The following is a 115343-nucleotide window of genomic DNA, read 5'->3' on the forward strand; positions in this document are numbered from 1 at the left end:
TGCCAGCCGCCCGCGGACTGCATCATCTCGGCCACCACGAGCAGCACCGCCCCGCCGACCAGCAGCGCCCCGGCCGCCCAGGCCGGCAGCGCGGCGGCGGACAGCGCGAACACCGCGCAGCAGGCGAGCATGACCAGGCCGGAAGCGCGGACCGCGCGCACCGCCGCCGGCAGGTCGGTGACCGCGCGGGCGGTGCGGACCTGGAAGAGCATCACCGCGGCGGTGTTGAGGACGAACAGCGCCGAGACCATCCAGTGCGGTGCCTGGGTACGCTCCACGATCCACAGCGGGATGCCGAGACTCAGCAGCGGCATGCGCAGCAGCAGGACCGTGTTGAGCGCGGCGACCACCACGTACGGGGCGTCGCGGAGCACCGCGAACACCGGCTCCGGGGCGCCGGCCGCTTCCTCGGGCCGACCGGGGCGGTCGGGCCGGCCGGGGCTCCCGGGGCGCCCGGGGCGGTCGGACCGGCCGGTCCGGTCGGCGTCGGCCGCCGGGCGCCCGCGGGCGGGGGTGCGGGGCGGCGCCGGAAGCCGCCACAGCAGCACCGCGCAGATCGCGAAGCTCGCCGCGTCCATCCCCAGCACCACCAGATAGGCGCCGCGGGACCCCTGCTGGAGGGCGAGACCGCCCAGCGCCGCGCCGATCGCCAGACCGCCGTTGAGCGTGGCCTGGAGATAGGCGAGCACCCCGGTCCGGGACTCCCGGTCGACCAGTCCGGCCAGCAGCGCCTGGCGCGCGGCGGCCAGCCCGGACTGGGCCGTCGCGTAGCACACCACGGCGATCAGGAACGGCACGAAGGACCTGATGACCAGGAAGGAGGCGACGGCGGCGGCGGTCGCCAGGGCCAGTACCGCGGAGGTGCCCCGCGGGCCGCGGCGGTCGGCGAGGTGGCCCAGCGGCACTCCGGCCAGCGAGCCCACCGCCCAGGCCAGCGTCAGCGCCAGCCCCACCCGGGCCGGGGACACCCCGACGACCTGCACGAAGTACAGGGCGGAGCAGACCAGGAACGCCCCGTCGCCGACGGAGTTGCTGAACTGCGCCAGGGCGAGGACGCGGGGCGGCCCGGAGGGCGGCAGGATCCGACTCGGCACGGGGGCTCCTCGATGAGGGGGCGCGGCGGGCGCCGTGGCTGGTCTCGGTGCGGTGATCCGAATCTACGGTCGGCAAGTGTCCGGCCGGCAGGCCCAATACCGAGCGGGAATCCTGGGCCATTCACACACCGGAGGTAGTGGTTCCGCCCCGGCGATGCCGGTGCCACGCCGGCCCCGCCGCGCCCGCCGCGAGGTGCCCGCCAGGGGGTGCCCACCCGGACCCGCGTCCGGCGAAGGCCCGCCCGTCCGCCACCACGCCCGGCCCGGCCCGCCCCGCCCCGCGATGACTTCCGCGCCGCCGGCCGGTCCTACTGGGCACCTGATCCCGTCAAGCTCCGGAGGAGGCCGCCGATGTCAGCCGCGGACGAACCACCCACCGCGCCGCCGGGCACGCCCGACCTGGTCGTCCGGGCGCCGCTCGGCCCCGGCGAGGCGGCCGGGCTCCGTGCCCGGCTGCGGGAGCTGCTGCGCGACGACGGGCACGCCGGTGGCGCCGCCGGTGGACCGCCGGTGAGCTGCGACGTCTCCGCACTCACCCGGCCGGACGCCGCGGCCTTGGACGCCCTGGCCCGGTTGCAGCTCACCGCACGGCGGCACGGACGGCGGATCCGGCTGTGCCAGGCGGGGCCGGAGTTGCGCGCGCTGCTCGCCCTCACCGGCCTGGCGGAGGTGCTGCCGGGCGCGGAGGACGGCCCTGGGGAACGCCCGGAAGGCCCGGAGGACCGGCCGGAGGAAAGGCCCGACGCCGACGGAACCGCGCCACCGGAACCACGGGAGCCATTGGAGCCACCGGGCCCGGCGAACGCACCAGGCGCGCGAGAGGCCCCCGGCCCGGCAGACGAGCCCGGGACGGCAGACAGGTCCAGCCCGGCGGACAAGCCCGGCACGGCGGCCCCGACCGCCGGGCCGGCAGCCGGGTCCGCCCCGTCGGCCGGGTCACCAGGATCGGCCGAGGCACCCGGGACGACCGGATCACTCGGGTCGGCTGGCGCACCCGGATCGGCCGGGGCAGCCGGGCCCGCGGGGTCAGCCGGGTCAGCCGTCCAGGCTCATCGGCAGCCCGAAGAGCGGGAACAGCCGCTCGGTGTCCAGGAAGGAGTTGAGACCACTGATCCGGCCCTCTGACACCTCGATGACCTGCAACGCCCACGCGTCGTAGCCGCTGCCGGAGGCGCTGGGACGGTACTGGGCGAAGGCGGGCGTGCCGTTGGCCACCACCGGTATCAGCCGGGAGCCGCGGCAGTGGCGGCCGGGGCCCAGCATCCACGCCGTGATGTCCGCATGGCCCCGCAGCCACAGGTCGAACGGCGGCATGGACAGCGTGGCGTCCTCCCGCAGCAGCGCGGTGAGCGCTTCCAGGTCGTAGGACTCGAAGGCGTCGACGTACCGGGCGAGCAGGTCGCGCTGCTCCTCGTCCATGGCGGAGGCCACGGCGGTGTCGGCGATCTCCCGCTGGGCCAGGGCGGCCCGCGCCCGCTGGAGCGCGCTGTTGACCGAGGCGACCGTGGTGCCCAGCAGCTCCGCGACCTCGCTCGCCTTCCAGGCCAGCACCTCGCGGAGGATCAGCACCGCACGCTGCCTCGGGGCCAGGTGCTGGAGCGCGGCGACGAACGCCAGCCGGACCGTCTCCCGGGCCACCGCGAGGTCGGCCGGGTCGCCGCGCTCGGGCACCACCCGACCGTCCGGGACGGGGGAGAGCCAGGTGGCCTCGGGCAGCGCGTCCGGCAGCGGGGCACCGGCGCTCACCGGCGACGCCAGGTCCATCGGCCGGGCCCGGCGCTGGCTGCCGCCCAGCATGTCCAGGCAGACGTTGGTGGCGATGCGGTAGAGCCAGGAGCGCAGCGCCGAGCGGCCCTCGAACCTGTCGAACCCGCGCCAGGCGCGGACCATCGTCTCCTGCACCGCGTCCTCGGCCTCGAAGGCCGATCCGAGCATGCGGTAGCAGTAGCCGGTCAGTTCGACGCGGTGCCGCTCCAGCCGCGCCTCCAGGTCCGCACCGGCCGTGTCGCCCACGTCGGCGCGGGTCGTGCCCGCCGTCGCGGTGAGATCACTCGTCAAGGATCCTCACACCCCTCCCACTCGTTTTCAGCGTAGGACGCACCACTGACATCGCCACCGGGCGCCGGAGCGCGGCGCCCCGCCCCGGGCCCCCGGGCCCCGCAAGCACCGCCGCGGGGCCCAGCCGGCACCCGAGGCACTCCGGGACGACAAGGGCTCGGAGCCGCACCCGAAGTCCGGGCCGGCACCCGGAATCCCGGCCAGGGTCCGAAGTCCGGGCCGACACCCGGAATCCCGCCGGGGTCCGGAGTCCCAGCCGGGGCCCGGAGTCCCAGCCGGGGCCCGGGCCGGCACCGTCCGGAGATTCCTCCGGATCCGGTCCGCGGCGCCGATGAGTTTTCCGCGGCGGCGTCGTCTACCCCTGCAACAGGCCGCCCGCACGGCGGCCCCTGACGGAACGAGGCACCGGATGAGCACCCAGATCTTCGTCAACCTGCCGGTCAAGGACCTCGCCAGGTCCATCGGGTTCTTCGAGAAGCTCGGCTACTCGTTCAACCCGCAGTTCACCGACGACAACGCCGCCTGCCTGGTGATCGACGACAACGTCTTCGCGATGCTGCTGACGGAGCCGTTCTTCGCCACCTTCACCCGTAAGGAGACGGCCGACGCGCACCGGACCGCGGAGGTCATCGTGGCCCTGAGCGCGGAGACCCGGGAGCGGGTCGACGAGCTGGTCGACAGCGCGCTCGCCGCCGGGGCCCGGCAGTCCAAGGAGCCCGACGACCAGGGCTTCATGTACGCCCGCGGTTTCGAGGACCTGGACGGCCACCTCTGGGAGGTCATCTACATGGACATGTCGGCCGTCCAGGGGCAGTGAGGCGACGCGGCATCGCCTCGGCCGGGGAACCCGGCGGAGGCGACCATAGAAGGAAAGAGGAAGAGGAAGAGGGAGGAAGAGGAGGAGGACGGGAGCATGTGCCGAAGCATCAAGACACTCCGGCCCCCCGTGACGCCCGAGGTCGGTGACGACGACATCCGGGCGGCCGCGCTTCAGTACGTCCGCAAGGTGTCCGGGTTCCGGGCGCCGGCCGCCCACAACCGCGAGGTGTTCGACGCGGCGGTGCGGGCCGTGACCGAGGCGACCCGCGATCTGCTCGCCGGGCTGGAGGTGCGCGGCTCGCGCCCGGCGGGGGACGGCGTCCGGCCCCGGGCCACCGACGCCGCGGGGCCCGGGACCGGATGACACCGGCGCCGGCTCCCGGACCCCGGCCCGGGGCGGCGCGGGGGCCGCGGACCGGGGCCGGGGGAGGTTCGGGAATCCGCTCGGGCCGGGACGGGGCGGGGGTCCGCCGCCGGGTCCGGGCCCGGCGGGATCAGATCGAGCGGACCTGGTCCGCCTGGGGGCCGCGGTCTCCCTGGGCCACCTCGAACTCGACGCGCTGGTTCTCGTCCAGGCTGCGGTACCCGGTCGCGGAGATCGCGCTGTAGTGCACGAACACGTCCGGTCCGCCACCGTCGACCGCGATGAAGCCGTATCCCTTCTCGCTGTTGAACCACTTCACGGTGCCCTGCGCCATCTCTTGCTCCTTGGGGGTCGTACCAGGGTGTAACCACCTGTAGGACTACCCTCCCGCCCGCGCCCCGCCCGTCACCGTCACCCGGACGACGGCGTGTCCGCACCACCACGGATCTGCGCGGGCGGCCGGGCGGAGCGAGGATGGGGGCATGCTGCTGGCCGACGTCGCCCGGACCTCCGCCGAGGTCGCGGCCACCTCCGCCCGCTCGGAGAAGGTCGCGGCGCTCGCCCGCCTGTTCACCCGGACCCCGCCCGGCGAGGCACCGGTGGTGATCACCTATCTGGCGGGCAGGCTGCCGCAGCGGCGTACCGGCGTGGGCTGGAGCGCGCTGCGCGACGGCCCGCCGCCCGCCCCGGAGGCCCGGCTGGAGGTGGCCGAGGTGGACGCCGCGCTGGACCGGATCGCGGCCGTGGCCGGCAAGGGCGCGGCGGGCGAGCGCAAACGGCTGCTGCACTCCCTGCTGGCCGCCGCCACCGAGGAGGAGCAGGGCTTCCTGCGCCGGCTGATCGGCGGCGAGCTGCGGCAGGGCGCGCTCGACGCGCTCGCCGTGGAAGGGCTCGCGGCGGCGGTGGGCGCGGCGCCCGAGGAGGTGCGCCGGGCGGTGATGCTCGGCGGATCGCTGGGCGCGGTGGCGCGGGAGCTGCTGGCCCGCGGCACGGAGGCGCTGGCGGACTTCCGGCTGGAGGTCGGGCGGCCGGTGCTCCCGATGCTCGCGCAGTCCGCCCGGGACGTCGACGAGGCGCTCGACCGGCTCGGTCCGTGTGCCGTGGAGGAGAAGCTCGACGGCATCCGGGTGCAGGTGCACCGGGACGGCTCCACGGTACGGATCTTCACCCGGACCCTGGACGAGATCACCGGACGGCTGCCGGACGTGGTGACCGCGGCGCTGGAGCTGGCGGTGGACCGGGCGGTGCTGGACGGCGAGGTGATCGCGCTGGGGCCGGACGGCCGGCCCCGGCCCTTCCAGGAGGTCGCCGGGCGGGTGGGGTCACGGCTGGACGTGCCCGGGGCGCAGGCGACCCTCCCGCTCTCCCCGGTCTTCTTCGACCTGCTCTCGGTGGACGGGCGGGACCTGCTCGGACTGCCGGCCCGGGAGCGCCACGCCGAGCTGGCGCGGATCGCGCCCGCGCCCCGGCGGGTGCGGCGGGTGGTGGCCGCGGACCCGGCCGCCGCGGCGACCCGGCAGGAGGTGCGCGCGTTCGCCGCCGAGGTGCTGGCGCTGGGGCACGAGGGAGTGGTGGTCAAGGCCCTGGACGCGCCGTACGGCGCGGGGCGGCGGGGCGCCTCCTGGCTGAAGGTGAAGCCGGTGCACACCCTGGATTTGGTGGTGCTGGGCGCCGAGTGGGGACACGGCCGGCGCACCGGGAAGCTGTCCAACCTGCACCTGGGCGCCCGGCGGCCGGACGGCACCTTCGTGATGCTCGGCAAGACGTTCAAGGGGCTGACGGACGCGATGCTGGAGTGGCAGACCGGGGCGCTGCGCCGGATCGCGGTGAGCGACGACGGGTGGGTGGTGCGGGTGCGCCCGGAACTCGTGGTGGAGGTGGCGTTCGACGGCCTCCAGCGGTCCAGCCGCTATCCGGCGGGGGTGACGCTGCGCTTCGCCCGGGTGGTGCGCTACCGGGAGGACAAGCCGGCCGCCGAGGCGGACACCGTCGACGCGGTGCTGGCGCTGCGCCGGGAGCCGTGACCGGCCTGCCCACCGGGAGCCCCGGGCCCCGGCGGGCGGCAGCCCGACCCGTTCCGGTGCCCGGCGGCGGGGCCGTCACGGCGGGGCGCCGCCCGGCCCGGTGCCCTTGAGGTTCTCCAGGTCCGAGGGGCGCACCTGGATGGCGAACACCGCGATCAGCACCCCGATCGCGGTCAGCACGGTGGCCGTCACGAACGCCGCGGTGACGCCCGAGGTGAGGGCCTGGTCGGCCCAGGCCTCGGGGAGCTGCCCGGTGCGCTGGAAGGCCAGCCGCTCCCGCGGCGTGGCCTGGGCCAGGAACTCCGGCACCAGGTCCTCGGCCTTGTTGCGGCTGGCCGTGGAGAAGGTCGTCACCAGGATGGACAGCCCCAGTGAACCGCCCACCTGCTGGGTGGTGTTGAGCAGCCCGGACGCGGCCCCCGCCTCGTGCGGCGGCACTCCGGAGACCGCCATCAGGGTGAGGGAGACGAACTGGAGGCCCATGCCGAGGGCGAACAGCAGCATCGGCCCGAGGATGCTGCCGAGGTAGGTGCCGTCGGCGTCGATCAGCGTCAGCCAGGCCATGCCGGCCGCGGCCGCGAGGGCGCCGCCCACCATGAACGGTTTGGGGCCGTACCGGGGCAGCAGCTGGGCGGCGAGCGCCGCGCCCACCACGATCACCACGCTCACCGGCAGGAAGGCCAGTCCGGCCTGGATCGGGGTGTAGTCCAGCACGTTCTGGACGAACAGGGTGAGGAAGAAGAACATCCCGAAGATGGCGGCCGCCAGGCAGAGCATGATCCCGTAGGTGCCCGCCCGGTTCCGGTCGGCGAACATCCGCAGCGGGGTGATGGGCTGGGTGGAGCGGCGCTCCACGGCGACGAACGCGGCGAGCAGGACGACCGCGGCGCCGAAGGCGGTCAGGGTGAGCGCGTCCAGCCAGCCGTCCTGCGCGGCCCGGATGAACCCGTACACCAGGGACGCCATGCCGAGCGTGGAGGTGACCGCGCCGAGCAGGTCGAAGTGGCCGGCGTGCCGCTCGGACTCCCTGATGACCCGTGGCGTGGCGAAGGCGATGAGCAGGCCGATGGGGACGTTGACGAAGAAGATCCACCGCCAGTCGAGCCATTCGACGAGCACGCCGCCGAGGAGCAGCCCGATGGCGCCGCCGCCGGACGACACGGCGGCGAAGACGCCGAAGGCCCGGTTGCGCTCCGGGCCCTCGGTGAACGTCGTGGTGATCAGCGCCAGCGAGGTGGGGGACGCGATGGCCCCGCCGACCCCCTGCAGTGCGCGTGCGGCCAGCAGCTGGCCGGAGCTCTGGGCGAGGCCGCCGAGCAGCGAGGCGAGCGAGAACAGCAGCACCCCGAAGACGAAGACCCGTCTGCGGCCGAGGATGTCGCCGGTCCGGCCGCCGAGCAGGAGGAGTCCGCCGAAGGTGAGGGTGTAGGCGTTGACCACCCAGGACAGGCTGGTCGTGGAGAAGTCCAGCGCGCTCTGGATGTGCGGGAGCGCGATGTTCACGATGGTGATGTCCAGGACCACCATGAGCTGGCAGCTGGCGATCACGGTCAGAGCGACGTTCTTGCGGCCGTGCGTCTCGTGGTCGGCGGTCGACGCGGTGTCCTGTGCCGGGCGGGAACTCGCCATGGTGCTTCCCCCGGGTCGGCGGGAGCGACCCGAGCGGACGTCGTTGTTCCGCTCAGGTCGTCGAGCGGACCTCTGGTGTCCGCTCGAGACTCATTCGACCGTAGACCCGGCTCCCTCCACCGACCAGTCGATCACCGGCCCGGTGGCCGGGGCGGCACCGGACCCGGCCGGCGGCACCGGACCCGGCCGGCCCCTGCGGTCCGCGCCCCGCGGGCCGGCGGCCGCGGGCGGCACCGGCCGAGCGGCGGCGGGGCCCCGCGGCCCCCGGCTCCGGCACTCGGGGTACCGGGCCTCCCGGGCACCGCCCGCATCGGCCTCCGGCGGGTTCAGAGCCGCTGGGCGGCCCGGGCCAGCCGGTACGCCGCCACGTCGCGTACCGAGATCAGCGGGAGCAGCCGCCGCGCGGCCAGTCGGCGCAGGTCGTCGTAGCGGGCCATGCTCCAGTCCGGGTTGACCACCTCGCACATGGTGGTGACGCCGGACAGCCCGGCCAGCCGGGACAGGTCGACCGCCGCCTCGGTGTGCCCGTCGCGCTGGAGCACCCCGCCGGGCATCGCCCGCACCGGGAAGATGTGGCCCGGGCGGCCGAGGTCCTCGGGGGTGGTGGCGGGGTCGGCGAGGGCCCGGATGGTGCGGGCGCGCTCCTGGACCGAGATGCCGGTGGTGCCGCCCGCCCGGAGGTCGACGGAGACCGTGAAGGCGGTCTCGTGCAACCCGGTGTTGTCGTCGACCATCTGCGGCAGCCGGAGTGCGGCGGCCCGCTCGTCGGGAAGGGCCGCGCAGATCACCCCGGAGGTGTGATCGAGCATCTCTTTCAGTGAACGTTCGTCGGTATGTTCGGCGGCGATCATCAAATCGCCTTCGTTCTCCCTCGATTCACCGTCGAAGACGATCACGAAACCGCCGTCGGCGAATACCTCGATCGCCTGCTCCACCGCCATGAGGCGCTCGGTGGCGATGCTCTGCTCCACCACAGTCATGAGTGTGGCCCTTCTCCTTCTCGACCAGCCGGCCCATGCGGGGCGGCCGGCTCCCGTAACGGTCTGCCGGAAGCGGACGGGGAGCGAAGAGAGTGCCGGAAGCGGTGCCGCTCCCCGTCCGCCTGCGCAGTTCCGGGGATGCGAACACAGCCGTCGTGGTGGACAGGGCCCGGTGGGCCGGCGGGCGGACACTGGTTCCCGCCACCGACCGGCACCGTGCGTGCCACTGCACGGACATCGTGCCGCCGCGTACTTCCTACCATCCGGACTTTGACCGTCGGTCCCGGAATTCCACCGGGTCAACCGGCCGATGGCTTCGGCCGGGTCGCGGACTTTCACCGCCGGTTCGGAGTTTCACCGACCCCGGAGCACGCGAATACTCTGCGCAGCATTTTGGCACACCGGCCCGTATTGACGAAGTGTCAAGTGTCACATCAGCAAATGAAATGGGAATCAACTATTCCTCTCAGACAGTTTGTCAACAAGCCTTGCCGGGCGCCGCCCGCGGGGCCGCCGCGCCGGTGACCACCCCGGCCGGGGAGAATCGGCGTCATCGCCGTCGATCCGAGAGGCCGAAGCGTGGAGCCGTCCGTCAGCCAGGGACCTGCCGCGGACCCGCCCGCGCGGACCGCCGCCCACCGCGCCGGGCCGCCGGACGGGCCGCCGGACGGGCCGGCGGCCGGCCCGGGCACCGGACCCGGGCGCCGGCCCCGGGCGGTCCGCCGCGTCCGGCTCCCCCGCTTCGCCACGCCCGGCCGCCCGGGCCGGTTCCTCCGCCTGCCCACCGGACGCCGGCGGATCGCCGCCTGGTGCGCGATGCCGCCGCTCGCCGTGGTCACCCTGGTCGTCGGCTGCCGGGCCGCCGACACCGACGGTGTCACCCCGGTCCCCCAGCTGCTGGCCTTCCTGCCCTGGCTGCTGGTCCCGGCACTGCTCGGCCTGGTGCTGGCGGTCGCCGCGCGCTGGGCGGCCGGCTGCGTCTGGGCGCTGGTCGCCGCCGCGGCCACCGGCTGGTTCACCCAGCCCTACGACGGGCCGGCCGGGCCCGAACCGTACGGCCGCCCGGTGGCCACCCTGCGGGTGCTCACCGCCAACCTGGAGTACGGCGGGGCGACCGACGGGCTGCTCACCGTGGTGCGCCGGGAGAAGCCGGACCTGGTCGCGGTCCAGGAGTGCGACGCCCGCTGCGCGACGGCGCTCGACGCGCCCGCGGTACGCCGCGCCTACCCGTACCGCAACATCGTCACCGGCAGCCCCGCCGAGGGCTCGGCGATCCTCAGCACCCACCCGCTGCGGGACGAGCGGCCGCTGCCCGGCACCCTGTCGATGCCGCGGTCGGTGGCGACGGTCAACGGCCTGCCGGTGCGGGTGCAGGTCGCCCACCCCATGCCGCCGATGCCCGGCGAGGTGGACCTGTGGCGCACCGAGCTGGGCCGGCTGCGCGACTTCGCCGCCGGGCGCGACGACCGGGCCACCCTGATCGCCGGCGACTTCAACGCCACCCAGGACCACGCCGCGTTCCGGGACCTGCTGGACACCGGCCTCCGGGACAGCGCCCGCGCGACCGGCGCCGCCCGCACCCCCACCTGGCCCAGCCTGACCGCGCCGCCGCTGGGCGCCCAGATCGACCACGTCCTGGTCAGCGAGACGCTGCGGCCGCGCGCCACCCGGTTCCTCGATCTGGACCACACCGACCACCGGGCCCTCCTGGTCGACCTGGACCTGTACGCGGCGGCCCGCTGAGCCGGGCGGCGCCCCGGGCCGGCTGCGGACGGGGACGGCGCCGGGCGGGGACGGCGCCGGGTGGGGAGGCGCCGGGTGGCACTGGGCGGCACCGCCCCGAAGCCGCCTCAGAGCACCTTCCAGCGCACCAGCGCGCCCAGCGTGAGCGCACCGGGCAGCAGCGGCAGCCACACGGTGATCAGGCGGTACCCCAGCACCACCGCGGTGGCCGCCGCGGTGGTCGCCCCGACCCCCACCAGCGCCACGACCAGCGCCGCCTCCACCGATCCGATGCCGCCCGGCGTCGGCACCACGGCGGCCACCACACTCGCGGTCAGATAGGCGACCGCCAGGTGCATCACCGGCACCGCCACGCCCAGCGCGAGGGCGACCGCCACCAGGCCGGCGGCCTGCAGCGCCGGGAAGGCCAGCGACCCGCCCCACAGCGCCAGCACCCGGGCCGGCCTGCGGTGCACCGACCGCGCCTCCCGCACCACCGTGCCGAGGAACTCCCGGACCACCTTCCGCAGCGCCCCCACCGCCAGGACCAGGACCAGCAGCGCCGCCCCGGCCACCAGCGCCACCGCGGGGAAGCCCACCCCGTCCGGCAGCAGGGTGTGCAGCGGCAGGGCGTCCGGGAAGGCCACCAGCAGCACCAGGGTCAGCCCGACCCGCCCCACCACCTCGGCCATCAGATACAGCGCCAGGGCGGACGAGGACCGCGCCGGCGGCACCCCGCACACGGTCATGAAGCGCAGGTTGACCGCCCCGGCGCCCAGCCCGGAGGGCAGCAGGTGGTTGGCCGCGCCCGCGGCGAACTGGGTGGCCAGCAGCCGCCCCGCGGGCAGCGGCTGCACCAGCGCGCCCTGCCGGGCGCAGGCCGCCGCGACCCAGGCCAGCGCGGTCGTGGTGACGGCCACCAGCAGCAGCGGGGGATCCGCGGCCGGCAGCTGCTCGGCCCCCTCGGCGACCACCGGCCAGTGCCGGACCACCCAGACCGCCACCGCCACGACCGGGACGAGGCAGAGCAGCGTACGGAGCGGCAGCCGCCGCCTCGGAGCCTTCCGTTCCGTCATCTCCGTCATGGCGAAAAGGTCTCCGGCACGCGCTACGGGGCGGCGACCGGCGCGCGACGCGCGCCGTACGCATCGATGGCCGGACGGCGACGCGGCGCGGGCGGCGCCCGGTGCGGACGGCGAAGGCCCGGCGCGGCGTACCGGGAGGTGCCAGGTCGGGCACGGGTCGGGCGGTGGCCCGGCGCGGACGACGACGGCGCGGCGCGGCGCGTACCGGGCGGCGGCCGATCGGGCGGCGGCCGATCGGGCGGTGTGGCGGGTCGGGCACGGGCCGGGCGCGGCATACCGGGCGGTCGCGGCGTACCGGGCGGTCACGGCCCCGGGTGCGGCGTACCGGGCGGTGGCGTGGCAGGCGGTCGCGGCGCGGGCGGGAAACAGCACCTCAGGTGATCGCGGACCGGGCGGGAACGGCACCTCAGGCAGTCGCGGACCGGGCGGGAACCGCCCCTCGGGCGGTGGCGGACCGGGCGGGAGGGCCCCGGCCGGATCAGCTCTCGCTGGGGTCGTAGGTGTTGGCCAGCTCGAAGGGGTCCGGCTCCAGGCCGGCGGTCGGCCAGTGCTGCTCCCGCCGCCACCGGTCGTTCTCCTCCGACAGCGCGTCCCACAGCATGTTGAGCGGGTGCGACCGGTCGTAGCAGGCGCGCTCCCCGCGCCGGGTGTACGCGCCCAGCAGCACCTCCAGCCGGGGCCCGGTGTCGTTCACCAGGTCGACCGCGCGCAGCCCGCGCCCATGGGAGGCCCGCGGGTCACCGGCCGCCTCGGCGACGCCCTCGGTCACCAGCATGCAGCCCTGGAGCAACCCCGACCGCAGCAGCTCGAAGCCGTAGTTGACGGTGTCGATCTCGGCGGCGATGTGCAGCCGGTTGCGGTAGTCGGCGCCGAACCAGGTGTGCAGCACACCGGCCATCAACCCGCTGGCGGACACCACCAGCGGCAGGGTGCGCAGCTCGCTGCTCTCCACGGTGGGGCCCGGCAGCCGCTCCCGGGGCAGGTTGGTCAGCAGCGACACGCCGCTGCGCCGCCACTCCATGACGTCGAACTCGTCCAGCTCGTTGCCACCGCCGCCCGGCTTGGTCACCACGCTGCCGCACACCAGGTCGACCTCCTTGGCGCGCAGCTTCGCCAGCACGTCCCGGGTGCGGACGTGCCCCACCTTCAGCTCGATGCCGCGCTGCCGGAAGTCCGCGCTCACCCGCTCCCCGGCCCCGGCCAGGTACGCCAGGGTGAAGCGGGTGGTGCCGACCATCAGGGTCCGGCCGAGCCGGCGGCGCGACTCGTGCACCCCGTCCAGCCAGCTGCCCAGGGTGCCGCGCGCCAGCTCGACCAGCGCCTGACCGGTGGCGGTGAAGAGCACGTTCTTGCCGCGCCCCTGCTTGAGCACCAGGGGTTCGCCGCACAGCTCGCTGAAGTTCCGGTTCATGGTGTCGAGCTGCTTCTGCACGCTGGACTGCTCCCGGCCCAGCACCCGGGCCGCGCCCAGCGCGGTGCCCGCCTCGTGGACCACGATCAGGGTGCGCAACTGGTCCATGGTGGTGTCCAGCAGGGCGAGCGGACTCTGCAACAGCCTGCTTCGCCCGTTCACCGGTGGTGTTCCGAGCGGGCCGGTTGGCTGCATTGTCTCGCTCTCGCTTTCCAACTCTGCTGGCGTGGCGGGGCGACAAGTTTAACGGCGCGCGTTGACAAACATCGGTCAATATCCCGTTTTGCATCCGGACCGGTGGGGCAATACGCGCGCGATATCACCAGAACTCTCACATAAAGCCACGGAATTCGCACCGCGGATCGGCACAGATCCTCCACGGAGCCTCCACGTCCACCGGCCGGCGGCGGTCCCGGCCACCCGGGACACCGGCCCCCACCGGTTCCGCCCCGGCCTCCCACCGGTTCCGCCCCTGCTTCCCACCGGTTCCGGCCCGTTCGCGGGCCGGGACCGATCCACCGGCGGCGACGTCGCCGGCCCCGCGCGCGCCCCGCCGGGCAGCGCCATACGGCGCCTACCGGGCCCGCCCGGACGGAAAAGCGGACCCCCCGGAAAACCGCCGCGCAAAACCGGGAAGCGCCCTCCCCGTGACCCCCGGTACGGCAATTCCCGCACTTCGAGGGCGCACGTCCGAATATCCCGGCGGGCTTTCCCACCCCCCTCGGACAACGCCCGTCCGGACATCCGGAAGAGGCGGGCGGCGCCACCCGGCAGATGAAAAGAGGACGCCCGGGGGCTCCCCCGCCCCGGGCGTCCTCCGCGGCCCGGGGACCCCGTAACGGTCCCCGGACACTCTCCGGTCACCCGCACCCGCCGGATCGCGGTACGCGGGCCTCCGCCACCGCGCGGCGGCCGGCTCAGACGCCGATGTCGTCCCCGTTGCGGCGCCACACGCTGACCACCGACGGCCGCACCAGCGCACCCGGCCCGTCCGGCCAGGTCGACGCGGGCTTCTCGACGCTCGCGCCGTCCACCTCGCCCGGGTGCTGCACCGCGACCAGCACCCGCCGGTCCTGCACGATCGGGCCGCAGGTCTCCGCGCCCTTCGGCACCGTGAGGAACTGCTTCACCTCACCCCGGCGCTCCCCGGCAGTCGCCACCCCGAACAGGCCGTCGTGGGTGCCCAGGGCGTTGCCGTCGGTGGAGATCCACAGGTTGCCGTGGTTGTCGAAGGTGATGTTGTCCGGGCAGGAGATCGGGCTGACCTGCTCCTTGGGGAAGCCGCCGAAGTAGGTGCCCGGGTCGCCCGGGTCGCCGCACACCAGGAACAGCCGCCAGGTGAAGCGGTCCGCGGCCGGGTCGTTCCAGTGCTCGGCCAGCTCCAGGATCTGGCCGTGCTTGTTGCCGTTGCGCGGGTTGGCCTCGTCGGCCGCCGCCTTGCCCGCCGCGCCCCGGTCCTTGTTGTTGGTCAGCGCGATGTAGACGCGGCCGGTGCGCGGGCTGGGCTCCACGTCCTCGGGGCGGTCCATCTTGGTGGCGCCCACCTTGTCCGCGGCGATCCGCGTGAAGACGTACACCTCCTCGGCGGTCATGCCCTCCACGTACGAGGTGGTGCCGCTGGCCAGCGGGATCCACTCACCGCTGCCGTCGAACTCGCCGTCCTTGGGCAGCTTCCCGGAGCCGTCGATCTCGGCGGCCGGGCTGTCACCGGTGAACTTGGCGACGTACAGGGTGCCCTCGTCCAGCAGCGTGCGGTTGTGCTCGCGGGCGGCCCGGCTGTTGCCGCGCTTCATGCGCTTGGCCGAGACGAACTTGTAGAAGTAGTCGAAGCGCTCGTCGTCGCCCATGTACAGCACCGGGCGGCCGTCGTCGGTCAGCCGCGGCTCGGCGGCCTCGTGCTTGAAGCGGCCCAGCGCGGTGAGCTTGCGCGGCGTCGACTCCGGGTCGAACGGGTCGATCTCCACGACCCAGCCGAAACGGTTGGTCTCGTTGGGCTCCTGTGCCACGTCGAACCGCTTGTCGAAACGCTCCCACTTGCGCTCGGAGGCGGCGCCGCCGATGCCGTAGCGCTTCAGCCGCGCGGCGGTGACCGGGTCGGTCACCGCGCCGCCGTTCCCGAAGTACTGGTTGAAGTTCTCCTCCCCGGAGAGCACGGTGCCCCACGGGGTGATGCCGCCACCGCAGTTGTTGAGGGTGCCCAGCACCTTGCGGCCGGACGGGTCGGCGGAGGTCCGCAGCAGCTCGCTGCCCGCCGCCGGGCCGGTCACCTCGAACGGGGTGGTGGCGGTGATCCGGCGGTTCAGCCGGTGCCGGAGCACGGCGGTCAGCCGGCCCAGCTTGTGCTCCTCCTGTGCCACGACCACCGACAGGCCGTGCGCCGCCCAGCCGATCTCGACCTGCTCACGGGTCGGGTTCGCCGGGTCGTACCCGGCGAACATCAGCTGCTCGTCGGTGTACTCGTGGTTCACCACCAGCAGCTGCCGGTTCCGCTCGTGCGGGACGTCGAGCACCGCCATGTAGTCGTTGTTGTAACCGAACTGGGCGGCCTGCGCCTTGGCCGTCTGCCGGTCCGGGTCGAACGCGGGCGCCCCGCGCAGGATCGGGTCGCCCCAGCGGATGACGATGTTCTGCGCGTAGCCGTCGGCGACCGTGACCGCGTCGGCGGTGTTCGGCGCGACCGGCGTGAACCGCAGGCCACGCGCGGCCTTCGGGCGCCCCGCGCCCTTGGCGACCGACGGCGCGGCGGCGCTCGCCTCCGGGGCCTGGGCCAGCGCGGTGGCACCGGCCGCGGCGGCCACCGTCACCACGGCGCCGGCACGCAGCACCGAACGCCGCGACAGCGCGCTCGCTATGACGTCGCCGACGTAGCCGTTGTCACTGGTGTTGGGCGCCTCGTGGAAGCAGGCGTCACCACACCGGTACCGACAGGTCATGGCGGAACGGCCGCCCTGGTGCGAGCCGATCAGCGGCAGGAACTTGCGCACGCTTTCCCCTCCGTATGGGTTTCCCGTTGGGTGTTACCGGCGCGACCTGCGCCGACATGACGTCGGAATCCGTCCGCGGGCGAAGCTAGGCGCGACGGACCGCCTGGCGACGACGGAGACGTGAATCAGGAGTGAACTGCGGGCAACCGAACATGGCTTGCCGCCACCAGGGTGTCCGCCGGGCGTCCGGAACGTGAGGGAGACGTGCACGCGCGCGGGCGGGTGACACCAGGCGCACCGGCGGTGAAGCGCCGTGTGCGCGGAAGTGGCGGGCACAGGCGGACGGTCGGCGCACGCGGGCGGCCGGCGCATGGCGACGCCGGGGCCGGCGCACAAGGGCGGCCGGCGTGCGCCGGGGCCGGGCGCAGGCGAGCGCGTCGACGCGTGGCGGCGCCGGAGCACGGGGGCGTGCGCGACCGAGGGGGCGCCCCTCCGGCCACCGCCGGCCCGCGGCGCGCGGCGCGGGCCCCGGAACGCGGCGAAGCCCGCCCGGGACGGCCCGCTAGCCTTTGCGGACCACGGAACATGCGTCGCCGTGCATCGCATCGCACTCGATACGTGAGAGGTTCTCCCATGGGCATACGGGACCTGCTGCGCAAGGTTTTCGGCCGTTCCGGCTCAAAGCAGGACGAGACGGCTGGTCCGGAGGCGGCAGGTGTCCCGGACGAGCAGCCCGAGGCCGCGGCCGCCGCACCGGCCACCGACCCGGCCACCGACCGCTCGGACACGACGGCCGCGGAGCCGGCTCCGGCCGCGGCACCCGACCCGGCCGCCGGGACGGCCGCCGGGACAGACCCGGCCCCGGCCACCGGCCCAGAGCCGGGCACGGCTTCGTCCACCGCCCCGGAGGAGCACCCCGCCTCGGAGTCCGGGCCGGAGCCGGCGACCGCCGAGGCCCCTGCCGGCCCGAGCGCCGACGCCGGCCCGGCGGACACCACCACCGTCACCGCCAACCGGCCCGCACCTGCGGGCGCGGACGCGGAGGCGGACACCACCGCGGCCGGGACCGCACCGGCCGCCACGGCACCGGACGATGACGACGACCTGCTGTCGGACCCGACGGTCAACCACCCGGCGCTGACCGCACCGCTCAAGACGCTGGACGAGCTGCTGAGGTCCCCGGCACCGGACGCCGACACCGCGGCCGAACCGGAGCCGGAAGCGGCGGCCCCGTCGGCGAAGAAGGCGGACGCCGACGCCCCGGGCGAGGCGGAGCCGGAGAGCACGGCCACGGTCGACACCCCGGCCGACACGGAACCGGAGAGCGCGGCCACGGTCGACATCCCGGAACAGAAGGCGGTGGAGCAGGAGTCCGCGGAGCGGCAGGAGGTGGAGCAGGAGGCCGCCGTCACGGCCGACGCTCCCGAACCCACCACCGAACAGCAGTCGGACACCCCGGACACCGCCCCGGAGCCGGAGGCCGCGGAGAAGGCCGGCGAGGAGCCGGGCGGCGAGGAGCCCGCCGCCGACACCGCGCAGGCCGACGAGGTCCCCGCAGCGGATGCCGAACCGGCCACCGCGGTGGCCGAGACCCCCGGCACGGAGGCCGCCCCGGCCGACGAGCAGGCACCGGAAGCCGCCCAGACGCAGCCCGAGCCGGAGCCGACTGCTGAGCCGGAGCCGGCCGTCGAGCCGGAGGCCGACCCCGAGCCCGAGCCGACACCGGAGCCCGAGGCCGACCCCGAGCCCGAGCCGACACCGGAGCCCGAGGCCGACCCCGAGCCGGAGGCCGATCCCGAGCCGACCCCGGAGCCCGAGGCCGACCCCGAGCCCGAGCCGACATCGGAGGCCGAGCCCGAGCCGCAGCCCGAGCCCGAGGCCCAGCCGGAGGCCGAGCCCGAGCCCGAGCCGGAGACCACGCCCGTCCCCGCGACCGCCGGAACCGCCACCGCGACCGGCACCGAAGCGGACCAGCCGGCCACGGGCACGGAGTCGAGCACGACCACGGACCCGGACGCGGACGCGACCCCGGACGCGGACACGGACACGGACACCGCTACCGATTCCGACACGGAAGCCGACCCCGACACGGAGACCGCCACGGACAGCGAAGCGAACGAGACGGCCACGGACACCGCCGCGCCGGAGGCAATCGCGGAGGCGACCACCTCGGAGTCAACCGCCCCGGAGGCGGCCGCGCTGGCGAAGGTGGCGGCGCAGGCGCCGGCTCTCGTCAGTCTCTTCAAGGCCGCGGCCGGCGCCGTGGAGCAGCGGGGTCTGCGTGGCGAGCGTGCCGCCGTCTACCTGGTGCTCGACCGTTCCGGGTCGATGCGCCGCTACTACAAGGACGGGACGGTGCAGCACCTCGCCGAGCAGGCGCTGGCCCTCTCGGCGCACTTCGACGACGACGGCACGGTGCCGCTGGTCTTCTTCTCCACCGACATCGACGGCACCGCCGACATCGGCCTGGACAACTTCACCGGCCGGGTGGAGGAACTGCACGCGTCGCTCGGCCACATGGGGCGCACCAACTACCACCGGGCGATCGAGGCGGTGACCGAGCACTACCGGCAGTCCGGTGCCACCGACCCGGCTTTCGTGATCTTCCAGACCGACGGTGCGCCGACCAGCAAGCCGGCGGCCGAGAAGGCGCTCTGCGAGGCGGCCGGGCTGCCGATCTTCTGGCAGTTCATCGGCTTCGGGGAGCCCGACGCCAGGGGGTTCGACTTCCTGCGCAAGCTCGACGACCTGGCCGTGCCGGAGAAGCGGGTGATCGACAACGCGGGCTTCTTCCACGCGGGTCTGGAGCCGCGCGAGGTGGCGGACGCCGATCTCTACCAGGAGCTGATGGCGGAGTTCCCGGTCTGGCTGCGGGCCGCGCGGGCCGCCGGGATCGTCCGGGGCTGAGTCCGCACCGGACCTGGTGAGGGGTGTCGCGGGCCGACCGCGGCACCCCTTCCGCGTGCCGGGGCACCCCTTGCACGTGCCGGGGCACCTCCTTGCACCGTGCCGCGGCACCCCTTCCGCGTGCCGGGGCACCGACGGTGGCCGCCCGCCGCCGCGGCCCGGGCCCGCCCACGCGTTTCCGCCATTTGACACGGCACGGCTGGCCGGTGCCGCTCGGATACGATATTGGCGGCTCGTGGAGAGCGTTCCACGGGTCACACGTCACTCACGGCATCGACTTGGGAGCAGCCTGCAATGGCTCGACACCTCATCACCAGCGCCCTTCCCTACATCAACGGGATCAAGCACCTGGGCAACATGGTGGGGTCCATGCTCCCGGCCGACGTCTACGCGCGCTATATGCGCCGCCGCGGGCACGACGTCCTCTACATCTGTGCCACCGACGAGCACGGCACCCCCGCCGAGCTGGCCGCCAAGGAGGCGGGGCTGCCGGTGGACGTCTTCTGCGCCCAGCAGCACGACGCCCAGAAGGCGGTCTACGACGGCTTCGCGCTGTCCTTCGACTACTTCGGCCGCAGCTCCTCCGCGCAGAACGTGGAGATCACCCAGACCATCGCGCGGGAGCTGAAGGCGAACGGGTTCATCGAGGAGCGGTCGATCCGCCAGGTGTACTCCAACGCCGACGGCCGGTTCCTGCCGGACCGCTACATCGAGGGCACCTGCCCGCACTGCGGCTACGACAAGGCGCGCGGCGACCAGTGCGAGAACTGCACCCGGGTGCTGGACCCGACGGACCTGATCGAGCCGCACTCCGCGATCAGCGGCAGCAGCGACCTGGAGGTCCGGGAGACCAAGCACCTGTTCCTGCTCCAGTCCAAGCTCGCCGGCGAGGTGGAGTCCTGGGTGGAGGAGCACGGCAAGGACTGGCCGACGCTCGCCTCGTCCATCGCCCGCAAGTGGCTGAACGAGGGCCTCCAGGACCGCGCGATCACCCGCGACCTGGACTGGGGCGTGCCGGTGCCGGCCGACACCTGGCCGGACCTGGCGGCCGAGGGCAAGGTCTTCTACGTCTGGTTCGACGCGCCGATCGAGTACATCGGCGCGACGAAGGAGTGGGCGGACCTGGACCCGGCGAACCGGGACTGGAAGTCGTGGTGGTACGACGCCGACGACACCGTCCGGTACACCGAGTTCATGGCGAAGGACAACGTCCCCTTCCACACCGTGATGTTCCCGGCGACGCTGCTGGGCACCCGCGACAAGTGGAAGAAGGTCGACTACGTCAAGGCGTTCAACTGGCTGACGTACTACGGCGGGAAGTTCTCCACCTCGCAGAAGCGGGGCGTGTTCACCGACGCGGCGCTGGAGGTGCTGCCGGCCGACTACTGGCGCTACTTCCTGATCGCCAACGCGCCGGAGTCCGACGACACCTCCTTCACCTGGGAGCACTTCACCGCCACCGTCAACAAGGACCTCGCCGACACCCTCGGCAACTTCGTCAACCGGGTGCTGTCCTTCTCTCGCAAGCGGTTCGGCGACGAGGTCCCGGCCGGGAAGCCCGCCGGGGAGGCGGAGGCCCGGCTGGGCGAGGAGATCGCGCGGCTGCTCGCGGAGTACGAGGAGCACATGGACGCGCTCCAGTTCCGCAAGGCGGCCGCCGCGCTGCGCGCCCTGTGGAGCGCGGGCAACTCCTACCTCGAGGAGAAGGCCCCCTGGCTGGAGATCAAGACCGACCAGGAGGGCGCGGCGCTCACCCTGCGCACCGCGATGAACCTGATCCACCTGTACGCGGTGGTCTCCGAGCCGTTCATCCCGGCCTCGGCGGCGGCCATGCGCTCCGCGTTCGCGCTCGCCGACGACACCGCGGAGTGGGTCGCGCCGGAGGAGGCCCGGGCGCTGGCGGCGGTCCCGGCGGGCACCCCGTTCACCGTTCCGCCGGTGCTCTTCGCGAAGATCACCGAGGAGGACCTGGAGTCGTACCGGGTGCGCTTCGGCGGCACCGAGCAGACTCCGGCCGGCGCCTGACCGTCCCGGCACCATGACGGCGCCCCGCCCCCGCCCCGGCCGTCGCCGGGCGGGGGCGTTCGCGTGCGCGGGCCCGCCGCACCGCCGCGGCCCGGGCGTTTGGCCGTCGGCAAGGGAACGTTTAACCGCCTCGCTGACCCTGTGTAATCCGCGAACCATGGGGAAATCGAGGAACGCACGTGCCGGACAGACGCGTCACGGTGACGGTCCACGGCCCCGACCCGCTGTCCCGGGCCGGAGTCGTCCGTCATCTGCAGCAGGAGAGCACCATCGAACTGATCGAGCGGCCACTCCCGTTCGCCGACGAGCCCCGCGGGGCGGTCGCCGTGATGCTGGCCGAGCGGCTGGACGAACGGGCCGGGGCGGAGCTGCGCCGGCTGGTGCGCGGGGGCAGGCAGCGGGTGGTGCTGATCGCCGGTGAGCTGCGGGAGGCGGAGCTGATGGTGGTGATGGAGTACGGCGTACGGGCCGTGCTCTGGCAGCACCGCACCACGCCCCGGCGGCTGCTCCGCGCGGTGCACCGGGTGGCCCGGTCCGAGGCCGCGGCCCCGTGCGGGGTGGACCGGCGGCTCAGCGACCGTTCGGTGCCGTGGCCCTGAGCCGCCGGCTCAGCGGGCCAGGAACTCCGCGTCGCCCATGACCACGACCGGGTGCCGGTCCGGGTCCAGGGACCGCAGCAGCCGTTTCATATGGGGTGCCGTGATGCTGACGCACCCGTGGGTCGGGCCGCCGTGGTCCACGTGGATCCAGATGCCGCCGCCCTTCTCCGCCCCCAGCGGCCGGGTCCAGTCCAGCGGCGAGGTGCCGGGGCGCCGGTTGTAGTTGATGGCCACCACGTAGTCGAAGGCGCCCGCCAGCGGCTCCCCCTCGAAGCCGAGCCCGGTGGCGATGAAGCCGCCCGAGTGGTCGTAGGGGAGTTTGGCGCCCGGGTCGGCCCGGAGACCGCCCGCGTCGGTGAGGCCGAAGACGCCCCGGGGTGAACGCAGGTCGCCCAGGTGGTGGTCGTCGGTCCAGCCGCGGAGCGCGTTGTGCGCGGGCCAGGCGGGGCCCGCCGCCACCCAGCCGGTGGCGGTCCGCTCGTGCAGCACCGCGGTGGCGTACGGGGAGTCGGGCCCCTCGCCGGTCACCACCAGGGCCTGGCGGGCCTCCTCGGGGATCGCGGCGGAGGTCCGGGGGCCGATGCCGGGCAGCCGGCCCGGCTCGCCGATCGCCGAGGTGAGAGCCGGGGACGGCGCCGAGTGCCCGGACTGCGGACCGCCGGCCGGGGCGGCCGCCGCCGGCTCCCCCGCGGTGCCGGACCGCCGGCCGGTGTCCGGGCCGGCGGCGGGCAGCGCGCGTTCCGCGGTGTCCGGCGCGTCCGCGACGCCACCGGCGGTGCCGGGTTCCTTGCCGGGTCCGCCCGCCGCGGTGCTCCCGTATCCGGTCAGCACGCCGGCGCAGAGCAGCAGTGCGGCAACCGCGGCACGACGGGTCAGGGCCAGGCGATCGGGCATCGGTCGTCCTTTCCGGGGCCGGGGGCGGAGCGGGCCGGTCACGGCTGCCGGACCCCGGAACAGCCTGTCAGCTCCCGCGCACCCTCGGCGACCGGACGGGGGCCGATGGGCGGCCCCCGCGGTGGCTCGCGGACGCGCCCCGGTGCGCTCCGGTGGCGCCGGCCCGCGCGGGCGGGAACGGCCGGCCGGCCGGGCGCGCGGCCGGACCGCGGCCCCGAGGTCCGGTGGTCTGCGCTGGTCAGGGCGGTGGCGCCGGGGTGCCGGGGCGGGCCGGGGCCGGCCGGGCGGGGTGGCGGCCGGGGCGGGCTGCCCGGCCCCCGGGCGGCGGATTCGGCGGATCATAGGAAATCCTGAGATCCGCCGGATCGGGGTAACCGGCGTCGGCATCTGCCCGATGGGCCGCCCCGTCCGGCCCCCGGACGCGGCAGGACCCCGGCCACCGGGCCGGGGTCCTGCCGAGGGTGCGGGCCGGGCGCGCGGCCGGGCCGCGCGCCGGGTGCGGCGGTTACTGCGCCGGCTTCTCCGCGGCGCTGTCCGCCTGCTTGACCTGCGGGGGCTTGCGGAGCGACAGGTGCAGCTCCCTGAGCCGGGTCTCGTCGACCTCGCTCGGGGCGCCCATCAGCAGGTCCTGGGCGTTGCCGTTGAGCGGGAACGCGATGGTCTCGCGGATGTTCGGCTCGTCGGCGAGGAGCATCACGATGCGGTCGACGCCGGGGGCGATGCCGCCGTGCGGCGGGGCGCCGAACTTGAACGCGCGCAGCATGCCGCCGAACTCGCGCTCGACGTCCTCGTTGCTGTACCCGGCGATCTCGAACGCCCGGTACATGACGTCCGGCTCGTGGTTGCGGATGGCGCCGGAGGACAGCTCCACCCCGTTGCAGACGATGTCGTACTGCCAGGCGAGGATGTCCAGCGGGTCCTTGGTGTTCAGCGCCTCCAGGCCGCCCTGCGGCATGGAGAACGGGTTGTGCGAGAACTCGATCTGCCCGGTGTCCTCGTTCTTCTCGAACATCGGGAAGTCGACGATCCAGCAGAAGCGGAAGACGTTCTCCTCGAAGTGGCCGGCCCGCTTGGCGGCCTCGACGCGGACCGCGCCCATGATCTTGGAGACCTCGTCGAACTCGCCGGCGCCGAAGAACACGGCACTGCCCGGCTTGAGGCCGAGCGCCTCGGTGAGCGCGGCCACGTCCGCCTCGGTGAGGAACTTCGCGATCGGGCCGCTCAGCGAGCCGTCGTCGCCGACCCGCACCCAGGCCAGGCCCTTGGCGCCCTGCGCCACGGCGTACTCACCCAGCTGGTCGAAGAACTTCCGCGGCTGGTCGGCGGTGTCCGGCACGGCCAGGGCCCGGACGTGCTTGCCGGCGAACGCCTTGAAGCCGGAGCCCGCGAACACCTCCGAGACGTCGACCAGCTCCAGCTTGGCGCGCAGGTCCGGCTTGTCCGAGCCGTACTTCAGCATCGCCTCGCGGAACGGGATGCGCGGGAACGGGGAGGTGACGTGGCGGCCGCCGCCGAACTCCTCGAAGAGGTCGGTCATCACCTTCTCGATGACCTGGAAGACGTCCTCCTGCTCGACGAAGCTCATCTCCATGTCGAGCTGGTAGAACTCGCCGGGGGAGCGGTCCGCGCGGGCGTCCTCGTCGCGGAAGCAGGGCGCGATCTGGAAGTAGCGGTCGAAGCCCGCGATCATCAGCAGCTGCTTGAACTGCTGCGGGGCCTGCGGCAGCGCGTAGAACTTGCCGGCGTGCAGCCGCGACGGCACCAGGAAGTCGCGGGCGCCCTCCGGGGAGGTGGCGGAGAGGATCGGGGTCGCCAGCTCGTTGAACCCGAGGGCGGTCATCTTCTCGCGGATCGACCGGATGACGGCGGTGCGCAGCATGATGTTGCGGTGCATCCGCTCGCGGCGCAGGTCCAGGAAGCGGTACTCCAGCCGCCGCTCCTCGTTGACGCCGTCCTCGGCGTTGATCGTGAACGGGATCTGCCCGGCGGCGCCGAGCACCTCGACGTCCGCGACCTCGACCTCGATCTCGCCGGTGGGCAGCTCGGGGTTGACGTTGTCGGCGCCGCGGCTGACCACCCGGCCGTCGATCCGGACCACGGTCTCCTTGGTGAGGTGGCTCAGCGCCTCGTTGGCGGCGGTGCCGGGACGGGCCACCAGCTGCACCAGACCGTAGTGGTCGCGGAGATCGATGAAGAGGATGCCGCCCAGGTCACGCCGATTGTGCAGCCAGCCGGAGAGCCGGACGTCGGTGTCGACGTCGGCAGCACGGAGCTCGCCGCAGGTGTGGGACCGGTACCGATGCATCGTTCATCCAAGTCGTCGTCTGGTCGTCAGGGCGGTGGGCCCGCCGTCGTCCCGCCGGGGCGTGCTCCGGTCGGCAGGGCGGGGGCCGCGGTGGACACCCTCGGTGTGCGTACACGCTCAGGGCCACCCGCAAGGGTACCGGCGCCACCGGCTTCACTGGTAAGCCCGCGGGGAATCCTCATAAAGTAGTGCAATGCGCACCGAGGACGTACTGGCCGCCATCGCGACCGGCGTGTGGCGATGGGAGAGCGTTCCGGCCGCCGTCGTCCTCGACGCCGAAGCCGCCCGGCTGCTCGGGCTGCCCGCCGGACCCACCACTCTTACGGAGTCGGGCATCCGCGCCCGGTTTCACCCGCTCGACTGGATCGAAGCCACCTCCGTGGTCCGGCTGGGCATGGACGAGGGCCGGGTCTCCGAGGCACGGCTGCGGGTCGTCGACGAGCACGGCACGGTGCTGCGGCTCATCCGCACCCGCTGCCTGCCGAACCCGGCGGACGACGGTGCGGAGCAGCTGGTGGGCACCTTCGAGGAGGTGCTGGAGCCGCAGCCGGGCACGTCCGCGGCGCGCGCGCCCAGCGGCGACCGCCGGCTCGGCCGGGAGGCGTTCCTGCTGGACGCCGGGCGGGCGCTCGCCGAGGCGGTCTCCACCAGCGAGGTGCTGCGGGTGGTCTCCGGCCTGTCGATGCCCGGCTTCGAACCCACCGGGATGGTGGTGCTCGGCCTCGACGGCGACCGGATATCGATCATCGGCCACTACGGGTACCGGCCCGGGGACGAGAAACCGTTCACCACGATGACGGTGGACGGCGACCACCCGCCGGCCGAGGTGGTCCGCACCGGACGGGCGGTCTACCTGCCCAGCCCGGAGGAGTACGCGGCGCGCTTCCCCGGCGCCTACCGGCTGACCGGCCGCTTCCGGCGCCGGTCCTGGGCCTTCCTGCCGCTCGTCGAGGCGGGCCGGGTCATGGGCGTGTGGATGGCCTCGTTCGACCATCCGGTGGACTTCACCCCCGACGACCGCTCGGTGCTCTCCACGGTCGCCCGGCTGCTCGCCCAGGCCCTGTCCCGCGCCTCGGTGCACGAGACGGAACGGGAGCTCTCCGCCGGGCTCCAGCGCTCCATGCTGCCCGCGGCCAAACCGGACATCCCCGGCCTCACGGTCGCCGCCCGCTATGTGCCCACCGGCGGCGGGCTACAGGTCGGCGGCGACTGGTACGACGTGATCGACCTGCCGTCGGGCCGTACCGCGCTGGTGATCGGCGATGTGCAGGGGCACGACGTGCGCGCCGCCGGGCTGATGGGGCAGCTGCGCATCGCGCTGCGCGCCTACGCCTCCGAGGGCCACCACCCGGACGCCGTGCTCTCCCGCGCCTCCCGGTTCCTGGCCGGGCTGGCGGACGGCGCCGGGCACGACCCCGAGCAGTCCTCCGACCCGCGCTTCGCCACCTGCCTCTACGCGGAGGTCGACCCGGTCGCCGGGGTCCTCGACATCGCCCGGGCCGGCCACAGCGACCCCGCGGTCCGGCTCTCCGACGGCACCCTGATCACCCGGCCGACGGCGGGCGGCCTGCCGCTGGGCATCGACCCGGACACCGACTACCCCATCACCCGGATCCACCTGGAGACCGGCGAGACGCTGCTGATGTGCACCGACGGGCTGATCGAGACCGGCGGCCACGACCTGGAGACCGGCTGGGAGCGCATCCGGAAGGTCTGCCAGGAGCAGGCCCGGGAGGACGTCGGCAACGGCGCCCTGGAGTCGCTCGCCGACGCCCTGGTGCAGGCCGTGCACGGGCCCGCCTCGCACCACACCCTCGGCCCGCTCGCCGACCGCCGGGAGGACGACATAGCGCTGCTGCTGGTCAGCCGGGACGCCGAGGTGTGCGTGGTCGGCCCGGGCGGCGCGCCGTCCCGCCGGACCGCCATGGCCGTCGCCCAGGCCGAGCCGGAGCGGATCTCCGAATGCCGGCACCAGCTGCGCGAGCTGCTCCACGACTGGCCGGACCCGGACCAGATCGAGTCCGCGGTGCTGCTCCTGTCGGAGATGGTCACCAACGTCCTGGTGCACACCGACGGTGACGCGCTGCTGCTCGCCGAGGTCAGCGGCCGCAGCGGACGGCGGGTGCTGCGACTGGACGTCGCCGACGGCAGCGACGAGCTGCCGCACCGCCGCCGACCGGGTGAACTGGCCTCCTCGGGCCGCGGGCTGCTGCTGATGGAGATGCTCGCGGACGCCTGGGGGGTGGACCCGCGCGGCACCGGCAAGTGCATATGGTTCCAGCTCTACGAGCGCCCCGAGGAACCGTCGGACGACGACGGCCCGCCCGGCCCCTCGCCCCGCCCGCCGGGCCCCTCCGGGCCGGAGGACGACCCCCCGGCCGGACCGGACCTCTTCGCGTCCGTGGAACCACTGGGCTGAGACCCGCTGGGCTGAGACCCGCGGGCGTACTCGGCCCGCAGCTCCGACAGCACCCCGGTGGCGGCCGCGGTCAGCGGCACCGCGAGCAGCATGCCGAGGATCCCCGCGACCCCGGCCCCGGCCGTGATGGTCACCATGACCATCGCCGGGTGCATCTGCACGGTGCGGCTCTGCACCACCGGCTGCAGCACGTGCCCCTCGAACAGCTGCACCGCCACCACCACCCCCAGCGCCCAGGCGGCGATGAGCAGCCCGCCGTCGGCGAGCGCCACCAGCACCGCGACCGCGCCGGACAGGAACGCGCCGAGGTAGGGGATGTAGGCGCCGACGAACACCAGCGCGCCCAGCCCCGCGGCGCCGGGCACCCCGAGGATGAGCAGCCCCACCGTGATCAGCAGCGCGTCGATCAGCGCGATGATCGTGGTGCCGCGCATGAACCCCTCCACGGCGGCGAACGCCCTGCGGCCCATCGCCTCCAGTCGGGGGCCCCAGCCGCGGGGGGCGAGGCTGTGCAGGGTGCCGGTCACCCGGTCGGCGTCCCGCAGGAAGAAGAAGGTCAGGAACAGCGCCAGGACCGCGATGCCGATCATCTCGCCGGCCACGCTGATGCCCGTCACCACCCCGCTGGCCGCGGTCCCGCCGAACCTGCCGGCCAGCTCCCTGGCGTTGGACGCCAGGTCGTCCAGCGAGGTGCCCGCCGTCCCGAAGTGGTCGGAGAGCTTGCGCGCCGCGTCCTTCATCGCGGCGATGATCTCGTCGCCGGTCTCGATCAGTGCGCTGACCACGATGTACCCGGTGCCGCCGACCACCCCGACCAGCGCCAGGCAGGTCAGTCCGGCGGCCATCGACCGCCGCATCCCCATCCGCACCAGCCGCCGGTGCAGCGGCCCGAGCAGCGCGGTGCCCAGCAGCGCCAGCAGGACGGGGGTGACCGCGGCCCGCAGCTGGGCGCAGAGCCAGATCCCCACCCCGGCCACCCCGGAGACCAGCAGCACCACCACGCACCAGGCGGCCAGGCGGCGCACCGGGTCGGGGAGCAGCGGTTCGCCGGGGGTCGTCCGGTTCGGCACCCGTCCAGCCCACCACGGACCGGGCGGACCCGCCCGCGGGACGGGCCCGTCGGGGTGACCCCCCGTCAGCCGCCGGGCCCCGGCGGAACGGGCCGAAGCGGTCGGTCCGGACCGGCCGGCCCGGGTCGGCGGGGTGGGCCGGTCGGTCCGGGACGGCGGGGTGGGCCGGTCGGTCCGGGACGGTACGTCCGGATCGCGGCGCCGGTCCGTCCGGGCCGTACTTCTCTTCCCGTACTCCCTGCCGCGCCTTGTCGTGCGGGCTTCGAGCCGTTGGCCGACCGTTCACCGCCGGCTGCCAGTATCGTGACGTGCTGACCGCCTTGCCCCAGATCGTCGCCCACCGAGGCGCCTCCCACGACCAGCCGGAACACACCCGAGCCGCCTACGAGCAGGCCATCGCCGACGGCGCCGACGCCCTGGAGTGCGACGTCCGGCTCACCGCCGACGGACGGCTGGTGTGCCTGCACGACCGGCGGGTGGACCGGACCTCCGACGGCCGGGGCGCGGTCTCCGCGCTCACCCTCGACCAGCTCGACACCCTGGACTTCGGTTCCTGGAAGGGCGACGGCGCCGGCCCCGCCCAGGTGCTCGCCTTCGACGAACTCCTGGCACTGGCCACCTCCGCCGACCGCCCGGTGGGCCTGGCCGTGGAGACCAAGCACCCGACCCGCTGGGCGGGCCGGGTGGAACGCGAACTCCTCCGCCAGCTGAGCCTCTTCGGCCTGCACCGGGTCCGTCCCGGCGACGAGCCCCGGGTCCGGCTGATGAGCTTCTCCCGGCTCGCCCTGCGCCGGATGGCGGTGCTCGCCCCGGAGCTGCCGCGGGTGCTGCTGACCGAACGGGCCCCGCTGCCCGGCCGGGCGGCCCCCTCGCTGCCGCGCGGCGTGCGGATCGCGGGCCCCGGGATCGAGCTGGTGCGCTCCCGGCCGGAGATCGTCTCCCGGCTGCGGGCCGCCGGCCACCAGGTGCACGTCTGGACCGTCGACGATCCGGAGGACGTGGAGCTGTGCGTCCGGCTCGGCGTGCAGGCGCTGATCACCAACCGCCCGGCCCAGGTACGCGCCCAGCTGGGCGCCTTCCACTAGCCGGGCCGGCGGGCCGCGCGGAGCCGGGCCGCGGCCGGACCCGCCGCCGGACCCCGCCCCCGGCGCACCGCCCGCCCGGCGGCCGCCCCGGCACCCCGACCGGACGCATCCGCCCCGTCGACGGCGCACCCGGCTGCTGCTACGGTGCCCGCTGCCCGCGGCACGCCCGCCGCGCCGCTCCCCGTCCGCCCCCACCGCTTCCCGTCCGCCCCGCCCCGTCGTCGCCCCGGCCCGCCCCGGCCGGTGGTGCCGGGGCACCCGGGCGGGCCGTGCGGCACCCGCGATCGGTGGGAAGCCTTCCGAGCGGGGGAGGACGCGGCGGAACGGCACGAGCGGTCCGGTCCGGCGCGGGAAGGACGAGTGCGGACGGGGCCCGGGCACGGGACCGTACGGCGGCGGAGGGGGTGCGGTGCGCGAGGTCCATCCGGTCGGCCGGGAGGTCCATCCGGTCGGACGCACGGAACTGCTGGAAGCCGCCTGGCGGCAGCTGCGGGACGGCGGCGGCGTGCTGCTGTCGGGCCCGCCCGGCATCGGCAAGTCCACCCTGGTCCGGGCCCTGGCCGAGGACGCCGCCCGGGCCGGCTGGACGGTGCTGGGCTGCGGTCCGGCGGAAGCCGAACGCCATCTGCCCTACCTCGCCCTCGTCGACCTGCTGACCCCGGTCGGCGACGGGCCCATCGACGCCCTGCCCGGCCCGCAGCGGGACGCCCTGCGCGCGGCGCTGCTGCGCGGGCCCCGCCGGCCGGAGCAGGCCGACCAGCTGGCCGTCCGCCTCGGGGCCCTCTATCTGCTGCGGGGGCTCGCCCGCGCCGCGCACCCCGAGCCGGTGCTGCTGGTCCTCGACGACGTCCAGTGGATCGACCCCGCGTCGGCCGAGGTACTGGCGTTCGTGGCACGCCGCGGGGGCACCCTGCCGCTGCGCGTCGTCGCCGCCGAACGGACCCTGGCCGACGCGGCCGTCGGCCACCGCCTGAGCCCGCCGCCGCTGCGGGAGATCCCGGTCCCGCCGCTCCCCCGCTCGGCCTACGACGCACTGCTGCGGGAGGAGATCGGCGCGGAGTTCCCGGCCCACCTGGTGGAGCGCATCCACGCCGCCAGCGCCGGCAACCCGTTCTACGCCGGGGAGATCGCCCGGGCGCTGCTCCGGCTGGACGAGCTGCCCGGCCCCGGACGGCCACTGCCGGTGCCCGGGCGGCTCCGGCACCTGATGCGGGAACGCCTGGGCGGGCTGTCCGCCCCGGCGCTGTCCACCCTGCTGCTGGCGGCGGTGGCGGCCCGGCCCACCCGGGCACTGCTCGCCGCGGCCCACCACGGGGACCTGGACTCGGACCTCGCCGAGGCCGCCGCGGCCCGGGTCGCCACCATCGGCCCGGACGGCATACTCCGCTTCAGCCACCCGCTGCTCGCCGCCACCCTCCATGACGACGCCTCACCCGAGCTGCTGCGGCAGGCGCACGCCCGGCTCGCCCGGGCCGCGGCCGACCCGGTGCAGCGCGCCCGCCATCTGGCACTGGCCGGCTACGAGCGGGACGAGTCCGTCGCCGCGACGCTGATGACCGCCGCCACCGCCGCGCTGGCCCGGGGCGCGCCGGGCAGCGCGGCCGAACTGGCGCTGCTCGCCGCCGACCGCACCCCGGCCGACCGGACCGGACTCGCCGCCGACCGCCGGCTGGAGGCGGCGGCGGCCGCGCTGGCAGCGGGGCGCCGGGAGCTGGCGGCCGACGCCGCCCATACCGTGCTCGCCACCGCCACGTCGGTGCGCCGGCGGGTACGGGCCCGGCTCGCGCTGTGGGACGCCGCCGGCCAGGGCGCCCCGCGCGCCGGTGAACTCCTGGAGCAGGCGCTGGCCGAAGCCGGCGACGACGGGGCGCTCCAGGCCCCGGTGCGGGTCCGGGGGGCCCTGATGAGGATCGTGGAGGGCCGGCCGGACCTCTGCGCGGAGGAGGCGGAGGTGGCCGCCGGGCTGGCCACGGCCGCCGGCGACCACACCACGGCGGTCCAGGCGCTGTGCGCCCGCGCGTACGCCGAGGTGCTCCTGGGCCGGGCGGAAGCCACCGGCACCCGCCGCCGCGCGGTCCGCCTCCAGCCGCACCCGCCCGGCCCGCCGGCGTCCCCCGTCCCGGTGCCGCGCACCCATCCGCTGCACAACGGGCCGGAGCACCTCGACGCCGTACTGCACCTGCTGCGCGGCGAGGTCGCCGAGGCCCGCACCGCGCTCCGTTCGCTGATGACCACCGCCGAGCAGCGCGGTTCCCTGGACGACCAGCACGGGCTGCTGGCCCTGCTGGTGATCGCGGAACTCCGCGCCGGACACTGCCGGAGCGCCCTGGACACCGCCCGGCGCGGGGTGCGCCTGATGGAGGACGCCGGGCTGGAGCTCTCCAACGTGCTCTATCCCAACGCCCTCGCCGAAGCCGTCGGCGGGGACACCGGGCGGGCCCTGAACCTCGCCGTGCGCGGTGTCGAACTGTCGAAGACCCTGGGCGACCGGCTCAGTGAGCTGCGTTCGCTGGCGGCCTGGGGGGTCGCGGCGCTGCTGGCCGGCGACCCGCACGGCGCCCTCGAACCGCTGCGCCGGGCCCGCGCCCTGGAGGAGCGGATGGGGGTGCGCAACCCGGCGGTGTTCGCCTGGCACGGCGACCTCGCCGAGGCGCTGCTGGCGACCGGCGAGGAGGCCGAGGCGCGGGAACTGGTCCGGGCCACCCGGGCCCGGTACCGGCAGTCCGGACTGCGCTGCCCGCCGATCGGGCTGGAGCGGGCGGCGGCCCTGTGCACGAGCACCGCCGGGGCGGACCGCGCCGCGGCCGAACTCACCGCGCTGGCCAACCGCCAGGCGGCCGAGCCGCTCCCGGTGGAGTACGGCCGTACCCTCCTGGCGCTGGGCACGGTCGAGCGGCGCCGGCGGCGGCGGGCGGCGGCCCGGACGGCGCTGCGCCGGGCCGCCGAGACGTTCACCCGGGCGGGGGCCGTGGGCTGGCTGGCCCGGGTGGACGCCGAGCTGGCGCGTACCGGGGCCCCGCGCGAGGTCCCCGGGCCGCGGGCGGCAGCCTCGCTCACCGAGACCGAGCTGCTGGTCGCCCGGCTGGTCGCCGAGGAGGGGGTGACCAACCGGGAGGCGGCGGCCCGGCTGTACCTGAGCGTGAAGGCGGTGGAGGCCAACCTGACCAGCGTCTACCGGAAGTTGGGAGTCCGGTCCCGGACCGACCTCGCCGACGTGCTGCCCGAACCGGACTGAGCCACGGCCGCCCCGGCACGCCCCTGCGCCGGGCCGGACGGCCCGGCGCTCCCCGGCACCCGCCCCCCGCACCCGGCCGAGTCACCGACCCGGCCCCCGCACGCCCGGACACCACACGCCCGCCCGGCTGCCCGCGCGCCCCGTGCCCGCATGCCCGCGCACCCTCGGGCCCACATACCCGCGCGCCCGCACGCCCGTGCGCCCTCGCGCGCACACGCCCGGCTGTACGCACAGTGCCCGCACGCCCGTGCGCCCTCGCAGCCGCACACCCCGGCGCCCGCACGCCCGTGCACCCTCGCGCGCGCACCCGCACGCCTGCACGCCCCGGCGTCCGCACCAACCCCCGCTGCCCGTGCGCCCCGTGCCCACACGCCCGGCTGTACGCACAACTGCCCGCACGCCCCCTGCCGGGGCCCCGCACGCCACCGTGACCGATACCCGGACGGCCGCTGCCCGGACCCCGGGGGCCGGGGGCCGAAGACCGCATCCGTGACCGGGTGCCCGGGCACCGGCGCGCCCGGGCCCCTGCATGCGCCCGTACCCCCTCCAGCCCGTACCCCCTCCAGCCCGCACGCCCGCGGCCTGCGTGCCGGGGCGCCGGCACGCCCGGCTGCCCGTCCGCCCCCTGCCCGGGCCCCGCACGCCGGGACCCCGCGTGGCGCACCCGCACCTCCGCCGCCCCCGCAGCCGCGCACCCCCCGCAGCCGCAGCCGCGTCCCCGCACCCGCGTAGGCCGCATGCGTCCGGAGGGGGCGAGCGGCAGGCAGCGGTGGCGTGAATCGTCAAGGACATTCCGGGCGCGCCGGGCAGCCCGAGGGTAGGCGCAAGGGTCGCCCGGCCGGACCCTTGAGTTGCCCGTCCCCGGCCTCCGGCACGGGCCCCGCGCCGGGCGCGACGGGCGGCGCGGGAGGCACTCCGCCCGCCCGGGTGTCCGCTCCCCGGAGCGGAACGTCCGGCACTGTGTCGCCGCGGGCCCGGGGAGGTGCGGACCGCGGCCCGCCCGCCGCGGCCCGCCGGCCCCCGAGGGCGCCGCCGCCGGCCCCCGCCCACCTGCCGCCACCTGCCGCCACCTGCTCAGACGTGCGCCCGGCGGCGGTCGCGGCGGCCGTCGCCCGGCCCGCGGACGGGCGCCCGGCCCACCTCGGGACCACCGCCCGGCCGGCTCCGGCGGCGCCCCCGGCCTGCTCCGGTCCGCGGCCCGGTGGTCCGGGTGGCGGACCGGCCGGACGGGTGGTCCGGTGGTGCCGTCCCGGTGAACTCCCGGCGACCGCCGGGCTCTTGCGCGGTGCCGGGCGGTGGGTCATGGTTCCGCTGGCGGCCAGGAGAGTGCGACCACGGCGGCCCCACCAGCACCCGTGTTTGACACGCTCATGACCAGGCTCCCGTCCTGAGGTCCGCCCGGCCGGACCGGAACGGCCGGGCCGGCCCGGTCCGGGCAGCACGTCCAGTTCCCCACGACCCGGACCCGACCGACCCTCCGTACCGTTTCCGTCCATCGGCACCGGCCTCGACTCCGCCGGTCGGGTCCGCGGGCGTGCCGATCCGTCCGTACGACCCGGGCGCCACCCATGCGCTCCGGCCGTACCGCCGTGTTCTTCCGACCGCCGCACCGTGCACCACCACCCCCCGTGCACCAACCCCCACAGGAGGAGAACCCGCATGGCTGAGATACCCGCCGCCCGGCGCAGACTCGTCGCCGCCGCGATCGCCGCGGCCGCCCTGACGATGGGCGCCGCCGCCGCGCTGCCCGCGTCCGCCGACGACCGCGCCGACCGGATCGCCGAAGGCGTGATCGAGAACGCCGGCGCGCCCGGCACCCTGAAGGACCGTTACATCGTCGTCCTCGACGAGCAGGCGCCCCAGGCCCGCTCCGCGCAGGGCCGCGCGCTGGTGGAGAAGTTCGGTGCCAAGATCGAGCGGACCTACCACTCGGCCCTCAACGGCTACGCCGTGCAGCTGTCGGAGGGCCAGGCCAAGCGGCTCGCCGCCGACCCGGCCGTGCAGGCGGTGGTCCAGGACCAGGTCGTGAAGGCGACCGGGGTCCAGCCCAGCCCGCCGTCCTGGGGCCTGGACCGGATCGACCAGCGGGCGCTGCCGCTCGACCAGAGCTACACCTACCCGGACTCGGCCGGCACCGGGGTCACCGCGTACATCATCGACACCGGTGTCCGGATCAGCCACCAGGACTTCGGGGGCCGCGCCAGCCACGGCTTCGACGCGGTCGACAACGACAACACGGCGGACGACGGCAACGGCCACGGCACGCACGTGGCGGGCACGGTCGCCGGCAACTCCTACGGCGTGGCCAAGAAGGCCAAGATCGTCGCCGTGCGGGTGCTGGACGACGGCGGCTCCGGGACCACCGCCGGCGTGGTCGCGGGCATCGACTGGGTGACCAGGAACGCCGTCAAGCCGGCGGTGGCCAACATGAGCCTGGGCGGCGGTGCCAGCTCCGCGCTGGACACGGCGGTCCGCAACTCCATCGCCTCCGGCGTGACGTACGCGCTCGCCGCGGGCAACGAGAACACCGACGCCTCGACCAAGTCACCCGCCCGGGTGACCGAGGGCATCACGGTCGGCTCGACCACCAGCAGCGACGCCCGGTCCAGCTTCTCCAACTACGGGAGCGTGGTGGACCTGTTCGCGCCGGGCTCGTCCATCACCTCGGCGTGGAACACCGGTGACACGGCGACCAACACCATCTCCGGCACCTCGATGGCGGCGCCGCACGTGGCCGGTGCGGCCGCGCTGCACCTGTCCGCCAACCCCGGCGCCACCCCGGCGCAGGTGTCCACGGCCCTGACCTCCGCGGCCACCACCGGTGTGGTGACCAGCCCCGGCACCGGCTCGCCGAACCGGCTGCTGAACGTCGGCGGCGGCGGCACCCAGCCGCCGACCGGGCCGAAGTTCGAGAACACCGCCAACTACAACATCACCGACAACGCCACCACCGAGTCCCCGCTGGCGGTCACCGGCGTGACCGGCAAGGCCCCGGCGGCGCTGGGCGTCTCGGTGGCCATCAAGCACACCTACATCGGTGACCTCAAGATCGAGCTGGTCGCCCCGGACGGCACCGCGTACCTGCTCAAGAACTACGGCACCGGCGGCAGCGCCGACGACGTGAACACCACGTACACGGTGAACGCCTCCGCGGAGACCGCCGACGGCGGCTGGAAGCTCCGGGTCCACGACAACGCCAACTACGACACCGGCTACATCGACTCCTGGTCGATGCAGTTCTAGACCGCGCCCGCACCTCCCACCGGCGCCGCCGCCCGCGGCACCGCCGGACGGGCCCGGAAAACCCGGCGGCCCGCCCCCTCGTCGACGAGGGGGCGGGCCGCCGCGCGTCACCCGGTGCCCGTGGTGACCGGCGGGCCGGACCACCGGCCGCGGGCGGCTCGCGAGCCGGGACCGCCCCGGGCCCCTCCCGGGCCGGAGCGGGCTCCGGACCGGGAGGGCCCCTCCCGGGCCGTGCCCTACAGTCCGCCTTCGGACATCCCGTGCACCGCGGGGATCGTCCCGAGCCGCCCCTTCTGGAAGTCCTCGAACGCCTGCTGGAGCTGCTCGCGGGTGTTCATGACGAACGGCCCGTAGTGCGCCATCGGCTCCCGGATCGGCCGGCCGCCGAGCAGCACCACCTCCAGGTCCGGGGTGTGCGAGTCCTGCGTCTCGTCGGCGCGGACGGTCAGCGCGGAGCCCGCACCGAACACGGCCGTCTGCCCCAGGTGGATCGGACGCCGTTCGGCACCGACCGAGCCGCGTCCGGCGAGGACGTACGCCAGGCCGTTGAAGTCCTCGCGCCAGGGGAGGGTGACCTCGGCACCCGCCGCCAGCGTCGCGTGGATCATGGTGATCGGCGTGTGCGTGACGCCCGGGCCCTGGTGGCCGTCCAGCTCACCGGCGATGACGCGCAGGAGTGCGCCGCCGTCGGGGGTCGACAGGAGCTGGACGTGGCCGCCGCGGATGTCCTGGTAGCGCGGCGCCATCATCTTGTCCTTCGCCGGGAGGTTCACCCACAGCTGCAGGCCGTGGAAGAGACCGCCCGACACCACCAGGTGCTCCGGCGGCGCCTCGATGTGGAGGAGGCCGGAGCCGGCCGTCATCCACTGGGTGTCGCCGTTGGTGATGGTGCCGCCGCCGCCGTGGGAGTCCTGGTGGTCGAAGATCCCGTCGATGATGTACGTGACGGTCTCGAAGCCGCGGTGCGGGTGCCACGGGGTGCCCTTCGGCTCCCCGGGCTGATACTCCACCTCACCCATCTGGTCCATCATGATGAACGGGTCGAGGTGCTTGTAGTCGATCCCGGCGAAGGCCCGGCGCACCGGGAAGCCCTCGCCCTCGAAACCGCTGGGCGCCGTGGTCACGCCGAGCACCGGACGCTGCCGGGCCTCGGTCGGCGCCGCGACGCGCGGCAGGGTCAGCGGGTTGTCAACGGTCACTGCTGGCATGACGGCCTCCTCGGTCGTTCAGGATTCAACTTAGTTGAACGGTGAACAACCCGCAAGAGTGCCTTTGTTCCCCGAGCCAGGACGGATCGGACACGGCCGCCGGAACGACACCCGCCTTCGGCACCACCCCCGCATTGACACCCCGCCACCCCGCGCGTCACGATGAACGTACGTTCATGAACGTACGTTCATTTTGTGTGCCGCCACCGGCACACGACCGGAGACCGCAGGAAGAGGGAAGCGATGACCATGTCCCGCATCGTCAACACCCGGCAGGCCGACGCGTGGAACGGCTACGAGGGCGCGCACTGGGCCGCCCACTGGGACCGGTACGACGCCGTGAACAGCGGCTTCAACGACCTCGTACTGGACGCGGCGGAGATCGGCGAGCACCACCGGGTACTCGACATCGGCTGCGGCAACGGCCAGCTGACCCGGCTCGCCGCCCGGCGCGCCCGGCTCGGGCACACCCTCGGCGTGGACCTGTCCGCCCCGATGCTCGCCACCGCCCGGGCCCGCGCGGCGGCCGAGGGGGTGGACCGGGTGACCTTCGAACAGGACGACGCCCAGATCCGCGCCTTCCCGGACGGCGGCCACGACGTCGCCGTCAGCCGGTTCGGGGTGATGTTCTTCGCCGATCCGGTCGCCGCCTTCCGCAACATCGGCCGCGCCCTGTGCCCCGGCGGACGGCTCGCGTTCGTGTGCATGACCGCGCTCGACGGCACCGACCTCGGGGCCGTACTCGACGCCATGACGGCACACCTGCCGCGCCCCACCGGCCCCGACGGCACCGGCCCCACCTCCTTCGCCGACCCCGCCCACACCCGCGCGGTGCTCGAGGCCGCCGGATTCCGGGACGTCCGCTGCGAACGGGTGACCGCCACCCAGCACTGGGGCGCGGACGTGGCGGACGCGGCCGGGTTCCTGGCCGACTGGGGGCCGGTCGCCCACCACATGCGGCAGGCCGGCCCGGCGGCCGCCGCCCTGGCACGGCAGGCCCTCACCGAGGCGCTGCGGGCCTTCGAGGAGCCCGACGGGGTGCGTACCCGGGGCACCGCGTGGCTGGTGACCGCGGCGCGGCCCGCCGGGGACTGACCGTCCGGCCGGCCCGGCGCCCCGGCCGCCGCCCCCGTTACGATGCGGACGATGTCACCGAGAAGACCCGCGGTGCTGCGCGACGGCGGCGGCACGCAGGACCTGCGCGAGTACCTGATCGGCACCGCCGAGCGGCTGATCGCCGAGCAGGGCACCGCCGCGCTCACCGTGCGCGCCATCGCCCGTGCCGCCGGGGTGGCCGACGGGGTGCTCTACAACCACTTCGCGGACAAGGAAGAGCTGCTGGCCCACGCGCTGCGGGCGCACGTCCGCAGCGTCGAGGCCGGACTGGGCGCGCTGCCGGAGGCCGGCACCGGGAGCGTGCCGGAGAACCTGCGCGCCCACATCGCCTACGGCCTGGCGCTGCACCGCGCCATCCTCCCCGCCTTCGCGGGGCTGCTCGCCCGGCCCGCGGTACTCACCGGGTTCGCCGGCCTGGCCGAGCCGGGCGGGGAGTGGCGGGACCGGCTGACCGGCTATCTGCGGGCCGAGCGGGCGCTGGGCCGGCTCGCCGCGGACGCCGAGGTCGACGCGGCGGCGGCGATGATCGTCGGCGTCTGCCACGAGACCGTGCTGACCGCGCTCTTCCACGGCGCCGCGACCCCGCCCGAGGCACCGGAACGGTCCGGGCCGCCGACGGCCGACGGGACGGGAGCGGCCGACCGACCGGGGGCGGCCGACGGGACGGAAGACACAGCCGGGGCGGGAGACGCAGCCGGGGCGGACCGGACCGGCGGGACGCGCGGTACGGAGCGGGCCGACGGGGCGGTGGACCCGGCCGGCACGGTGGACCGCCTGGTCAGGGCGGTGCTCCAGGGCATCGGCCACCGCCCCGGGACCGTCCGCGAGCCGGCGGCGGAGACCGGCGCCTGACCGTCCGGCCCGCACCCCCGCCCCCCGCGGGCCGGGCCGCGGCGACTCCGCCGTACCTCAGCCCCGTCTGCGGCGCATCGGGCAGCCGGCCACCGGACCGCGGCTCAGCCGTACCCGCGGCGCATCCCGCAGCCGGCCACCGGACCGCACACCTCAGCCGTACATGCGGCGCATCGCGAAGTCGACCATCTGCTCGACGGCCTTGGCGTCGAAGACCATCCGGTGGTCGCCCTCCATGTCCAGGACGAAGCCGTAGCCGGTGGGCAGCAGGTCGATGACCTCGGCGCCGGTGATGACGAAGTACTTGGACTCCTTCCCGGCGTAGCGGCGCAGCTCCTTGAGCGAGGTGAACATCGGGATGACCGGCTGCTGGGTGTTGTGCAGCGCCAGGAAGCCCGGACTGTCCCCGCGCGGGCAGTAGACCTTGGAGGTCGCGAAGATCTGCTGGAAGTCCTCCGCCGACATCGAGCCGGTGGTGAAGGCGCGCACCGCGTCCGCCAGCGACGGCGGTGACGGCTCGGGGTACAGCGGCTGCTCCGGGTAGCCGCCGGGCGGCATCGGGGGCTGCGGCTGCTGCGGCGGGGGCGGCGGAGCGCCGTAGCCCTGCCCCGCACTCGCGTTCTGGTCGTAGCCGTACATGCTCCGAAGCGTACTGAGTCACAGTTCCCGGGTTGAGGGTTGCCTCTTATTACCCACGGGTAGCATCATGGTGATTACCGATTGAAATGCCTAAGAGGTCCCCGCCTCCCGAGCCATACGGAGCCGTCGCCATGGGGCACTACAAGTCGAATCTCCGCGACATCGAGTTCAACCTCTTCGAGGTGCTCGGCCGCGACAAGCTGTACGGCACCGGCCCGTTCGCCGAGATGGACGTCGAGACCGCCAAGAGCATCCTGGAGGAGATCGCCCGCCTCGCGGAGAACGACCTCGCCGAGTCCTACGCCGACGCCGACCGCAACCCGCCGGTGTTCGACCCGGAGACCAACACCGCGCCCGTCCCGGCCTCCTTCAAGAAGAGCTACCAGGCCTTCATGGACTCCGAGTACTGGCGGCTCGGCCTGCCCGAGGAGATCGGCGGCACCACCTCGCCCCGCTCCCTGATCTGGGCCTACGCGGAGCTGCTGCTCGGCGCGAACCCGGCCGTGTGGATGTACTCCTCGGGCCCGGCCTTCGCCGGCATCCTCTTCGAGGAGGGCAACGAGGCCCAGAAGAAGGTCGCCGAGATCGCGGTCGAGAAGCAGTGGGGCTCGACCATGGTCCTCACCGAGCCCGACGCCGGGTCCGACGTGGGCGCCGGCCGCACCAAGGCGGTCCAGCAGGAGGACGGCTCCTGGCACATCGAGGGCGTGAAGCGGTTCATCACCTCGGGTGAGCACGACATGTCCGAGAACATCCTCCACTACGTGCTGGCCCGCCCCGAGGGCCACGGCCCGGGCACCAAGGGCCTGTCGCTGTTCCTGGTCCCGAAGTTCCACTTCGACTGGGAGACCGGCGAGCTGGGCGAGCGCAACGGCGTCTACGCCACCAACGTCGAGCACAAGATGGGCCTCAAGGCCTCCAACACGTGCGAGATGACCTTCGGCGACAAGCACCCCGCCAAGGGCTGGCTGATCGGCGACAAGCACGACGGCATCCGCCAGATGTTCATGATCATCGAGTTCGCCCGGATGATGGTCGGCACGAAGGCCATCGCCACCCTCTCCACCGGCTACCTCAACGCGCTGGAGTACGCCAAGGAGCGCGTCCAGGGCCCGGACCTGGCGCAGTTCATGGACAAGACCGCGCCCAAGGTCACCATCACCCACCACCCCGACGTGCGCCGCTCGCTGATGACGCAGAAGGCGTACGCGGAGGGCATGCGCTCCCTGGTGCTGTACACCGCCTCGGTCCAGGACGCGATCCAGGAGAAGGAGGCGGCGGGCGAGGACGCCAAGGCGCTGAACGGCCTCAACGACCTGCTGCTGCCGATCGTCAAGGGCTACGGCTCGGAGAAGTCCTACGAGCAGCTGGCCCAGTCGCTGCAGACCTTCGGCGGCTCCGGCTACCTCCAGGAGTACCCGGTCGAGCAGTACATCCGGGACGCCAAGATCGACACCCTCTACGAGGGCACCACCGCCATCCAGGGCCAGGACTTCTTCTTCCGGAAGATCGTCCGCGACCAGGGCCAGGCGCTCACCCTGCTCTCCGAGGAGATCAAGAAGTTCCTCGCCGAGGCGAACGGCGGCGAGGAACTCGCCACCGCCCGCGAGTCGCTGGCCCGCGCGGCCGTCGACCTGGAGGCGATCGTCGGCGCCATGCTGACCGACCTCGCCGCCACCGAGAAGGACGTCAAGTCCATCTACAAGGTCGGCCTGAACACCACCCGGCTGCTGCTGGCCTCCGGTGACGTGGTCGTCGGCTACCTGCTCCTCAAGGGCGCCGCGGTGGCCGCGGAGAAGCTGGCCGACGCCTCCGCCAAGGACAAGGCGTTCTACCAGGGCAAGATCGCCGCGGCGAAGTTCTTCGCCCAGGAGATCCTGCCGGGCGTCTCCGCCCAGCGCGCGCTCGCCGAGTCCACCGACCAGTCGCTGATGGAGCTGGACGAGGCCGCGTTCTGAGCCACCCCGCACGACCCGCGTCGGCGGTCCGGTCCGGGACCGCCGACCACCCCGGGGTGCGCGATCCGGTCCGGGATCACGCACCCCCGCGCGGACCGGCACCGGGGCCGCGACCGCCGTCCGCACCAGGCCGGCGGTCCGCCCCCGGCTCCGCCACGCGCTGCCGCCGTCCGCTCCCGCCCAGGGCCCGCCACTCCTCCACCGGCGGGCCCCGGCCGCTCCTTATCCTGAGGTCATGACCTCTCCGCACCGCTTCGACCGCGGCCACACCGACGATCTCCTCACCTTCCTCGCAGCCGCGCCCTCGCCGTACCACGCGGTGGCCCACGCCGCCGAGCGGCTGGAGAAGGCCGGCTTCCGGCAGGTCGAGGAGACCGACCCGTGGGACGGGGGCACCGGCGGCCGATACGTGCTGCGCGGCGGAGCGATCATCGCCTGGTACGTGCCCGAGGGCGCGGACCCGTCCACTCCGTACCGGATTGTCGGCGCACACACCGACTCTCCCAATCTGCGAGTCAAGCCCATCCCCGACACCGGGGCGCACGGCTGGCGGCAGCTCGCCGTCGAGATCTACGGCGGCCCGCTCCTCAACACCTGGCTCGACCGCGACCTGGGCCTGTCCGGCCGGCTCTCCCTCCGCGACGGCGGCGAGCGCCTGGTCCGCGTCGACCGTCCGCTGCTGCGCGTGCCCCAGCTCGCCATCCACCTGGACCGGTCGGTCAACACCGACGGCCTCAAGCTCGACCGGCAGCGCCACCTCACCCCCGTGTGGGGCCTGGGCAACCCCGCGGAAGGCGACCTGATCCGCTTCCTCGCCGAGGAGAACGGGCTGGACCCGGCGGACGTCACCGGCTGGGACCTGATGGTGCACAGCGTGGAACCCCCCGCCTACCTCGGCCGGGACCGCGAACTGGTGGCCGGCCCCCGGATGGACAACCTGCTGTCCGTACACGCCGCGACCGCCGCGCTCACCGCCGTCGCCGCCCGCCCCGGACTGTCCGTCATCCCGGTCCTCGCCGCCTTCGACCACGAGGAGAACGGCAGCGAGTCCGACACCGGCGCCCAGGGACCGCTCCTCGGCAACGTCCTGGAACGCTCCGTCTACGCCCGCGGCGGCAGCTACGAGGACCGGGCCCGCGCCTTCGCCGGAACCGTCTGCCTCTCCTCCGACACCGGCCACGCCGTCCACCCCAACTACGCCGAACGCCACGACCCCGACCACCACCCGATGCCCAACGGCGGACCGATCCTCAAGGTCAACGTCAACCAGCGGTACGCCACCGACGGCCGCGGCCGCGCCCTCTTCGCCGCCGCCTGCGAACGGGCCGATGTCCCCTGGCAGAGCTTCGTGTCCAACAACGCCATGCCGTGCGGCACCACCATCGGGCCCATCACCGCCGCCCGGCACGGCATCACCACCGTGGACATCGGCGTCGCCATCCTGTCCATGCACTCGGCGCGCGAGCTGTGCGGTGCCGAGGACCCGCACCTCCTCGCCACCGCGCTCGCCTCCTTCCTGGAGAATTGATGTGGAGTTCTCGCTGCTGGGTCCGGTTACCGTCACCGACGAACGCGCCGAGCTGCCGCTCGGACCGCCGAAACGGCGCAGCGTGCTCGCCATGCTGCTGCTACAGCCCAACACCACGGTCTCCGTCGAACAGCTGACGGCCTCCGTATGGGAGGAAGAACCCCCCGAACACGCCCGCACGGTGATCCAGGGACATGTGTCCAAACTCCGCGCCACCCTCGCCGGCGGCGGCGCGGAACAGTACGGCGTCGAACTGACCACCCGCGGGTCGGCCTATCTGCTGCGGCTGCCCGAATCCCTGGTGGACGCCCACCGGTTCAGCGAACTCGCGGCGCTGGCCCGGCCCACGGCCGCCCCGGAACAGGCGGTCGGGCTGCTCCACGAGGCGCTGACGCTGTGGCGCGGACCGGCCCTCACCGGCACCGTGTCCTCACCGCCGCTCGCCGCCGCCGCGCACGCCCTGGAGGAGCGCCGGCTGACCGCCGTGGAATCCCTCGGCACCGCCTACGGTTCGCTGGGCGAACACGACCGGGCCGCCGCGGTCCTCGCCGCCGAGGCGGTCACCCACCCGCTGCGCGAGGGGCTGGTCGCCGCGCTGATGCTGGCGCTGTACCGGGCCGGACGCCAGTCCGACGCGCTCGACCGCTACCACCACACCCGCCGGCTGCTCGCCGACGAACTCGGCGTCGACCCCGGGGAACGGCTGCGCGCCGCCTACCAGCGCATCCTCACCGGTGCCCACGCCGGGCAGCCGGACCGGCCCGCGGCCGGACCCGGCCGGAACCGCACCGTGCCACCGCCCGGCCGCACCCCGCCCGACGCGGCACCGGCACCCGGCACGGCCGCCGGGACCCCGCCCGGCACGGTGCCGCCGCCCCGGCCCACCGGCGCGCTGCCGCCGCCCGGATCCACCGGCGCGGTGACACCGCCGCCCGCCGGGGCCGAGCCGCCCACCGGCGCACCCGGGCCGGCCGACGGAGCCTGGCCGCCCGGCGGGTCCGCCGGACCGCCCCGGGCGGCCGGCGGCCCCACCGCCCCCGGCCGCCCGGCCCCGCCCCAGCTGCTGCCCCGCCCCCCGGCCGGATTTCTCGGCCGCACCGCGGAATCGGCGCAGCTGACCCGGCTCGCGCTGCCCGGCGGAGCCGCCTCCGCGGACAGCGCCCTGGTCCTGGTCTCCGGCCCGGCCGGGGTCGGCAAGACCGCTCTCGCCGTCCGCTGGGCGCACTCCCACGCCGACGCCTTCCCCGACGGGCGGCTCTTCGCCGACCTGCGCGGCTTCAGCGGCGGCGAGGAGGCCCAACCCGGCCAGGTCCTCCGGGAGTTCCTGCTGGCGCTGGGGGTCGAGGCGGCGCGCATCCCGGAGTCCGCCGACGCCGCGGCGGCGCTGTACCGGTCCCTCGCGGCCGACCGGGCGCTGCTGGTCGTCCTCGACAACGCCCGCAGCTCCGCCCAGGTACGGCCGCTGCTGCCGGCCGGCCCGGCCTGCGCCACCCTGGTGACAAGCCGCAGCAGGCTGGACGGCCTGGTCGCCACCGACTCCGCCCGGCCGGTGCGGCTGCACGCCCTCGACACCGAGGACGGCGTGGCACTGCTCGGTGCCGTCCTCGGGCAGGACCGGGTCACCGAGGACCCGGCCGCCGCCCACGAACTGGTGGCGCTGTGCAACGGCCTGCCGCTCGCGCTGCGGGCCGCCGCCGCCCAGCTCACCGCCCGTCCCCGGTGGCGGCTGGCCCGGCTGGCGTCCGCCCTGCGCGACGAACGGAAGCGGCTGGCGCTGCTGTCGGCCGAGGACACCGGGGTGGCCGCCGCGCTGCGCGCCTCGGTGGCCCGGCTCTCCGCGGACGACGTACGGCTGCTCGCCACCCTGGGCACCAGCTTCGCCCGGGAGGTCGACGCCGGGGCGGTCGCCGAGCTCGCCGGTTCCGACCCGGACGTCACCCGGGACGCCCTGGACCGGCTCGCCGAGGTGCACCTCATCGACGAGGAGGCCACCAACCGCTACGTCATGAGCGATCTGGTGAAGCTCTTCGCCCAGGAGGGACGGGACCGCCCGGACCCGGGCCGGGACCCGGACGGCGGCTGACCCGCCCCGGCGCCGCCGCCGGCGCCGGGGCGGTGGCCCCGGTGCGGCCCGGGAACGCCGACGGGCGAGCGGGCGCCCGGCGCGCCCGGGGAGCGGCGGCCCCGGACACCGGGGCGGCGGCACGGCGCGTACCGGGCACGGCCACGGGTGACGGACGGACCGTGCCCGGGGCGGGGCCAAGGGGGGGCGTGGGGTACCCGCACGCCCCGGGAGCGGCGGCCCCGGCGCGGCCCGAACCGGACCGCGGGTGACGGACGACCGTGCCCGGGGCGGGGCCGAGGAGGCGAACGGGTACCCGCACGCCACGGGGAGCGGCGGCACCGGACCGGGCATCACGCCGGGCCCGGGCGGTGCGGCGGCGGCACCCGGACCACGTCGCCGCCGGAACGGTCGGGGGCCGGGCACCCGGTGCTCCGGCAGGGCCCCAGGCGGGTGTTAGTGGAGCGTTAGCACGGCGGCAACGGTACGGAAGCGCGCTCCGGCAGGCTCATCACCAGACCGAAGCAGACCGCCGCACCCCCGGGGGGAACCGACCATGACCGCCACCGCCACCCGCCGCACCCGCACCCTGCGGATCGCCGCCGCCGCGCTGACCGCCGCGGCCGCCCTGACCCTCACCGCCTGCGGGTCGGACAGCGGAGACGGAGTGCGCCGGAGCGGGGCCGCGGACCTCTCGGCCTCGTCCGAGAAGGCCGCGGACCCGGCCGGCGCCAAGGGCTCCGACTCCGGCCCGGCCACCGGGAAGAGCACCGGCACCGGCACCCAGGCCGCCGCCAAGGGCTCCGACTCCGGCCCGGCCACCGGGAAGAGCACCGGCACCGGCACCGAGACCGCCGCCAAGGGCTCCGACTCCGGCCCGGCCGCCGGTCAGAGCACCGGCACCGGCACCACTGAGCGGTCCGGCAGCCGCGGCGGCGACACCGTCGACGCCGACACGCCCGCCTGCACCCCGACCCAGGTGTCGCTCCGGGTCAGCGAGGTCAAGCGGCCCATCAACCACCTGCTGCTCACGATCACCAACACCTCGAAGGCCCCCTGCCACGCCTACGGTTACCCGTACCTGGGCTTCGACGACCCCCAGTCGACCATCCCGCCGGTCGAGGACAGCAAGCCGCAGGCCGTGGTCACCCTCACCCCCGGTGAGAGCGCCTACGCCGGCATCGGCTACTTCGCCGGCGACGGCTCGGGCACCAACCCGCGCGAGGTCACCCGGCTCAGCGTCAGCTTCGCCGGACCCGACCAGGACGGCAGCGTCGGCGACAGCGCCGAGCTGGCCCTGCCGCGCACCCTGACCGTCGACGACTCGGCGAGCGTCAGCTACTGGCAGCGGGACGTCGAGGACGCCATCATGTGGTAGTCCGGGACCCGGCCGGGGCCTCAGGCCCCGGCCGCCGCCTCGTCCATCCCGGCCAGCACCAGCGGCAGCCGTTCCGCGCCGCCCTCGGTGACCCGTACCGGAACGCCCCAGTCCTGCTGGTGCACATGGCAGGCCGGGTACTCGTTCGCCGGATCGTCGTCGCAGGACGCGGCCATCGCCGAGACGTGCAGCACGCCCTCGGTGACACCCTCCGCCAGGACCAGGTCACGGCTCAGGTCGGTACCCGCGCCCTCGCCCTCCGCCAGCAGCTCCGGCGGGGTAGCGCTGACCAGCAGCCGGGTGGAGGGCCCGTACCGGGTGTCGAGCTTCTGCCCGGCGGGCGCCTGGAAGACCACCTCCAGCCGGAGGGTGCCGCCGGCGATCTCGGTGGCCGCGCGCTGGGTGCGGTGGGCCACCGCGTCGACCCGCACCGCCTCCTCGGGGAGCCGCAGCCGGGTCAGCCGGTGCCGCGCGGACTCCACCACCACGATGCCGTCGTCCGCGACCACCGCGTCGGACGGCTCCCGCAGATCCGTGGCGAGGGTGCTGACCTCGCCGGTCGCCGGGTCGTAGCGGCGCAGCGCGTGGTTGTAGGTGTCGCAGACCGCGACCGACCCGTCGGGCAGCGCGGTGACCCCGAGCGGGTGCTGGAGCAGCGCCTGCTCCGCCGGCCCGTCGCGGTGGCCGAAGTCGAACAGGCCGGTGCCCACCGCGGTGCGGACCACGAAGCCGGCGTCCGCCGCGCCCGGCGCACGTTCCACCCAGCGGATGGCGGAGGTCTCGGAGTCGGCCACCCACAGCCGGTCGCCGGCGGCGGCGAGGCCGGACGGCTGGGCGAACCACGCCTGGTCGGCGGGTCCGTCGACCAGGCCCTCGTTGGTGGTGCCCGCGGCCACCCCGACGGTCCCGCGCTCCGGGTCGTAGGTCCACAGCTGGTGGACGCCCGCCATCGCGATCCACAGCCGGTCCGCGAACCAGGCCACGTCCCAGGGGGAGGAGAGGTCGATGTCCCGGGCGGGGCCGGAGGTGGGCGAGCCCTGCCACCACTGCCGTCCGGTCCCGGCGACCGTCGCCACCTCGCCGGTCCGCGGGTCGTACGTCCGCAGCGCGTGGTTGACGGTGTCGGCGACGACCACCTCGCCACCGGGCAGCAGCGCCAGGCCCTGCGGCTCGCTGAACCGGGCGCGGTCCGCCGGCCCGTCGACCAGCCCGCGCTCCCCGGTGCCGATCCGGCGGACCACCGTCTCACCGTCCGCCGCGAGTTCCACCAGCGCGTGCCGGGTGGTGTCGGAGACCAGGAAGCCGCCCGAGGGCAGCGGCAGCGCCTTGCCGGGGAAGCGCAGTTCGGTGGCGACCGGCTCCGGCGGCACGTACGGCCCGTCGCCGCGCCGCAGGGTGCCCTTCGCGGCGTGCTCGGCCTCCAGCTCCTCGACCAGCCTGGCGATGGCGTGGGCGTGGCCCTCACCGGCGTGCTGGGCGACGATGTACCCCTCCGGGTCGATGACCACCAGGGTCGGCCAGGCCCGGACCGCGTACTGCTTCCAGGTGGCCAGCTCCGGGTCGTCCAGCACCGGGTGGTGCACCTCGTAGCGCTCCACGGCGTCCACCACCGCCTGGTGGTCGGCCTCGTGCACGAACTTCGGCGAGTGCACCCCGACGATCACCACGGTGTCCCGGTGCCGCTCCTCCAGCTCCCGCAGCTCGTCCAGGACGTGCAGGCAGTTCACACAGCAGAACGTCCAAAAATCGAGGATCAATGTGCGACCTCGGAAATCGGCGAGCTTCAGGTCTTTCCCGCCGGTATTGATCCAGCCCCCCTTGCCGATCAGCTCGGGGGCACGGACACGGGCACGCTTGCGGGGCGCGGGCGCGGGGGTGGGCGCCGGGGCAGCATCGTTCATGTTTCAAGCTTGCCATTGGCCCATGAACACCGGATCACGGACGTACGACGCCGCTGCCCTGCGCAGCTACGGGATCCGCTCCACCACGGACTAGCTTCCTTGGACGCCCCGGACGAACAGGGTTCCTGTGCGCCGACTACCGGGGGGTGGGGCAAGCACGGACGCTGATACGTCCACGAAGCCGTGTTCCTTGAGAATCAGCGCCCACACATCGGGTTCGTAGTCCCACCGCTTGACGACAGCGGGGTCTTCTTCGGGCCCGCGCGGGATGTATGACGCCTGGCAGCCGTAGCACCCTTCAACCGGGGGCCGCTGGGAGAAGGCGAAGACGCCACCCGGCTTGAGGTTCGCGTGAACCAAAGGCAGCAGTAGACCGGGGTCGGTGAACCAGGCAGCGCCGAAGACGCTGTAGACCGCATCGAAGATCGTGTACGTGTCTCCGAGGTAGGTGAGCGCGTCGGCCTGGTGGAGTTCCATCTCGTTCACGCCCGGCCACCGCTCGCGTGCCTTGTCGAGCTGCTTGGCGGAGAGGTCGATCCCGATGGACTTCATGCCGAGCGTTGCGAGGTGAGCAGCGTTTCCTCCAGACCCGCACCCGAGGTCGAGTGCGCTGTCTCCCGGATTGAGCTTGAGCACGTCGACCCGGGGGCCGTGGTCCGGGTACTGGGTCCAGTTGAACCACGTGGTCTCGCCCTTGGCGTTAGTCTTCCGCCGCTGGGTCTTGCTCTGCGAGTAGGTGTCCCATGCGGTGCTGCGAGCGTCAGTCACTACCTGTCCGTTCTCGTTCACGGCGACAGCCGCCCGGCACGATACCGGGCGGCTGAAGCTCTCGTGGGTCAGTCGCTCCGCTTGAGTCGGAGCTACTTGGCGACGGGGCTGTCGGAGCAGCCCGCGTAGCTCTGGGTGCAGTCGGCTGCGCTGTTGATCGGCCAGAACTCCGGGTCCACGTCGAAGCCGGCCGATCGGATCATCTCGGCCGTCCGACGCATCGCGGCCCGGCCCTCGGCCGGGTTGTGGCCGTATGTGCGGTCGGGGGCGTGGTGGATGAACCCGCCGCCGAGCGCGTCGCAGACCCTGGCGTAGTCCTTGGTGTGGAGCACGAGTGCGTGCCCAGAACAGGTCCACGCGAAGGCTGGGCGTGGCCCTCTCCGTGGTGTTCGCGGCGACGGCGAGGAAGGCCGCCACCTGGTTGACGCCGCGCTGGCCCTGGTCGTCGGTCATCTCCGGCCAGGAGTCCTCGCGGACCATGGTGATGAGGTCGGCCCTCAGCTCCGGGGTGATGAGGTCGTACACGGTCTTCGTCGTGTCGGTGATCGTCACGTCTGTGCCTTCCTGGTCTGTGAGGAACGTCGGCGGCACTTGCAGGGGGGCCAGGCGGCGGAGGCCATGGGGGTCAACGGCTTCTCGGCGCTGCTGCTGGGGTAGATCACCTCAGAGCCGAACGTCTGGCCGGAGTCGCGAGACACCCGCACGATCATGGTCATCGTTGGCCTTCCGCTTGCCGGGTCCGGTTGGTGAAGCGATGTTCCCGCCGCCGGTCGGTCGGAACGACGACGCTTCGGGCGTCGCCTGGGCGTCACTCAGTGGGGTGTCAATAACGCCCTCCAGGGCGTCAAACCGGTGTCATTGCATGGCTGTTCGGTCTAGCTTTGACGTCATGACGACGACCGCCGTGGTACCGAATGATGTGCTGCGGGCCGTGCGTATCGGCCTGCGCTTAAGCCAAGACGACTTTGCCAAGGCGCTCCGCCGGGCAGGTGCGGAACTGGGGGAGCCGAACGAGGCTTCCAAGCGGCTGGTGCAGCGCTGGGAGTCCGGCACGAGCAAGACGCCTCGGGGCGTGTACGCCAGGGCCTTAGAACGGGTCACTGGGCGTCCGGTCGAGGCACTGGGGTTCGCCCTGCCGGTGCCGATGGCACGAGTCCGCTCAGACGGAAAGGGAGGGCATGACATGGAGACCGGCACAACCGGTGTCGCGTCTGCCTCTGTAGGCGCGCAGCCCACCGCGCAGACGGGTGAGGAGACGTTTTCGGGAGTGTGGCTCAGCCGCTATGAGTTCTTCTCTTCGAGCCGGGGCGACTCGTACGAGGGTAAGCACTACGTAGTGATCGTCCAGCATGGGAACCGGCTGACCGTTCAGAGTCTGCCTGGGGCGAGCAGCAACCCGGACAGCCCGCTCACGCTGGATCTGACCGTTGATCGCAACGTGGTCACGGGTACGTGGGTCGAGCAGACTGCCGCAGACGGCTACTACAACGGGGCCCGCTACCACGGGGCCATCCAACTCCTGGTCGAGCCGACCGGGCGGCGTATGGCCGGGAAGTGGGTCGGCTTCGGCAAGGACTTCGACGTGAATACCGGCCCCTGGGAACTGCGGCTGGTGGACCGGTCCACGAGCAAGGCGACGCTGGAGAGGTACAGCCAGCCGCCGGAGTGACATCCGACGGGGCACCTGATGGGCCGAAGACCCCACGGGTGGGGCCTTCGGCGGGATTTGCAGGGCGTTAACTGTGCCGCTCTCGCGCCTTCGGCAATCGATATGCGCTGGTCAGAGCCACGGTGGGCCCGAAAAACGGAGTCACACCCAGCGTGGAGCTGGGGCCGGGGTCGGGATGGCGACCACGGCGCAACTTCGCACCGACGCTCGGGCCGCCCCAGTGACGAAGTGACGGAATGACGTTTAGTTCTATTCCATCCATAGAGACTCAGAACATCTCTTAAAGAGGTAATGGACTTCGACCGTCATTCCGTCACTTCGTCACCCGCTGACTCCTCCCCAGCACCGCCTCTCGTCGCCCAGACGATCCGGCAGCGCTCGTCGCCGTCGAACCTCACACCCACCCTGCCTCGCCGGACTTCCACTCGATCGATTGCGAGGCCCAGGCGTTCACGCCTTCCGGCAGTATCGTCGGCTTCCCAAGCTTCACGCAGCAGGCCCGCGTCCAGGAGAGGAGAGATGTCCACGGAAGGGGTCGGCATCCGCATTAGGTCCGCGCGCAGCCCCTCGATCCGGGTACGAAGTCGTCCGGCGAGCCGGTTGTACCGGTCGATCGCGTCTGCGCCGGTGAACTCGCCACGGACGTACCTGGCCTCCTCCAGGTCCGCCAGACGAGCCCCTTCGTCCGCGATCTCCGTCTCGATCGCGTCCCGCTTCGCGAAAACCTCCGGGTCCTCCCTCTGCACCCAGCGATCGGCGATCACGGCGAGCAGCGGGTCCTGGGGCTCCAGGGACGGCAGGCGTGAGAGGAATGCCCGGGTCACGTAGTCGTCGATGCTCTCCACCCGAGCCGATACGCCTGAGCATCCTCGCCCCATCCGGTGGCTGGAGCACTGGTACGACGTGCCGGCCTTGCTCATCCGGGCCCCGCAGAGCCCGCAACGCGCTATCCCGGTGAGCAGTGACTTCCCTTGCTTGTGACCGTGCCGCTTCCCCGCCAGAGGGAACGTGCGCGCTTCGAGCTGGCGGAGGATGAGTTCGCGCTCCCCGACCGTGATGATCCCCTCACCGATACCCACAGTCTCCAGCGTCTCCGGGTCCCGGTAGGGAGAGACCCGGTTCATGTACTTGCGTGTCCCGTCCGGCTGCTCCTCGTACTCGGTCTGCGGCATGAGACCGGCGAAGGCCGGTGAGCGAAGGAGCTGCATGACGCTGGACGAGTTCCACTCGCCGCCACGAACAGACTCCACCCCATGCTCGTTCAGCAGCCGGGCGATGTGGACGAGGGCCTTCCCGGACAGCGCCTCGTCGGCGATCAGGCGTGCGTAGACGGCGGTCTCGGGGTCGTGGACGAGCTTCTTCGTTTCCGGGTCCACCAGCAGCCCGTAAGGCGGCTGTCCACCGATCCACTGGCCCCGCTGGCGTAGGTACCGCTTGGCGTTGCCGACGCGCATCCCAAGGTTGCGGGACTCGTTCCGCGCCAGTTCCGCCAGCATCGCGATGGTGACCCGGGCGCTGTCGTTCTTCGTGTCGAGGCCATCCATGACGGAGACCAGCCGTCCGCCGACCCGGCCTATGTCGTCCAGCGCCTTGCCGACCTCGCCGATGCCTTTGCGGGACAGGCGGTCGAGCTTCCAGACGATCAGAACGCCCACGACGCCGGCCGTGGCTGCTGTGATCGCCGCATCGAATCCCTTGCGGCTGACGTTCTTGTAACCGGAACGGCCACGGTCGATGTGGACCTTGCGGACGGTCAGTCCGTTGCGCTCCGCCCACGCCCGGCAGTCGGCTTCCTGGCGGTCGATCGCGGTCTTGCCCTCCCGGTCCAGGGACAGGCGCAAGTACAGGTCAGCAGTGGTGTGTTGGTGCACGTCCCCACGCTAGCGAGAAGTGCGCACATTGGTTCAGGAAATCCAGAAGTCGAGAACGGCGATCTTGCCTCGCAGGTCGGCGAGGGTCAGCTCGTTGCCTCCGGTGTTCAGCCAGCCACCCTTGCCGATCAGCTCGGGGGCACGGACACGGGCACGGCGGGGCGCGGGCGCGGGGGTGGGCGCCGGAGCGGCATCGTTCATGGTTCAAGAGTGCCATTGCCGGTGCCGGTGGCGGGTCCCGCCATGGCGGTGCGCCGCGCCGCCCGGTGCCGGTGCGTCAGCGGCGCGGTGCGGGCAGCCCGAGCACCCGGTCGCGCAACGCCGGGAACGCCTCGCGGGTGCCGGCCACCTTCGCCACGTCCAGTTCCACGGTGAGCACCTGCTCGTCCGGGCCCGCCTCGGCGAGCACCTCGCCCCAGGGGTCGACGACGATGCTGTGGCCGGCCTGCTCCACCCCCGCGTGGCTGCCCGCGGTGCCGCAGGCCAGCACGTAGCACTGGTTCTCCACGGCGCGGGCGCGGGCCAGCAGCGTCCAGTGCTCGCGGCGCCGGGCCGGCCAGCCCGCGGGGATCACCAGCAGGTGCGCGCCGGCGTCCACCAGCAGCCGGAACATCTCCGGGAAGCGCAGGTCGTAACAGGTGGCCAGGCCGATGGTGGCGTCCGGCAGGTCCGCGGTGACGATCTCCTCGCCCGCGCTCATCAGCACCGCCTCGCCCTCGTCGAAGCCGAAGCGGTGGATCTTGCGGTAGTCGCGGACGAGTTCCCCGGACGGGGCGAACAGCAGCGAGGTGTTGTACAGCGCCCCGTCCGGCGCCCCGGCGGCCGGGGCCCGCTCGACGATGGAGCCCGCGTGCAGCCACACCCCCGCGTCCCGCGCCGCCGCCGACATGGCCCGGGCCGTCGGGCCGTCCAGCGGCTCGGCTCCGGCGGCGAAGGACTGGTAGGCGAAGGCCCCCACGGTCCACAGCTCGGGGAGCACCACCAGGTCCGCGCCGGCCTGTTCCCGTACGAGTGCGGCCGACCTCACCCGGCGGTTTTCCACCGGCTCGTCCGGGTCCACACCGATCTGGATCAGGGAGGCGCGCACAGTACCACCGCTCTCAGGTATCGAGCCGTCCATCGGGGCCTACGATCAGAGGCGAAAGCACTGCCGGGTCGCCCTCGCGCAGCGTAACTTAAACGCCTGAGAGCACCCAGCCCGCGTACCAACCGCCCGAGGGGTCCCGTGACCGTCCATCCCAGCCTTCAGACCTCCATCGACGCCTGGACGCACTCCGTCGAGGCGATACAAGCGTTGGTGAACCCGCTCGTGGAGGGCGAGTGGAACCGGGCGACCGAGTGCCCGGGATGGTCGGTGCGTGACCTGGTCTCCCATGTCATCGGCCTGGACACCGAGATGCTGGGCGACCCGCGCCCGATACACGCCCTGCCGCGCGACCTGTTCCACGTCAAGGACGAGCTGTCGCGCTACATGGAGGTCCAGGTCGACGTGCGCCGGTGCCACACCGCGCCGGAGATGACCGCCGAACTGGAGTACCTCGTCATCCGCCGCTCCCGGCAGCTGCGGAACGAGAAGCGCGACCCGGAGACGATGGTGCGCGGGCCGCTGGCGGGCAAGGAGGTCACGCTGGAGCAGTGCCTCCGGATGCGCGCGTTCGACGTGTGGGTGCACGAGCAGGACCTGCGCCGGGCTCTGGGCAAGCCGGGCAACCTCGACTCGCCGGGCGCCCACATCGCCCGCGACACGCTCCTGTCCCGGCTGCCGGTCGTGGTCGCCAAGCGGGCGGGCGCGCCGGCCGGCTCCGCGGTCGTGTTCGACGTGAACGGGCCGCTGGAGTTCATGCGTACGGTGCGGGTGGACAAGGACGGCAAGGGCACCATCGACGGCAGCGTCTCGCTGGGCCCGGCCGTCACCATCAGCACGGACTGGGAGACCTACCTGCGGCTGGCGGCCGGCCGGGTGCGCCCGGACGCGGTGGCCGAGCGGGTGAAGAGGGAAGGCGACCAGGAGCTCGCCGACGCGATCCTGCGGAACTTCCCCGTCACGCCGTGACCCCGGTGGCGCCGGTCCCCCGGCGCGCCTGACCGCCGGCCGCCGGGCCCGGACCGCGGCGCCGCCGCCCGGGGACGTCCGGCCCCGCCGGGAACCCCGGCCACCCGCCGCCGGATCACGGGACGGTGCGGAAGTGCGTGGTCAGCCGCAGGTCGTCGTGGAGCACGTGGAACGCGATCACCGGCGGCAGTTCGTAGTCGACCGGGTCGTCGCCCTCCCACGGCAGGGTGACGGTGGAGACCACACCCGGCGCGACCAGCAGCGGCAGACCGGCGAAGGTCGTGGCGGCGCCGGTGTGCGCGTGCCCGCACAGCACGGCCACCACCTGCTCATGCCGGGACAGCACCTCCGCGAGCCGCTCCTCGCCGTGCTGCCGGATCTCGTCGACGTACGGGGTGTGCAGGTCCACCGGCGGGTGGTGGAAGGCGACGAAGGCGGGCGCGTCCGACGGGGACTGGGCGAGCCGGCGGTCCAGCCAGGCCAGTGTCGTATCGCCGAGGAAGCCGTCGTGGCGGCCCGGGATCGTCGAGTCGCACATCAGGAAGGTCACCTCGGCGGCCGGCCGGCCCGGTGCGGTGCCGGCGGCGCGCCAGGGCAGCCGGTGGATCCGGTCCACCGGTGCCCCGGGGTCCGCGGCCCGCTCGGTGTCGCCCCGGTCGCGCAGCAACTCCCGGTAGGCGGGCCGCACGTCGTGGTTGCCGGGGCAGAGCAGCACCGGGTGCCGGGAGCCGAGTATCCCGGCCGCCGCCCGGTACTCCTCCGGCGTGCCGTGGTCGGCGATGTCACCGGTGACCAGCACCGCGTCGAGGGAGCCCGGCAGTTCGTCGAGGTAGGTCATCACCCGGCGGGCCCGGCGCGCCGCGCGGGCGCCGCCGTCCTGCCGGTCCTGTCCGAGGTGAAGGTCGCTGACGTGGGCGAAGACGAACACGGGAAGTCCTTGGGATCGAGACGGGAAGGCGTCGAACCGGGTACCGGGCCCATGCTGCGGGAGCGCGGCGGACCGGGTCTCGGGCCAATGACCACCCGGTGGCCCCCAGTTGATCAACTGCCGGGCGGCAGCGGCTCGTCCGCCGTCCGCGGGCGGCCGGCCCCGCGGGCCGCGCCCGGTCGCGGGTCGCGGGCGGGGACGGCCCGCCGGACGACGAGGGCGGCGGCCAGGCACATGGCGCCGGCGACCGCCATTCCGGACGCCGGGCCCAGCGCCGCCATCACGCCGGTGGCGGCGGCCAGCGTGAACGTCTCCAGGCTCATCCGCGCCGTGCTGAACAGGGCGGCCCCCGCCCCGCCGCGCCGGGCGGGCACATACTTCAGCGCCTGCCCGTCCGGGACGCCCTCGGTCAGCCCGAGGCACACCCCGATGACCCCGGCGGCGACGAGCAGGGCCGCGGGACGGTCGGTCAGTTGCAGGACGACGGCGGTGACGGCGCAGGCGGACAGGGCCGTCAGCACCAGTCGCCGGGCCAGCCGGCGGGCCAGCCGGGCGGCGAGCAGCGGGAGCACCGTGGACGGCGCGGTCAGCAGGGCGAGCGTCACCGCCGCCTCGCCCGCGCCCATGTGGTGGGCGGCGCCGAGCCGGGGGAGCACGGCCAGCCCGACCACCAGCATCCCCATGAACGCGCCGGTCGACACGGCGTACGCCCGGTAGGCGGGTATCCGCAGCAGGTCCACCGGGATCGCCGGGTCGGGCGCGCGCCGCTCCACGCGGACCAGGCGGACGGCGCCGGCCGCCGCGAGCAGGATGAGCCCGCCCGGTCCCCACCACGGGACGCCCGCCCCGAAGCCCATCCCGAGCGCGGTCACCACGGCGGCGACGATCGCCCCGAACAGCAGGGCGCCCGCCAGGTCGAAGTCGGCGGACCGGCCGGGGCTGCGCAGGCCCGGCAGCCCGAGCGTGGCCAGGGCCGCGACGGCGGCGACGGCCGCCGGGGCGAGGAACACCAGGGACCACCCGCCGACGGCCATCAGGGCCTGGGCGACGACCGGGCCCAACGCCAGGCTGCTGCCCAGCACGGCACCGGTGTAGCCGTACACCCGGGGCCGCTCCTCCGGCGGGTACACGGCGAGCAGCATCGACGATCCGCCGGCCGCGCACATCGCCGCCCCGACGCCCGCGACGACCCGCAGTGCCACCAGGGACACCAGGTCCGGAGCGAGGGCGGACAGCACCCCGGTGGCCGCGACGAGGAGGTTGCCGGCGGCGAAGAAGCGGGTGCGGGCGAGCCGGTCCGCGGTCGCCCCGGCCAGCAGCAGGGCCGCGGCGAACAGCCCGTTGTACCCGAGGACGATCCACGGGCCCAGCACGTCCGGGCCGGGCAGCCGGGCGGTCACGTCGGGGACGGCCGCCGTCGCGCCGGTGATGGCGAGGGGGAAGACCGCGTCGGAGGCGAGGGCGGCCCACAGGACACGCCGGCGTTGACGAAGGGACAAGGTGAACATGGGTGTGCTCCGGAGCAAGGGGGATCCGAGCACCACGAAGGCGCTCCTGGCCACAGGTCAGGAGCGACGGCGAGAACGGGGGTGTTGCGCCGTCGCTCTCAGCGACGGCGCACCTTGTCTGTTTCCGGCACGAGCACACGCTAGCAAGCCGGTTCGGGCCGGGTCACGCGGTATTTCCCGGGCCCGTCGGGCGCTACGGACCCGGCCGGTCAGGCGGTCGGCCAGGCGGTCATGCGGCCAGGCGGTCATGCGGCCAGGCGGGCGGGAAGCCAGGCGGGCACGGCAGGCAGCGGTGGCACGGCGAGCGGCGGGCCGCCGGGGGCCGCCGTGGCCGCCGGGGCCGTGATGGCCGCCGGGGCCGTGGTGGCTAGGCCGGGACGTGCACCGCCTCCACCCGGCTGGCCACCACCCGCTCCTGTTCCAGCCGGTGCGCCCGCCCGCGCAGCCGGAGGATCTGGGTCAGCCCCAGCGCCTGGAGGACGAAGACCGAGGAGAACGCGATCCGGTAGTCGCCGCCCGTCGCGTCGAGCAGCACCCCCACCGCGAGCAGCGTCGTCATCGACGCGGTGAAGCCGCCCATGTTGACGATCCCGGAGGCGGTGCCGAGCCGCTCGGGCGGGTTGGCCGGCCGGGCGAAATCGAAGCCGATCATGGAGGCCGGGCCGCAGATCCCCAGCACCACGCAGAGCAGGATCAGCAGCCAGCCGGGGGCGTGGTCGCCCGGCCAGGCCAGCACCGCCGCCCACAGCACCGCGGTGGCCGCGACCGTGCCGAGGGCCAGCGGGCCGCGGGCGGCGTGGTGGCGGGCGATGATCTGCCCGAAGACCAGGCCGGTGGCCATGTTGGAGAGCACGATCAGGGTGAGCAGTTCGCTGGCCTCACCGCGGCTCAGGCCCTGTGCCTCCACCAGGAAGGGCATCCCCCACAGCAGCAGGAAGACCATCGCCGGGAACTGGGTGGTGAAGTGCACCCACATGCCCAGCCGGGTGCCGGGCTCCCGCCAGGTGGCGGCGATCTGCCGTCCCACGTACCCCTTGCCGGAGCCGGGCCTGCCGGGGCCGGCGGCCGGGGCCGGTTCGTACCCCTCGGGGTGGTCCTTGAGGAACAGCAGCGCCAGTACCAGCATCAGGACCCCGCCGAGCGCGCTGCCCGCGAAGGTCGGGGTCCAGCCGAAGCGGTGCAGCAACTGGGCGAGCACCAGCGTGGATATGAGGTTGCCGGCCATTCCGAAGAGCGCGGCGACCTGGGCGATCAGCGGTCCCCGGCGGGCCGGGAACCAGCGCGAGCCCAGCCGCAGCACGCTGATGAAGGTCATCGCGTCGCCGCAGCCCAGCAGGGCCCGGGAGGCGAGCGCGGTGGCGTAGGACTCGGACAGCGCGAAGCCGAACTGCCCGCTGGTGTACAGCACCACGCCCAGGGTGAGCACCTTGCGGGTGCCGAGCCGGTCCACCAGCAGGCCGACGGGTATCTGCATGCCCGCGTAGACCAGCAGCTGGAGGATGGAGAACGAGGAGAGCGCGGAGGCGTTGATGTCGAAGCGCTCGGCGGCGTCCAGGCCCGCCACGCCGAGGCTGGTGCGGTAGGTGATGACGACGAAGTAGATGGCGACGCCGAGTCCCCAGACCGCCATCGCCCGGCGGCCGCCGGGAGGGTCGCCGGGCAGCGCGGGTCCGCCGTTCCCGGTGCGCGACGAGTCGGTGACGCTCACCGCTCCTCGCCCCGCGCCAGGTTCTTCACCCAGCTGACGTGCCGGTGCACCACGGCGGCGGCGCCGTCGGCGTCACCGCTGCGCAGCGCGTCGAGGATCTCGGTGTGCTCGGCGATGTTCTTGGCGATCCGGTCGGGGTGGGCGTGCATCACGGCGACGCCCATCCGCAGCTGGCGGTCGCGCAACTGGTCGTAGAGGCGGGCGAGGATGGCGTTGCCCGCATGGCGCACGATCTCGGCGTGGAAGCAGCGGTCGCTCACCGCCACGGCCGCCAGGTCCCCGGTGTCCGCGTGCCGTCTCTGCTCCGCCAGCAGTTCCTCCAGGCGCTCGATCAGCGCCCCCGGCGCGGGCACGGCCTTGCGCGCGGCGTACTCCTCCACCAGCAGCCGGGTCTCCACCACGTCGGCGATCTCCTGCGCGGAGACCGGCAGCACCAGGGCGCCCTTCTTCGGGTAGAGCTTGATCAGCCCTTCCGCCTCCAGCCGCAGCAGCGCCTCCCGCACCGGGGTCCGGGAGACCCCGACGGCCTCGGCCAGGTCGCCTTCGGTGAGCAGTGTGCCGCCCTCGTAGCGCCGCTCCAGCACGGCCTGCTTCACGTGGGCGAAGACCCGTTCGGCGGCGGGCGGTTGCTTGCCGGGCGCCGGCTGTCCGGCGGTCGGCGCCGGCCCGGTGACGGTTCTGCGGGCGGCCTCGGGGACGGCGACGGGAGCGGACGGCGAAGGCATGCACGCATCATAGATACAACAGGTATACGTCGACAGGGTCGTCCGCGATGCGGGACGGGGAGCCGTCCGGAGCGGGGCCGGGGCCCGCTCCGGACGGCCGGAGGGGTCAGCGGAAGGCGGCGGCGTGCTCCTGGGCCCACTCCCGGAAGGTCCGGGCCGGCGCCCCGGTGAGCTGTGCGACCTCGTCGCGTACCGTCAGGATCGCCTCGTTGACGTCCCCGCCGGTCAGGTCGAGCACCGCGGCGGCGACCTCGTCCCCCAGGAACGCCGCCATCTCCCGGTGGGCCTGCGCCCGGTCCGTCTCCTCGAAGGAGATCGCCCGGCCACGGGCCTCGGCGATGGCCGCCACCTGCTCCCGGGGGCTGATCCGCGCCGGTCCGGTCAGCGTGTGGGTCCGGCCCCGGTGGCCGGGCTCGGTCAGGGCCACCCGGGCCACCGCCGCGATGTCCGCCGGATGGATCGCGGGGAGTCCGACGTCTCCGTACGGGGCGCGGACCAGGTCGTGTTCCCGTATCGACTCCGCCCACCACAGGGTGTTCGAGGCGAACTGGGACGGGCGCAGTACGGTCCACGCCATGCCGCTGTCCCGGAGCGCCAGTTCCAGCGCGTGGTTCTGGGCCGCGGGGGGCAGATGCGGGTGGGTCTCGACGGTGATCGACGAGACCAGCACCACGTGCTCCACGCCCGCTTCCTGGGCCGCCGTGAGAACGTCCGCCTCGCCGCCGGACCCCGGCACCAGGAACAGTGAACGCGCCCCGTCCAGCGCGGCCTTGAGCGTCGCGGGGCGGCCGAGGTCTCCCCCGACGGCCGTCACCCCTTCGGGGAACGCCGCCCGGGAGGGGTCCCGGGTCAGCCCTCGCACCGGCCCGGCGCCGTGCGCCCGCAGTTCGCGCAGCAGCGCGCCACCGATGTTCCCCGTCGCACCGGTCACCAGGATCATTGCCGTGCTCTCCCGTCGTCGCCGTTTCCGTGGACGACAGGAACGCTAGGACTTCAACTCGACTTCAGGTCAAGGTCGTCGGGGCGCGGCCGACCCGGTACGCCGTCCGCGGTCAGCCGGTCGACCACCTGCCGGCCGCCCGGCCGGCGCCTTTCAGCCGGCCGCCCGGTCGGCGCCTTTCAGCCGGCCGCGAGCTTCCCCGGCCGTGGCCCCCGGTGGCGGCCGCGCCGGGCCGCGGCGGGCGGGAAGCGTGCGCTCCCCGCCCGTCGCGACCGGCACCCGGTGGTCAGCTCCAGGTGATGAGCTTCTTCGGGTTCTCCAGGACCGCCGCGATGTCGGCCAGCACCTTGGACCCCAGTTCCCCGTCGACCAGGCGGTGGTCGAAGGAGAGGGCGAGGGTGGTCACCTGGCGCGGCTTCACCTTGCCCTTGTGGACCCACGGCTGGAGCTTGATCGCGCCGAAGGCGAGGATCGCGGACTCGCCGGGGTTCAGGATCGGGGTACCGGTGTCGACGCCGAAGACGCCGACGTTGGTGATGGTGACCGTGCCGCCGGACATGTCCGCCGGGCTGGTCTTGCCCTCGCGGGCGGTGGCGACCAGGTCGGACAGCGCCCGGGACAGCTCGGGCAGCGTCTTGGCGCCCGCGTCCTTGATGTTGGGGACGATCAGCCCCCGCGGGGTCGCGGCCGCGATGCCCAGGTTGACGTAGTCCTTGTAGACGATCTCCTGGTTGGCCTCGCCCCAGGACGCGTTGACGTCCGGGTTGCGGCGGATGGCGATCAGCAGGGCCTTGGCCACCAGCAGCAGCGGGTTGACCCGCAGCCCCGCCATGTCCGGGTCCTGCTTCAGGTCCTGGACCAGCTTCATCGTCCGGGTGACGTCGACGGTGATGAACTCCGTGACGTGCGGAGCGGTGAAGGCGCTGTTCACCATCGCCTGGGCGGTGGCCTTGCGTACGCCCTTGACCGGGACCCGGCGCTCGCGGTCGCCGACGGCCACGGCGGCCGGTGCGGCTTCCGCCACGGCGGGCGCGGGGACCGCCGCCGGAGCCGGGGTGGCCGGTGCGGGCGCCGCCGCCGCGTGGACGTCCTCGCGGGTGATGGTGCCGTCCGGGCCGGTCGGGGTGACCGTGGCCAGGTCGATGCCGAGGTCCTTGGCCAGCTTGCGGACCGGCGGCTTGGCCAGCGGACGGGCGCCGGCCGGGGCCGCGAAGGCGGTGCCGGGGGCCGGGGCGGGGGCCGTGGTTTCACGTGAAACCGGGACCGGGGCGGTGCCGTGGCCGTTCAGCTCACCCTGTATCGCCGCCGCGACGCCGCTCGGCGCGGCCTTGCCGGGCTGCGGCTTGCGCGGCCGGCGCTTGGTGGAGGACGGGGCGGCACCGTAGCCCACCAGGACCGCCTGGCGGCCCTGCGGCTCCTCCGGCTCCGGCTCCTCGGCGGGAGCGGCCGGGGCCGGGGCGGCCTCGGCGGCCGGGGCGGCGGCGGGCGCGTCGCCCGCGTCCGGCTGGGTGTCCACCGAGATGATGACGGTGCCGACGTCCACCGTCACGCCCTCACCGAAGCGCAGCTCGTGCACCACGCCGTCGAACGGGATCGGCAGCTCGACCGCGGCCTTGGCGGTCTCCACCTCACAGACGATCTGGCCGTCGGTCACCGTGTCGCCCGGCGCCACGTACCACTTGAGGATCTCGGCCTCGGTGAGTCCCTCGCCCACGTCGGGCATCTTGAACTCGCGGAAGCGCTGGTCGGTTGTAGCCATGTTCACGACTCTCCTCAAGCCCTTCAGTACGCCAGCGAGCGATCGACGGCGTCGAGCACCCGGTCCAGTCCCGGAAGGTACTCGTCCTCCAGCCGGGACGGCGGGTACGGGGCGTGGTAGCCGCCGACCCGGAGCACCGGGGCCTCCAGGTGGTAGAAGCAGCGCTCGGTGATGCGGGCGGCGATCTCCGAGCCGCTGCCCAGGAAGACCGGCGCCTCGTGCACCACGACCAGCCTGCCGGTCTTCTCCACCGACCGCTGGACGGTGTCGAAGTCGATGGGCGAGATCGACCGCAGGTCCACGACCTCGATCGACTTGCCCTCCTCGGCGGCGGCCGCGGCCGCGTCCATACACACCTTCACCATCGGCCCGTAGGCCACCAGGGTGAGGTCGGTGCCCTCCCGGGTCACCCGGGCGGTGTGCAGCGGGCCCGGAATGGCCTCGGTGTCCAGCTCGGACTTGTCGTGGTAGCGGCGCTTGGGCTCGAAGTAGATCACCGGGTCGTCGGAGGCGATCGCCTGCTGCATCATCCAGTAGGCGTCCGAGGCGTTCGCCGGGGAGATCACCTTCAACCCCGCGACGTGCGCGAACAGCGCCTCGGGGGACTCGCTGTGGTGCTCCACCGCGCCGATGCCGCCGCCGTACGGGATGCGGATGACGACCGGCATCTTGACCTTGCCCAGCGCCCGCGCGTGCATCTTGGCGAGCTGGGTGACGATCTGGTCGTACGCCGGGAAGACGAAGCCGTCGAACTGGATCTCCACCACCGGGCGGTAGCCGCGCAGCGCCAGGCCGATCGCGGTGCCCACGATGCCGGACTCGGCCAGCGGGGTGTCGATGACCCGCTCCTCGCCGAAGTCCTTCTGCAGGCCGTCGGTGACCCGGAAGACGCCGCCGAGCTTGCCGACGTCCTCACCCATGATCACGACCTTGGGGTCGTTCTCCAGCGCGGTGCGCAGGGACGCGTTGATCGCCTTGGAGAGCGACAGTTTCTGGGGTGCCATGTCAGTTGCCCTCCTCGGTGACGAACGAAGCCTGGTACTCGGCGAAGGCCGCGCGCTCCTCGTCGACGAGCGCGTGCCCGTCGGCGTAGGTGTGGTCGAACATGGCCATGTCGTCCGGGTCGGGCATCGACCGCACCGCGTCCCGCACCCGCTTGGCGAGCGCGTCGCTCTCGGTCTCCAGCTCGCTGAAGAACGCCTCGTCGGCCAGGCCCTCCTCGGTGAGGTAGGTGTGCAGCCGCAGGATCGGGTCCTTCGCCTCCCACAGCTCCCGCTCCTCGGCGGAGCGGTAGCGGGTCGGGTCGTCGGAGGTGGTGTGGGCGCCCATGCGGTAGGTGAACGCCTCGATCAGCATCGGGCCCTCGCCGCCGCGGGCGCGGTCCAGCGCGGCCCGGGTGACCGCGAGGCAGGCCAGCACGTCGTTGCCGTCCACCCGCACGCCCGGGAAGCCGTAGCCCTGCGCGCGCTGGTACAGCGGCACCCGGGTCTGCTTCTCGGTCGGCTCGGAGATCGCCCACTGGTTGTTCTGGCAGAAGAAGACGACCGGGGCGTTGTACACGGCGGAGAAGGTGAACGCCTCGGCGACATCGCCCTGGCTGGAGGCACCGTCACCGAAGTAGGCGATCACGGCACTGTCCGCGCCGTCCTTCGCCACGCCCATCGCGTAGCCGGTGGCGTGCAGCGTCTGGGAGCCGATGACGATGGTGTACAGGTGGAAATTGTTGGTGTTGGGATCCCAGCCGCCGTTGTTCACGCCGCGGAACATGCCCAGCAGATTGGTCGGGTCGACATCACGGCACCAGGCGACACCGTGCTCGCGGTAGGTGGGGAAGACGTAGTCATCGTCGCGCAGCGCCCGGCCGGAGCCGATCTGCGCGGCCTCCTGGCCCAGCAGCGAGGCCCACAGTCCCAGCTCGCCCTGGCGCTGGAGCGTGGTGGCCTCACCGTCGAAGCGGCGGGTCAGCACCATGTCCCGGTACAGCCCGCGCAGCTCGTCGGGGGTCAGGTCGATGGAGTAATCAGGGTGCTCGACCCGCTTGCCCTCCGGCGTGAGCAGTTGTACGAGCTGAGGTTCGTCCGCCGGGCGTTGCTTCGCGCTGCTGCGCTTGCTGCTGCTGCGGCGTGGCTTGCGCGCGGCAGTGCTGTCCACGGTCACGTGTGCTCCTCCGTCTGTCCGGCCCCCGGGGTCCGCCGGCGGCCAGTGCGGCTCGCCCCTGCGTCGGTGACGGCGCACGGGGTGGGTGCGCCGAAGTCCGACCGGGGCGTGACAGTGTCCCGGCGGATGGCCTGCAAAAGGCACGTTACCCAGTGACTCACAACTCCGCGAAACCCCTTCTGACCTGCAATTTTGCTTGGAAATCCAAGTAAATTGGGCTCCTGGGGAAACACCACTGGTCACAGCCTCGCAGGCCGCCGGAACAACGGCACGTTATCCCGGAGGACAAGCGCAGGGAAGACTTTGTATGGGAAACTGGATCTGTGCCCAAAGAAGGAAATATCACGGTTTTTCTCCTTGACGACCATGAAGTCGTGCGGCGCGGTGTCCATGAGCTGCTGGCCGGTGAACCGGACATCGAGGTGGTCGGGGAGGCGGGCACGGCCGCGGACGCCCTCGCCCGGATTCCGGCCGCCCGGCCCGACGTCGCCGTACTCGACGTCCGCCTGCCGGACGGCAGCGGCGTGGAGGTGTGCCGCGAGGTGCGGTCCGCCGACGAGGGCATCCGGTGCCTGATGCTCACCTCCTACGCCGACGACGAGGCGCTGTTCGACGCGATCATGGCGGGCGCCTCCGGTTACGTCCTCAAGGCCATCCGGGGCAACGAACTGCTCACGGCGGTACGGGATGTGGCCGCCGGGAAGTCGCTGCTGGACCCCGTCGCCACCGCCCGGGTGCTGGAGCGGCTGCGGGGCGGCACCGGGCCGAAGGGCGAGGGCGACGACCGACTGGCGAGCCTCACCGAGCAGGAGCGCCGGATCCTCGACCTGATCGGCGAGGGGCTCACCAACCGGGCGATCGGCGAACGGCTCCACCTGGCCGAGAAGACCATCAAGAACTACGTCTCCAGCCTGCTCGCCAAACTGAACATGCAACGCCGCTCGCAGGCCGCCGCGTACGTCGCGCGGCTCCAGGCCGAGCAGCGCTGAACACCCCCGCCGCCGGCCCCGGCGCCCCACCGGGTATCCCCACCATCGGCCCGGCCCGCCGCCTCCAGCCACATCCACCGCCCGCACCCGGCTCCGGCCGGTCCCCCGCCCGGCGCCCTGGCGCCTCCGCCGCCGGCCCCGGGTCCGCCGATGCCCCCTCCGACGCCGCGGCCGGCGCCCCGGCGGGCCTCCCGGCCCGGACAGCCGTTCGTCCGCTCCCGCCCGCTTCGGGACCTACGGCCCGCACGCCTCGGGGCCGCTGCCCCTATGGCCGCCCGGGCCCGTCCGGGCAGGGTGGACGCATGCTCATCGACGCCCGACGCGAACCCCGCGCCCTGGACCTCCTCAGCCGCACGCCCTACGGGCGGGTCTCGGTGAGCATCGGCGCGCTTCCGCACTCCACCGCCACCGGGCACATCGTGAGCGACGGCGGGGTGCTGCTGCGGATGCACCGCGGCCACGGCTACCACCGCGCCTGCGACGGCCAGGTGGTCGCGTACGGCGCCGACACCGCCGGCCACCCGGAGCAGGCGCCCGGGGGCGGAACGGGGGCGGAACGGGACGCGGAGACCGCCGGGGACGGGTTCTGGTCCGTGCAGTGCGTGGGCACCGCCCGGGCGGCCACTCCCACCACCGCTGAGCTGAATCGTTTCGGCCCACCGCCCCGGACCATCGACGGGGAGCCCTTCGACCCGGTGTACCTCAGGGTCCAGCCGAAGTTCGTGACCGTACATCACATCGCAGGTACCGCTCCGCGTCAACCCGAGTACGCTCCGTGACACAGGTCATCTAACATCCGGCACGTGCCGCGCTCATTTGTCACGGGCGGCGCCGGGACCGCTGTCACCGTCGCCGACGACCCCGCCACACCCGACGACCCGCCCGCCCCCGCCGACCCGTCCGCACCCGACGGCGCCACCCTGCACGCCCTGCTGCGCCACTACCGGCTGCCCGGCGAACCGCTGAACTGCCGCCCGCTGACCCAGGGCCTGCTCAACCGCGGCTACCACCTGACCACCACCCACGGCGGCTACTTCCTCAAGCACCACCTGGACGGCGACCGGGCGGTCATCGCCCGCCAGCACCGGGTCACCGCCCGGCTGGACGCGCTCGGCCTGCCGGTCGTGCCCCCGGTCGCGGACGCCGACGGGGACACCGTCACCGTGATCGACGGCCGCTGCTGGGCGCTGCACCCCTGGATCGAGGGGCGGCACCGCGACGGGGGCCAGCTCACCCCCGCCCAGTCCTGGTCCCTGGGCGCGCTGCTGGGGCTGGTCCACCTGTGCCTGGACGCGGTCATCGACCCGCGCACGCCCGCCCCGCGCGCCTCGCACACCCCCGACGAGTCCGGCGCCGACCCCTGCCACACCTACGACCTGATCGAGCGGCTGCTGGCGCTGGCCCGCGCCCGTCAGGGACGGGACGCCTTCCACGACCTGGCCGTGCACCGTCTGATCGAGCGCCGTGAGCTGCTGGAACGGCACGCCCACCGCCGCCCGCCGCCGGCCGTGGTCCCGGCCACCGGCTGGGTGCACGGCGACTTCCACCCGCTGAACCTGCTCTACCGGGACACCGAACCCGCCGCGATCGTGGACTGGGACCGCCTGGGCGTGCAGCCGCGCGCGGAGGAGGCGGTCCGGGCCGCCGCGATCTTCTTCGTCCGGCCCGGCGGCACCCTGGATCTGGAGAAGGTACGCCCGTACGCCCGGGCCTACCGCTGTGTGACCGGGGCCGCCCCGGCCGAGCTGGCCGCCGCGGTGCACCGGGTGTGGTGGGAACGGCTCAACGACTTCTGGATGCTGCGCTGGCACTACCAGCTCGGCGACCGGCGGGCCGATCCGCAGTTCCCGGCCGCCGCCGCACTGGCGGTGTGGTGGACCCGGGAGTACGAGGCGGTCCGCGAGGCCTTCACCGCCTGACCGGCCTGGGCCGGGGACCGCCACCGGAGCCCGGCCGACCGCGGCGCGGGGCCGCGGCCGTCCCGCCGGGGCCCGGCGTCAGCCCATCTCCCCCGGGTCGCCGTTGGTCTCGCCGCCGGTGTCCGGCGGATCGGTGGGCTCGGTGGGCGGCTCACCGCCGGTGGGCTCGCCGGTGGGCTCACCGGTCGGCTCGCCGGTCGGCTCCCCGGTCGGCTCGGTGGGCGGCTCGCCACCCGTCGGCTCCTCGGTCGGCTCGGTCGGATCCTGCGGGGGCTGGGTGCTGAAGGTCGGGTCCTGGGAGGGCTCCCAGCCGCCGGAGCCCCCGTCGGTGCCGCCGGTCTCGGGCGTCTGCGTCGGCACCTGGGTCGCGGTCTTGGTCGGCTCCTTCTCGGGCTCGGCCTTCGAGCTGGAGGTGCTGGGCTGCTTGGGCTTCTTGTCCCCGCCGTCCTTGTCGCCGAGGTTCAGGGCCAGCGCGACCCCCGCCGCGATGGCGATCACCGCCAGGACCGCCAGCAGCCACAGCTTGCTCCGGCCGCGGCCGGAACCGCCGCCGTGGCCGGGCCCGCCGTCGAAGCCCCCGTCGTCGTCGCCGTAGCGGCCGGGGAGTATCGGCTGCTGGGAGGTCTCGCCGTGCCCGGGGTGCGGCAGCGCGGTCGTGCCGGCCATGCCCATGCCCATGGCCGGGGTCGAGGCGCCCAGGTGCTGGGTGACCGGGCCGGTGTTCCAGGTGCCGGTGTGGCCGCCCGCGTCGTGCAGCATCTGCAGCGCGTAACCGACGAGGCCGCGCATCTCCTCCGCGCTCTGGAACCGGTCGTCCGGGTCCTTGGCGAGCGAGCGCATCACCAGCCCGTCCAGCTCCGGCGGCACCTCGGAGATCTGCGACGGGGGCACCGGCATGTCCTGGACGTGCTGGTAGACCACCGACAGCGGGGTCTCGCCGACGAACGGCGGACGCAGCGCCAGCAGTTCGTACAGCAGGCAGCCGGTGGCGTACAGGTCCGAGCGGTGGTCCACGGCCTTGCCGAGCGCCTGCTCCGGGGAGAGGTACTGCGGGGTGCCCATCACCATGCCGGTCTGGGTCATGGTGGACGCCGCGCCGTGCAGGGCGCGGGCGATGCCGAAGTCCATGACCTTCACGGCGCCGCTGTTGGTGATGATCACGTTCGCGGGCTTGATGTCCCGGTGCACGATGCCGTGCTGGTGGCTGTAGGCGAGCGCCTCCAGCACCCCGGAGACGATGATCAGGGCCTGGTCGGGCGGCGGCGCGTCGGCGTTGATCAGCAGGTCGCGGATGGTGCGGCCCTCGACCAGCTCCATCACGATGTACGGGACGGTGTGCTGGCCCACCACGTCCTCGCCGGAGTCGTACACGGCGACGACGGCGTGGTGGTTGAGTCCGGCGACGGACTGCGCCTCGCGCGTGAAGCGGGCCTTGGACACCGGGTCCTCAGCCAGGTCGGCGCGGAGCAGCTTGACCGCCACGGTCCGGCCGAGCCGGATGTCCTCGGCGGCGAAGACCTCGGCCATGCCGCCGCGGCCCAGCCGGTGGGTCAGCCGGTAACGTCCGTCACCGACAAGCCCGCCATTGCCCCACATCTCCGGCGAATCGGGCGCACCGCCGCCTCCCCCGGACTGCGACCTGGAGGTGCCTCCAGCATCAGGTTCCAAGGGCCCTTGGGCGCTCTGGGTCTGTGCCATCGGTCCTCGCCGTCGTGATCTGTCCGCTCGCAGCGGCGCTATATACGGTGCTCCGACAGTGCACGCTACAGCCTCCACGCCCTGCACCGGTCCGGGATGGACCGGTCATCAAACCCGTTCCAGTGGAAGCAAGGCAAATCGCGTGACGGCTTCTTGCGCATCCGGTCACGGAACGGGCACGCGGCTTGACGTGTCAGTGGCCTGGGGCAGACTTGGCCGAAGATATATCGAGTACGTCCAGATCAGAACGCGTCGATCAACGCGCGGATCCATGCGTGACGGCAGTGCGCCGAGGGGGAAGCAAAACAATGAGCCAGCACGGCGCACAGGGCCGCTACGCGGGCCAGTCGATCGGCGGCGGCCGCTACCAGTTGCAGGACCTCCTCGGTGAGGGCGGCATGGCCTCCGTGCACCTCGCGTACGACACCGCGCTGGACCGCCAGGTCGCCATCAAGACCCTGCACACCGAACTCGGCCGGGAACAGTCCTTCCGGGAGCGGTTCCGGCGCGAGGCGCAGGCCGTCGCCAAGCTCTCCCACACCAACATCGTCTCGGTCTTCGACACCGGCGAGGACGAGATCGACGGCTCCCTGATGCCGTACATCATCATGGAGTACGTCGAGGGCCACCCGCTGCGCTCGGTACTCGACGCGGACGTCCGGCAGTACGGCGCGATGCCCGCCGACAAGGCCCTGAAGATCACCGGCGATGTGCTGGCGGCCCTCGAGGTCAGCCACGAGATGGGCCTGGTGCACCGCGACATCAAGCCGGGCAACGTGATGATGACCAAGCGCGGTGTGGTCAAGGTGATGGACTTCGGCATCGCCCGCGCCATGCAGTCCGGCGTCACCTCCATGACGCAGACCGGCATGGTCGTCGGCACCCCGCAGTACCTCTCCCCGGAGCAGGCGCTGGGCCGCGGCGTGGACGCCCGCAGCGACCTGTACTCGGTCGGCATCATGCTCTTCGAGCTGCTGACCGGCCGGCTGCCGTTCGACGCGGACTCGCCGCTGGCCATCGCGTACGCGCACGTCCAGGAGGAGCCGGTCGCCCCGTCGACCATCAACCAGGCCGTGCCGCCCGCGGTGGACGCCCTGGTGGCCCGGGCCCTCAAGAAGAACCCGAACGAGCGGTTCCCCACCGCCGAGGCGATGCGCGACGAGTGCGCGCGGGTCAGCCGCACCGGCCAGACCGGCGCCTCCCCGATCATCATCACCGGCGGACCGCCGGCCCGCAGCGGGGCCGGGGTCAGCTCCGCGGTCTTCCCCCCGGTGGACACCCCGGCGCCGGGGGCCCAGGGCGTGCAGACGCCGTACCAGCCGTCCGGTGCCGGTCAGTACCCGGGCGGCTTCGGTCCGTCCACCCCGCCGCCGGGCGCCCCCCAGCAGCCGTACGCCACCCCGGCGCCCGGCCCGTCGTACAACACCGGGGCCGGCACCCCGCCGCCCTACCCCTCGTACAACACCGGCGCGTCCACCCTGACGGGGTCCGGCGGCGGCTCCGGCGGGGACAACGGCAACAAGAAGGTGATCATCGGCTCGGCGGTGGTCGCCGCGCTGGCGGTCATCGGCGTGATCGTCGCGATAGCGGTCAGCGGCGGGGGCGGCGGCTCGGACGACAAGGCGGACGACGACAAGAAGCCCACCTCCTCCGCCACCACGCCGCCCGGCTTCAACCCCGGCACGGACATCAAGACCCATGTGATCAGCCCGGAGAAGTGCACCGACGCCAACGAGGCGTACGACGAACCGGGCGCCTACAACCTGCCGGACTTCACCAACCTCCACGTGGACTCGGTGAAGGAGTGCATCAAGGCGGCCGGCTGGAAGTACAAGGTCGTCCCCTACGACGAGAACACCTTCGGCAAGGGCGCGGTGATCGACTACTCCCACAAGGGGTACGACGACGCCTACGACCCGGACACCGAGACCATCGAGCTGACCGTTTCCACCGGCATGCCGTCGGGTTCCTGAGCAGCCCCGGGGCCCGCGGGGCCCCGGGAACGCCGCACGCGGCGGGCCCGGCACGCTGTGTGAAGCGCGCCGGGCCCCGCCGCGTGCGGGGAACGGTCAGGGGAGAACGGCCGGAGTGGCCGGCTCAGGGGGAGGGGCCGGAGCGGCCGGCTCAGAGGTACCGGCCGGAGCGGCCGGCTCAGAGGTAGGGGCCGGAGCGGGCGCCGCCCTGCGGGCCGTGCTCCTGGTCATCGCCGCCCCCCATGCCGGGCGGCAGCGCCCGGCGCATCTGCTCCAGCTGCGCGCGAGCCGCCATCTGCTGGGCGAAGAGCGCCGTCTGAATGCCGTGGAACAGCCCCTCCAGCCAGCCGACCAGCTGCGCCTGCGCGATCCGCAGCTCCGCCTCCGTGGGCACCGCTTCATCGGTGAAGGGCAGCGACAGACGCTCCAGCTCCTCGATGAGCTCGGGGGCCAGACCGTCCTCCAGTTCCTTCACCGAACTGGCGTGGATCTCCTTGAGCCGCACCCGGCTGGCCTCGTCCAGAGGCGCCGCCCTGACTTCCTCCAGCAGCTGCTTGATCATGCTGCCGATGCGCATGACCTTCGCGGGCTGTTCGACCATGTCCGTCACAGGCAGTTCGCGCGGCTCCTCGTCGCCGCCGGCGCCGGAGCCGCCCAGGGCCATCCCGTCCGGGCCGACGACCAGGACGTGCGGGTTCTCCTGCGACCGTTCGTTCATCGGCTGGTTCATGTGGTCATTCTCTCGCACCGGTGGACGATCCCGCCGGTGGCCCCGGGTATCGATGGGGACACGAGGGGCCACTGGGACGGTCGGCTCAGTCTGGGGGGATGGTCGGCTCGCCCGAGGAAGACGGTTGGCTCCGTCTGAGGGGGACGGTCGGCTCCGTCTGTCGGGACGATCAGCTCTGTCTGAGGAAGGCGGTCAGCTCCGTCTGAGGGGGACGGTCCGCTCCGTCTGAGGGGGACGGTCCGCTCCGTCTGAGGGGGACGGTCCGCTCCGTCTGAGGGGGACGGTCCGCTCCGTCTGTCGGGACGATCAGCTCCGCGTGACAGGACGTTCAGCTCCGTCTGAGGCGAAGCCCGATGAAGGCCAGGCCCACTCCGGTGAGCGCCATACCGGTGCCGAGCGGCAGCACCCGCATCACCCGGCCGGGCGGCTTCGCCGCGTCCGCCCGGGCCTCCTCCGCCACCGTCCGCGCGGCCTGTTCGGTCAGCCGGTCCGCCGCCCGGTCGTGCGCGTACGGCGGCGGGGCGGCGGGCACCGACGGCCTGGCCGAAGCCCGGGCACGGACGATGCGCTGGGCCGACTCCAGGGGGCGCGGGCGCACCATGTGCCGCTCGCCCGGCGGCGGTTGCGGAAACCGCCCGGGCGGCTGGGCGTCCGCCGAGGCGGACGGGGACGGAGTGGCCAGCGGAAGGGCGACCGGGGCGTCCTGGTGGGACGCCGGGACCGCGGACCCCGCGGCGCCGGAGTGGTCGCCGGCAGCGTCGGCCGGGCCCAGGGGTTCCGAGGGGGCCGGTGAGGGATCGGCCGGGGCCGGTTCCGAAGGGCCGGGAGCGGCGGAGCCGGGGTCGTCGGAGGGTTCGCCGACCGGCGGCGGCCAGTCGTCCCACGGGCCCCGGCCGGGGGGCGGCTCCCCGTCCGGACCGGCCTCCGGCGGCAGTTGCGGCGCGGTCTCGCCTCCCGGCCCGGGCCGGGTCGGCGGCGGCGGTTGCTGCCCGGGCCCGGGGGACCGGTGCGGATGACGGAAGCCGGGAAAACCTCCGGCGTCGGACGGGGCGGGCGGGACCGGCAACCGGCCATGGCCACCGGCGGCGGCGGGAACCGGAGCGGAGAGCGAGAGAACGGCGGTCAGCAAACCGACCGCCAGATGCGAACCAAACGCTGCAGCCACGACCGAATCCCTCCCAAGCCGAGCCACCGTGTGACGGATACAGCGTCACACGAGGGAGCAGACCCGGCATCTTGGACCACAGGCGTGCGAACCGTACGCCGAGCACCGAATCACGGCCGGCAACGAGCAACCACTGCGGGCCCCGGGACCACCCGAGACAGAACCTGCCGGGGACTGCGACATGCCTGGTGAGGGGTGGTGCTGGGGGTGGGGTTCGTGGGCGGTGGGGCGGGGCGTCGAGCCGCGGGGTGCCCGTGGGTGCGCCGCAGGGTGCCCACGGGTGCGTGGAGTGACAGCAGGGGCGTGGAGTGACGATGGGGGTGTGGAGTGACGGTGGGTGACCGGAGCGGGCCCGGAGCCCGCTGCCGAGACCCGGCGCGAGCCAGGGCCTCGCCCGCGCGAACCGAGGCCCGGCGCGAACCAAGGCCCTGCGTGAGCCAAGGAGGCGCGCGAACCGGGCCCCGACCACTCACCGGCACCGACCGCTCGTGGTCACCGACCACTCACCGGCACCGCCACCGACCGCCTGCCGGCCCAGCCGCCCATCGGCCACCGGCACCGGCCGCCCGCCGGCACCGGCACCGGCCGCCCATCGGCTCAGGCAAGCGTCAGCAGCACCTTGCCCACGTGCTCACTGGCCTCGATGACCTCATGCGCCTCGGAGGCGTCCCGCATCGGGATCGTCCGGTCGACGATGGGGCGCACCCGGCCGTCCGCGATCAGCGGCCACACATGCTCCTGCACCGCCGCGACGATCGCCGCCTTCTCCTCCAGCGGCCGACGGCGCAGGGTCGTGCCGAGGACCGCGCAGCGCTTGCCGAGCAGGGCGCTCAGGTTCAGCTCGGCGCGAGTGCCGCCCTGCAGACCGATGATGACCAGACGCCCGTTCACCGCCAGGGCGTTGACGTTCCGGTCGAGGTACTTGGCGCCCATGATGTCGAGGATCACGTCGGCGCCCGCACCGTCGGTGGCCTCGCGGAGCTCCTCCACGAAGTCCTGCTTGCGGTAGTCGATGAGGATGTCGGCGCCCAGCTCGCGGCAGGCCGCCAGTTTCTCCGCGCTGCCCGCGGTCACCGCCACCCGGGCGCCCATGGCCTTCGCGAGCTGGATGGCCATGGTGCCGATGCCGCTCGATCCGCCGTGCACCAACAGGGTCTCCCCCGGGCGCAGATGCGCCGACATGAACACGTTGGACCAGACGGTGCAGGTCACTTCGGGCAGCGACGCGGCGGTCACCAGGTCCAGGCCGGTCGGGACGGTCAGCAACTGGCCTGCCGGCACGGCGACTTTCTCCGCATACCCGCCGCCCACCAGCAGCGCGCACACCTCGTCCCCGACGGCCCAGCCCGTCACCCCGGGGCCGAGAGCGGCGATCCGCCCCGCGCACTCCAGGCCGGGGTAGGGGGAGGAGCCGGGCGGCGGGTTGTAGAAACCCTGGCGCTGGAGCACATCGGCCCGGTTGACGGCGCTGGCCACGACCTCGACCAGCACCTCGCCCTCGCCGGGGACGGGGTCGGGGACTTCGGCCCACATCAGGGCTTCCGGACCGCCGGGTTCAGGGATGGTGATCGCATGCATGCCGACGAGGCTACTCCCGGCCGGGGCCACCGCTCCGCCGATCATCAGGTCCGGGCCCACCCGGGCTCGGACCGGGACCGGGACCGGGACCAGGGCGGGGCCCGGAGCCGGATTTCGTCGGCTCCCGCCCGGCCCACCCGGCTCGCGGCCCACCCGGCTCGCGGTCCGCCCGGCTCACGGGCGGACAGGCCAAGCGGGCCGGGGCTCCGGACGGCTCCGCTCCCCGTCCGGCAGCCCGCTATTCGCCGGCCGGTCGCTGCGCGCGGACGATCGTGACCAGTCGGTCGGTGGCCTGCAGCGGGCTGGCCTCGGGGTCGTCGTAGCCCAGCAGCCGATGGCCCCGCAGTACCGAGACCACCAAGTCGTCCGTCTCCCGCACCGACTTGCCCACCTCGGCCTTCACCACGGTCCGCTCCACCAGGTCCAGCCCGCTGCCCTGCTGGATCAGGTCCTCGATGACCGCACCGGCGCTCGGGCTCAGCACGCTCATGCCGAGCAGCCGGCCGGCCGCGCTGGCACTGGTGATCACCGCGTCGGCGCCGGACTGCCGCAGCAGCGGGGCGTTCTCCTCCTCGCGTACGGCGGCCACGATGTTGGCGCCCCGGTTCAGCTGCCGGGCGGTGAGGGTGACGAGCACCGCGGTGTCGTCCCGCTGTGTCGCGATGATGAACTGACGGGCGCGCTGCGCCTCCGCGCGCAGCAGCACATCGCTGCGGGTCGCGTCCCCTATGACGCCGACGAACCCCTCGGCGTTGGCGGCGTCTATCACCTTCTGACTCGGGTCGACGATGACGACCCGCTCCCTGGGCAGGCCGGTGGCGCACAGGGTCTGTACGGCGGACCGGCCCTTGGTGCCGAACCCGACGACAACGGTGTGATCGCGCAAGGTGGATCTCCAGCGGTTGAGACGGAGCTGCTCACGCGTGCGCGTGGTGAGCACCTCCAGGGTGGTGCCGACCAGAATGATCAGGAAGAGCACCCGCAGCGGAGTGATGAGCAGGACGTTGACCAGCCGCGCACTGTCACTGTGCGGGACGATGTCGCCGTAGCCGGTCGTCGACAGGGTGACGGTCGAGTAGTAGATGGCGTCCAGCAGGTCGACGGAGTCGTCGGCGTTGTCGTGGTAGCCGCGGCGGTCGACGTAGACCAGGGTCACCGTCGTGACCATGACCGTGAGGGCCATGAGCAGCCGTCTGAACACCTGGACCAGCGGACCCACACTGAAGCTGGGCAACTGCACCCGGTGACCGTGGGCCTCGGGGACGCGAGCCGCCGCGTCCTGTGGGGGCAGCTTCACGCGGACTCTCCGGTCGAAGGGGCGGCGGCGGGATCAGTGGCGGCGGTGCCCGCTTCCGCGAGCCCGGTCCACTCGAAGGAGGACGTCACCGGGGCCGTCCGGGTTGCCCAGGGCAGGCCGAGCGTCTCGACCTCGGCACCGTGGTCGGCACCGCCGGGTGGAATGACCGCGACGGAGTCCGCGGCGGCGACCCCGCGCAGCATGGCGGGCCCGTTGAAGCGGAGCGGAACCGCCTCCGAGCCGCCGGGATCGCCACGGCGGCCCGTCGCGGCCCGCTCCCCCCACTGCCCGGAGCCACCGCGTCCGCCGCCCTGGACGACCGGGACCAGCCGGGTGTCCCGCGGGTGCCCGGAGACCGGCGCGGCCAGCCGGGCCGTCCGGAGCGCGGCCTCGCCCCGGCCCGTCAGGCCGCACAACAGCGGCTCCGCCAGCGTCAGCAGTCCCGATACGGCCGCCAGCGGGTTCCCCGGCAGGCCGACCAGATGGCGGCCCGGCGCCAGCCGGGCCAGCAGCATCGGGTGACCGGGCCGCACCGCCACCCCGTCGACGAGCAGTTCGGCGCCGACTCGGCGCAGCGTCGGATGCACATGGTCGACCGGGCCCGAAGCGGTCCCCCCGGTGGTGATCACCAGGTCTGCCGTGGAACCGGAGACGGCCTCGTACAACGCGTCGGCGTCGTCGGTGACATGGCGGCTCGCCACCAGCTCGGCACCGAGGGCCGACAGCCACGGGCCGAGCATCGGACCGAGTGCGTCCCGGATCCGGCCGTCCCGGGGCAGGCCGGACGTGAGCAGCTCGTCGCCCAGGACCAGCACCTCCACCCGGGGCCGCGCGGCCGTGGCCAGCCGGTCATAACCGGCCGCGGCGGCCAGCCCCAGCACGGCCGGGGTCACCACCGCACCCGCGGGCAGCAGCACGTCCCCGGTCCGGCACTCCTGGCCGCGGGGCCTGATGTCCTGCCCCTGCAGCACCGGGTGCGCCCGGTCGGCGCGCAGCAGGCCCGCCCCCGGAACATCGGCACCGGGCCTCAGGCCGGCATCGCCCCCGTCCTTCCCCGCGACCGCACGGCCCCGGTCGCGGTCCTGGCCCCGGTCCTGGCCCTGGCCCCGGTCGGGGCCGCAGTCCTGGTCGCGGTCCTGGTCGGAGCCCTGGTCGGGGCCGCAGTCCTGGTCGGAGTCCTGGTCGGGGTCACGGTCCTGGTCGGGGGCGCGGTCCCAGCGCTGGTCGGCGCCCCGGCCCGGGACGGGGCCGGGTTCCGGGTCGCGGTCCTGGTCGAACACGCCGTGCTCACTGCGCAGTACGGCCGTGGCGCCCGACGGCACCCGGGCGCCGGTGGCGATCCGCACGGCGTGCCCGTCGGAGAGCGGACCGGCGGTCGCGTGCCCGGCAAGAACGGCGCTCCCGCCCGCGGCCACCCGCCATGGGCCGGGGCCCGCGACCGCCCATCCGTCCATGGCCGAGGTGTCGAAGGACGGCAGATCGGTGAGCGCGGTCAACGGGGCGGCCAGCACATGGCCGAGAGCGTCGGCGAGGGGCCGTACCACCGGCTGCGCCGGGGCGCGGACCGCCGCACGGGCCGCGATGTCCCGGGCCACCACCCACTCCACGGGGCGCAGACGAGCCGGGGCCTCCCTGTCACAATCGCCGCCGTTCCGCTTCCCATTCCGGTCCCCTCCACCGCGGTCGTCTCCGTGGCTTCCGGGACGCTCGGCGCCTGCTCCGCCTCCAGCCCTCACACCCTCGCCGATACCCACCGAACCGTTCCCGATACGACCGGCGCCCGAGCCGTCGCGACCCGGACCGTCCTCCGCACCGCCCGCACCCCGGGGCTCCGCACCCCGGGGCTCCGCGGCGCGGGGCTCCACGGCACGCGACTCCGCGGCGCGCGAGGTCTCCGGCGCGCTCCGCCCGGCACCGCGGCCACGGCCACGACCACGGCCGTACCCGGTACCGGAAACCGAGCCGCTCCGAGTACCCGAACCGGCGCCGTTCCCGGAGCCGGCCCGCGAACGGGTGCCGGCACCGGCAGCCGCGCCGGTCCCGGCACCGGTACCGGATTCGCCATCACGGCCGGAGACCGGGCCGGACCCGGGGCTCGCCTCCACCGTCGGCTCCCGGGCGGTGTCCGGTGCCGGTACCGGCCGTGCGGCCGAGCCCTCGGCCGCGGGCCGGCTCCCGGCGTCCTCGTGCCCGGCTACCGACCGGCGGCCGCCGGAACGAGGGGTTTGGACGACGTCGCCCGAACCGCTCGCGGCCGCGCCACGACCGGACCGGGTATCCGCCCAGGGATCCGGCGCGTCTCCCCAGGGGTCCCGCCGGGAGCGCTCCCGGCTCGTGTCGACGTCGTCCTGCGCACCCCACGGGTCCCAGCCGACATAGGTGGGGCCCGAGGCACCGGCACGCGCTCCGTCCGGCGCGCTCGTCTCCTCGGCGCCGTCCGGGTAGGCGCTCCTGTCGCGCGCGCGGGAGCGGGGCGGCGCTGAAGGGTGGTACGCCTCTTGGTCGCACGCGCCGTGGTGGGGGGACCGCTGCTCGGGCGCGCCATGGTCGTACACGCCGCCGGCGTACTCGGCTCCGGACCCTGCCCCGCGCCCCTCGCTCCCCAGAGCGGGCGGACGGCTCGTACGGCGGCGACCCTCGTTGGCGATCGCCAGCGCCTGGTCGACCTCACGGTCCATGTCCCGCTCCCGCCCGGTCATTCCGCCGACCGCTCCGGTGAGCCGCTCTCCTCGGCCCAGCGGGCGGCCAGCACATTTGCCTTGCGCATCGCCTCCGCCAGCGCCTCCGGGCCGCCACCTCGCTGGGCGGCCGCATAACCCACCAGGAACGTGGTCAGCGGCGCCGCGGGCCGCGCCACGCCATGCGCCGCGTCACGGGCGAGATCGAGCAGACCGGCCGTGTCGACGTCCAGGTCGATGCCGAGTTCGGTCTTGACTGCGGTGATCCATTCATCCAGCACATGCCCATGCTCCCTGATCCGCGCGCGGGCCGCTCCGATGTCCTCCCAGGTGTCGCAGTCGAATGAGGCGGTGGGGTGGTGGAGGCGACCGACCGCCAGCTCGGTGGTGAGCAGCCGGAGCGGAAGCCCGGCCAGGCTGCCGTGCTCGGTGGCCAGCAACGCCAGCTCCCGGTGGAGGGGCTCGGTGCGGTACGCGGCGACCAGCGGCTGGTCCCGCCCGGCCTCGTCCGTGAGCAGCAGGCCGTCGACGCCGCTGTCCACGAGTCCGGCCCGCAACGCCGCCACGGTCTGCCCGGTGAGGAACGGCAGGTCCGCGGAGAGCACCACGACCACGGGTTCGGTGACCCCGCGCAGCCCCGCGCCGAGCGCGGCCAGCGGGCCGCCGCCCGGCGGTGTCTCCCGCTCCCACCGCACCGCGCGCACGGTAGGCCGTCTCGGCCCGACCACGACCGTCTCGGTGGCATCGGCACAGGCCCCGAGCACCCGGTCCAGGAGGGCGAGGCCGCCGACACTCAGGCCGGGCTTGTCGGCGCCGCCGAGCCGCCGAGCCGCACCGCCCGCGAGGACCACCGCGTCATATCCACCCGCGCTCATCCCATGAGTATGGCCACCGGCCCCCGAGAACGGCCGCCGACCCCGGCTGTCCCCGCGTGGACCCCCGCCCCGCGGTCGTTCTCTCCCACCCACCGAAGCCACCACACAAGCGCGGAGCCGTCCGGCCCCGAGTGGGAGAACGCCCCCGGGCAGACCACGTGCCCCAACCCGGCGAACGCCCCGGAGAACGGCCGTGTACCCCATGCGCGGACACGGTCCGACCGCCGGCCATGACCCGGAGCCGACGAACGACCTGGAGGCCCGTCACACGCTTGAGCCGGACATGGTCCGAGCGTCGCCCGGCCACCTGGCCACGGCACCCCGCACGAGCCCGAGGCCACACCCGGAGCCGCCCGGAGCCACCTGAAGCCGCCCGGCACCAAGCAGGGGAACACCCCAGGGAGACCCGGGCCCCAAGCCGGAAGCCACCGTGCCGAACCGGCCAGGGGACGGGAGCCGGGGGCGCCACCGTCGACGCCCCCGGCCGTCTTCCCGGCGCTGCAACCGCCGTACCCGCCCTCCCGGGCTACAGGGTGCGGAGAAGCACCGCCGGCTGCTCGACGCAGTCGGCGACGTACCGCAGGAACCCGCCGGCGGTCCCTCCGTCGCACACCCGGTGGTCGAAGGTGAACGACAACTGCGCCACCTGGCGTATCGCGAGCTCCCCTTGGTGAACCCACGGTTTGGCGACTATCCGGCCGACGCCGAGCATCGCCGCCTCGGGGTGGTTGATGATCGGGGTGGAGCCGTCGACGCCGAACACCCCGTAGTTGTTGAGGGTGAAGGTGCCGCCGGTCAGCTGAGCCGGGCTGAGCCGCCCCTCCCGGGCCGCCTCCGTCAGCCGCGCCATTTCCGCGCCGAGTTGTTCGGCGTTGAGGGTGTGCGCGTCCCGCACGACGGGGACGACCAGCCCGCGGTCGGTCTGCGCGGCGAAGCCGAGGTGCACGCCGGGCAGCCGGACGATCTCCCGGGCCGCCAGGTCCACGGTGGCGTTGAGCTCCGGGAACCGTGCCAGCCCCGCGGTACAGATCCGCGCCAGCAGCGCGAGCAGTGACACCTTGGGGCCGCCCGCGGCGTTCATCGCGGCGCGTGCCGCCAGCAGTTCGGTGGCGTCGGCGTCCACCCAGCAGGTCGCGTCGGGGATCTCGGAACGGCTGCGGGTGAGCTTGTCCGCGACCGCCCCGCGCAGCCCGCGCAGCGGTATGCGTTGCGCTTCCGCGGGCAGACCCGGTGCGGAGGTGAGCGCTCCGGTTCCGGCGAGCGCACTGGTGGACCCGCTGCCGGCCGCCGCCGTACCGGCGAGCGTCCCGGTGGCCGTCCCGGCCCCGGTCGCCACCGGCGTCCCTTCCGCGGCCTGGCGCGCCGCGTGCTCGACGTCGGCCCGCAGGATGAGTCCTTCGGGGCCGCTGCCGCGCAGCCCGCGCAGGTCGATGCCGTGTTCGCGGGCGAGCCGCCGTACCAGCGGGGAAATCACCGGCACCGGCTCTCCGTCGGGGATCGGGCCGCCGTGCGCGTTCCGGTCGGGTGTGCCGGAGCCGACCGGAGCCGGCCCGCGGGACTCTCCTGCCGGGCGGGGCCGGTGGCCCGCGGGACGGCCGGCCGCCGCCCCGCCGGCGGGTTGCGACGCCGTCCGGGTGGCACCGGCCGGGACGGCTCCCGGACCGGTGGCCACCTCGGGCCCCGCCGCGGGGCCCGACGTCCCGGTACCGTTCCGCGCGAGCCCGCCCGAGGGACGGATCCGGCGCCGCCGGGCTGCCGGGGCACCGGTGCCGTAGCCGACCAGCACATTGCCCGAGCCCTCGGCGCCACCTGCCGTGGCGCCGGCGGCGGCCGCGTCCGCGGCGGGTGCCTCGGCGGCGTCAGCCTCGCCGTCCGAGGCCGGGACGGCGACGGTCAGCAGGGGCGACCCCACCGGAAGCTCGGTGCCTTCCTCGCCGAACCGGGCGGTCACCACACCGCCGTACGGGCACGGCACCTCGACCATCGCCTTCGCGGTCTCCACCTCGACCACCAGCTGGTCGATGGCCACCACGTCGCCGACTTCGACCAGCCAGCGCACGATCAGCGCCTCGGTGAGCCCTTCCCCGAGGTCGGGCAGAGCGAATTCGCGTACCACCGCCATCACTCGGCACCCCTTTCCGTCCACTCGGACTCCCACTGGAGCCGGCCCACGGCGTCGAGCACCCGGTCCACCCCCGGCAGATGGTGCCGCTCGACCATCGGCGGCGGATAGGGGATGTCGAAACCGGTGACCCGCAGCACCGGCGCTTCCAGGTGATGGAAACAGCGCTCGGTGACCCGCGCGGCTATTTCACCGCCGGGGCCGCCGAAGCCGGCCGCCTCGTGGACCACCAGCGCACGGCCGGTCCGGCGGACCGAGGCGCAGACCGTCTCGTCGTCGAAGGGAACCAGCGAGCGCAGGTCGACGACCTCCAGGTCCCAGCCTTCGGCGCGCGCCGCCTCGGCCGCCTCCATGCACACCGGCACCGACGGGCCGTAGGTGATGAGGGTCGCCGGGCTGCCGCCGCCGGTGGCGTGCCGCCGCACCACCGCGCGCCCGATCGGCTCCACCCGCTCCGGCTCCTCGGCCGACCAGTCGGCCTTGGACCAGTACAGCCGCTTGGGCTCCAGGAAGACCACCGGGTCGTCGGAGGCGATGGCCTCGCGGAGCATGCCGTAGGCGTCGGCGACGGTCGCCGGGGTGACCACGTGCAGGCCGGGGGTGGCGATGTAGTAGGCCTCGGAGGAGTCGCTGTGGTGCTCCACGCCTCCGATGCCGCCGCCGTAGGGCACCCGGATGGTGATCGGCATCGGCAGCGCGCCGCGGGTGCGGTTGCGCATCCGCGACACATGGCTGATGAGCTGTTCGAACGCCGGGTAGGCGAAGGCGTCGAACTGCATCTCGACCACCGGCCGCAGCCCGTACATCGCCATGCCCACGGCGGTGCCCAGGATGCCCGCCTCGGCCAGCGGGGTGTCCGTACAGCGGTCGTCGCCGAACTCCTTGGCCAGCCCGTCGGTGATCCGGAAGACCCCGCCGAGCGTGCCCACGTCCTCACCGAGCACGTGCACCGTCGGGTCCTCGGCGATCGCGTCACGCAGCGCCCGGTTGAGCGCCTGCGCCATGGTGGCCGGCTTGCGGGCCGTCTCGACAGCCGCGGTGGTCATCGCTCCCCCTCCTGGGACTCCGCGTCCAGCTCGGCGCGCAGCTGCGCCGCCTGCTCCCGCAATTGCCCGGTCTTCTCCGCGTAGACGTGCTCGAAGAGCTCCATCGGCTCCAGCACCGGGTCGTCGTTCATCTGCTCACGCAGGGCCGCGGCCATGGCCTCCGCCGCCTGCCGCGCCGCTTCCATGCCTTCGTCGTCCATCAGGTCGCGGCCCTTCAGCTCCGCCTCCACCAGGGCGACCGGGTCGTGCGCCCGCCAGGCCTCGAGCTCCGCCTCCGCGCGGTAGCGCGTCGCGTCGTCGGCGTTGGTGTGCGCGTCCACGCGGTACGTGATGGCTTCGACCAGGGTGGGCCCGCCGCCCTCACGCGCCCGCCGGACCGCCTCGTCGAGGACCTGGTGGACCGCCGCGGCGTCGTTGCCGTCCACCAGCCGGCCCGGCATGCCGTACCCCACGGCCTTGTGGGCGAGGGACGGGGCCGCGGTCTGCTTGGCCAGCGGCACGGAGATCGCGAACCCGTTGTTCTGGACGAGGAAGACCACCGGCGCCTGCCAGACCGCCGCGAAGTTCAGCGCTTCGTGGAAGTCGCCCTCGCTGGTCCCTCCGTCGCCGACCATCGCCAGCGCCACCACGTCGTCGCCCTTCAGCCGGGCGGCGTGGGCGAGCCCGACCGCGTGCGGCAGCTGGGTGGCGAGCGGCGTGGACAGCGGTGCGATCCGGTGCGAGCGCGGGTCGTAGCCGCTGTGCCAGTCGCCGCGCAGCAGGGTCAGCGCCTGCGCCGGGTCCAGGCCGCGGACCACGGCCGCCAGGGTGTCGCGGTAGCTGGGGAAGAGCCAGTCCCGCTCCTGGAGCACCATGGCGGCCGCCACCTGGCATGCCTCCTGCCCGGTGGAGGAGGGGTACACGGCGAGCCGGCCCTGCTTGGTGAGGGCGGTGGCCTGGGTGTTGTACCGGCGGCCGCGGACCAGCTCCTGGTACAGCCGGGTCAGCAGGCCGGGATCTATGTCGGCGGCGGCCGGGGTGCCGAGCAGCCGGAAGGGCTCGGGGTCCGGCAGCAGCGGCGCGGGGTCGACGCGCGGCCGCCAAGCGGGCGGGGGAGTCGGCCGGTAGGCACCGGGCTGCTCAAGAACCGTCATGGCGACCTCCTGGACGGATGGCAGGAAACGACGGGACGGGGCCCGTGAAGGCCCGAGGACCGGGTAAGTCCTCACCTACCGATTGTTCGGTCGTCAGCACATTTTGGCTACAGGCGTCCGCAGCCTGTGGACAAACGGTTTTCCACAGCCTGAGATGAAGGCATTGCGTCCATGAAGGGGAGGCGGGACCGTATGCAGGACGAACAGATGGCCAACTCCGTCGAGCGGCCGCCCGCCCGACCGCTGGACGCCATCGACCGGGACATCCTGCGCATGCTCCAAACGGACGGGCGCGCCTCGATACGCTCCGTCGCCGAGCGGGTACACGTCTCGCGCGCCAACGCCTACGCGCGGATGAACCGCCTGCTCGACGACGGCGTGATACGAGGTTTCTCGGCGCGGGTGGACCAGGAGCGCGCCGGTCAGGGCGCCTCCGCGTACATCACGCTGAAGATCGTGCAGAACTCCTGGCGGACGGTCCGCGAGGAGCTGCGAAAACTGCCGGGCGCCGCACACATCGCGCTGGTCAGCGGGGACTTCGACGTGCTGCTGCTGGTGCACATGGCGGACAACCGCTCGCTGCGCGAGCTGGTCCTCACCCGGATCCAGGCCATCCCGGACGTGCTGAGCAGCCGGACGCTACTGGTCTTCGAGGAGACCGACCTGGCCACCGACCTCTGACCGGGACCCGGTGCCGGCGGCCCAGCTCGGCCGCCGGGCTGGTGCCTCCCGCGGCCCGGTGGCCGCCGCGCCGCACCGGCCGCCCGGCACCCGGACGAGCACCGTCGACGGGCTGGACACCGGCGCGCGCGGGAAGCCTGCGTGCACGGAAGAGCCTGCGTGCACGGGAGAGCCTGCGTGCACGGGAGAGCCTGCGTGCACGGGAGAGCCTGCGTGCACGGGAGAGCCTGCGTGCACGGGAGAGCCTGCGGCGGCGGCCCGCCGGCCGCCGCCGTGTCAGGTCCGCAGACCGGCGAACGCCGTCGTGACCACGGCCTCGGCGACCTCTTCGCTGCTCGCCGAGCCGCCCCGGCCCGGCCGGTACCACTCGACGATCGAATTGATCATGCCGAACAGCAGCCGGGTGGCCAGCCGCGCGTCCACGTCGGCACGGAGGTCCCCCTCGGCCGCGGCGTGCCGGAGCAGTTCGGCCACCTCGTGGTCGAACTCGCGCCGCCGCTCCATCGCCCAGCGCTCGGTGTCGGTGTTGCCGCGCACCCGCAGCAGGAGGGTGACGTACGGCAGCTCCGCGATCAGCACCTCGGTGGTCCGCCGGGTGACGTACTCCAGCCGCTCGATCGCCCTGCCCTGGACCGCGCCCGGCTCCCGGAGGATGCCGAACAGTCCTTCCAGGGCCCGGTTTATCGCCCTGCGCAGCAGCTCTTCCTTGCCCTTGACGTGGTGGTAGATCGAGGACTTGGAGATTCCGGCAGCGCGTGAGAGGTGCTCCATCGACGTGCCGTCGTAGCCGCGCTCGTTGAACACCTCGACCGCGACCGCGAGCAGCGATTCGGGCGTGTAGGTGTCGCGCTTCGTCATGGTCATGAGGGAACCACATCCTCTGCCGCGTACGCACGGCGGATCATGCCGAGCGAGGGCGCGTAGCGGCCGGTCGGGAAACGCTTGTGCAGCTCGGTCAGGAGGTCGAACACGGTGGCGTGACCCACCTCGGCGCCCCAGGCCAGCGGGCCCCGCGGGTAGTTGACCCCGAGCCGCATCGCGGTCTCGACATCCTCTTCGGAGGCGACGCCCTTGGCCACGGCGTCGGTGGCGAAGTCCGCCAGCATCGCGACGGTACGGGCCACGATCATGCCGGGCACATCACCGATCACGCTGACGTCCTTGCCCAGTGCCTGGAAGAGGCCCACGGCCTCCCGGAGCAGCTCCGGAGCGGTGTCCTCCGAGGCGCTGACGGCGACCCGGGTCGCGGTGCGGTAGTCCAGTGCGAGATCGAAGTAGACGACGTCGTGGTACTCGATCGAGGTCTGCCCGTCGGCGAGGTGGAGCCTGGCACCGCTGGGCAGCAGCATGCCGGGCCGGTCCGCCTCGCTGTACCGGACCGGGATGCCGGCCCGCTCGATCATCGCGGGCAGTTCGGCGGCCGGGCCGGGCAGCGTGCCGCGGACGACGACGGAGGCGGGCGGCTGGGCGGGGGCGGCGGTGTGCGGTTCCGGCCGCTGCGCCCCGTCGGCGTAGTCGTACCAGCCGCGACCGGCCTTGCGGCCGTGCAGCCCGGACTCGACCAGCCTGCGCTGCGCCAGCGACGGGGTGAACTTCGGGTCGTGGAAGAAGGACTCCCACACCGACCGGGTGACGGCCTCGTTGACGTCCTGCCCGATCAGGTCGGTCAGCTCGAACGGCCCCATCCTGAACCCGCCGGACTCGCGGAGCACGGCGTCGATGGTGGCCGGGTCGGCGGCCCGCTCCTCGTAGACCCGGAACGCCTCCGCGTAGAAGGGGCGGGCGACCCGGTTGACGATGAAACCGGGGGTGTCCGCGCAGCGCACCGGCGTCTTCCCCCAGCCCGCGACGGTCCGGTACGCCAGGTCCGCGGCGGTCTGGTCGGTGGCGAACCCGCTGACCACCTCCACCAGCGGCAGCAGCGGCGCCGGGTTGAAGAAGTGCAGGCCGACGACGCGGCCGGGCACCCGCAGCGCGCCCGCGACGGCGGTCACCGACAGGGAAGAGGTGTTGGTGGCGAGCAGGCAGTCCTCGGCGACGACCGACTCCAGCGCCGTGAACAGCTGCTGCTTGGCGCCGAGTTCCTCCAGGATCGCTTCGATGACCAGGGCGGAGTCGGCCAGGGCGGCGAGATCGGCGACGGGCAGCAGCCGCTTTCCGGCGGCTTCCCGGTCGGCGGCGGAAAGCCTCCCCTTCTCGACCAGCCGGTCCAGCCGCGCCATGATCGCGTCGGCGGCCGCGCGGGACCGTCCGGGGGCCACGTCGTGCAGCCGCACGGGGTGGCCGGCAAGCAGTGCGACCTGGGCGATCCCCTGCCCCATGGTGCCTGTGCCGACGACGGCGACGGTGCTGTCCAGTGCGATTCCCCGGCTCTGGTCCCGGTCGTCGTTCGCAGTCATATCGCTCATCCTCCCGGACAAGTTATCCACAGCTTCGACAGGCCCCCTTGTCCCGACCGATCGTTCGGTTAATCTATCCCTGAAGGCCCACAGCCGCCCACCCGTCCCTCAAGACGGCCCGCAGCGGAGTGCCGGGTAGGCGCTCCCTTCCCTGGAGCTCAACGAGGAGTTGGTCAGTCGTGACCGTCGGACTCACCACAGCGCAGTTGATCGAGAAGCACCGCCCCACTCTCGACAAGGCCCTGGACGCGATCCGGACCCGCGCGTACTGGTCCCCTCATCCCGAGCATCCCAAGGCGTACGGCGAGGGCGACAGCCTCGGCGCACACGAGGGGCAGGCGGCCTTCGACGCGCTCCGCGGCACCCGGATCGACCTCGACCAGCCCGGCACGGACGGTTGGACCGGCGGTGAAGTGTCCCCGTTCGGCATCGAGTTGGGCGTGGAGTACCCGCACGTCGACGTCGACGTGCTGCTCCCCGCGATGCAGTCCGGGATCGCGGCCTGGCGGGACGCGGGGCCCGAGGCACGGGCCGCGGTCTGCCTGGAGATCCTGGCCCGGATCAGCGCCCGCACCCATGAGTTCGCCCACGCCGTCATGCACACCAGCGGGCAGGCGTTCATGATGGCGTTCCAGGCCGGCGGCCCGCACGCCCAGGACCGCGGTATGGAGGCGGTCGCGTACGCGTACACCGAGCAGACCCGCACGCCGGCGGACGCCGAGTGGGTCAAGCCGCAGGGCAAGCGGGACCCGCTGCAGCTGCGGAAGGGCTTCACCGCAGTCCCCCGCGGCGTCTCCCTGCTGATCGGCTGCAACACCTTCCCCACCTGGAACGGCTACCCCGGCCTCTTCGCGTCCCTCGCCACCGGGAACCCGGTCCTGGTCAAGCCGCACCCGCGCGCGGTGCTGCCGCTGGCGCTGACCGTGCAGGTGGCCCGGGGTGTCCTGGGCGAGGCGGGCTTCGACCCGAACCTGGTCGCCCTGGCCGCCGAGCGGCCCGAGGAGGGGATCGCCAAGACGCTGGCCACCCGCCCGGAGGTCCGCATCATCGACTACACCGGGTCGACCACGTTCGGTGACTGGCTGGAGGCGAACGCGCGCCAGGCGCAGGTCTACACCGAGAAGGCCGGCGTGAACACCGTGGTCATCGACTCCACCGACGACTACAAGGGCATGCTGAGCAATCTGGCGTTCTCGCTCTCGCTCTACAGCGGCCAGATGTGCACCACCCCGCAGAACCTGCTCATCCCCCGCGACGGCATCACCACCGACGCCGGCCGCAAGACGTACGACGAGGTGGTCGCCGACCTGGCCGCCGCGGTCGACGGCCTGCTGGGCGACGATGTCCGGGCCAACGCCCTGCTGGGAGCGATCGTGAACCCGCAGGTGGGTGCGCGCATCGACAAGGCCGGTGAACTGGGCGAGGTGGCGCTGGCCTCCCGCGCCGTGACCCACCCCGACTTCCCCGGCGCCACGGTACGCACCCCGGTGATCGTCAAGCAGGACGGCGCCCGTAAGCAGTGGGACACCCCGGACGCCGACGCGGCCTACCTGACCGAGTGCTTCGGCCCGGTGTCCTTCGCGGTCGCCGTCGATTCGGCGGACGACGCGGTGGCGCTGCTGCGGCGCACCGTCCGGGACAAGGGCGCGATGACCGTCGGCGCGTACACCACCTCACCCGAGGTGGAGAAGCTGGTCGAGGAGGCGTGCCTGGAGGAGTGCGCCCAGCTGTCGCTCAACCTCACCGGCGGGGTCTACGTCAACCAGACCGCGGCCTTCTCCGACTTCCACGGCTCGGGCGGCAACCCGGCGGCGAACTCCGCGCTGTGCGACGGGGCCTTCGTGGCGAACCGGTTCCGGACGGTGGAGGTGCGCCGGCAGGCGTAGCCGCGCAGCGGCGGACCGGCACCGCCGGAGCCGTCAGCGGTGGTTTCCCTCCGGCTTTCCGGCCTGGACCGGATCCGGAGGGGAAACCCGCCCGGGCCCCTCAGTCGCCCACGGCGTGCAACCGCACCCAGCTGTGCATCGCGATCGCCGCGGCCGCACCTGCGTTGATCGACCGGGTGGAGCCGAACTGGGCGATCGAGCACACCATGGAGGCGTGCTTCCGCGCCTCCTCGGTGAGCCCGGGACCCTCCTGGCCGAAAAGCAGGACGCAGCGGCGCGGCAGGTCGGTGGTCTCCAGGGGCACCGCGCCCGGCAGGTTGTCTATGCCGATCACCGGCAGCCCCTCCGCGTCCGCCCAGGCCGTCAGGTCGGCGGTGTCGGCGTGATGCCGCAGATGCTGGTAGCGGTCGGTGACCATGGCGCCGCGCCGGTTCCAGCGCCGCCGCCCCACGATGTGGACCTCCCTCGCCAGGAACGCGTTGGCGGTACGGACCACACTGCCGATGTTGAAGTCGTGGCTCCAGTTCTCGATGGCGACGTGGAAGTCGTGGCGCCGGGTGTCGAGGTCGGCGACGATCGCTTCCTTCGTCCAGTAGCGGTAGCGGTCGACCACGTTACGGCGGTCACCCTGTGCGAGCAGCTCCGGATCGTAGTGGTCCCCGGTCGGCCAGGGCGCGCCATGCGGGCCTACGCCGATCTCCGGGCCGTGCCCCTCGTCGTACTGGAGGGGTTCCGGGGCGGGATCGGGTGCCGGATCGCCGTGCGCGTCAGGCGCCGGCTGATGGGGACGGGTGTCACTGCTCACCCGACGAGGGTAGGGCCATCGCCGCCATGGTGCGGAGCCGCCGGCGGCCGGGCGGGGACCCCGGGCCCGTGTCCTGCCGCCGGAACCACCGCCCCGCCGGCTCTGCCGAAGGGCACCACGCGCTCCCGCAGCCGCCGCACCCGGCCCCCCAGCCAGATCAGGAAGACCGTCGGGAGGAACACCGCGTCGGCAGCGATCATGGCCAGCGACAGGAAGGGGAGGCCCAGCAGGATCGCGATGCCGATGTGCTCCAGCACCATCACGGCGAGCAGTACGTTCTTGATCCGCCGGTTGAACACCGTGAAGGGGAACGCGACCTGCACCGCCACCGTGCCGTAGGTCAGCACCATCACGATGAGACCGCTGCCGGCGAGCATGTCGGCCAGTCCCGGCCAGGGGGAGAAGTAGTCCAGGTTCAGCGGGTAGTACAGCGCGGTGCCGTCCTGCCAGCGCGTTCCCTGGATCTTGTACCAGCCCGCAGTGGCGTAGATCAGGCAGACCTCGGCCATGATCACCAGCAGTGCGCCGTTGTGGACCAGGTTGGCGAGCGCGTTCAGAACCGCCCGCGGCTCACCTGGCGCGTGGTGGCGCGCCAGCCACCACAGCCCCTGCACGAGCCACAGGCCCCACAGCACCATCCCCCAGCCCAGCCCCGGTACGGGCCCGTCGGCGGTGAGCCGGAGCCGGTCCTCGGTGACGGCCTGCGACACCGCCAGCGCGGCCCCGGCCGTCACCCAGAGCAGCACACCGGTGGTGTCACGCGGCGGTCGAGCCCCGAGCACCCCCGCGTCGCCCTCCCGGACGGCCTGCCTGGCGGCGCGCCGGGCGTCCAGGGACCAGACCTGTCCGCACCGGGTCAGCACCAGGTAGGTGGCCATCAGGTGGATGACGTTGTCCCCGCCGTCCCCCAGGAAGATGCTCCGGTTCTGCAGTGACAGCACGCCGATCATGAACAGTACGGACATGGTGCGGGTGCGCCAGCCGACCATGAGCAGGGCGCTGGAGAGGATGGAGAGGGCGTAGACGATCTCGAACCAGGCCGTGCTGTCCGACCACATCAGCACCGAGAAGGCGTGGTTGCCGTCGGTCAGCGTGCGGGCCATGTCCCAGCTGAACGGGGAGTCGGGTCCGTAGAGCTCCCGGCGGTGAGGCCACTCCCGCAGCAGGAAGAACAGCCAGGTGAAGGCGAAGCCGATCCGTATGACGGCGGTTTGGTACGGGCCGAGGGCGAACGCCGAGACCCGGGTGTAGCCGCGGGTGAACGACGCTTCCGCCCGGCGGAGCAGCCGGGCCCGGGCGGGCGCCGGGCGGGCGGGCGCCCATGAGGCCGGGACCCCCGCGCCCGGTATGCCGCCGGGCCCGGGGAGGGCCGGGCCACCGGCCGCCGGACCGTCGGCCCCCGCGGATCCGGCCGTCCGGGTACCGGCCACCGGCGCGCCGCCGGCCGGCGCGGAGGCCGGCTCCGGCGAAACGCACGGCACCGGAGGCGGTGCGGGTGACGCGGCTGCCGCGCCCGCCCCCGCCGGCACCGGGGGAGCGGCCGAGGGCAGCGGCGGTTCCGTCGGCGGCATCGGAGGAGGCAACGGAGGAACCGGGGGCGGGGACGCCGGTCCGGTCGCCGGTGCGGTGCGGGGAGCGGCCGGCGGCGGGACCCGGTCCGCCGTCCCGCCGGAAGGACGCTCGATCGGTTCCGTCACCGGCCCGCCCCTTCCGGCACGTCCGCCACGGTCACCGACCACCAGGGCAGTTCCCGGTACACGGTCTTCGTGTCGAACCTCTCCTCACTCCAGGGCGGCGGGCCGACCGGAGTGGTGGCCGTCCGGATCTGCACCCGCTGCACCGTGCCGCCGTCCTCCTCCGTGCCGAGGCGCAGCATCACGATCCGCTTGAGGTACTGGCCGTAGAGCACGCCGCGTTCCCCGAGCGGCTGGTCCTGCGCATCGTGGGACCCCGCGTAGAAGTCCCAGGCGCGGCGCAGCACGTTCTGCTGGGTGTGGCTGGGCAGCAGGTTGTGGCGGATGGCCGCGCCGTCCTGCGCGGACAGGTTCTTCCAGCCGGTCGTCGAGGTACCGCCGTCCGGCGTGCGGATCTCGGCGCGCGCGTGGACCGCGACGTTCTGCTGCAGCGGATTGGGGGCGAAGAGTTTCCAGTTCTGTTCGAACTCGGGATAGACGTACTCGTCGATCGCCTCGCCGTGCTTCTTGCTCATCGTGTTGGAGGGCGCGACGTGCAGGAACACCATGGTCAGGTGGACCGCGACGGCGACCACCACCACGGCCGCCACGACAGCGACGATCAGTTGCGCGGGCAGTGAGAGTCCGGTCACCTCGCCGGTCCTGTGCTCGTCCCGCTCCATTCCGCCCCGATCCCCGTGCCGCGCCGCCACCTCGCCGGTCGCACACCCCGACGTCCCGTCCCGGAACGGTACCTACGCGGGCCCGCCCGGCACAGGGGCCACCTGGTTATCCACAGGGTTGACACCCTACGTTCCCTCGGCCCACCATTGAACCGAACGATCGGTCGGTAGGGTCGACCGGTCGCCCGGCAGCGAGGGCGAGGGGGCCTGGCATGACCACCATGGCGGCGGACGCAGGTGCGTACGAGGCGGTGTTCGACGCCGCCCTGGCCGCGGACGAGCGCATCGAGCCACGGGACTGGATGCCCGACGAGTACCGCGCGTCCCTGATCCGGCAGATAGCGCAGCACGCGCACTCCGAGATCATCGGGATGCAGCCAGAGGCCAACTGGATCACCCGCGCGCCCTCACTCCGGCGCAAGGCGATCCTGATGGCCAAGGTCCAGGACGAGGCGGGCCACGGCCTGTACCTCTACAGCGCGGCCGAGACGCTGGGCGCCAGCCGGGAGGAGCTGCTGGACAAGCTGCACTCCGGCCGCCAGAAGTACTCCTCCATCTTCAACTACCCCACGCTGACCTGGGCGGACGTCGGTGCCATCGGCTGGCTGGTGGATGGGGCGGCGATCACCAACCAGGTGCCGCTGTGCCGCTGCTCGTACGGTCCGTACGCGCGTGCCATGGTCCGCGTCTGCAAGGAGGAGTCCTTCCACCAGCGTCAGGGCTACGAGGCGCTGCTGGCACTCAGCAGGGGCACCGAGGCACAGCACGCCATGGCGCAGGACGCCGTCGACCGCTGGTGGTGGCCGTCGCTGATGATGTTCGGCCCGCCCGACGACGAGTCGGCACACTCGGCGCAGTCGATGGCGTGGAAGATCAAGCGCCATTCCAACGACGAGCTGCGCCAGCGCTTCGTCGACATCTGCGTCCCGCAGGCGGAGAGTCTGGGGCTGACCCTCCCCGACCCCGACCTCCGGTGGAACGAGACGCGCGGGCACTACGACTTCGGTCCGATCGACTGGGACGAGTTCCGCGACGTGCTGCGCGGCAACGGTCCCTGCAACGCCCAGCGGCTCTCCCAGCGGCGCCGGGCCCACGAGGAAGGCGCCTGGGTGCGCGAAGCGGCCGCGGCCTATGCCGCGAAGCACGGAGAGGCACGGTCATGACCACGGAAACGGGCGGTAAGGACTGGCCCCTGTGGGAGGTGTTCGTCCGCAGCAGGCGCGGGCTCAGCCACACCCACGCCGGCAGTCTCCACGCGCCGGACGCCGAGATGGCTCTGCGGAACGCGCGCGACCTCTACACCCGCCGCTCGGAGGGCGTCTCCCTCTGGGTGGTGCCCTCCGCCGCGATCACCGCTTCGTCCCCGGACGAGAAGGACCCGTTCTTCGAGCCCTCCGCCGACAAGCCCTACCGGCATCCCACGTTCTACGAGATCCCCGAGGGGGTGCGGCACCTGTGACCGCCGCCATCGCCCTGGGCGACGACGCGCTGGTGCTCTCCCAGCGGCTCGGTGAGTGGGCCGGACACGCCCCGGTCCTGGAGGAGGAGGTGGCCCTGGCGAACATCGCGCTGGACCTCCTCGGCCAGGCCCGGGTGCTGCTCTCGCTCGCCGGCGACGAGGACGAACTCGCCTACCTCCGCGAGGAGCGGGCGTTCCGCAACGTGCAACTGGTCGAGCAGCCGAACGGCGACTTCGCGCACACCATGGCACGCCAGCTCTACTTCTCCACCTACCAGGAGCTGCTGTTCCGGCAACTGGCCGCGGGAGACGGCGAGCTGGCCCCGCTCGCGGCCAAGGCAGTCAAGGAGGTCGCCTACCACCGCGATCACGCCGAGCACTGGACGCTGCGGCTCGGTGACGGCACCGACGACAGCCACCGGCGGATGCAGCAGGGGATAGACGCCCTGTGGCGCTTCACCGGTGAGCTGTTCGAGCCGGTCGAAGGGTGCGAGGTGGACTGGGCCGCACTGCAGGTCGGCTGGCGGACCCGCATCACCTCGGTACTGGAGCGCGCCACGCTGACCGTTCCCGGCGGACCGCAGCGGGACGCGTGGACGGCCGGCGGCGGACGGCAGGGCATCCACACCGAGTCCTTCGGCCGGATGCTCGCCGAGATGCAGCATCTGCACCGCAGCCACCCGGGGGCGACATGGTGACGCTCACTCCGCTGGAAGCCGAGCTCACCGAGCTGGCAGGGGCCGTGCCGGACCCGGAGCTGCCGGTGATCACCCTCGCCGAACTGGGCGTGCTGCGCGGGGTGCAGGTCGTGGCACCGGGCCGGGTCGAGGTGCGGCTCACTCCCACCTACACCGGCTGCCCCGCGATCGAGACGATGGCCGCGGACATCGAGCGGGTGCTGCACGACCACGGCATGACCCAGGTCGAGGTCCGGACCGTGCTCTCCCCGCCGTGGTCCACCGATGCCATCACCACCGAGGGGCGCCGGAAGCTGGCGGAGTACGGCATCGCCCCGCCGCGCGCCGCGGGCCCGGTGCCGGTGACCCTCGCCATCCGCTGCCCGCACTGCGGATCGACCGACACCACGCTGCTCAGCCGCTTCTCCTCGACCGCGTGCAAGGCGCTGCGCCGGTGCGAGGCCTGCCGCGAACCGTTCGACCACTTCAAGGAGTTGTGATGGCCCGCCCGTCCTCCGCCGCGGCCCACCACGCCTTCCACCCGCTCCGGGTGACGGCGGTCGATCCGCTCACCGACGACTCGGCCGCCGTCACCCTGGCCGTCCCGGCCGAACTCCGCGAGCTGTACCGCTACACCCCTGGTCAGCACATCACCTTGCGGCGCTTCGTGGACGGCACCGAGATCCGGCGGACCTACTCGATCTGCACCCCGGCCTCCGCTTCGGCGGACGGACCCGACTCGCTCCAGGTCGGCGTGCGGCTGGTCGACGGGGGCGAGTTCTCGACCTACGCGCTGAAGGAACTCGCGGCCGGGGACACCGTGGAGGTGATGCCGCCGGCCGGGCGCTTCGTCCTGGAGCCCCGGCCCGGCACCTTCGCGGCGATCGTGGGGGGCAGCGGGATCACCCCGGTGCTGTCCATCGCCGCCACGCTGCTCGCCCGGTGCCCGGAAGCACGGTTCTGCCTGATACGCAGCGACCGGACCGCCGCCTCGACGATGTTCCTCGAGGAAGTCGCCGACCTGAAGGACCGCTGGCCGGACCGCTTCCAACTGGTGAGCGCCCTGTCCCGGGAGGAGCAGCAGGCCGGGCTGGTCTCCGGCCGGCTGGACGAGGAACGACTGACCGGCCTGCTCCCCAGCCTGCTGCCGGTGGCCTCCGTGGACGGCTGGTTCCTGTGCGGGCCCTACGGCCTGGTGCAGGAGGCGGAGCGAGCGCTGCGCGCCCTCGGGGTGTCACGGGACCGCGTCCACCAGGAGATCTTCCATGTCGACGACGGCGATGCCCCCGCGGCGAACCGGCCCTCGGCCCCGGCCCACAGCACCGTGACCGCGACCCTCGACGGCCGGTCGGGCAGCTGGCCGGTCGAGGACGGCGAATCCCTGCTGGAGACGGTCCTGCGCAACCGCGCCGACGCCCCGTACGCGTGCAAGGGCGGAGTCTGCGGCACCTGCCGAGCCTTTCTGGTCTCCGGCGAGATACGGATGGACCGCAACTTCGCGCTGGAGCCGGAGGAGGTGGACGCGGGGTACGTACTCGCCTGCCAGTCCCATCCGCTCGGTGAACAGGTGGAGCTGGACTTCGACCGCTGACCGCGCCGCACCCCCACCGCGGCCGGCGGTCCGCGCCGCGGGACCGCACGATCGTGGGTCCACGGGGCTCTGGCACTGAGGTCGGCAGGTCCCGTATGACCTCGGGGCCATAGAGCCGCATACCGCGAAGCCACGGCGTTACTGGGTCGCGTGCCGCAGGGCCGCGCGGCTCCGGTTACCGGTCGCGGATCCACCGGCCGCCGGTCAGGACACAGCCGGGCCGCGGGCGCGTGGTGGAGCCGGTCAGTCGCCCCCGGTCGCGATGGAGGCGTGGAGCCGGGGCTCGGGTCGGTGGCGGACTCGGTCGCCGATAGCCGGTCAGGTGCACTGCCGGACCGCAGCCTCGTTGTGGGGCCGGCGCGCGGGGCCGCAGGCGATCCCGACCACCGCTCGCCGGTCGCCATCCACTGGTCGCCGGTCAGGGGCACAGCCGGGCGGCCGTCTCGTGGTGGGGCCGGCGCGCGGGGCCGCGGGCGATCCCGACCACCAGTCGCGGCCACCGGTCGCCGACAGCAGTCAGGTGCACTGCCGGGCCGCAGTCTCGTGGTGGGGCCGGGGCACGGGGCCGCGGGCGATCCCGACCACCGGTCGCCGGTCGCCATCCACCGGTCGCCGGTCAGGGGCACAGCCGGGCGGCAGGCCCGTGGTGGGGCCGGCGCGCGGGGCCGCGGGTCGGCCCGGTCACCGGTCGCCGGTGAGGAGCACGACCGGGCCGCGGGGCCGTGGTGGGGCCGGCGGGTCGCCAGTCGCGGCGGAAGAGTGGAGCCGGGCCGCGGGGCCGGCAGCGGACCGGTCCCGGCCGGCGGTCAGAAAGGGGGGCGGGTCAGAGGACGTAGCCTTCCACGTCCGGGCCGTGCCCACTGATCACCGGGCGCTCCGCGGCGACCCAGCCCAGCATGCCGCCGTCCACGTTCACCGCGTCCAGGCCCTGGGCGACCAGGTACTGGGTCACCTGCGCCGAACGGCCGCCGACCCGGCACATCACATGTACCCGGCGACCGTCGGCGACGGCCTCGGTGAGTTCGCCGAACCTTTCGACGACCTCCCCCATCGGGATGTGCAGGGCGCCCTCGGCATGACCTGCCACCCACTCGTTGTCCTCCCGGACGTCCAGCAGGAAGGCGTCGGACGGCACCGCCGCGGCGTCCACCTCGGGAAGCGGGCCAAACTGCATCAGGGAAACCTCTCTCTTCGGCCGGGTCCGGCCGACCGCTGGGCTCGGACCCCAGGGCCTCCAGCGAGGCTACTTCACCAGCTCCGCCAGGCGGGCTTCTTTCTCCGCCACCTGTGCGAGCAACTGCTCGGCGATCTCCTCCAGCAACGTGTCCGGGTCCTCCGGCGCCATCTTGATCATCGCGCCTATGGCGCTCGCCTCCAGCTCGGCGGCCATCGCGGAGAGCATCTCCTTCCGCTCGGCCAGCCACTCCAGCCGGGCGTAGAGCTCCTCACTCCGGCCAGCGCGCCGCTCGGGTGCCTCGGGTCCGGCGGCCCACTCGGCCGCCAGCTCACGCAGGACCGCCTCGTCGCCCGCGGCGTAGGCGGCGTTCACCCGCACGATGAAGTCGCCACGGCGACGGCGCTCATCGTCGCCGTCCGCGAGGTCGGGGTGCGCCCGGCGGGCCAGGTCCCGGTAGAGCCGTCGGGCCTCCTCGCTCGGCCGGACCCGCGGCGGAGGCTGCACCGGCTGCTCGGTGAGCATCGCGGTCGCTTCCGGAGGCATCCCGGCGGAGTCCATCCACCCGAAGAACAGCTCCTCGACCTGCGGCATCGGCATGACCAGGCCGCGTGCCTCCTGCGCCCGGCGCACGTCCTCGGGGTCGCCGGTGCGTGCCGCGACCGCCTCCGCGATCTGTGCGTCCAGCTCGTCGAGGCGGGAGTACATCGGACCGAGCCGCTGATGGTGCAGCCGGGAGAAGTTGTCCACCTCGATCCGGAAGGTCTCCACCGCGATCTCGAACTCGATCAGCGCCTGCTCGGCCGCACGCACGGCCTGTTCCAACCGCTGGGTGGCCGCTACGTCCGCGTCGGACATCGGCTCCGTCGCCGTATCCGGCTGCTCCGCTTCCGGGTTCGTCACCCGCCCAGCCTACGTCGCGTGCCGTGTCCGCCGTGCCGCCCCCGGGGGCTCGCCGCCGCCCGGGGCGGGGTCCCGCGAGGCCCGGCGGCAGTCCCGCCACCCCGGCTGCCGGCTCACACCCCGAGTTCGGCGGGTATCCGGCCGGCCCGGACCGCCGTGACCAGGGCCGCGTGATCCGCCTCGGTGCGGTCCGCGTAGGCCACCGCGAAGGACGCCACCGCCTCGTCCAGTTCCTCCGTCTTGCCGCAGTAACCGGCCAGCAGGCGGGGGTCGACGCTGTGCGCGTGGGCCCGCGCGAGCAGGGCGCCGGTCATCCGGCCGTAGTCGTCCACCTGGTCGGCGGCCAGCGCGGCCGGGTCCACGCTGCCCTTGCGGTTGCGGAACTGCCGCACCTGGTAGGGGCGCCCCTGCACCGTGGTCCAGCCGAGCAGTATGTCGCTCACCACCTGCATGCGCTTCTGTCCTTCGACCACCCGGCGGCCCTCGTGCGCGACCACCGGCACCTCGAACCCGACCCGCGCCGCGTGCGGCAGCAGCACGGAGGCACGGGCCTCCTTGACCTGGAGCACCAGCGGCTCGCCCCGGTGGTCGAGGAGCAGCACCACATAGGAGCGGGTGCCCACGCTTCCGGTCCCCACCACGCGGAAGGCGACGTCCTGGACGGCGTACCTGGCCAGCAGCGGCAACCGGTCGGTGGGCAGCGTCTCCAGGTACCCGCCCAGCGAGGCGGCGACGGCCGCGGCCTCTTCGTCCGGCACCCGGCGCAGCACCGGCGGCGCGTCGACGAAGCGGCGGCCGCCGTCCTCGGTCGGCTCCGTCGACCGGGCCGCGAACCGCGCGCTGGTGTTCCGCCGTGCCTTGTCGGCGACCCGCTCCAGGGTCCCGAGGAGGTCCTTGGCGTCGGTGTGCGACACCAGTTCCTCGTCCGCGATCGCGTGCCAGGCGTCCGCCGCCGGAAGTTTCGCTAGCAGCCGCAGGGTGCGGCGGTAGGCACCGACCGCGTCCCGCGCCGCCGCCCGGCAGGTGTCCTCGTCCGCGCCGACCTCCCGGCCGGCCAGCACCAGCGACGTCGCCAGGCGCTTCACGTCCCACTCCCACGGCCCGTACAGGGTCTCGTCGAAGTCGTTGAGGTCGATCACCAGGCCGCCCCGCGCGTCGCCGTACAGCCCGAAGTTGGCGGCGTGCGCGTCCCCGCAGATCTGGGCGCCCACACCCGTCACCGGCCCCGCCGCCAGGTCGTACGCCATCAGCCCGGCGGCGCCGCGCAGGAACGCGAACGGGTTGGCTGCCATCCGGCCGACGCGTATCGGGGTGAGCTCCGGCAGACGACCCACGTTCGACACGGCCACCGCGGTCTCCACGTCCGGTCGCCCGGCCGGTATGACCAGCTCGGCATGTCCGGTCCGCGGCAACCGCTCCCGCAGCGCCTTGCCCTCGCGCTTCGGGGCGCCACCGTCCCGCTCCCGTGCGAATCCCGGCACCCGCGGAATCCGCGGAGTCGACCCGGCGGCCGTGCCCCTCCCGGCGGCGCCCCTCCCGGGCGCGCCGACAGCCGGCCCGCTCCCAGGTACGCCGTTCCCGGCCGAGCCCCGCCCCCGCCCCTCGCCGGCCGGCTCGCCGTCCGCGGGGGCGCTGCCGGTCCCGGACGGCCCGCCCGTCGCCGCCCCCGCGCCCACGGCGCCACCCCCGGTCGTCTCCCCATCGGTCATTCCGAGCCCCCGTCCCCCGTCGCTTCTCGCATCAGGCCACGTCCGGCGCCGACGGCGCCGGGTCCTGCGCGACGCCCTGACCGTACCCAGAGCGCCGGGTTGCCGTAAGGGCCTGTGGATAACCCCGGTGACAACCCACAGAAGCTCCGCACAGGCTGTGGATAACCTCGTTGCCTCGTTGCCTCGTCACGTCACGTCGTTCCTCGCCGGGGCTTCGGCCCGGCTCGGTACCGGCCCGCTCGGTTCCGGCCCGGCTCGATTCCGGCCCGCTCGGTACTGGCCCGGCTCGGTACCGGCTCCACTCCGGCCCGGCCACAGGTCCGGCCACGGTTTCGGCCTGAGCACGGTTTGGGCCTGAGTTCCGACCTGGCCACGGTCCCGGCCTGACGGGCCCTGGCCCTGGTCCTGGTCTCGCCGCGGTTCCGCCGCGGACGGGCGCGGCTGTCCGCCCGCGCCCTCGCCCCGGTTCTCCCCCGTACCGACCGCGTCCGGCAGTGGCCCCGCGCCCTACCCTGCGCCCGGCGCCCCAGCCCCGGCCCGGGCCCCGGCAACGGCCACGGCCACGGCCACGGCCACGGCCACGGCCACGGCCAGGATGCCGATCGAGCCCATGGTCACAGTCACGGCCCCGGCCCCGGCCCCGGCCCCGGGCAAGACCGCGGCCGGCGTCAGGTGCGGAACTGTTCCGGACAGCCGCTGCCCTCCGGCAGGTAGGTCTCGGCCCATTGCGTGAGCTCCTTCAGCGCGGGCTCCAGTGCCCGGCCGGCCCCGGTCAGCCGGTAGCTGACCCGCAGCGGCGGCCCCTCGTCTACCTCGCGGATCACCAGGCCGGCCGCGACCAGTTCGGTGAGCCGGTCGGAGAGCATGCGCTCGCTGATACCGGGGATGGCGCGCCGCAGGTCGGCGAAGTAGGCCTCCCGGTCCATCAGGACAGCGACGACCAGCCCGGTCCAGCGCTTGCCGAACAGTCCGAAGACGCGCGCCATCCCGGCGTCGACCTGCTTGCACGCCTCTTCGCTGTGCTGGTTGCCGCTCGCCATACCCATCAGAGTACTGCCCCACCGTGCGGGACTATAGAAAAGTAAGTTCCTGTGTTATCAATAGCTACATACGGATTTCTGGCTCGCTCGAGCCGACGGCATCCCGAAGGACGCCACCCCCGCTCGGCCGCGCCGGCGACATCCCGGAAGCGCCATCTCGAACACGGAGACACCCCATGGCCACGCTGCTGCACCTCGACTCGTCGTTCTCGCCCATCGAGGCGTCCGCCTCCCGCGCCGTCACCGCGGCCTTCCGCGCCGAATGGGAGGCTCAGCACCCCGGCGGCACGGTCGTCTACCGCGACCTCGCCGCCGAGCCGCTGCCGCACCTGGACGGCCCGACCGCCGCCGCGGGCTTCGTTCCGCAGGCCGACCACACCGATGAGCAGCGCGCCGTCTTCGCGCTCCGCGACCGGCTCGCCACCGAACTGGAGCAGGCCGACGCGGTCCTCATCGGCGCCCCGATGTACAACTTCACGATCGCTTCCACGCTCAAGGCGTGGCTCGACCACGTGATCATCGTCGGGCGCACCTCCGGCGCCGACCGGACCACCACCTCCGGCACCCCGACCGTCGTGGTCGCCAGCCGCGGCGGTGGCTACGGCCCGGGCACCCCCCCGGGAGAGCTTCGAGTTCGTCACCACCTACCTGGGCAAGGTGCTCAGCGCCGGACTCGGCCTGGAGCCGGAGTTCATCGTTCCGGAACTGACCCTGGCCCGCTCCAATCCGGCCATGGCCGACCTCATCGAGCTGGCCGCCGCCTCCAAGGCCACGGCGCATGCCGAGGCCGTCGCCAAGGCCAAGGAACTCGCCGCCCGCTTCGCCTGAGCTGCCACCCTCACGTGGACCGGGTCCCGCTCCGCGGGAAGAAACGTCTCCGCGCCCGACCCGGTCCGCGCCCGACCCGGTCCGCGCGGAGGACCGATCCGCGCGGAGGGCCGATCCGCGCGCCGACCCGATCCGCGCGCCGACCCGATCCGCGCGCCGACCCGGTCCGCATGGAGGACCGGTCCGCCCGGAGCATCGATTCCGACCCGCGTGCGGAACCGCCTCCATGTGAACGGCGGCCGACGCCCAGGCTGACCACAGTGGACGGCGGTCCGGCGTCGAAGAGGCGCCGCGTCGGGCCGTGGTGCCCCGGCGCCTCCCGGCCCGTACGGTGTGCAGCGGCATCCGCAGCCCGTCGTCACGGACCCGATCCGGGAGGCCCCCGCACATGATGGTCACCACCACCGCCCCCGAGCCCAGTGAGCTGCGGCGCCGGCTGGGCCTCAGCGACGCGGTGACCATCGGGCTGGGCGCGATGCTGGGCGCGGGCGTCTTCGCCGCCTTCGCCCCGGCGGCCCGTGCGGCGGGCTCCGGGCTCCTCGTCGGGCTCGCCCTCGCGGCGCTGGTGGCGTACTGCAACGCCGCCTCCTCCGCCCGGCTCGCCGCCCGCTACCCGGCCTCCGGCGGCACCTACGTCTACGGCCGGGAGCGGCTCGGCCCGTTCTGGGGCCACCTGGCCGGCTGGGGTTTCGTGGTCGGCAAGACCGCCTCCTGCGCGGCCATGGCGCTGACCGTGGGCGCCTACGCCTGGCCCGGGCACGAGCGCCCGGTGGCGGTCGCCGCCGTGGTGGCCCTCACCGCCCTCAACTGCCTGGGCGTGCAGAAATCCGCCTGGTTCACCCGCGCCGTCGTGGTCGTCGTGCTCGCCGTACTGACCGCCGTGGTCGTCGCCGGGTTCGGCGGCGGCCATCCGGACGCCCAGCACCTGGAACTCGGCTCCGACGCCACCATGACCGGGGTCCTGCAGGCCGCCGGGCTGCTCTTCTTCGCCTTCGCCGGGTACGCCCGGGTGGCCACCCTCGGAGAGGAGGTCCGCGACCCCGCCCGCACCATCCCCCGCGCGATCCCGATCGCCCTGGGCATCACCCTCGTGGTGTATGCGGCCGTCGCCGTCGTCGCCCTCGGGGTCCTCGGGGCCGACCGTCTCGCCGGCAGCACCGCGCCGCTCGCCGACACCGTCCGCGCGGCCGGGGTGCCGGAGCTCGCCCCCGTGGTGCGCGCCGGCGCCGCCGTGGCCGCCCTCGGTTCACTGCTCGCCCTGATCCTCGGCGTCTCCCGGACCGGCCTCGCCATGGCCCGCGACCGCCACCTGCCGGTCTTCCTGGCCGCCGTCGAGCCGCGCCACCAGGTACCGCGCCGGGCGGAGCTGACCGTCGGGGCCGTGGTCGTGGTCCTCGCCGCCACCGTCGACCTGCGCGGCGCGATCGGGTTCTCGTCCTTCGGCGTCCTCGTCTACTACGCCATCGCCAACGCCTCCGCCTGGACACTGCGCGCCGAGGAGACGCCGGCCCGCCGCCCCGTGGTCCGTACGGTGGCCGTCGTCGGGCTGACCGGATGCCTGCTGCTGGCGTTCAGCCTGCCCGCGGTGTCGGTGATCACCGGCAGTGCGGTCCTGGCGGCCGGAGCCCTGTCGTACGCGGTACGCACCCGCCTCGCCACCCGGTAGCCGGCCCCGGGGACCCACGCCGCGGCCCGGCCCCGGCGTCCCGCACCAGCCCGGCCTCGCGCCCGTCCCGCGCCTGACCCCCACCGCTGCCGCCGTCGCCGACCCGTCCCGCACCAGCCCGGCCCCGCGCCCGTCCCGCGCCTGACCCCCACCGCTGCCCCTCGCGCCACGCTGCCGCCGTCTCCGACCGTCCCGCTACCGCGCTCCGCCCCTGTCCACGTCACTTCCGGCCCGCGCCGCGCCCGGCCCCGTCAGGGTCGGATCCGCCCGCCCGCCACCGCCACCGCTCGCGCCACCGCTGCCGCTTCCGGCGCGCCCCGGTCCGCGCCGCTCGGGCCCCCGCCGTCACTCCGATGCCGGCCACCACCACCAGTCCGATGGCCGTGCCCTGCCGGGCGGTCAGCCCTTGGTCGAGGATCAGCCAGCCGGCGAGTGCGGCCACCGCCGGGTCCAGACTCATCAGCACGCTGAAGATCCTCGGCGGCAGCCGCCGCAGCGCCAGCAGGTCGAGGGTGTACGGGAGGGCCGACGACAACACGCCCACCAGCGCGCCGAGCGCCAGCGCACCCGGGTCGAGCAGCGCCCCGCCCGCCTGGGCCACCCCCAGCGGGGCGACGAGCACCAGCGCCACCCCCGAGGCGAGCGCCAGGTCGGCCATGCCCGCGGCGCCCGCGGCGCCCATCCGCCGGGTCAGCACGATGTAGCCGGCCCAGCACGCGGCGGCGGTCAGCGCGCAGCCCACCCCGACCGCGTCGAACCGGCCGACGCTGTCGCCGAGCAGCACCACACCCGCCGCCGCGCACAGCGACCACGCCGCGTCCGCCCAGCGCCGCGACAGGGCGAGGGCCAGCCCGAGCGGGCCGAGGAACTCCAGGGTGATCACCACCCCCAGCGGCAGCCGGTCCAGGGCCAGGTACAGGCACACGTTCATGCAGGCCGTCAGCGCCCCGAAGACCACCGGGACCCGCCATGCCCGCGCCCCGCGCCCCCGCCGGTGCGCCCAGGGCCGTCCCAGCAGCCCCAGCACCACCGCGGCCCCCACCAGCCGGCAGGTCACCACGCCCAGCGGTCCCAGCCTCGGGAACAGGGTCGCCGCCAGCGCGGCGCCGAACTGGAGCGAGCACACGCTCGCCAGCACCAGCCCCACCCCGGCACCGGTGCCCGCGCTCCGGTGCCCCCGGCCCCTGGCCGCGCCGCCGGTGCCCGGGCCGCCCGCGCCGGAACCGCCGGCCGTGCCGGCACCCCCCGCCGCACCGCCCTCGCCGATGGCGCCGAGGCCGCCCGGCCCGGCACCGGGTACGCCGATCGCCCCGTCGGCCCCCACTCCCGGGAACCCGCCCGTGCCCGCGCTCCCCGCGAGCTGTCCGCCCATCGCCATACCCGGAAAGCTACGAAGCCCCGGCAGCGCCGTGAAATGCTGTTTGTACAGCGTCTATGCTCCACAGACATGGATGTGGAGCTGCGCCATCTCCGGGCGCTGGTCGCCATCGGTGACGAGGGAACCATCACCGGCGCCGCCGCCCGGCTGCACATCACCCAGCCCGCCCTCTCCCGCACCCTGCACCAGTTGGAGCAGCGCCTCGGCAACAGGCTCGCCGACCGTTCCACCCGGCATCTGGAGCTGACTCCGGCCGGCCGTCAGCTGTACGACGAGGCCCGCGCGATCCTGGCGCACGTGGACGCGGCGCTCGCGGAGGCCGCCGCCGGCCCGCGCCCGTTGCGGCTGGGCTACACCTGGGCCGCCTTCGGCCCGTACACCACCCCGCTGCTGCGGTCCTGGCGCCGGGACCACCCCCGGGTACCGGTGGAGGTGCACCGGCTCGACGAGCGCACCGCCGGGCTGTCCCGCGGCCTGGTCGACGTGGCCGTGGTCCGCACCGCGCCGAGTGACCCGCGGGTGCGCTTCGAAGCGCTGTACGAGGAGGAACCGCTGGCTGCCCTCCCCGAGGGGCACCCGCTGTGCGGCCGGGACCGGTTGGCGCTCACCGAACTGTTCGACCAGACCATCGCCGTCTGCCCGCTCACCGGCACCACCCGCGCCGACCTGTGGCCTCCGGAGCGACGACCGCGCGCCAGCGTGGAGGTCCGCAATGTGGACGAGTGGCTGACGGTGATCGCCGCCGGCGACGCGGTGGGGGTCACGGCGGCGGGAACCAGCCATGTTCACCCGCACCCCGGTGTCCGATACATGCCGGTGTCCGGGGCACCGCCCATCACCGTCTACCTCGCCTGGCCCGTGCGTCCCACGCACCCCAGCACCGCGGACTTCCTCACTCTCGCCCGCGCCGCCGTCCGCTGAACCGGCGGGACCGGACCGACCCTGACCGACCCGGACCGGACCTGACAGGCCCGGCCCGACTCTGACCAACCCGGACCGGACCGGCCCGGACCAACCCGGACCGACCCGGCGGTAGCCCGTGAAGACCCGGCGACCGGACCGGACCGGACCGGACTGGACCAGACCGGAATGGCCCGGACCGGAATGGCCCGGACCGGCCCGGCCGTCCCCGCCGACTCAGCGGGCCTGCCGTGTAATCGACTTCACAGACTTCGCGAGACAAAAAGAAGCGGGTCTCCCTCAGTGACTTTCATCACCGGGGGAGACCCGCTTCATCTGTGCGCGAGGGGGGAGTTGAACCCCCACGCCCTTTCGGGCACTGGAACCTGAATCCAGCGCGTCTGCCTATTCCGCCACCCGCGCATGGGTGTTGTCGTCTGATTCTCTCTTACGCCCCCGGTCTGATCTGAGTGATCCGACCCGGTGCTCCGTGAGCGCCTTCCGACATGCAGAACATTAGCACGCTGCCCAGGGTGTCTTCACACCCGTTCATCTCCACCCCACCGCCCGCACCACACCGTTCCCACCGCCCCACCCGGTACCGCCCGCACCACACGCCCCCACCACCCCGCACCACACCGTTCCCACCACCCCGCACCACACCGTTCCCACCACCCCGCACCACACCGTTCCCACCGCCCCGCACCACGCAGCTCCCCCCACCCCGCACCACGCAGCTCCCCCCACCCCGCCCGGTACCGCCGCCGGCGCCGCCACCCGGCCCGGTGACCGCGGCCCCGCGGTCCGGCGGCCGTCCGGACACCGCCCGACCGGCCGGGGCCCCGCGGAGCGACCGCCCGGCGGCCGCGCCGCATCGCCCGGCGCCCCCGGCCCGTCCCGCGTCCCCCGCCGCGCGCCGACCGGAATCCTCACCGGCTTGTCCGCCCCCGGCCGACCGGAGACCTCGCCGGTTGCGGGACACTGTGATGACGGCGCCTCTACGATCCCTGTGAGAGGTCACACTGCTCCACAGGGCCAGGAAGGGGAACCACCCGATTTCCCGACGCGTGGATACGATCAGTAAGCAGTATCAGGACGACACTGTGAACGACTCTGGGAACGACTGAGGAAGGAGGTGCCCCGTGGGAGTACTCAAGCGGTTCGAGCAGCGTCTCGAAGGTCTCGTGAACGGCACCTTCGCCAAGGTGTTCAAGTCAGAGGTGCAACCCGTGGAGATCGCGGGCGCGCTCCAGCGTGAGTGCGACAACAACGCCACGATCTGGAACCGGGACCGCACCGTCGTCCCCAACGACTTCATCGTGGAGCTGAGCGCCCCGGACTACGATCGGCTCAGCCCGTACTCCGGACAACTCGGCGACGAGCTGTCCGGCATGGTCCGCGACTACGCCAAGCAGCAGCGCTACACCTTCATGGGCGCCATCAAGGTCCACCTGCAGAAGGCGGAAGACCTGGACACCGGCCTGTACCGGGTGCGCAGCCGCACGCTGGCCGCCAGCGAGTCGCAGAACCCGCAGCAGGGCCACCAGCCGCCCGGGCAGCCGCCGCAGGCGTCGCCCCAGCGGCCCACCGCGGTACGCCCCGGACCGGCCGGCTACCCGGCCCAGCCGTCGGGTCCGCCGCCGATGCCCAGCACCCCGCCGCCCGGCTCCCGTCCGGGCGGCCGCGCCGGGGCGGGCGGCGCCCAGACCCGCCGCTGGATCGAGATCAACGGCAACCGTCACCAGATCTCCCGGCCCACCCTGGTGCTCGGCCGCAGCACCGACGCGGACGTCCGGATCGACGACCCCGGGGTCTCCCGCCGGCACTGCGAGATCCGGGTCGGAAACCCCTCGACCATCCAGGACCTGGGGTCGACCAACGGGATCGTGGTGGACGGACAGCACACCACGCGCGCTACGCTCCGCGACGGCTCACGGATCGTCGTGGGCAGTACCACCATCGTTTACCGGCAAGCCGAAGGGTGAAGCGGGGGCAATGTCAGAGCTGACCCTCACGGTCATGCGGTTGGGTTTCCTCGCCGTACTGTGGCTGTTCGTCATCGTGGCCGTTCAGGTCATTCGCAGTGATCTGTTCGGCACCCGGGTGACGCAGCGCGCCGCGGCGGGCCGCCGCGGCGCCCCCGACCGCCCGCAGCAGCAGCGGCAGGCGTCCGCCCCGCCGCCGCAGCGCCAGCAGTCCGGCGGCCGCGGCCGCCGGAACGCACCCACCAAGCTGGTCGTCACCGAGGGCACGCTGACCGGCACCACCGTCGCCCTCCAGGGCCAGACCATCACCTTGGGCCGGGCCCATGACTCCACGATCGTGCTGGACGACGACTACGCGTCCAGCCGGCATGCCAGGATCTACCCGGACCAGAGCGGCCAGTGGATCGTCGAGGACCTCGGGTCGACCAACGGCACGTACCTCGACCGGACCCGGCTCACCACACCGACACCGATTCCGCTGGGCGCGCCGATCCGCATCGGCAAGACCGTCATCGAGCTGCGGAAGTAGTACGACCATGACGACCGGAGGGTGGGCAGCGTGTCAGCAAAGGGGCTGTTCCCGGAGCCGACGGGTGAGGTGCGCATGAGTCTGTCGCTGCGTTTCGCCGCCGGGTCGCACAAGGGCATGATCCGCGAGGGCAACGAGGACTCCGGCTACGCCGGCCCCCGGCTGCTCGCCATCGCGGACGGCATGGGCGGCCAGGCCGCCGGCGAGGTGGCCAGCTCCGAGGTGATCTCCACCCTGGTCCAGCTCGACGACGACGTGCCCGGCTCCGACATCCTCACCTCGCTGGGCAGCGCGGTGCAGCGGGCCAACGACCAGCTGCGCGTCATGGTCGAGGAGGACCCGCAGCTCGAAGGCATGGGCACCACCCTCACCGCCCTGCTGTGGACCGGCCAGCGCCTGGGCCTGGTGCACGTCGGCGACTCCCGCGCGTACCTGCTGCGGGACGGCGCGCTCACCCAGATCACCCAGGACCACACCTGGGTGCAGCGGCTGGTCGACGAGGGCCGGATCACCGAGGAAGAGGCCACCACCCACCCGCAGCGCTCGCTGCTGATGCGCGCGCTGGGCAGCGGCGACCACGTCGAGCCCGACCTGTCGATCCGCGAGGTACGCGCCGGGGACCGGTACCTGATCTGCTCGGACGGGCTGTCCGGGGTGGTCAGCCACCAGACCCTGGAGGACACCCTCGCCGGCTACCAGGGCCCGCACGAGACGGTCCAGGAGCTGATCCAGCTCGCCCTGCGCGGCGGTGGCCCGGACAACATCACCTGCATCGTCGCCGACGTCCTGGACGTGGACGACAACGAGACCGTCGCCTCCCAGCTCAGCGACACCCCGGTGATCGTCGGCGCGGTCGCCGAGAACCAGGTGCAGCTCGGCGACGGCGGCGCCGCCCAGACCCCGGCCGGCCGTGCCGCGGAGCTGGGCCGCTCGGTGCCCCCGCAGGCGGACGCGCCCGGCGGCTTCGGCCCCCCCGGCAGCGGCTCGCCCTCGCTGGGCGAGCTCCCCGACGGCAGCTACGACGCGTACGCCGACTCCGACCTGGGCAAGAAGCCCGGCCGCAGCCCGTGGCTCAAGCGCTCGCTGTACATCGGCCTCGGCCTCGCCGTGGCCGGCGGCGCGCTCTACGGCGGCTACCGCTGGACCCAGGACCAGTACTACGTGGGCACCAACGGCGACCACGTCGCGATCTACCAGGGCATCAGCCAGGACCTCGCCTGGATCAGCCTGAACGAGGTCCACGAGGACCACCGCGAGATCGAACTCAAGTACCTCCCGGTGGACCAGCGGGATCGGCTGAAGGAGACCATCGCGTTCAGCAGCCTCAGCCAGGCCCGGGCGAAGACGAAGTCCCTGGGCACCCTGGCCAACGCCTGCCGCAAGGTGGCGGAGCGGAAGCAGGCCGAGGAGGAACGGAAGAAGGCCGAGGAGGCCCAGAAGGAGCTGGGCGACAAGGACAAGGCCAAGGACAAGGACACCCCGGACGCCGGCCCCTCCGGGAAGCCCGCGGACGGCGGGACCCAGTCGCCCACCGGCCAGACCCCGGGTGCGGGCGCCGGCGCTGGTGCCGGTGCCGGCCAGTTGCAGTCGCAGGCGTACGCCGCCCCGACCCCCACTCCCAAGCCCGGCCCCACGCTCTCGGCGGAGGAAGAGAAGTTGGTCCCGCAGTGCAGCAGCACCCAGCAGTGAAGCCGTAGGGGGCCATCGAGCAATGAGCAGTACCTCCAACACGACCACCATCAGTACGGTCGGGCCGCCCAGCAGGCGCAACACCGAGCTGGCGATGCTGGCCTTCGCGGTGATCATCCCGGTCCTCGCCTACGCCAACGTGGGGCTGGCGCTCAGCGACGAACTGCCGTCCGGCCTGCTCAGCTACGGGCTCGGGCTGGGCTTCATGGCGGCCCTCGGCCATGTCGTGGTGCGCAAGTTCGCCCCATACGCCGATCCGCTGCTGCTGCCGCTCGCGACCCTGCTCAACGGCCTGGGGCTGGTGCTGATCTGGCGGCTGGACCAGTCCCGGCGACTGGCGCAGCGGGCCGAGGCCGCCGGCTCGGAGTTCACGGTGGCCGCGCCGCGGCAGCTGATGTACTCGGCCATGGGCATAGCCCTGTTCGTGGCCGTCCTGCTGCTGCTGAAGGACCACCGCAAGCTCCAGCGGTACACCTACATCTCGATGTTCGTCTCGCTCGTCCTGCTGCTGCTGCCGCTCGTGCCCGGCCTGGGCATGAACGTGTTCGGCGCCCGGATCTGGATCAGCGTCGCCGGCTTCTCCATCCAGCCGGCCGAGTTCGCCAAAATCGTCATCGCGGTCTTCTTCGCCGGATACCTGATGGTGAAGCGGGACGCGCTGGCGCTGGCCAGCCGCCGCTTCATGGGCATGTACCTGCCGCGCGGCCGGGACCTCTTCCCCATCCTGTCGGTCTGGGCGATCAGCATCCTGATCCTGGTCTTCGAGACCGACCTGGGCACCTCACTGCTGTTCTTCGGCATGTTCGTGGTGATGCTGTACGTGGCCACCGAGCGGACCAGCTGGATCGTCTTCGGTCTGCTGATGTCCGCGGCCGGCGCGGTCACCGTCTCCACCTTCGAGCCGCACGTCGAGCAGCGGGTGAACGCCTGGCTGGACCCGTTCGCCGCGTTCGACAACGGGACCACCGACCAGATCGCCCAGGCGCTGATGGCCTTCGGCTCCGGCGGCACCGTCGGCACCGGCCTCGGCCAGGGCAACTCCGACCTCATCGGCTTCGCCGCCAACTCCGACTTCATCCTCGCCACCGTCGGCGAGGAGCTGGGGCTCGGCGGCACCATGGCGATCCTGCTGATCTACGCACTGATCGTGGAGCGGGGCGCCCGGACCGCGCTCGCCGCCCGGGACCCGTTCGGCAAGATGCTCGCCATCGGCCTGTCCGCGGCCTTCGCGATCCAGGTGTTCGTCGTCGCCGGCGGTGTGATGGGCCTCATCCCGCTGACCGGTATGACCATGCCGTTCATGGCCTACGGCGGCTCCTCGGTGATCGCGAACTGGGCGCTGATCGCGGTGCTGATCAGAATCAGCGACACCGCGCGCCGCCCCGCGCCGGCCCCCGCGCCCTCCCCAGACGCCGAGATGACCCAGGTGGTCCGACCGTGAACAAGCCGCTGCGCCGAATCGCGATCTTCTGCGGCCTGCTGATCCTCGCCCTGCTGCTGCGGGACAACTGGATCCAGTACGTCCAGGCCGAGGATCTGCAGAACCACAAGCACAACCGACGCGTGCTGATCGCGCGGTACAGCCAGCCGCGCGGCAACATCTTCGTCGACGGCGGGGCCACCGCCATCACCGGCTCGGTCGAGACCAACGGCACCGACTTCAAGTACAAGCGCACCTACAAGAACGGCGAGATGTGGGCGCCGGTCACCGGCTACGCGTCCCAGGTGTACGGCGCCACCCAGCTGGAGAACCTCGAGGACGGCATCCTCACCGGCGACGACGACCGGCTGTTCTTCAACCGCACCATCGACATGTTCACCGGCAAGGAGCGCAAGGGCGGCGACGTCATCACCACCCTGAACTCCAAGGCGCAGAAGGCGGCGTACGAGGGGCTGGGCGACAAGAAGGGCGCGGTCGCCGCGATCGACCCGAAGACCGGTCGGATCCTGGCGCTGGCCAGCACCCCCAGCTACGACCCCTCGACCATCGCCGGCGGCGGCAAGAAGGACGAGAAGGCCTGGGGGGCGCTGGACAAGAAGAAGAACCCGGACGACCCGATGCTCAACCGGGCGCTGCGCCAGACCTACGCCCCGGGCTCCACCTTCAAGGTCGTCACCGCGGCGGCCGCCCTGGAGAACGAGCTGTACTCGGGCATCGACGACAAGACCCGGTCGCCGCAGCCGTGGCGGCTCCCGCTGTCCACCCGGAACCTGCCCAACGAGGGCAACCTGCCGTGCGAGAACGCCTCGCTGCGGAAGGCCCTGGAGGTCTCCTGCAACACCGTCTTCGGCAAGCTCGGCGACGATCTGGGCATCGACAAGATGCGTGAGCAGGCCGAGAGGTTCGGCTTCAACGAAGAGGTCTTCACCCCGGTCCGGGCGAACGCCAGCGTCTACCCGGACGAGATGGACCGCCCGTCGAACGCGATGTCCGCCATCGGCCAGTTCGACACCCGGGCGACCCCGCTGCAGATGGCCATGGTCGCCGCCGCGATCGCCAACGACGGCAAGCTCATGGAGCCGTACATGGTCGACAAGCTGCGCGCGCCGAACCTCAACGACATCGAGCGCCACACGCCCCAGCAGCTGAGCGAGGCCGTCTCCGCGGACACCGCGCACAAGCTCCAGGAGATGATGGAGACGGTGGTGAAGACCGGCACCGGCACCAACGCCCAGATCCCGGGTGTCGACGTCGGCGGCAAGACCGGTACCGCGCAGCGCGGTATCGCGAACCGCGACAACCCCTACGCCTGGTTCATCTCCTACGCCAAGGGCGAGGACGGTTCGTCGCCGGTCGCGGTCGCCGTGGTCATCGAGGGCTCGGACAGCACCCGGAGCGACATCGCGGGCGGCAAGCTCGCGGCACCCATCGCGCGTGACGTGATGAAGGCGGTGCTCGACAGCGAAAAGTGACACCCGTCACCTCCGGGTACCGATTCCGCACATCCCTGTACCGGTCGGGTATCAGGTATCGGTCACGGCCAGGACCCGTTCTGGGTGCCGGGTAGCGTATGCGCGTGCAGCACACCGCCGGGCCCCACACCGGTTCGGTCGGGAATGACGGAAGAGGGCTGGAGTAGCTATGGAAGAGCCGCGTCGCCTCGGCGGCCGGTACGAACTGGGCTCGGTGCTCGGACGCGGCGGCATGGCCGAGGTCTACCTCGCGCACGACACCCGCCTCGGCCGCACGGTCGCCGTGAAGACGCTGCGGGTGGACCTCGCCCGTGACCCGTCCTTCCAGGCCCGGTTCCGCCGAGAGGCCCAGTCCGCGGCCTCGCTCAACCATCCCGCGATCGTCGCGGTCTACGACACCGGCGAGGACTACGTCGACGGTGTCTCGATCCCGTACATCGTGATGGAGTACGTCGACGGGTCCACCCTCCGGGAGCTGCTGCACTCCGGGAGGAAGCTGCTGCCCGAGCGCTCGATGGAGATGACCATCGGGATCCTCCAGGCGCTGGAGTACTCCCACCGCAACGGCATCGTGCACCGCGACATCAAGCCCGCGAACGTGATGCTGACCCGCACCGGCCAGGTCAAGGTCATGGACTTCGGCATCGCCCGCGCCATGGGCGACGCGGGCATGACCATGACGCAGACGGCGGCCGTGATCGGCACCGCGCAGTACCTCTCCCCCGAGCAGGCCAAGGGTGAGCAGGTCGACGCGCGCTCCGACCTCTACTCCACCGGCTGCCTGCTGTACGAGCTGCTGACCGTCCGGCCGCCCTTCGTGGGCGACTCCCCGGTGGCGGTGGCCTACCAGCACGTCCGCGAGGAGCCGAACCCGCCGAGCACCTACGACCCCGAGATCACCCCGGAGATGGACGCCATCGTCCTGCGGGCACTGGTCAAGGACCCGGACTACCGCTACCAGTCCGCGGACGAGATGCGCGCCGACATCGAGGCGGCACTGGACGGCCAGCCGGTCGCCGCGACCGCGGCGATGGGTGCCGCGGGGTACGGCGAGGACCAGCCGACCACCATGCTCCGGCCGCAGGACGGCGGCGCCCCGACCTCCATGCTGCCGCCGGTGCGCGACGACGACGGCGGCTACGGCTACGACGAGCGGCCGGACCGCCGGCGCGGCAACGAGCGGAAGAACCGCGCCTCGACGATCCTGCTGGTGCTCGCGGGCATCCTGGTGCTGGTCGGCGCGATCTTCATCGGGAAGTCCGTCTTCGGCGGCGGCAAGAACGACGACATGGTGCCGGTGCCGACCCTCCGCGGCAAGACCCTGGAAGAAGCCGAGCAGTCGGGCGTCAACGGGAACTTCAAGGTCGAGAAGGTCGGCGAGAAGTTCTGCCAGGAGCGCAAGAACACCGTCTGCGACCAGAACCCGCCGGGCGGCGACGGCGCGGAGATCAAGCGCAACGGCACCGTCGAGCTGACCATGTCCAAGGGCCCGAAGCCGGCCGAGAAGGTCGAGGTCCCGGACGTCGTCGACGACACCTACGAGAACGCCAAGGCGGAGCTGGAGCAGGCCGGTTTCCAGGTCTCCCGGGAGACCACCGAGTCGGCCGGGGCGGAGCCCGGCACCGTCCTGGAGCAGGACCCGGTGGGCGGCACCAAGGCCGGGAAGAACTCCACCGTCACCCTGACCGTGGCCAAGAGCCCGTCCATGGTCGTGGTCCCCGCGGTGACCGGGCTGTCCCTCGCCGACGCCACCGCCAAGCTGGAGAGCAAGGGCCTGAAGGTCCAGTCCTCCGAGGTCGAGAACGCCGACGCCCAGGAGGGCACGGTCTTCGAGCAGACGCCGACCGGTGGCCAGGAGGTGGTCGCCCAGTCGACCATCACCCTCAAGGTCGCCAAGAAGCCCGCCCAGCCGCAGAACGTGCAGGTGCCGGCGATGACCGGCTGGTCGCTCAAGGACGCCAAGAAGGAGCTGGAGAAGCTCAAGCTGGGCGTCACGATCAGCAACGGGCCGCAGGACGACAACGCCCGGGTCGTGACCAGCAACCCCGGGGCCGGTTCGCAGGTGCCGGAGGGCACGGTGGTGGACCTCATCACCATGCCGGGTGGCAACGGCAACGGTGACAACGACGGGGGCGGCGACGAGACCTGGTTCGGCGGCGCCACCGGGGCCCGCCCCGCCGACGAGTGACCTCCGGCCGGAGCTGAGCGATCGATGAAGCCCCCGGGGCCCGTGACGGGCCCCGGGGGCTTCGCCGTACCGGCGGGGCAGTACCGACCGGGGGCGTACGGGCGGGGCCGCCGGGGCCGTACCGGCGGGGCAGTACCGCCGGGGCAGTACCGACCGGGGGCGTACGGGCGGGGCCGACGGGGCCGTACCGGCGGGGCCGTACCGACGGGGCCACCGGCCTCCGGCGACCCGCCTTCGGCGACGGCTCCCGGGACGGGCGGCGGCCGCGGTCCGTCCCGCCGCCGGCCCGTGGATCAGCTGACGCGGCTCGGCTTGTGACGTGCCGGGCGCAGGCGCACCTCGGCCGGCAGCCGCTCGGCGCCCAGGGACCCGCGGGCCCGCTCCAGCACCTCGGCGTCCAGGCGGGCCGCGACGGCCGCCGGGCCGGCCTGCGGGTCCAGCACCACCGAGAGCCGCACCCGAAGGCCGCCCCGCCCCGCCGCGGCGCGGTCACCGGCCGGCCCCCGGCGCCGCTGCGCCCGGCCGCCGCCGATCACCCGCGCGTGCGCGCCGCGCACCCCGGCCACCGTGCCGGCCTCCGCCGCCAGCACTGCGGCCAGCGCGTCACCGCGCAGCGTGACCTGCCCGTCACCGCCGTCCAGCCGGATGCGGCGGGCCCGCCCGGTCCGCACCTGGGCGAGCAGCCATCCCAGCGCCGCCACCACCACCAGGGCGAGCCCGCCGAACAGCACCGGCCACCACCAGTCCCGGTCCCGGTGCGCCGT

86 protein-coding genes, 1 tRNA gene, 2 pseudogenes and 1 riboswitch (2 of these 90 cut by a window edge) are annotated in these 115343 nt (G+C 73.7%); of the genes and pseudogenes, 40 read left to right on the forward strand and 49 right to left on the reverse strand.

Features of this window, described 5'->3' with window-relative positions:
* A protein-coding gene (locus ACH4B3_RS13320; protein ID WP_398462933.1) for an MFS transporter crosses the window boundary here: on the reverse strand, window positions 1-1094 show its 5' portion. The gene continues 346 nt to the left of window position 1, outside the view; 1094 of the gene's 1440 nt are visible here — the first part of the coding sequence; it begins with the start codon at window positions 1092-1094; its stop codon lies off the left edge, out of view.
* 351 nt (window positions 1095-1445) lie between these two features.
* On the opposite strand from ACH4B3_RS13320, the gene ACH4B3_RS13325 reads away from it, so the two are divergent.
* A complete protein-coding gene (locus tag ACH4B3_RS13325) occupies window positions 1446-2219 on the forward strand; it encodes an STAS domain-containing protein (protein WP_398462934.1) in 774 nt (257 codons plus the stop codon).
* On the opposite strand, the gene ACH4B3_RS13330 is transcribed toward ACH4B3_RS13325, so the two are convergent.
* The gene (locus ACH4B3_RS13330) at window positions 2130-3152 is read right to left on the reverse strand and encodes a sigma-70 family RNA polymerase sigma factor (protein ID WP_398462935.1); all 1023 of its coding nucleotides are present in this window, start codon (window positions 3150-3152) and stop codon (window positions 2130-2132) included. The two genes, ACH4B3_RS13325 and ACH4B3_RS13330, sit on opposite strands and share 90 nt — an antisense overlap.
* A 409-nt stretch (window positions 3153-3561) precedes the next feature.
* Between ACH4B3_RS13330 and ACH4B3_RS13335 the strand changes: the two genes are divergently transcribed.
* Both ACH4B3_RS13335 and ACH4B3_RS13340 read left to right on the forward strand, forming a co-directional pair.
* Window positions 3562-3969 (forward strand): VOC family protein, encoded by a 408-nt coding sequence (locus tag ACH4B3_RS13335; RefSeq protein WP_398462936.1) that lies wholly within the window; start codon window positions 3562-3564, stop codon window positions 3967-3969.
* A 96-nt stretch (window positions 3970-4065) separates the two neighbouring features.
* On the forward strand, window positions 4066-4335 hold the full coding sequence (locus tag ACH4B3_RS13340; RefSeq protein ID WP_398462937.1) for a DUF2277 domain-containing protein: 270 nt from the start codon (window positions 4066-4068) through the stop codon (window positions 4333-4335).
* Between the two features lie 130 nt (window positions 4336-4465).
* Here ACH4B3_RS13340 and ACH4B3_RS13345 read toward each other — a convergent pair whose 3' ends face one another.
* The gene (locus tag ACH4B3_RS13345) at window positions 4466-4669 is read right to left on the reverse strand and encodes a cold-shock protein (protein ID WP_398462938.1); all 204 of its coding nucleotides are present in this window, start codon (window positions 4667-4669) and stop codon (window positions 4466-4468) included.
* Window positions 4670-4817: 148 nt separating this feature from the next.
* Between ACH4B3_RS13345 and ACH4B3_RS13350 the strand changes: the two genes are divergently transcribed.
* The gene (locus ACH4B3_RS13350) at window positions 4818-6359 is read left to right on the forward strand and encodes an ATP-dependent DNA ligase (RefSeq protein ID WP_398462939.1); all 1542 of its coding nucleotides are present in this window, start codon (window positions 4818-4820) and stop codon (window positions 6357-6359) included.
* A gap of 75 nt (window positions 6360-6434) precedes the next feature.
* Here the strand turns inward: ACH4B3_RS13350 and ACH4B3_RS13355 are convergent, their stop codons facing one another.
* Entirely contained in the window at window positions 6435-7988 is a 1554-nt protein-coding gene (locus ACH4B3_RS13355; protein WP_398462940.1) for an MFS transporter, read from the reverse strand.
* 326 nt (window positions 7989-8314) lie between these two features.
* Complete coding sequence (ribB, locus tag ACH4B3_RS13360) at window positions 8315-8968, reverse strand: 3,4-dihydroxy-2-butanone-4-phosphate synthase (RefSeq protein WP_398462941.1); 654 nt, start codon at window positions 8966-8968, stop codon at window positions 8315-8317.
* Between the two features lie 245 nt (window positions 8969-9213).
* A riboswitch (FMN riboswitch) is annotated at window positions 9214-9344 on the reverse strand.
* Between the two features lie 440 nt (window positions 9345-9784).
* On the opposite strand from ribB, the gene ACH4B3_RS13365 reads away from it, so the two are divergent.
* A complete protein-coding gene (locus tag ACH4B3_RS13365; RefSeq protein ID WP_398462942.1) occupies window positions 9785-10711 on the forward strand; it encodes an endonuclease/exonuclease/phosphatase family protein in 927 nt (308 codons plus the stop codon).
* Window positions 10712-10818: 107 nt separating this feature from the next.
* Here ACH4B3_RS13365 and ACH4B3_RS13370 read toward each other — a convergent pair whose 3' ends face one another.
* The 3 genes from ACH4B3_RS13370 to ACH4B3_RS13380 all read right to left on the reverse strand — a co-directional run bounded on the left by ACH4B3_RS13370 (window position 10819) and on the right by ACH4B3_RS13380 (window position 16170).
* A complete protein-coding gene (locus ACH4B3_RS13370; RefSeq protein WP_398463166.1) occupies window positions 10819-11766 on the reverse strand; it encodes a YbhN family protein in 948 nt (315 codons plus the stop codon).
* Between the two features lie 487 nt (window positions 11767-12253).
* Window positions 12254-13294 carry a LysR family transcriptional regulator gene (locus ACH4B3_RS13375; RefSeq protein ID WP_398463167.1) on the reverse strand — a complete coding sequence of 347 codons (1041 nt, stop codon included), beginning with the start codon at window positions 13292-13294 and terminating at the stop codon, window positions 12254-12256.
* An 809-nt stretch (window positions 13295-14103) separates the two neighbouring features.
* On the reverse strand, window positions 14104-16170 hold the full coding sequence (locus tag ACH4B3_RS13380; protein ID WP_398462943.1) for a PhoX family protein: 2067 nt from the start codon (window positions 16168-16170) through the stop codon (window positions 14104-14106).
* 573 nt (window positions 16171-16743) lie between these two features.
* On the opposite strand from ACH4B3_RS13380, the gene ACH4B3_RS13385 reads away from it, so the two are divergent.
* The 3 genes from ACH4B3_RS13385 (at window position 16744) to ACH4B3_RS13395 (ending at window position 21641) form a co-directional block, all read left to right on the forward strand.
* Entirely contained in the window at window positions 16744-19017 is a 2274-nt protein-coding gene (locus ACH4B3_RS13385) for a VWA domain-containing protein (protein WP_398462944.1), read from the forward strand.
* A gap of 294 nt (window positions 19018-19311) precedes the next feature.
* Entirely contained in the window at window positions 19312-21042 is a 1731-nt protein-coding gene (gene metG, locus ACH4B3_RS13390) for a methionine--tRNA ligase (RefSeq protein ID WP_398462945.1), read from the forward strand.
* Window positions 21043-21221: 179 nt separating this feature from the next.
* Complete coding sequence (locus ACH4B3_RS13395) at window positions 21222-21641, forward strand: DNA-binding response regulator (RefSeq protein ID WP_398462946.1); 420 nt, start codon at window positions 21222-21224, stop codon at window positions 21639-21641.
* A 9-nt stretch (window positions 21642-21650) separates the two neighbouring features.
* Here ACH4B3_RS13395 and ACH4B3_RS13400 read toward each other — a convergent pair whose 3' ends face one another.
* Together ACH4B3_RS13400 and aspS are read right to left on the reverse strand one after the other, a co-directional pair.
* Window positions 21651-22535: a L,D-transpeptidase family protein gene (locus tag ACH4B3_RS13400; RefSeq protein ID WP_398462947.1), complete on the reverse strand. Its 885-nt coding sequence runs from the start codon at window positions 22533-22535 to the stop codon at window positions 21651-21653.
* A 505-nt stretch (window positions 22536-23040) separates the two neighbouring features.
* A complete protein-coding gene (aspS, locus tag ACH4B3_RS13405; protein ID WP_398462948.1) occupies window positions 23041-24840 on the reverse strand; it encodes an aspartate--tRNA ligase in 1800 nt (599 codons plus the stop codon).
* Between the two features lie 193 nt (window positions 24841-25033).
* Here aspS and ACH4B3_RS13410 point away from each other — a divergent pair.
* Window positions 25034-27139 (forward strand): annotated as a pseudogene (locus tag ACH4B3_RS13410) (SpoIIE family protein phosphatase); the annotation flags it as partial.
* Here the strand turns inward: ACH4B3_RS13410 and ACH4B3_RS13415 are convergent.
* A complete protein-coding gene (locus ACH4B3_RS13415) occupies window positions 27124-28329 on the reverse strand; it encodes an AI-2E family transporter (RefSeq protein WP_398462949.1) in 1206 nt (401 codons plus the stop codon). The pseudogene ACH4B3_RS13410 and the gene ACH4B3_RS13415 overlap by 16 nt on opposite strands.
* 308 nt (window positions 28330-28637) lie before the next feature.
* Between ACH4B3_RS13415 and ACH4B3_RS13420 the strand changes: the two genes are divergently transcribed.
* The 3 genes from ACH4B3_RS13420 to ACH4B3_RS13430 all read left to right on the forward strand — a co-directional run bounded on the left by ACH4B3_RS13420 (window position 28638) and on the right by ACH4B3_RS13430 (window position 35892).
* Window positions 28638-29414 (forward strand): glycerophosphodiester phosphodiesterase, encoded by a 777-nt coding sequence (locus ACH4B3_RS13420; RefSeq protein ID WP_398462950.1) that lies wholly within the window; start codon window positions 28638-28640, stop codon window positions 29412-29414.
* Between the two features lie 409 nt (window positions 29415-29823).
* The gene (locus ACH4B3_RS13425) at window positions 29824-32649 is read left to right on the forward strand and encodes an AAA family ATPase (protein WP_398462951.1); all 2826 of its coding nucleotides are present in this window, start codon (window positions 29824-29826) and stop codon (window positions 32647-32649) included.
* 1659 nt (window positions 32650-34308) lie between these two features.
* Entirely contained in the window at window positions 34309-35892 is a 1584-nt protein-coding gene (locus ACH4B3_RS13430) for a S8 family peptidase (RefSeq protein ID WP_398462952.1), read from the forward strand.
* Window positions 35893-36128: 236 nt separating this feature from the next.
* Here the strand turns inward: ACH4B3_RS13430 and ACH4B3_RS13435 are convergent, their stop codons facing one another.
* Window positions 36129-37100 carry a pirin family protein gene (locus tag ACH4B3_RS13435; protein ID WP_398462953.1) on the reverse strand — a complete coding sequence of 324 codons (972 nt, stop codon included), beginning with the start codon at window positions 37098-37100 and terminating at the stop codon, window positions 36129-36131.
* 243 nt (window positions 37101-37343) lie between these two features.
* Between ACH4B3_RS13435 and ACH4B3_RS13440 the strand changes: the two genes are divergently transcribed.
* The gene (locus ACH4B3_RS13440) at window positions 37344-38195 is read left to right on the forward strand and encodes a class I SAM-dependent methyltransferase (protein WP_398462954.1); all 852 of its coding nucleotides are present in this window, start codon (window positions 37344-37346) and stop codon (window positions 38193-38195) included.
* A 51-nt stretch (window positions 38196-38246) separates the two neighbouring features.
* Entirely contained in the window at window positions 38247-39068 is an 822-nt protein-coding gene (locus tag ACH4B3_RS13445; protein WP_398462955.1) for a TetR/AcrR family transcriptional regulator, read from the forward strand.
* Window positions 39069-39221: 153 nt separating this feature from the next.
* On the opposite strand, the gene ACH4B3_RS13450 is transcribed toward ACH4B3_RS13445, so the two are convergent.
* Window positions 39222-39707, reverse strand: a complete 486-nt coding sequence (locus ACH4B3_RS13450; protein ID WP_398462956.1) for an SseB family protein — start codon at window positions 39705-39707, stop codon at window positions 39222-39224.
* A 131-nt stretch (window positions 39708-39838) separates the two neighbouring features.
* Between ACH4B3_RS13450 and ACH4B3_RS13455 the strand changes: the two genes are divergently transcribed.
* The 4 genes from ACH4B3_RS13455 to ACH4B3_RS13470 all read left to right on the forward strand — a co-directional run bounded on the left by ACH4B3_RS13455 (window position 39839) and on the right by ACH4B3_RS13470 (window position 46633).
* Window positions 39839-41665, forward strand: coding sequence for an acyl-CoA dehydrogenase (locus ACH4B3_RS13455; protein ID WP_398462957.1), 1827 nt, complete (start codon window positions 39839-39841; stop codon window positions 41663-41665).
* A 235-nt stretch (window positions 41666-41900) separates the two neighbouring features.
* Entirely contained in the window at window positions 41901-43193 is a 1293-nt protein-coding gene (locus tag ACH4B3_RS13460; protein WP_398462958.1) for a M18 family aminopeptidase, read from the forward strand.
* A 1-nt stretch (window position 43194) separates the two neighbouring features.
* Window positions 43195-45276: a BTAD domain-containing putative transcriptional regulator gene (locus ACH4B3_RS13465; protein WP_398462959.1), complete on the forward strand. Its 2082-nt coding sequence runs from the start codon at window positions 43195-43197 to the stop codon at window positions 45274-45276.
* A 535-nt stretch (window positions 45277-45811) separates the two neighbouring features.
* Window positions 45812-46633, forward strand: a complete 822-nt coding sequence (locus ACH4B3_RS13470; RefSeq protein WP_398462960.1) for a DUF4232 domain-containing protein — start codon at window positions 45812-45814, stop codon at window positions 46631-46633.
* Between the two features lie 20 nt (window positions 46634-46653).
* Here ACH4B3_RS13470 and ACH4B3_RS13475 read toward each other — a convergent pair whose 3' ends face one another.
* The 3 genes from ACH4B3_RS13475 to ACH4B3_RS13485 all read right to left on the reverse strand — a co-directional run bounded on the left by ACH4B3_RS13475 (window position 46654) and on the right by ACH4B3_RS13485 (window position 49634).
* Window positions 46654-48534 carry an NHL domain-containing thioredoxin family protein gene (locus ACH4B3_RS13475; protein WP_398462961.1) on the reverse strand — a complete coding sequence of 627 codons (1881 nt, stop codon included), beginning with the start codon at window positions 48532-48534 and terminating at the stop codon, window positions 46654-46656.
* Between the two features lie 90 nt (window positions 48535-48624).
* Window positions 48625-49323, reverse strand: a complete 699-nt coding sequence (locus tag ACH4B3_RS13480; RefSeq protein ID WP_398462962.1) for a class I SAM-dependent methyltransferase — start codon at window positions 49321-49323, stop codon at window positions 48625-48627.
* Window positions 49324-49394: 71 nt separating this feature from the next.
* Window positions 49395-49634: a hypothetical protein gene (locus ACH4B3_RS13485; RefSeq protein ID WP_398462963.1), complete on the reverse strand. Its 240-nt coding sequence runs from the start codon at window positions 49632-49634 to the stop codon at window positions 49395-49397.
* A gap of 557 nt (window positions 49635-50191) precedes the next feature.
* Between ACH4B3_RS13485 and ACH4B3_RS13490 the strand changes: the two genes are divergently transcribed.
* Window positions 50192-50971, forward strand: coding sequence for a helix-turn-helix domain-containing protein (locus ACH4B3_RS13490; protein WP_398462964.1), 780 nt, complete (start codon window positions 50192-50194; stop codon window positions 50969-50971).
* 305 nt (window positions 50972-51276) lie between these two features.
* On the opposite strand, the gene ACH4B3_RS13495 is transcribed toward ACH4B3_RS13490, so the two are convergent.
* From ACH4B3_RS13495 to ACH4B3_RS13505, 3 genes are all read right to left on the reverse strand, one after another.
* Window positions 51277-52842 (reverse strand): recombinase family protein, encoded by a 1566-nt coding sequence (locus tag ACH4B3_RS13495; RefSeq protein WP_398462965.1) that lies wholly within the window; start codon window positions 52840-52842, stop codon window positions 51277-51279.
* A gap of 33 nt (window positions 52843-52875) precedes the next feature.
* Window positions 52876-53043: a hypothetical protein gene (locus tag ACH4B3_RS13500; RefSeq protein ID WP_398463179.1), complete on the reverse strand. Its 168-nt coding sequence runs from the start codon at window positions 53041-53043 to the stop codon at window positions 52876-52878.
* A 76-nt stretch (window positions 53044-53119) separates the two neighbouring features.
* Window positions 53120-53929 carry a carbon-nitrogen family hydrolase gene (locus ACH4B3_RS13505; protein ID WP_398462966.1) on the reverse strand — a complete coding sequence of 270 codons (810 nt, stop codon included), beginning with the start codon at window positions 53927-53929 and terminating at the stop codon, window positions 53120-53122.
* A gap of 138 nt (window positions 53930-54067) precedes the next feature.
* On the opposite strand from ACH4B3_RS13505, the gene ACH4B3_RS13510 reads away from it, so the two are divergent.
* Entirely contained in the window at window positions 54068-54895 is an 828-nt protein-coding gene (locus ACH4B3_RS13510; RefSeq protein WP_398462967.1) for a maleylpyruvate isomerase family mycothiol-dependent enzyme, read from the forward strand.
* Between the two features lie 115 nt (window positions 54896-55010).
* Here ACH4B3_RS13510 and ACH4B3_RS13515 read toward each other — a convergent pair whose 3' ends face one another.
* The 8 genes from ACH4B3_RS13515 to pdhA (ACH4B3_RS13550) form a co-directional block, all read right to left on the reverse strand.
* A complete protein-coding gene (locus ACH4B3_RS13515) occupies window positions 55011-55823 on the reverse strand; it encodes a metallophosphoesterase (protein ID WP_398462968.1) in 813 nt (270 codons plus the stop codon).
* Between the two features lie 113 nt (window positions 55824-55936).
* Window positions 55937-57331, reverse strand: a complete 1395-nt coding sequence (locus ACH4B3_RS13520) for an MFS transporter (protein ID WP_398462969.1) — start codon at window positions 57329-57331, stop codon at window positions 55937-55939.
* Between the two features lie 367 nt (window positions 57332-57698).
* Entirely contained in the window at window positions 57699-58961 is a 1263-nt protein-coding gene (locus ACH4B3_RS13525; RefSeq protein WP_398463168.1) for a nitrate/nitrite transporter, read from the reverse strand.
* A 74-nt stretch (window positions 58962-59035) separates the two neighbouring features.
* Window positions 59036-59764 (reverse strand): GntR family transcriptional regulator, encoded by a 729-nt coding sequence (locus tag ACH4B3_RS13530; protein WP_398462970.1) that lies wholly within the window; start codon window positions 59762-59764, stop codon window positions 59036-59038.
* 106 nt (window positions 59765-59870) lie between these two features.
* On the reverse strand, window positions 59871-60704 hold the full coding sequence (locus ACH4B3_RS13535; RefSeq protein WP_398462971.1) for an SDR family oxidoreductase: 834 nt from the start codon (window positions 60702-60704) through the stop codon (window positions 59871-59873).
* Between the two features lie 286 nt (window positions 60705-60990).
* Window positions 60991-62463, reverse strand: coding sequence for a dihydrolipoamide acetyltransferase family protein (locus ACH4B3_RS13540; protein ID WP_398462972.1), 1473 nt, complete (start codon window positions 62461-62463; stop codon window positions 60991-60993).
* Window positions 62464-62486: 23 nt separating this feature from the next.
* A complete protein-coding gene (locus ACH4B3_RS13545) occupies window positions 62487-63467 on the reverse strand; it encodes an alpha-ketoacid dehydrogenase subunit beta (RefSeq protein ID WP_398462973.1) in 981 nt (326 codons plus the stop codon).
* Between the two features lies 1 nt (window position 63468).
* Window positions 63469-64620, reverse strand: a complete 1152-nt coding sequence (gene pdhA / locus ACH4B3_RS13550) for a pyruvate dehydrogenase (acetyl-transferring) E1 component subunit alpha (protein ID WP_398462974.1) — start codon at window positions 64618-64620, stop codon at window positions 63469-63471.
* A gap of 323 nt (window positions 64621-64943) precedes the next feature.
* On the opposite strand from pdhA (ACH4B3_RS13550), the gene ACH4B3_RS13555 reads away from it, so the two are divergent.
* From ACH4B3_RS13555 to ACH4B3_RS13565, 3 genes are all read left to right on the forward strand, one after another.
* Window positions 64944-65609 carry a response regulator gene (locus tag ACH4B3_RS13555; protein WP_398462975.1) on the forward strand — a complete coding sequence of 222 codons (666 nt, stop codon included), beginning with the start codon at window positions 64944-64946 and terminating at the stop codon, window positions 65607-65609.
* Between the two features lie 302 nt (window positions 65610-65911).
* Window positions 65912-66388 carry a pyridoxamine 5'-phosphate oxidase family protein gene (locus tag ACH4B3_RS13560; RefSeq protein WP_398462976.1) on the forward strand — a complete coding sequence of 159 codons (477 nt, stop codon included), beginning with the start codon at window positions 65912-65914 and terminating at the stop codon, window positions 66386-66388.
* Window positions 66389-66529: 141 nt separating this feature from the next.
* Window positions 66530-67528, forward strand: coding sequence for a phosphotransferase (locus ACH4B3_RS13565; protein ID WP_398463169.1), 999 nt, complete (start codon window positions 66530-66532; stop codon window positions 67526-67528).
* A 78-nt stretch (window positions 67529-67606) separates the two neighbouring features.
* Here ACH4B3_RS13565 and ACH4B3_RS13570 read toward each other — a convergent pair whose 3' ends face one another.
* Window positions 67607-69226, reverse strand: coding sequence for a protein kinase (locus tag ACH4B3_RS13570; RefSeq protein ID WP_398462977.1), 1620 nt, complete (start codon window positions 69224-69226; stop codon window positions 67607-67609).
* Between the two features lie 308 nt (window positions 69227-69534).
* On the opposite strand from ACH4B3_RS13570, the gene ACH4B3_RS13575 reads away from it, so the two are divergent.
* A complete protein-coding gene (locus ACH4B3_RS13575; protein WP_398462978.1) occupies window positions 69535-71199 on the forward strand; it encodes a protein kinase in 1665 nt (554 codons plus the stop codon).
* Window positions 71200-71377: 178 nt separating this feature from the next.
* Here the strand turns inward: ACH4B3_RS13575 and ACH4B3_RS13580 are convergent, their stop codons facing one another.
* The 9 genes from ACH4B3_RS13580 to pdhA (ACH4B3_RS13620) form a co-directional block, all read right to left on the reverse strand.
* A complete protein-coding gene (locus ACH4B3_RS13580; RefSeq protein WP_398462979.1) occupies window positions 71378-71929 on the reverse strand; it encodes a bacterial proteasome activator family protein in 552 nt (183 codons plus the stop codon).
* A gap of 328 nt (window positions 71930-72257) precedes the next feature.
* Window positions 72258-72530, reverse strand: a complete 273-nt coding sequence (locus ACH4B3_RS13585; protein ID WP_398462980.1) for a hypothetical protein — start codon at window positions 72528-72530, stop codon at window positions 72258-72260.
* A 1161-nt stretch (window positions 72531-73691) separates the two neighbouring features.
* Complete coding sequence (locus ACH4B3_RS13590) at window positions 73692-74672, reverse strand: NAD(P)H-quinone oxidoreductase (protein WP_398462981.1); 981 nt, start codon at window positions 74670-74672, stop codon at window positions 73692-73694.
* Between the two features lie 238 nt (window positions 74673-74910).
* On the reverse strand, window positions 74911-75969 hold the full coding sequence (locus ACH4B3_RS13595; RefSeq protein ID WP_398462982.1) for a potassium channel family protein: 1059 nt from the start codon (window positions 75967-75969) through the stop codon (window positions 74911-74913).
* Window positions 75966-77576, reverse strand: coding sequence for a molybdopterin molybdotransferase MoeA (locus ACH4B3_RS13600; RefSeq protein WP_398462983.1), 1611 nt, complete (start codon window positions 77574-77576; stop codon window positions 75966-75968). Before ACH4B3_RS13600 ends, ACH4B3_RS13595 begins: the two co-directional genes overlap by 4 nt.
* A gap of 1088 nt (window positions 77577-78664) precedes the next feature.
* Entirely contained in the window at window positions 78665-79522 is an 858-nt protein-coding gene (locus ACH4B3_RS13605) for a DUF6457 domain-containing protein (protein ID WP_398462984.1), read from the reverse strand.
* Window positions 79523-80048: 526 nt separating this feature from the next.
* Window positions 80049-81644 (reverse strand): dihydrolipoamide acetyltransferase family protein, encoded by a 1596-nt coding sequence (locus ACH4B3_RS13610; RefSeq protein WP_398462985.1) that lies wholly within the window; start codon window positions 81642-81644, stop codon window positions 80049-80051.
* Window positions 81644-82690 carry an alpha-ketoacid dehydrogenase subunit beta gene (locus ACH4B3_RS13615; protein WP_398462986.1) on the reverse strand — a complete coding sequence of 349 codons (1047 nt, stop codon included), beginning with the start codon at window positions 82688-82690 and terminating at the stop codon, window positions 81644-81646. The genes ACH4B3_RS13610 and ACH4B3_RS13615 overlap by 1 nt, the downstream gene beginning before the upstream one ends.
* The gene (gene pdhA, locus ACH4B3_RS13620) at window positions 82687-83823 is read right to left on the reverse strand and encodes a pyruvate dehydrogenase (acetyl-transferring) E1 component subunit alpha (RefSeq protein ID WP_398462987.1); all 1137 of its coding nucleotides are present in this window, start codon (window positions 83821-83823) and stop codon (window positions 82687-82689) included. Before pdhA (ACH4B3_RS13620) ends, ACH4B3_RS13615 begins: the two co-directional genes overlap by 4 nt.
* 192 nt (window positions 83824-84015) lie before the next feature.
* Between pdhA (ACH4B3_RS13620) and ACH4B3_RS13625 the strand changes: the two genes are divergently transcribed.
* A complete protein-coding gene (locus tag ACH4B3_RS13625) occupies window positions 84016-84504 on the forward strand; it encodes an Lrp/AsnC family transcriptional regulator (RefSeq protein ID WP_398462988.1) in 489 nt (162 codons plus the stop codon).
* Window positions 84505-84780: 276 nt separating this feature from the next.
* Here ACH4B3_RS13625 and ACH4B3_RS13630 read toward each other — a convergent pair whose 3' ends face one another.
* Together ACH4B3_RS13630 and ACH4B3_RS13635 are read right to left on the reverse strand one after the other, a co-directional pair.
* On the reverse strand, window positions 84781-85368 hold the full coding sequence (locus tag ACH4B3_RS13630; protein ID WP_398462989.1) for a TetR/AcrR family transcriptional regulator: 588 nt from the start codon (window positions 85366-85368) through the stop codon (window positions 84781-84783).
* The gene (locus ACH4B3_RS13635; RefSeq protein WP_398462990.1) at window positions 85365-86903 is read right to left on the reverse strand and encodes a 3-hydroxyacyl-CoA dehydrogenase; all 1539 of its coding nucleotides are present in this window, start codon (window positions 86901-86903) and stop codon (window positions 85365-85367) included. The genes ACH4B3_RS13630 and ACH4B3_RS13635 overlap by 4 nt, the downstream gene beginning before the upstream one ends.
* A 179-nt stretch (window positions 86904-87082) precedes the next feature.
* Between ACH4B3_RS13635 and paaN the strand changes: the two genes are divergently transcribed.
* Window positions 87083-88789, forward strand: coding sequence for a phenylacetic acid degradation protein PaaN (gene paaN / locus ACH4B3_RS13640; protein WP_398462991.1), 1707 nt, complete (start codon window positions 87083-87085; stop codon window positions 88787-88789).
* A gap of 100 nt (window positions 88790-88889) precedes the next feature.
* Here the strand turns inward: paaN and ACH4B3_RS13645 are convergent, their stop codons facing one another.
* The 3 genes from ACH4B3_RS13645 to ACH4B3_RS13655 all read right to left on the reverse strand — a co-directional run bounded on the left by ACH4B3_RS13645 (window position 88890) and on the right by ACH4B3_RS13655 (window position 91950).
* Complete coding sequence (locus tag ACH4B3_RS13645) at window positions 88890-89594, reverse strand: TrmH family RNA methyltransferase (RefSeq protein ID WP_398462992.1); 705 nt, start codon at window positions 89592-89594, stop codon at window positions 88890-88892.
* On the reverse strand, window positions 89591-91024 hold the full coding sequence (locus ACH4B3_RS13650) for an HTTM domain-containing protein (protein ID WP_398462993.1): 1434 nt from the start codon (window positions 91022-91024) through the stop codon (window positions 89591-89593). Before ACH4B3_RS13650 ends, ACH4B3_RS13645 begins: the two co-directional genes overlap by 4 nt.
* A 263-nt stretch (window positions 91025-91287) precedes the next feature.
* Window positions 91288-91950, reverse strand: a complete 663-nt coding sequence (locus tag ACH4B3_RS13655; protein ID WP_398462994.1) for a DUF5819 family protein — start codon at window positions 91948-91950, stop codon at window positions 91288-91290.
* A 212-nt stretch (window positions 91951-92162) separates the two neighbouring features.
* Here ACH4B3_RS13655 and paaA point away from each other — a divergent pair, with 212 nt between their 5' ends.
* The 5 genes from paaA to ACH4B3_RS13680 are packed head-to-tail and all read left to right on the forward strand — an operon-like array spanning window position 92163 to window position 95677.
* Window positions 92163-93113: a 1,2-phenylacetyl-CoA epoxidase subunit PaaA gene (gene paaA, locus ACH4B3_RS13660; protein ID WP_398462995.1), complete on the forward strand. Its 951-nt coding sequence runs from the start codon at window positions 92163-92165 to the stop codon at window positions 93111-93113.
* Window positions 93110-93409 (forward strand): 1,2-phenylacetyl-CoA epoxidase subunit PaaB, encoded by a 300-nt coding sequence (paaB, locus tag ACH4B3_RS13665; RefSeq protein WP_398462996.1) that lies wholly within the window; start codon window positions 93110-93112, stop codon window positions 93407-93409. The genes paaA and paaB overlap by 4 nt, the downstream gene beginning before the upstream one ends.
* A complete protein-coding gene (gene paaC / locus ACH4B3_RS13670) occupies window positions 93406-94107 on the forward strand; it encodes a 1,2-phenylacetyl-CoA epoxidase subunit PaaC (protein ID WP_398462997.1) in 702 nt (233 codons plus the stop codon). The genes paaB and paaC overlap by 4 nt, the downstream gene beginning before the upstream one ends.
* Entirely contained in the window at window positions 94101-94586 is a 486-nt protein-coding gene (paaD, locus tag ACH4B3_RS13675) for a 1,2-phenylacetyl-CoA epoxidase subunit PaaD (protein ID WP_398462998.1), read from the forward strand. Before paaC ends, paaD begins: the two co-directional genes overlap by 7 nt.
* Window positions 94586-95677 (forward strand): 2Fe-2S iron-sulfur cluster-binding protein, encoded by a 1092-nt coding sequence (locus tag ACH4B3_RS13680; RefSeq protein ID WP_398462999.1) that lies wholly within the window; start codon window positions 94586-94588, stop codon window positions 95675-95677. Before paaD ends, ACH4B3_RS13680 begins: the two co-directional genes overlap by 1 nt.
* 823 nt (window positions 95678-96500) lie before the next feature.
* Here the strand turns inward: ACH4B3_RS13680 and ACH4B3_RS13685 are convergent.
* The 4 genes from ACH4B3_RS13685 to ACH4B3_RS13700 all read right to left on the reverse strand — a co-directional run bounded on the left by ACH4B3_RS13685 (window position 96501) and on the right by ACH4B3_RS13700 (window position 100503).
* Window positions 96501-96851 carry a rhodanese-like domain-containing protein gene (locus tag ACH4B3_RS13685; protein WP_398463000.1) on the reverse strand — a complete coding sequence of 117 codons (351 nt, stop codon included), beginning with the start codon at window positions 96849-96851 and terminating at the stop codon, window positions 96501-96503.
* 69 nt (window positions 96852-96920) lie between these two features.
* Window positions 96921-97754, reverse strand: a complete 834-nt coding sequence (locus ACH4B3_RS13690; protein WP_398463001.1) for a hypothetical protein — start codon at window positions 97752-97754, stop codon at window positions 96921-96923.
* A gap of 113 nt (window positions 97755-97867) precedes the next feature.
* A complete protein-coding gene (locus ACH4B3_RS13695) occupies window positions 97868-99463 on the reverse strand; it encodes a DUF2252 domain-containing protein (RefSeq protein ID WP_398463002.1) in 1596 nt (531 codons plus the stop codon).
* 668 nt (window positions 99464-100131) lie between these two features.
* Window positions 100132-100503, reverse strand: coding sequence for a winged helix-turn-helix transcriptional regulator (locus tag ACH4B3_RS13700; protein ID WP_398463003.1), 372 nt, complete (start codon window positions 100501-100503; stop codon window positions 100132-100134).
* A 176-nt stretch (window positions 100504-100679) separates the two neighbouring features.
* Between ACH4B3_RS13700 and ACH4B3_RS13705 the strand changes: the two are divergent.
* Both ACH4B3_RS13705 and ACH4B3_RS13710 read left to right on the forward strand, forming a co-directional pair.
* Window positions 100680-101331: pseudogene (locus ACH4B3_RS13705) on the forward strand (FMN-dependent NADH-azoreductase).
* Window positions 101332-101719: 388 nt separating this feature from the next.
* Window positions 101720-102997 carry an APC family permease gene (locus ACH4B3_RS13710; protein WP_398463004.1) on the forward strand — a complete coding sequence of 426 codons (1278 nt, stop codon included), beginning with the start codon at window positions 101720-101722 and terminating at the stop codon, window positions 102995-102997.
* Window positions 102998-103217: 220 nt separating this feature from the next.
* Here the strand turns inward: ACH4B3_RS13710 and ACH4B3_RS13715 are convergent, their stop codons facing one another.
* The gene (locus ACH4B3_RS13715) at window positions 103218-104375 is read right to left on the reverse strand and encodes an EamA family transporter (protein ID WP_398463005.1); all 1158 of its coding nucleotides are present in this window, start codon (window positions 104373-104375) and stop codon (window positions 103218-103220) included.
* A 69-nt stretch (window positions 104376-104444) separates the two neighbouring features.
* On the opposite strand from ACH4B3_RS13715, the gene ACH4B3_RS13720 reads away from it, so the two are divergent.
* A complete protein-coding gene (locus tag ACH4B3_RS13720) occupies window positions 104445-105296 on the forward strand; it encodes a LysR family transcriptional regulator (RefSeq protein ID WP_398463006.1) in 852 nt (283 codons plus the stop codon).
* 318 nt (window positions 105297-105614) lie between these two features.
* On the opposite strand, the gene ACH4B3_RS13725 is transcribed toward ACH4B3_RS13720, so the two are convergent.
* Window positions 105615-105698: transfer RNA gene (locus tag ACH4B3_RS13725), tRNA-Leu, on the reverse strand.
* A gap of 719 nt (window positions 105699-106417) precedes the next feature.
* Here ACH4B3_RS13725 and ACH4B3_RS13730 point away from each other — a divergent pair.
* From ACH4B3_RS13730 to pknB, 6 genes are all read left to right on the forward strand, one after another.
* Window positions 106418-107260, forward strand: coding sequence for an FhaA domain-containing protein (locus tag ACH4B3_RS13730; protein ID WP_398463007.1), 843 nt, complete (start codon window positions 106418-106420; stop codon window positions 107258-107260).
* A gap of 10 nt (window positions 107261-107270) precedes the next feature.
* Window positions 107271-107789 (forward strand): FHA domain-containing protein, encoded by a 519-nt coding sequence (locus tag ACH4B3_RS13735; protein ID WP_398463008.1) that lies wholly within the window; start codon window positions 107271-107273, stop codon window positions 107787-107789.
* Window positions 107790-107864: 75 nt separating this feature from the next.
* Window positions 107865-109478, forward strand: a complete 1614-nt coding sequence (locus tag ACH4B3_RS13740; protein ID WP_398463170.1) for a PP2C family protein-serine/threonine phosphatase — start codon at window positions 107865-107867, stop codon at window positions 109476-109478.
* 22 nt (window positions 109479-109500) lie between these two features.
* Window positions 109501-110919 (forward strand): FtsW/RodA/SpoVE family cell cycle protein, encoded by a 1419-nt coding sequence (locus ACH4B3_RS13745; RefSeq protein ID WP_398463009.1) that lies wholly within the window; start codon window positions 109501-109503, stop codon window positions 110917-110919.
* A complete protein-coding gene (locus ACH4B3_RS13750; protein ID WP_398463010.1) occupies window positions 110916-112391 on the forward strand; it encodes a peptidoglycan D,D-transpeptidase FtsI family protein in 1476 nt (491 codons plus the stop codon). The genes ACH4B3_RS13745 and ACH4B3_RS13750 overlap by 4 nt, the downstream gene beginning before the upstream one ends.
* Before the next feature lie 169 nt (window positions 112392-112560).
* On the forward strand, window positions 112561-114579 hold the full coding sequence (pknB, locus tag ACH4B3_RS13755) for a Stk1 family PASTA domain-containing Ser/Thr kinase (RefSeq protein ID WP_398463011.1): 2019 nt from the start codon (window positions 112561-112563) through the stop codon (window positions 114577-114579).
* A gap of 293 nt (window positions 114580-114872) precedes the next feature.
* On the opposite strand, the gene ACH4B3_RS13760 is transcribed toward pknB, so the two are convergent.
* A protein-coding gene (locus tag ACH4B3_RS13760; protein ID WP_398463012.1) for an alkaline shock response membrane anchor protein AmaP crosses the window boundary here: on the reverse strand, window positions 114873-115343 show its 3' portion. The gene runs 192 nt beyond the window's last position; only the last 471 of its 663 coding nucleotides appear in the window; its start codon lies off the right edge, out of view; it ends in the stop codon at window positions 114873-114875.

The sequence above is a fragment of the Streptomyces sp. NPDC018031 genome, from assembly GCF_044327625.1.
Taxonomy (GTDB): Bacteria; Actinomycetota; Actinomycetes; order Streptomycetales; family Streptomycetaceae; genus Streptomyces.

What these genes read in the sequence shown, in the direction of transcription:
- ribB (WP_398462941.1), bottom strand. Translation starts at nt 8,968, where the DNA reads ATGACTGTGGTGGAGCAGAGCATCGCCACCGAGCGCCTCATGGCGGTG.
- ACH4B3_RS13490 (WP_398462964.1), top strand. Translation starts at nt 50,192, where the DNA reads ATGACGACGACCGCCGTGGTACCGAATGATGTGCTGCGGGCCGTGCGT.
- ACH4B3_RS13375 (WP_398463167.1), bottom strand. Translation starts at nt 13,294, where the DNA reads ATGGACCAGTTGCGCACCCTGATCGTGGTCCACGAGGCGGGCACCGCG.
- ACH4B3_RS13525 (WP_398463168.1), bottom strand. Translation starts at nt 58,961, where the DNA reads ATGGCGGTCTGGGGACTCGGCGTCGCCATCTACTTCGTCGTCATCACC.
- ACH4B3_RS13735 (WP_398463008.1), top strand. Translation starts at nt 107,271, where the DNA reads ATGTCAGAGCTGACCCTCACGGTCATGCGGTTGGGTTTCCTCGCCGTA.
- ACH4B3_RS13540 (WP_398462972.1), bottom strand. Translation starts at nt 62,463, where the DNA reads ATGGCTACAACCGACCAGCGCTTCCGCGAGTTCAAGATGCCCGACGTG.
- ACH4B3_RS13655 (WP_398462994.1), bottom strand. Translation starts at nt 91,950, where the DNA reads ATGGAGCGGGACGAGCACAGGACCGGCGAGGTGACCGGACTCTCACTG.
- ACH4B3_RS13625 (WP_398462988.1), top strand. Translation starts at nt 84,016, where the DNA reads ATGCAGGACGAACAGATGGCCAACTCCGTCGAGCGGCCGCCCGCCCGA.
- ACH4B3_RS13430 (WP_398462952.1), top strand. Translation starts at nt 34,309, where the DNA reads ATGGCTGAGATACCCGCCGCCCGGCGCAGACTCGTCGCCGCCGCGATC.
- ACH4B3_RS13455 (WP_398462957.1), top strand. Translation starts at nt 39,839, where the DNA reads ATGGGGCACTACAAGTCGAATCTCCGCGACATCGAGTTCAACCTCTTC.
- ACH4B3_RS13575 (WP_398462978.1), top strand. Translation starts at nt 69,535, where the DNA reads ATGAGCCAGCACGGCGCACAGGGCCGCTACGCGGGCCAGTCGATCGGC.
- ACH4B3_RS13520 (WP_398462969.1), bottom strand. Translation starts at nt 57,331, where the DNA reads ATGTTCACCTTGTCCCTTCGTCAACGCCGGCGTGTCCTGTGGGCCGCC.
- ACH4B3_RS13365 (WP_398462942.1), top strand. Translation starts at nt 9,785, where the DNA reads ATGCCGCCGCTCGCCGTGGTCACCCTGGTCGTCGGCTGCCGGGCCGCC.
- ACH4B3_RS13630 (WP_398462989.1), bottom strand. Translation starts at nt 85,368, where the DNA reads ATGACCATGACGAAGCGCGACACCTACACGCCCGAATCGCTGCTCGCG.
- ACH4B3_RS13340 (WP_398462937.1), top strand. Translation starts at nt 4,066, where the DNA reads ATGTGCCGAAGCATCAAGACACTCCGGCCCCCCGTGACGCCCGAGGTC.
- ACH4B3_RS13535 (WP_398462971.1), bottom strand. Translation starts at nt 60,704, where the DNA reads ATGATCCTGGTGACCGGTGCGACGGGGAACATCGGTGGCGCGCTGCTG.
- ACH4B3_RS13350 (WP_398462939.1), top strand. Translation starts at nt 4,818, where the DNA reads ATGCTGCTGGCCGACGTCGCCCGGACCTCCGCCGAGGTCGCGGCCACC.
- ACH4B3_RS13440 (WP_398462954.1), top strand. Translation starts at nt 37,344, where the DNA reads ATGACCATGTCCCGCATCGTCAACACCCGGCAGGCCGACGCGTGGAAC.
- ACH4B3_RS13715 (WP_398463005.1), bottom strand. Translation starts at nt 104,375, where the DNA reads ATGGCGATGGGCGGACAGCTCGCGGGGAGCGCGGGCACGGGCGGGTTC.
- metG (WP_398462945.1), top strand. Translation starts at nt 19,312, where the DNA reads ATGGCTCGACACCTCATCACCAGCGCCCTTCCCTACATCAACGGGATC.
- ACH4B3_RS13685 (WP_398463000.1), bottom strand. Translation starts at nt 96,851, where the DNA reads ATGCAGTTTGGCCCGCTTCCCGAGGTGGACGCCGCGGCGGTGCCGTCC.
- ACH4B3_RS13385 (WP_398462944.1), top strand. Translation starts at nt 16,744, where the DNA reads ATGGGCATACGGGACCTGCTGCGCAAGGTTTTCGGCCGTTCCGGCTCA.
- paaB (WP_398462996.1), top strand. Translation starts at nt 93,110, where the DNA reads ATGACCACGGAAACGGGCGGTAAGGACTGGCCCCTGTGGGAGGTGTTC.
- ACH4B3_RS13610 (WP_398462985.1), bottom strand. Translation starts at nt 81,644, where the DNA reads ATGGCGGTGGTACGCGAATTCGCTCTGCCCGACCTCGGGGAAGGGCTC.
- ACH4B3_RS13345 (WP_398462938.1), bottom strand. Translation starts at nt 4,669, where the DNA reads ATGGCGCAGGGCACCGTGAAGTGGTTCAACAGCGAGAAGGGATACGGC.
- ACH4B3_RS13370 (WP_398463166.1), bottom strand. Translation starts at nt 11,766, where the DNA reads ATGACGGAACGGAAGGCTCCGAGGCGGCGGCTGCCGCTCCGTACGCTG.
- ACH4B3_RS13700 (WP_398463003.1), bottom strand. Translation starts at nt 100,503, where the DNA reads ATGGCGAGCGGCAACCAGCACAGCGAAGAGGCGTGCAAGCAGGTCGAC.
- paaA (WP_398462995.1), top strand. Translation starts at nt 92,163, where the DNA reads ATGACCACCATGGCGGCGGACGCAGGTGCGTACGAGGCGGTGTTCGAC.
- ACH4B3_RS13400 (WP_398462947.1), bottom strand. Translation starts at nt 22,535, where the DNA reads ATGCCCGATCGCCTGGCCCTGACCCGTCGTGCCGCGGTTGCCGCACTG.
- ACH4B3_RS13720 (WP_398463006.1), top strand. Translation starts at nt 104,445, where the DNA reads ATGGATGTGGAGCTGCGCCATCTCCGGGCGCTGGTCGCCATCGGTGAC.
- ACH4B3_RS13475 (WP_398462961.1), bottom strand. Translation starts at nt 48,534, where the DNA reads ATGAACGATGCTGCCCCGGCGCCCACCCCCGCGCCCGCGCCCCGCAAG.
- ACH4B3_RS13470 (WP_398462960.1), top strand. Translation starts at nt 45,812, where the DNA reads ATGACCGCCACCGCCACCCGCCGCACCCGCACCCTGCGGATCGCCGCC.
- pdhA (WP_398462987.1), bottom strand. Translation starts at nt 83,823, where the DNA reads ATGACGGTTCTTGAGCAGCCCGGTGCCTACCGGCCGACTCCCCCGCCC.
- ACH4B3_RS13325 (WP_398462934.1), top strand. Translation starts at nt 1,446, where the DNA reads ATGTCAGCCGCGGACGAACCACCCACCGCGCCGCCGGGCACGCCCGAC.
- paaD (WP_398462998.1), top strand. Translation starts at nt 94,101, where the DNA reads ATGGTGACGCTCACTCCGCTGGAAGCCGAGCTCACCGAGCTGGCAGGG.
- ACH4B3_RS13605 (WP_398462984.1), bottom strand. Translation starts at nt 79,522, where the DNA reads ATGAGCGCGGGTGGATATGACGCGGTGGTCCTCGCGGGCGGTGCGGCT.
- ACH4B3_RS13710 (WP_398463004.1), top strand. Translation starts at nt 101,720, where the DNA reads ATGATGGTCACCACCACCGCCCCCGAGCCCAGTGAGCTGCGGCGCCGG.
- ACH4B3_RS13695 (WP_398463002.1), bottom strand. Translation starts at nt 99,463, where the DNA reads ATGACCGATGGGGAGACGACCGGGGGTGGCGCCGTGGGCGCGGGGGCG.
- ACH4B3_RS13570 (WP_398462977.1), bottom strand. Translation starts at nt 69,226, where the DNA reads ATGGCACAGACCCAGAGCGCCCAAGGGCCCTTGGAACCTGATGCTGGA.
- ACH4B3_RS13585 (WP_398462980.1), bottom strand. Translation starts at nt 72,530, where the DNA reads ATGGTGCGCCCGCGCCCCCTGGAGTCGGCCCAGCGCATCGTCCGTGCC.
- ACH4B3_RS13335 (WP_398462936.1), top strand. Translation starts at nt 3,562, where the DNA reads ATGAGCACCCAGATCTTCGTCAACCTGCCGGTCAAGGACCTCGCCAGG.
- ACH4B3_RS13355 (WP_398462940.1), bottom strand. Translation starts at nt 7,988, where the DNA reads ATGGCGAGTTCCCGCCCGGCACAGGACACCGCGTCGACCGCCGACCAC.
- ACH4B3_RS13635 (WP_398462990.1), bottom strand. Translation starts at nt 86,903, where the DNA reads ATGACTGCGAACGACGACCGGGACCAGAGCCGGGGAATCGCACTGGAC.
- ACH4B3_RS13450 (WP_398462956.1), bottom strand. Translation starts at nt 39,707, where the DNA reads ATGTACGGCTACGACCAGAACGCGAGTGCGGGGCAGGGCTACGGCGCT.
- ACH4B3_RS13500 (WP_398463179.1), bottom strand. Translation starts at nt 53,043, where the DNA reads ATGAACGATGCCGCTCCGGCGCCCACCCCCGCGCCCGCGCCCCGCCGT.
- ACH4B3_RS13740 (WP_398463170.1), top strand. Translation starts at nt 107,865, where the DNA reads ATGAGTCTGTCGCTGCGTTTCGCCGCCGGGTCGCACAAGGGCATGATC.
- ACH4B3_RS13530 (WP_398462970.1), bottom strand. Translation starts at nt 59,764, where the DNA reads ATGCCTTCGCCGTCCGCTCCCGTCGCCGTCCCCGAGGCCGCCCGCAGA.
- ACH4B3_RS13435 (WP_398462953.1), bottom strand. Translation starts at nt 37,100, where the DNA reads ATGCCAGCAGTGACCGTTGACAACCCGCTGACCCTGCCGCGCGTCGCG.
- ACH4B3_RS13580 (WP_398462979.1), bottom strand. Translation starts at nt 71,929, where the DNA reads ATGAACCAGCCGATGAACGAACGGTCGCAGGAGAACCCGCACGTCCTG.
- ACH4B3_RS13560 (WP_398462976.1), top strand. Translation starts at nt 65,912, where the DNA reads ATGCTCATCGACGCCCGACGCGAACCCCGCGCCCTGGACCTCCTCAGC.
- ACH4B3_RS13545 (WP_398462973.1), bottom strand. Translation starts at nt 63,467, where the DNA reads ATGGCACCCCAGAAACTGTCGCTCTCCAAGGCGATCAACGCGTCCCTG.
- aspS (WP_398462948.1), bottom strand. Translation starts at nt 24,840, where the DNA reads ATGCATCGGTACCGGTCCCACACCTGCGGCGAGCTCCGTGCTGCCGAC.
- ACH4B3_RS13445 (WP_398462955.1), top strand. Translation starts at nt 38,247, where the DNA reads ATGTCACCGAGAAGACCCGCGGTGCTGCGCGACGGCGGCGGCACGCAG.
- ACH4B3_RS13745 (WP_398463009.1), top strand. Translation starts at nt 109,501, where the DNA reads ATGAGCAGTACCTCCAACACGACCACCATCAGTACGGTCGGGCCGCCC.
- ACH4B3_RS13615 (WP_398462986.1), bottom strand. Translation starts at nt 82,690, where the DNA reads ATGACCACCGCGGCTGTCGAGACGGCCCGCAAGCCGGCCACCATGGCG.
- ACH4B3_RS13460 (WP_398462958.1), top strand. Translation starts at nt 41,901, where the DNA reads ATGACCTCTCCGCACCGCTTCGACCGCGGCCACACCGACGATCTCCTC.
- pknB (WP_398463011.1), top strand. Translation starts at nt 112,561, where the DNA reads ATGGAAGAGCCGCGTCGCCTCGGCGGCCGGTACGAACTGGGCTCGGTG.
- ACH4B3_RS13680 (WP_398462999.1), top strand. Translation starts at nt 94,586, where the DNA reads ATGGCCCGCCCGTCCTCCGCCGCGGCCCACCACGCCTTCCACCCGCTC.
- ACH4B3_RS13590 (WP_398462981.1), bottom strand. Translation starts at nt 74,672, where the DNA reads ATGCATGCGATCACCATCCCTGAACCCGGCGGTCCGGAAGCCCTGATG.